The 115,343-nt window shown below is 28.7% G+C and carries 117 protein-coding genes and 1 pseudogene (1 of these 118 running past the window's edge); 10 read left to right on the top strand and 108 right to left on the bottom strand.

The window, feature by feature from the left end; genetic code table 11:
- From serC to FPD38_RS05460, 36 genes are all read right to left on the bottom strand, one after another.
- On the bottom strand, positions 1–693 hold the 5' portion of the coding sequence (gene serC, locus FPD38_RS05635; protein WP_147555763.1) for a phosphoserine transaminase. 384 nt of this gene lie to the left of the window's left edge; 693 of the gene's 1,077 nt are visible here — the first part of the coding sequence; its start codon is at positions 691–693; its stop codon lies off the left edge, out of view.
- A gap of 9 nt (positions 694–702) precedes the next feature.
- Entirely contained in the window at positions 703–1,866 is a 1,164-nt protein-coding gene (gene xseA / locus FPD38_RS05630; RefSeq protein ID WP_147555762.1) for an exodeoxyribonuclease VII large subunit, read from the bottom strand.
- Positions 1,863–2,564, bottom strand: coding sequence for a bifunctional demethylmenaquinone methyltransferase/2-methoxy-6-polyprenyl-1,4-benzoquinol methylase UbiE (gene ubiE / locus FPD38_RS05625; protein WP_147555761.1), 702 nt, complete (start codon positions 2,562–2,564; stop codon positions 1,863–1,865). The genes xseA and ubiE overlap by 4 nt, the downstream gene beginning before the upstream one ends.
- 18 nt (positions 2,565–2,582) lie before the next feature.
- A complete protein-coding gene (locus FPD38_RS05620) occupies positions 2,583–3,269 on the bottom strand; it encodes a hypothetical protein (protein WP_147555760.1) in 687 nt (228 codons plus the stop codon).
- 45 nt (positions 3,270–3,314) lie between these two features.
- A complete protein-coding gene (gene perR / locus FPD38_RS05615; protein ID WP_147555759.1) occupies positions 3,315–3,731 on the bottom strand; it encodes a peroxide-responsive transcriptional repressor PerR in 417 nt (138 codons plus the stop codon).
- Between the two features lie 85 nt (positions 3,732–3,816).
- The gene (gene dxs, locus FPD38_RS05610) at positions 3,817–5,646 is read right to left on the bottom strand and encodes a 1-deoxy-D-xylulose-5-phosphate synthase (RefSeq protein ID WP_147555758.1); all 1,830 of its coding nucleotides are present in this window, start codon (positions 5,644–5,646) and stop codon (positions 3,817–3,819) included.
- On the bottom strand, positions 5,643–6,455 hold the full coding sequence (gene fliH, locus FPD38_RS05605) for a flagellar assembly protein FliH (RefSeq protein ID WP_147555757.1): 813 nt from the start codon (positions 6,453–6,455) through the stop codon (positions 5,643–5,645). Before fliH ends, dxs begins: the two co-directional genes overlap by 4 nt.
- 4 nt (positions 6,456–6,459) lie before the next feature.
- Positions 6,460–7,488 (bottom strand): flagellar motor switch protein FliG, encoded by a 1,029-nt coding sequence (gene fliG / locus FPD38_RS05600; protein ID WP_039666038.1) that lies wholly within the window; start codon positions 7,486–7,488, stop codon positions 6,460–6,462.
- A complete protein-coding gene (fliF, locus tag FPD38_RS05595; RefSeq protein ID WP_147555756.1) occupies positions 7,488–9,173 on the bottom strand; it encodes a flagellar basal-body MS-ring/collar protein FliF in 1,686 nt (561 codons plus the stop codon). Before fliF ends, fliG begins: the two co-directional genes overlap by 1 nt.
- A 14-nt stretch (positions 9,174–9,187) precedes the next feature.
- A complete protein-coding gene (gene hisC, locus FPD38_RS05590; protein WP_147555755.1) occupies positions 9,188–10,279 on the bottom strand; it encodes a histidinol-phosphate transaminase in 1,092 nt (363 codons plus the stop codon).
- A complete protein-coding gene (gene pheA, locus FPD38_RS05585; protein WP_147555754.1) occupies positions 10,269–11,342 on the bottom strand; it encodes a prephenate dehydratase in 1,074 nt (357 codons plus the stop codon). The genes hisC and pheA overlap by 11 nt, the downstream gene beginning before the upstream one ends.
- The gene (locus FPD38_RS05580) at positions 11,339–12,100 is read right to left on the bottom strand and encodes an HAD-IIA family hydrolase (protein WP_147555753.1); all 762 of its coding nucleotides are present in this window, start codon (positions 12,098–12,100) and stop codon (positions 11,339–11,341) included. Before FPD38_RS05580 ends, pheA begins: the two co-directional genes overlap by 4 nt.
- Before the next feature lies 1 nt (position 12,101).
- Positions 12,102–13,310 (bottom strand): diaminopimelate decarboxylase, encoded by a 1,209-nt coding sequence (lysA, locus tag FPD38_RS05575; protein ID WP_147555752.1) that lies wholly within the window; start codon positions 13,308–13,310, stop codon positions 12,102–12,104.
- A 17-nt stretch (positions 13,311–13,327) separates the two neighbouring features.
- Positions 13,328–14,389 (bottom strand): LptF/LptG family permease, encoded by a 1,062-nt coding sequence (locus FPD38_RS05570; RefSeq protein WP_147555751.1) that lies wholly within the window; start codon positions 14,387–14,389, stop codon positions 13,328–13,330.
- Positions 14,389–14,931 carry an aminoacyl-tRNA hydrolase gene (gene pth / locus FPD38_RS05565; RefSeq protein WP_147555750.1) on the bottom strand — a complete coding sequence of 181 codons (543 nt, stop codon included), beginning with the start codon at positions 14,929–14,931 and terminating at the stop codon, positions 14,389–14,391. Before pth ends, FPD38_RS05570 begins: the two co-directional genes overlap by 1 nt.
- Position 14,932: 1 nt before the next feature.
- Positions 14,933–15,469 (bottom strand): 50S ribosomal protein L25/general stress protein Ctc, encoded by a 537-nt coding sequence (locus FPD38_RS05560; protein ID WP_147555749.1) that lies wholly within the window; start codon positions 15,467–15,469, stop codon positions 14,933–14,935.
- A 46-nt stretch (positions 15,470–15,515) separates the two neighbouring features.
- Positions 15,516–16,487, bottom strand: coding sequence for a transaldolase (locus FPD38_RS05555; RefSeq protein ID WP_147555748.1), 972 nt, complete (start codon positions 16,485–16,487; stop codon positions 15,516–15,518).
- Positions 16,484–17,110, bottom strand: coding sequence for a phosphoserine phosphatase SerB (serB, locus tag FPD38_RS05550; protein ID WP_147555747.1), 627 nt, complete (start codon positions 17,108–17,110; stop codon positions 16,484–16,486). The genes FPD38_RS05555 and serB overlap by 4 nt, the downstream gene beginning before the upstream one ends.
- Entirely contained in the window at positions 17,110–17,628 is a 519-nt protein-coding gene (locus FPD38_RS05545; protein WP_039666049.1) for a chemotaxis protein CheW, read from the bottom strand. Before FPD38_RS05545 ends, serB begins: the two co-directional genes overlap by 1 nt.
- A gap of 4 nt (positions 17,629–17,632) precedes the next feature.
- Positions 17,633–19,942, bottom strand: a complete 2,310-nt coding sequence (locus FPD38_RS05540; RefSeq protein WP_147555746.1) for a hybrid sensor histidine kinase/response regulator — start codon at positions 19,940–19,942, stop codon at positions 17,633–17,635.
- A 2-nt stretch (positions 19,943–19,944) separates the two neighbouring features.
- Positions 19,945–20,898, bottom strand: coding sequence for a chemotaxis protein (locus tag FPD38_RS05535; protein ID WP_147555745.1), 954 nt, complete (start codon positions 20,896–20,898; stop codon positions 19,945–19,947).
- Positions 20,898–21,626, bottom strand: coding sequence for a metallophosphoesterase (locus FPD38_RS05530; protein ID WP_147555744.1), 729 nt, complete (start codon positions 21,624–21,626; stop codon positions 20,898–20,900). The genes FPD38_RS05535 and FPD38_RS05530 overlap by 1 nt, the downstream gene beginning before the upstream one ends.
- On the bottom strand, positions 21,623–22,090 hold the full coding sequence (locus tag FPD38_RS05525) for a sulfatase-like hydrolase/transferase (protein ID WP_147555743.1): 468 nt from the start codon (positions 22,088–22,090) through the stop codon (positions 21,623–21,625). Before FPD38_RS05525 ends, FPD38_RS05530 begins: the two co-directional genes overlap by 4 nt.
- Complete coding sequence (locus FPD38_RS05520) at positions 22,039–22,605, bottom strand: sulfatase-like hydrolase/transferase (RefSeq protein WP_261798306.1); 567 nt, start codon at positions 22,603–22,605, stop codon at positions 22,039–22,041. The genes FPD38_RS05525 and FPD38_RS05520 overlap by 52 nt, the downstream gene beginning before the upstream one ends.
- Before the next feature lie 23 nt (positions 22,606–22,628).
- On the bottom strand, positions 22,629–23,093 hold the full coding sequence (locus tag FPD38_RS05515; protein ID WP_187153108.1) for a hypothetical protein: 465 nt from the start codon (positions 23,091–23,093) through the stop codon (positions 22,629–22,631).
- Between the two features lie 267 nt (positions 23,094–23,360).
- Positions 23,361–23,846, bottom strand: coding sequence for a transcription elongation factor GreA (gene greA, locus FPD38_RS05510; RefSeq protein ID WP_147555740.1), 486 nt, complete (start codon positions 23,844–23,846; stop codon positions 23,361–23,363).
- Positions 23,847–23,856: 10 nt separating this feature from the next.
- Complete coding sequence (gene lpxB / locus FPD38_RS05505; RefSeq protein WP_147555739.1) at positions 23,857–24,951, bottom strand: lipid-A-disaccharide synthase; 1,095 nt, start codon at positions 24,949–24,951, stop codon at positions 23,857–23,859.
- Complete coding sequence (locus tag FPD38_RS05500) at positions 24,948–27,791, bottom strand: DEAD/DEAH box helicase family protein (RefSeq protein WP_147555738.1); 2,844 nt, start codon at positions 27,789–27,791, stop codon at positions 24,948–24,950. The genes lpxB and FPD38_RS05500 overlap by 4 nt, the downstream gene beginning before the upstream one ends.
- A gap of 118 nt (positions 27,792–27,909) precedes the next feature.
- On the bottom strand, positions 27,910–28,602 hold the full coding sequence (locus FPD38_RS05495) for a DUF4145 domain-containing protein (RefSeq protein WP_147555737.1): 693 nt from the start codon (positions 28,600–28,602) through the stop codon (positions 27,910–27,912).
- A complete protein-coding gene (locus FPD38_RS05490; protein WP_147555736.1) occupies positions 28,602–31,064 on the bottom strand; it encodes a DNA methyltransferase in 2,463 nt (820 codons plus the stop codon). Before FPD38_RS05490 ends, FPD38_RS05495 begins: the two co-directional genes overlap by 1 nt.
- Before the next feature lie 146 nt (positions 31,065–31,210).
- Positions 31,211–32,122, bottom strand: coding sequence for an ArsA family ATPase (locus FPD38_RS05485; protein ID WP_147555735.1), 912 nt, complete (start codon positions 32,120–32,122; stop codon positions 31,211–31,213).
- A gap of 16 nt (positions 32,123–32,138) precedes the next feature.
- Positions 32,139–32,399 carry a cory-CC-star protein gene (locus FPD38_RS05480; protein ID WP_147555734.1) on the bottom strand — a complete coding sequence of 87 codons (261 nt, stop codon included), beginning with the start codon at positions 32,397–32,399 and terminating at the stop codon, positions 32,139–32,141.
- Positions 32,396–34,081: a carbon starvation CstA family protein gene (locus FPD38_RS05475; RefSeq protein ID WP_147555733.1), complete on the bottom strand. Its 1,686-nt coding sequence runs from the start codon at positions 34,079–34,081 to the stop codon at positions 32,396–32,398. The genes FPD38_RS05480 and FPD38_RS05475 overlap by 4 nt, the downstream gene beginning before the upstream one ends.
- Positions 34,082–34,251: 170 nt before the next feature.
- The gene (locus FPD38_RS05470) at positions 34,252–34,824 is read right to left on the bottom strand and encodes an RICIN domain-containing protein (protein ID WP_147555732.1); all 573 of its coding nucleotides are present in this window, start codon (positions 34,822–34,824) and stop codon (positions 34,252–34,254) included.
- A 9-nt stretch (positions 34,825–34,833) separates the two neighbouring features.
- Positions 34,834–35,637 (bottom strand): cytolethal distending toxin subunit B family protein, encoded by an 804-nt coding sequence (locus FPD38_RS05465; RefSeq protein WP_147555731.1) that lies wholly within the window; start codon positions 35,635–35,637, stop codon positions 34,834–34,836.
- A 13-nt stretch (positions 35,638–35,650) separates the two neighbouring features.
- Positions 35,651–36,451 carry a cytolethal distending toxin subunit A/C gene (locus FPD38_RS05460; RefSeq protein ID WP_147555730.1) on the bottom strand — a complete coding sequence of 267 codons (801 nt, stop codon included), beginning with the start codon at positions 36,449–36,451 and terminating at the stop codon, positions 35,651–35,653.
- 100 nt (positions 36,452–36,551) lie between these two features.
- Between FPD38_RS05460 and pepT the strand changes: the two genes are divergently transcribed.
- Complete coding sequence (pepT, locus tag FPD38_RS05455; RefSeq protein WP_147555729.1) at positions 36,552–37,784, top strand: peptidase T; 1,233 nt, start codon at positions 36,552–36,554, stop codon at positions 37,782–37,784.
- A 17-nt stretch (positions 37,785–37,801) separates the two neighbouring features.
- Here pepT and dcuC read toward each other — a convergent pair whose 3' ends face one another.
- The 3 genes from dcuC to FPD38_RS05440 all read right to left on the bottom strand — a co-directional run bounded on the left by dcuC (position 37,802) and on the right by FPD38_RS05440 (position 40,630).
- Positions 37,802–39,094, bottom strand: a complete 1,293-nt coding sequence (gene dcuC, locus FPD38_RS05450; protein ID WP_147555728.1) for a C4-dicarboxylate transporter DcuC — start codon at positions 39,092–39,094, stop codon at positions 37,802–37,804.
- 9 nt (positions 39,095–39,103) lie between these two features.
- A complete protein-coding gene (pepE, locus tag FPD38_RS05445; RefSeq protein WP_147555727.1) occupies positions 39,104–39,808 on the bottom strand; it encodes a dipeptidase PepE in 705 nt (234 codons plus the stop codon).
- Between the two features lie 72 nt (positions 39,809–39,880).
- Complete coding sequence (locus FPD38_RS05440) at positions 39,881–40,630, bottom strand: substrate-binding domain-containing protein (RefSeq protein ID WP_147555726.1); 750 nt, start codon at positions 40,628–40,630, stop codon at positions 39,881–39,883.
- 99 nt (positions 40,631–40,729) lie between these two features.
- Here FPD38_RS05440 and surE point away from each other — a divergent pair, with 99 nt between their 5' ends.
- The 3 genes from surE to FPD38_RS05425 are packed head-to-tail and all read left to right on the top strand — an operon-like array spanning position 40,730 to position 42,539.
- Positions 40,730–41,503: a 5'/3'-nucleotidase SurE gene (gene surE / locus FPD38_RS05435; protein ID WP_147555725.1), complete on the top strand. Its 774-nt coding sequence runs from the start codon at positions 40,730–40,732 to the stop codon at positions 41,501–41,503.
- Positions 41,496–42,152, top strand: a complete 657-nt coding sequence (locus tag FPD38_RS05430) for a ThiF family adenylyltransferase (RefSeq protein ID WP_147555724.1) — start codon at positions 41,496–41,498, stop codon at positions 42,150–42,152. Before surE ends, FPD38_RS05430 begins: the two co-directional genes overlap by 8 nt.
- Before the next feature lie 60 nt (positions 42,153–42,212).
- On the top strand, positions 42,213–42,539 hold the full coding sequence (locus FPD38_RS05425) for a hypothetical protein (protein WP_147555723.1): 327 nt from the start codon (positions 42,213–42,215) through the stop codon (positions 42,537–42,539).
- Positions 42,540–42,760: 221 nt separating this feature from the next.
- Here the strand turns inward: FPD38_RS05425 and FPD38_RS05420 are convergent, their stop codons facing one another.
- Genes FPD38_RS05420 through FPD38_RS05405 form a run of 4 tightly spaced genes read right to left on the bottom strand, consistent with a single transcriptional unit; the run spans position 42,761 to position 45,487 of the window.
- Positions 42,761–43,459 carry a methyltransferase domain-containing protein gene (locus FPD38_RS05420; RefSeq protein ID WP_261798302.1) on the bottom strand — a complete coding sequence of 233 codons (699 nt, stop codon included), beginning with the start codon at positions 43,457–43,459 and terminating at the stop codon, positions 42,761–42,763.
- The gene (locus FPD38_RS05415) at positions 43,444–44,070 is read right to left on the bottom strand and encodes a pimeloyl-ACP methyl esterase BioG family protein (protein ID WP_147555722.1); all 627 of its coding nucleotides are present in this window, start codon (positions 44,068–44,070) and stop codon (positions 43,444–43,446) included. The genes FPD38_RS05420 and FPD38_RS05415 overlap by 16 nt, the downstream gene beginning before the upstream one ends.
- Positions 44,067–45,191 carry an aminotransferase class I/II-fold pyridoxal phosphate-dependent enzyme gene (locus tag FPD38_RS05410; protein WP_147555721.1) on the bottom strand — a complete coding sequence of 375 codons (1,125 nt, stop codon included), beginning with the start codon at positions 45,189–45,191 and terminating at the stop codon, positions 44,067–44,069. The genes FPD38_RS05415 and FPD38_RS05410 overlap by 4 nt, the downstream gene beginning before the upstream one ends.
- A complete protein-coding gene (locus tag FPD38_RS05405) occupies positions 45,191–45,487 on the bottom strand; it encodes a tetratricopeptide repeat protein (protein WP_147555720.1) in 297 nt (98 codons plus the stop codon). Before FPD38_RS05405 ends, FPD38_RS05410 begins: the two co-directional genes overlap by 1 nt.
- Before the next feature lie 129 nt (positions 45,488–45,616).
- Between FPD38_RS05405 and FPD38_RS05400 the strand changes: the two genes are divergently transcribed.
- A complete protein-coding gene (locus FPD38_RS05400; protein WP_147555719.1) occupies positions 45,617–46,885 on the top strand; it encodes an adenosylmethionine--8-amino-7-oxononanoate transaminase in 1,269 nt (422 codons plus the stop codon).
- Here the strand turns inward: FPD38_RS05400 and bioD are convergent.
- The 14 genes from bioD to FPD38_RS05330 all read right to left on the bottom strand — a co-directional run bounded on the left by bioD (position 46,859) and on the right by FPD38_RS05330 (position 59,103).
- Positions 46,859–47,431 carry a dethiobiotin synthase gene (gene bioD, locus FPD38_RS05395; RefSeq protein WP_147555718.1) on the bottom strand — a complete coding sequence of 191 codons (573 nt, stop codon included), beginning with the start codon at positions 47,429–47,431 and terminating at the stop codon, positions 46,859–46,861. The genes FPD38_RS05400 and bioD overlap by 27 nt on opposite strands.
- Before the next feature lies 1 nt (position 47,432).
- Positions 47,433–47,747, bottom strand: a complete 315-nt coding sequence (locus FPD38_RS05390; RefSeq protein ID WP_147555717.1) for a DMT family transporter — start codon at positions 47,745–47,747, stop codon at positions 47,433–47,435.
- The gene (locus FPD38_RS05385; RefSeq protein ID WP_147555716.1) at positions 47,747–48,076 is read right to left on the bottom strand and encodes a DMT family transporter; all 330 of its coding nucleotides are present in this window, start codon (positions 48,074–48,076) and stop codon (positions 47,747–47,749) included. Before FPD38_RS05385 ends, FPD38_RS05390 begins: the two co-directional genes overlap by 1 nt.
- A 152-nt stretch (positions 48,077–48,228) precedes the next feature.
- Positions 48,229–48,651: a Sua5/YciO/YrdC/YwlC family protein gene (locus FPD38_RS05380; protein WP_147555715.1), complete on the bottom strand. Its 423-nt coding sequence runs from the start codon at positions 48,649–48,651 to the stop codon at positions 48,229–48,231.
- A complete protein-coding gene (gene carB / locus FPD38_RS05375; protein ID WP_147555714.1) occupies positions 48,648–51,911 on the bottom strand; it encodes a carbamoyl-phosphate synthase large subunit in 3,264 nt (1,087 codons plus the stop codon). The genes FPD38_RS05380 and carB overlap by 4 nt, the downstream gene beginning before the upstream one ends.
- A gap of 101 nt (positions 51,912–52,012) precedes the next feature.
- Positions 52,013–52,981: a catalase gene (locus FPD38_RS05370; RefSeq protein ID WP_147555713.1), complete on the bottom strand. Its 969-nt coding sequence runs from the start codon at positions 52,979–52,981 to the stop codon at positions 52,013–52,015.
- An 88-nt stretch (positions 52,982–53,069) separates the two neighbouring features.
- Positions 53,070–53,816: a rod shape-determining protein MreC gene (mreC, locus tag FPD38_RS05365; RefSeq protein ID WP_147555712.1), complete on the bottom strand. Its 747-nt coding sequence runs from the start codon at positions 53,814–53,816 to the stop codon at positions 53,070–53,072.
- Complete coding sequence (locus FPD38_RS05360) at positions 53,806–54,843, bottom strand: rod shape-determining protein (RefSeq protein WP_147555711.1); 1,038 nt, start codon at positions 54,841–54,843, stop codon at positions 53,806–53,808. The genes mreC and FPD38_RS05360 overlap by 11 nt, the downstream gene beginning before the upstream one ends.
- Positions 54,844–54,845: 2 nt before the next feature.
- The gene (gene clpX, locus FPD38_RS05355) at positions 54,846–56,075 is read right to left on the bottom strand and encodes an ATP-dependent Clp protease ATP-binding subunit ClpX (protein ID WP_147555710.1); all 1,230 of its coding nucleotides are present in this window, start codon (positions 56,073–56,075) and stop codon (positions 54,846–54,848) included.
- On the bottom strand, positions 56,068–56,859 hold the full coding sequence (lpxA, locus tag FPD38_RS05350) for an acyl-ACP--UDP-N-acetylglucosamine O-acyltransferase (RefSeq protein WP_147555709.1): 792 nt from the start codon (positions 56,857–56,859) through the stop codon (positions 56,068–56,070). The genes clpX and lpxA overlap by 8 nt, the downstream gene beginning before the upstream one ends.
- Complete coding sequence (fabZ, locus tag FPD38_RS05345) at positions 56,859–57,299, bottom strand: 3-hydroxyacyl-ACP dehydratase FabZ (protein ID WP_147555708.1); 441 nt, start codon at positions 57,297–57,299, stop codon at positions 56,859–56,861. The genes lpxA and fabZ overlap by 1 nt, the downstream gene beginning before the upstream one ends.
- Before the next feature lie 69 nt (positions 57,300–57,368).
- Positions 57,369–58,442, bottom strand: coding sequence for an epoxyqueuosine reductase QueH (locus FPD38_RS05340; RefSeq protein ID WP_147555707.1), 1,074 nt, complete (start codon positions 58,440–58,442; stop codon positions 57,369–57,371).
- Positions 58,442–58,900: a thioredoxin-dependent thiol peroxidase gene (gene bcp, locus FPD38_RS05335; protein ID WP_147555706.1), complete on the bottom strand. Its 459-nt coding sequence runs from the start codon at positions 58,898–58,900 to the stop codon at positions 58,442–58,444. Before bcp ends, FPD38_RS05340 begins: the two co-directional genes overlap by 1 nt.
- The gene (locus tag FPD38_RS05330; RefSeq protein WP_147555705.1) at positions 58,897–59,103 is read right to left on the bottom strand and encodes a tautomerase family protein; all 207 of its coding nucleotides are present in this window, start codon (positions 59,101–59,103) and stop codon (positions 58,897–58,899) included. The genes bcp and FPD38_RS05330 overlap by 4 nt, the downstream gene beginning before the upstream one ends.
- A 180-nt stretch (positions 59,104–59,283) precedes the next feature.
- Between FPD38_RS05330 and ilvE the strand changes: the two genes are divergently transcribed.
- From ilvE to FPD38_RS05310, 4 genes are read left to right on the top strand one after another with little or no spacing between them, the layout of a single operon-like run.
- Positions 59,284–60,198, top strand: coding sequence for a branched-chain-amino-acid transaminase (gene ilvE, locus FPD38_RS05325; protein WP_147555704.1), 915 nt, complete (start codon positions 59,284–59,286; stop codon positions 60,196–60,198).
- Between the two features lie 9 nt (positions 60,199–60,207).
- Positions 60,208–61,281, top strand: coding sequence for a prohibitin family protein (locus tag FPD38_RS05320; protein WP_147555703.1), 1,074 nt, complete (start codon positions 60,208–60,210; stop codon positions 61,279–61,281).
- 15 nt (positions 61,282–61,296) lie between these two features.
- A complete protein-coding gene (locus FPD38_RS05315) occupies positions 61,297–61,833 on the top strand; it encodes a DUF2393 family protein (protein WP_147555702.1) in 537 nt (178 codons plus the stop codon).
- Positions 61,833–62,360, top strand: coding sequence for a DUF2393 family protein (locus tag FPD38_RS05310; RefSeq protein WP_147555701.1), 528 nt, complete (start codon positions 61,833–61,835; stop codon positions 62,358–62,360). The genes FPD38_RS05315 and FPD38_RS05310 overlap by 1 nt, the downstream gene beginning before the upstream one ends.
- Positions 62,361–62,362: 2 nt before the next feature.
- Here the strand turns inward: FPD38_RS05310 and purF are convergent, their stop codons facing one another.
- From purF to mqnP, 21 genes are all read right to left on the bottom strand, one after another.
- A complete protein-coding gene (gene purF, locus FPD38_RS05305) occupies positions 62,363–63,703 on the bottom strand; it encodes an amidophosphoribosyltransferase (RefSeq protein ID WP_147555700.1) in 1,341 nt (446 codons plus the stop codon).
- Positions 63,704–64,432: a 4-hydroxy-tetrahydrodipicolinate reductase gene (dapB, locus tag FPD38_RS05300; protein ID WP_147555699.1), complete on the bottom strand. Its 729-nt coding sequence runs from the start codon at positions 64,430–64,432 to the stop codon at positions 63,704–63,706.
- 760 nt (positions 64,433–65,192) lie between these two features.
- Positions 65,193–66,131 carry a thioredoxin-disulfide reductase gene (trxB, locus tag FPD38_RS05295; RefSeq protein ID WP_147555698.1) on the bottom strand — a complete coding sequence of 313 codons (939 nt, stop codon included), beginning with the start codon at positions 66,129–66,131 and terminating at the stop codon, positions 65,193–65,195.
- A gap of 119 nt (positions 66,132–66,250) precedes the next feature.
- Positions 66,251–66,565 (bottom strand): thioredoxin, encoded by a 315-nt coding sequence (gene trxA / locus FPD38_RS05290; RefSeq protein ID WP_147555697.1) that lies wholly within the window; start codon positions 66,563–66,565, stop codon positions 66,251–66,253.
- A gap of 50 nt (positions 66,566–66,615) precedes the next feature.
- The gene (locus FPD38_RS05285; protein ID WP_147555696.1) at positions 66,616–66,954 is read right to left on the bottom strand and encodes a YraN family protein; all 339 of its coding nucleotides are present in this window, start codon (positions 66,952–66,954) and stop codon (positions 66,616–66,618) included.
- Positions 66,954–68,204 (bottom strand): homoserine dehydrogenase, encoded by a 1,251-nt coding sequence (locus FPD38_RS05280; protein WP_147555695.1) that lies wholly within the window; start codon positions 68,202–68,204, stop codon positions 66,954–66,956. Before FPD38_RS05280 ends, FPD38_RS05285 begins: the two co-directional genes overlap by 1 nt.
- A 1-nt stretch (position 68,205) precedes the next feature.
- Positions 68,206–69,408, bottom strand: coding sequence for an LL-diaminopimelate aminotransferase (locus FPD38_RS05275; RefSeq protein WP_147555694.1), 1,203 nt, complete (start codon positions 69,406–69,408; stop codon positions 68,206–68,208).
- Between the two features lie 10 nt (positions 69,409–69,418).
- Positions 69,419–70,225 (bottom strand): hypothetical protein, encoded by an 807-nt coding sequence (locus FPD38_RS05270; protein ID WP_147555693.1) that lies wholly within the window; start codon positions 70,223–70,225, stop codon positions 69,419–69,421.
- Positions 70,219–71,100, bottom strand: a complete 882-nt coding sequence (locus tag FPD38_RS05265; protein WP_147555692.1) for a hypothetical protein — start codon at positions 71,098–71,100, stop codon at positions 70,219–70,221. Before FPD38_RS05265 ends, FPD38_RS05270 begins: the two co-directional genes overlap by 7 nt.
- On the bottom strand, positions 71,093–71,773 hold the full coding sequence (gene rlmB, locus FPD38_RS05260; RefSeq protein WP_147555691.1) for a 23S rRNA (guanosine(2251)-2'-O)-methyltransferase RlmB: 681 nt from the start codon (positions 71,771–71,773) through the stop codon (positions 71,093–71,095). Before rlmB ends, FPD38_RS05265 begins: the two co-directional genes overlap by 8 nt.
- A 19-nt stretch (positions 71,774–71,792) precedes the next feature.
- Positions 71,793–72,611, bottom strand: a complete 819-nt coding sequence (gene rsmI / locus FPD38_RS05255) for a 16S rRNA (cytidine(1402)-2'-O)-methyltransferase (protein WP_147555690.1) — start codon at positions 72,609–72,611, stop codon at positions 71,793–71,795.
- Positions 72,611–72,811 carry a 50S ribosomal protein L31 gene (gene rpmE, locus FPD38_RS05250; protein WP_039666086.1) on the bottom strand — a complete coding sequence of 67 codons (201 nt, stop codon included), beginning with the start codon at positions 72,809–72,811 and terminating at the stop codon, positions 72,611–72,613. Before rpmE ends, rsmI begins: the two co-directional genes overlap by 1 nt.
- Before the next feature lie 77 nt (positions 72,812–72,888).
- Complete coding sequence (locus FPD38_RS05245) at positions 72,889–73,551, bottom strand: 16S rRNA (uracil(1498)-N(3))-methyltransferase (RefSeq protein WP_147555689.1); 663 nt, start codon at positions 73,549–73,551, stop codon at positions 72,889–72,891.
- Positions 73,552–73,962, bottom strand: coding sequence for a hypothetical protein (locus FPD38_RS05240; RefSeq protein ID WP_147555688.1), 411 nt, complete (start codon positions 73,960–73,962; stop codon positions 73,552–73,554). It abuts the gene before it with no gap.
- Positions 73,962–74,162 carry a cytochrome C gene (locus FPD38_RS05235; protein ID WP_147555687.1) on the bottom strand — a complete coding sequence of 67 codons (201 nt, stop codon included), beginning with the start codon at positions 74,160–74,162 and terminating at the stop codon, positions 73,962–73,964. The genes FPD38_RS05240 and FPD38_RS05235 overlap by 1 nt, the downstream gene beginning before the upstream one ends.
- Complete coding sequence (locus tag FPD38_RS05230) at positions 74,162–74,746, bottom strand: 6-pyruvoyl trahydropterin synthase family protein (RefSeq protein ID WP_147555686.1); 585 nt, start codon at positions 74,744–74,746, stop codon at positions 74,162–74,164. Before FPD38_RS05230 ends, FPD38_RS05235 begins: the two co-directional genes overlap by 1 nt.
- A complete protein-coding gene (locus FPD38_RS05225; RefSeq protein ID WP_147555685.1) occupies positions 74,743–75,492 on the bottom strand; it encodes a 7-carboxy-7-deazaguanine synthase QueE in 750 nt (249 codons plus the stop codon). The genes FPD38_RS05230 and FPD38_RS05225 overlap by 4 nt, the downstream gene beginning before the upstream one ends.
- Positions 75,492–76,457 carry a GTP 3',8-cyclase MoaA gene (gene moaA / locus FPD38_RS05220; RefSeq protein ID WP_147555684.1) on the bottom strand — a complete coding sequence of 322 codons (966 nt, stop codon included), beginning with the start codon at positions 76,455–76,457 and terminating at the stop codon, positions 75,492–75,494. Before moaA ends, FPD38_RS05225 begins: the two co-directional genes overlap by 1 nt.
- A gap of 9 nt (positions 76,458–76,466) precedes the next feature.
- Positions 76,467–76,991 carry a DUF6115 domain-containing protein gene (locus tag FPD38_RS05215; protein WP_147555683.1) on the bottom strand — a complete coding sequence of 175 codons (525 nt, stop codon included), beginning with the start codon at positions 76,989–76,991 and terminating at the stop codon, positions 76,467–76,469.
- Positions 76,988–77,488: a hypothetical protein gene (locus FPD38_RS05210; protein WP_147555682.1), complete on the bottom strand. Its 501-nt coding sequence runs from the start codon at positions 77,486–77,488 to the stop codon at positions 76,988–76,990. Before FPD38_RS05210 ends, FPD38_RS05215 begins: the two co-directional genes overlap by 4 nt.
- Positions 77,479–78,354, bottom strand: coding sequence for a menaquinone biosynthesis prenyltransferase MqnP (gene mqnP, locus FPD38_RS05205; protein ID WP_133374306.1), 876 nt, complete (start codon positions 78,352–78,354; stop codon positions 77,479–77,481). Before mqnP ends, FPD38_RS05210 begins: the two co-directional genes overlap by 10 nt.
- A gap of 69 nt (positions 78,355–78,423) precedes the next feature.
- On the opposite strand from mqnP, the gene miaA reads away from it, so the two are divergent.
- Positions 78,424–79,287, top strand: a complete 864-nt coding sequence (miaA, locus tag FPD38_RS05200; RefSeq protein WP_147555681.1) for a tRNA (adenosine(37)-N6)-dimethylallyltransferase MiaA — start codon at positions 78,424–78,426, stop codon at positions 79,285–79,287.
- On the opposite strand, the gene FPD38_RS05195 is transcribed toward miaA, so the two are convergent.
- From FPD38_RS05195 to FPD38_RS05050, 30 genes and pseudogenes are all read right to left on the bottom strand, one after another.
- Positions 79,284–81,647: a tetratricopeptide repeat protein gene (locus tag FPD38_RS05195; protein WP_147555680.1), complete on the bottom strand. Its 2,364-nt coding sequence runs from the start codon at positions 81,645–81,647 to the stop codon at positions 79,284–79,286. The two genes, miaA and FPD38_RS05195, sit on opposite strands and share 4 nt — an antisense overlap.
- 24 nt (positions 81,648–81,671) lie before the next feature.
- A complete protein-coding gene (locus FPD38_RS05190; RefSeq protein ID WP_147555679.1) occupies positions 81,672–83,069 on the bottom strand; it encodes an NADH-quinone oxidoreductase subunit N in 1,398 nt (465 codons plus the stop codon).
- Positions 83,069–84,541: a complex I subunit 4 family protein gene (locus tag FPD38_RS05185; protein ID WP_147555678.1), complete on the bottom strand. Its 1,473-nt coding sequence runs from the start codon at positions 84,539–84,541 to the stop codon at positions 83,069–83,071. Before FPD38_RS05185 ends, FPD38_RS05190 begins: the two co-directional genes overlap by 1 nt.
- A 1-nt stretch (position 84,542) precedes the next feature.
- Entirely contained in the window at positions 84,543–86,345 is a 1,803-nt protein-coding gene (gene nuoL / locus FPD38_RS05180) for an NADH-quinone oxidoreductase subunit L (protein WP_147555677.1), read from the bottom strand.
- Complete coding sequence (gene nuoK / locus FPD38_RS05175) at positions 86,333–86,644, bottom strand: NADH-quinone oxidoreductase subunit NuoK (protein ID WP_147555780.1); 312 nt, start codon at positions 86,642–86,644, stop codon at positions 86,333–86,335. Before nuoK ends, nuoL begins: the two co-directional genes overlap by 13 nt.
- Positions 86,645–86,646: 2 nt before the next feature.
- Complete coding sequence (locus FPD38_RS05170; RefSeq protein WP_147555676.1) at positions 86,647–87,147, bottom strand: NADH-quinone oxidoreductase subunit J; 501 nt, start codon at positions 87,145–87,147, stop codon at positions 86,647–86,649.
- Entirely contained in the window at positions 87,140–87,766 is a 627-nt protein-coding gene (gene nuoI, locus FPD38_RS05165) for an NADH-quinone oxidoreductase subunit NuoI (protein WP_147555675.1), read from the bottom strand. Before nuoI ends, FPD38_RS05170 begins: the two co-directional genes overlap by 8 nt.
- A gap of 8 nt (positions 87,767–87,774) precedes the next feature.
- A complete protein-coding gene (gene nuoH, locus FPD38_RS05160) occupies positions 87,775–88,773 on the bottom strand; it encodes an NADH-quinone oxidoreductase subunit NuoH (RefSeq protein ID WP_147555674.1) in 999 nt (332 codons plus the stop codon).
- Positions 88,770–91,223, bottom strand: coding sequence for an NADH-quinone oxidoreductase subunit G (locus FPD38_RS05155; RefSeq protein WP_147555673.1), 2,454 nt, complete (start codon positions 91,221–91,223; stop codon positions 88,770–88,772). The genes nuoH and FPD38_RS05155 overlap by 4 nt, the downstream gene beginning before the upstream one ends.
- A complete protein-coding gene (locus FPD38_RS05150; protein WP_147555672.1) occupies positions 91,220–91,933 on the bottom strand; it encodes a hypothetical protein in 714 nt (237 codons plus the stop codon). The genes FPD38_RS05155 and FPD38_RS05150 overlap by 4 nt, the downstream gene beginning before the upstream one ends.
- Complete coding sequence (locus FPD38_RS05145) at positions 91,930–92,157, bottom strand: NADH-ubiquinone oxidoreductase subunit E family protein (protein ID WP_147555671.1); 228 nt, start codon at positions 92,155–92,157, stop codon at positions 91,930–91,932. Before FPD38_RS05145 ends, FPD38_RS05150 begins: the two co-directional genes overlap by 4 nt.
- The gene (gene nuoD / locus FPD38_RS05140; protein ID WP_147555670.1) at positions 92,154–93,380 is read right to left on the bottom strand and encodes an NADH dehydrogenase (quinone) subunit D; all 1,227 of its coding nucleotides are present in this window, start codon (positions 93,378–93,380) and stop codon (positions 92,154–92,156) included. Before nuoD ends, FPD38_RS05145 begins: the two co-directional genes overlap by 4 nt.
- A 1-nt stretch (position 93,381) precedes the next feature.
- Entirely contained in the window at positions 93,382–94,173 is a 792-nt protein-coding gene (locus tag FPD38_RS05135; protein ID WP_261798301.1) for an NADH-quinone oxidoreductase subunit C, read from the bottom strand.
- Positions 94,173–94,652, bottom strand: coding sequence for a NuoB/complex I 20 kDa subunit family protein (locus FPD38_RS05130; RefSeq protein WP_229238036.1), 480 nt, complete (start codon positions 94,650–94,652; stop codon positions 94,173–94,175). The genes FPD38_RS05135 and FPD38_RS05130 overlap by 1 nt, the downstream gene beginning before the upstream one ends.
- Positions 94,649–95,068: an NAD(P)H-quinone oxidoreductase subunit 3 gene (locus FPD38_RS05125; protein WP_147555668.1), complete on the bottom strand. Its 420-nt coding sequence runs from the start codon at positions 95,066–95,068 to the stop codon at positions 94,649–94,651. Before FPD38_RS05125 ends, FPD38_RS05130 begins: the two co-directional genes overlap by 4 nt.
- Before the next feature lie 113 nt (positions 95,069–95,181).
- Positions 95,182–95,853 carry an ATP-binding cassette domain-containing protein gene (locus FPD38_RS05120; RefSeq protein WP_147555667.1) on the bottom strand — a complete coding sequence of 224 codons (672 nt, stop codon included), beginning with the start codon at positions 95,851–95,853 and terminating at the stop codon, positions 95,182–95,184.
- On the bottom strand, positions 95,837–96,610 hold the full coding sequence (locus tag FPD38_RS05115; protein WP_147555666.1) for an ATP-binding cassette domain-containing protein: 774 nt from the start codon (positions 96,608–96,610) through the stop codon (positions 95,837–95,839). The genes FPD38_RS05120 and FPD38_RS05115 overlap by 17 nt, the downstream gene beginning before the upstream one ends.
- Positions 96,607–97,383, bottom strand: a complete 777-nt coding sequence (locus tag FPD38_RS05110) for an ABC transporter permease (RefSeq protein ID WP_147555665.1) — start codon at positions 97,381–97,383, stop codon at positions 96,607–96,609. Before FPD38_RS05110 ends, FPD38_RS05115 begins: the two co-directional genes overlap by 4 nt.
- Positions 97,376–98,314 carry an ABC transporter permease gene (locus FPD38_RS05105; protein WP_315969952.1) on the bottom strand — a complete coding sequence of 313 codons (939 nt, stop codon included), beginning with the start codon at positions 98,312–98,314 and terminating at the stop codon, positions 97,376–97,378. The genes FPD38_RS05110 and FPD38_RS05105 overlap by 8 nt, the downstream gene beginning before the upstream one ends.
- A 12-nt stretch (positions 98,315–98,326) precedes the next feature.
- Complete coding sequence (locus FPD38_RS05100; protein ID WP_147555663.1) at positions 98,327–99,862, bottom strand: ABC transporter substrate-binding protein; 1,536 nt, start codon at positions 99,860–99,862, stop codon at positions 98,327–98,329.
- 43 nt (positions 99,863–99,905) lie between these two features.
- Entirely contained in the window at positions 99,906–101,849 is a 1,944-nt protein-coding gene (locus FPD38_RS05095; protein ID WP_147555662.1) for a BCCT family transporter, read from the bottom strand.
- A 195-nt stretch (positions 101,850–102,044) separates the two neighbouring features.
- Positions 102,045–102,695, bottom strand: a complete 651-nt coding sequence (locus tag FPD38_RS05090) for a LutC/YkgG family protein (RefSeq protein WP_147555661.1) — start codon at positions 102,693–102,695, stop codon at positions 102,045–102,047.
- A complete protein-coding gene (locus tag FPD38_RS05085; RefSeq protein ID WP_147555660.1) occupies positions 102,688–104,103 on the bottom strand; it encodes a LutB/LldF family L-lactate oxidation iron-sulfur protein in 1,416 nt (471 codons plus the stop codon). The genes FPD38_RS05090 and FPD38_RS05085 overlap by 8 nt, the downstream gene beginning before the upstream one ends.
- On the bottom strand, positions 104,100–104,837 hold the full coding sequence (locus FPD38_RS05080; RefSeq protein ID WP_147555659.1) for a (Fe-S)-binding protein: 738 nt from the start codon (positions 104,835–104,837) through the stop codon (positions 104,100–104,102). The genes FPD38_RS05085 and FPD38_RS05080 overlap by 4 nt, the downstream gene beginning before the upstream one ends.
- Positions 104,838–104,845: 8 nt before the next feature.
- Entirely contained in the window at positions 104,846–106,501 is a 1,656-nt protein-coding gene (locus FPD38_RS05075) for an L-lactate permease (RefSeq protein ID WP_147555658.1), read from the bottom strand.
- A gap of 186 nt (positions 106,502–106,687) precedes the next feature.
- On the bottom strand, positions 106,688–107,401 hold the full coding sequence (locus FPD38_RS05070; protein ID WP_147555657.1) for an ABC transporter permease family protein: 714 nt from the start codon (positions 107,399–107,401) through the stop codon (positions 106,688–106,690).
- Positions 107,391–107,819, bottom strand: coding sequence for a Panacea domain-containing protein (locus FPD38_RS05065; protein WP_147555656.1), 429 nt, complete (start codon positions 107,817–107,819; stop codon positions 107,391–107,393). The genes FPD38_RS05070 and FPD38_RS05065 overlap by 11 nt, the downstream gene beginning before the upstream one ends.
- Positions 107,820–107,959: 140 nt before the next feature.
- Entirely contained in the window at positions 107,960–109,753 is a 1,794-nt protein-coding gene (locus FPD38_RS05060) for a pentapeptide repeat-containing protein (RefSeq protein WP_187153107.1), read from the bottom strand.
- Positions 109,753–113,472, bottom strand: a complete 3,720-nt coding sequence (locus FPD38_RS05055) for a type IIG restriction enzyme/methyltransferase (protein ID WP_147555655.1) — start codon at positions 113,470–113,472, stop codon at positions 109,753–109,755. The genes FPD38_RS05060 and FPD38_RS05055 overlap by 1 nt, the downstream gene beginning before the upstream one ends.
- Before the next feature lie 59 nt (positions 113,473–113,531).
- Positions 113,532–114,943: pseudogene (locus FPD38_RS05050) on the bottom strand (PDDEXK-like family protein).
- Between the last annotated feature and the right edge of the window lie 400 nt (positions 114,944–115,343).

The raw sequence follows: 115,343 nt of genomic DNA, 5'->3' as shown, positions 1-115,343 counted from the left end.
TAAAGAATGATTTTCAGAATATACACTATATTTTAACATACTAGGTATATTTTTATTTTTACTACGCTCTATCATATCTTTGCGGATAAATGCACATGCAAGTCCTGAAATTCCAGCATTTTTTTGCACACCACCAAAAAGCATAGCTATATTTGAAAAATCAATTTTTTTAGAGAAAAAATCACTTGAAGCATCGATGATTAAAGGACTTTTAGTTTTAGGATATTTTTTATATTGGGTACCATATATGGTATTATTAGAGCATATATAAGCATAATCAGCATCATCACTAAATGTAAAATCAGGTATATGATCAAACAAACTCTCTTCGCTACTTGCTACTATTTTTGTATTTACTCCTAAAATTTGAGCTTCTTTAATGGCTTTTTTTGTCCAAATACCAGTGTTTGCAAATTCACACACTCCACCTAAATTTAAATTCATAGGAATCATAGCAAATTGCAAACTTGCTCCACCTTGAAAAAATAAAACTTCATAATCATCATTTAGCTCATATAGCTTTTTTGCCATTTGCATAGCTTCAAAATGAACTTCTTCAAAAATTTTTCCCCTATGAGATATTTCCATGATGGAAAAACCTTTGCCATGATAATCAAACAAATGCTCCTTGGCTTCTTGTAAAACCTCATCGGGTAAATTAGAAGGTCCTGCGCTAAAATTCATCACTCTCATTTTTTCTCCTTATAGCATTTTTGCTTCTTTAGTTTCATCTATAGAGCAAAGTTTTACGATATCTCCTTGTTTTAAATCTTTCAAAGAAATGTTTTTTTCATCTTTTTGAAGATTAATTAAATTTTTGCTTTTTTGAAAGAAATTTTCATGTTGCTTTAAAAGCTCTTCAAAATTTTTAAGCTGATTTTGACAAGATAAAATTTTCATTTTCATAAAACTATACAGCTGATCTTTAAACATTTTAAGCTGTTGTTTTTTTAATTCAAAAATACTTTCTAAAGATTTGGCTTTGACTAAATCTTGCAAATGAACTAAATTATTTTCTTGTAGTTTTATGAAATTTGAAATTTGAAATTTGAATTTCATTTCAATTTCATCGAGTTTTTGCTCTAAAGCTATCTTAGAAGGAAAAATCATATCAATAGCTGCACTTGGAGTGGGTGCTCTTAAATCTGCAACAAAATCACTAATAACATAATCAATCTCATGACCAATAGCAGATACAACCGGAGTTTTTAAAGTATAAATTTTTCTTGCTAATTCTTCATCATTAAAACAAAATAAATCTTCTCTACTTCCACCACCCCTTGCTAAAACAATCACATCAAAACCACAACTATCTGCTTTTTGCAATGTATCAATCAAAGAAGCAGGAGCATTTAAACCTTGAGTTAAACTATTAAAAATACTTATTTTACAAAGATTATATTCTTTTTGTTTGATAAGCTTTAACATATCTTGCAATGCTGCTGAAGTTAAAGAAGTAACAATTGCAACCTTTTTAGGATATAAATTGACAGTTTTTTTAGTGCTTTTATCAAACAAACCTTCTTTTTCAAGTTTTTCTTTTAAAGCTAAAAATTTAGCTTCTAAATCACCAAGGCTTGTTTTTTGCATACTTTTGGCTATAAATTGATACTTCCCGCTAGCTTCATATAAACTCACATAGCCCCTTAAATCAAGCATATCTCCAACTTGAGGCTTTGGTGATACAAATTGATTAAAACCTTTAAATATCACACAAGCTATGCTTGATTTTTCATCTTTTAAATCAAAATACCAATGCCCTGAACCATGTATAGTTATTTTAGAAATTTCACCACTTAATTCTATGTCTTCAAAATGGCATTCTAATAAGCTTTTAGCTTTTAAATTTAATTCTGAAACTTTCATTTTTTTCTTGCAATAAACATAGAGCAAACACCAAAACTAAAGCTTTTATACTCTAACATTTGAAAATCTTCACTTAATTCATTAATAAAATCTTCTTTGCTTAAAAAATCATCAATAGAATTAGGTAAATACTCATAAGCACTATAATTTTTACTAATAAAACCACCAATTTTTGGCAAAATATTTTTTAGATAAAAATCTCTACAAGTTGTGATAAAACCACCTTGTTCTCTTTTAGTAAATTCAAGCACAAGCAAAATTCCATCTTTTTTCAATACCCTTGAAAATTCTTTAATCGCTTCTTTTCTATCTACAACATTGCGAATTCCATAACTAATACTTATAATATCTGCACTTTGACTTTCTAAAGGTAATTCTTGGGCTTTAGCTTGAATAAAACTTGCATTTAAAATCTTTTTTTTAGCCACTTCAAGCATACCCGCACTTGGATCAACCCCTTTAATACTAGAAATTTCTTTTTGAGCTTTTTTTGCTTGATTTTGCCATTCTATTATCATATCGCCTGTTCCACAAGCTATATCAACAATATCTAATTTATATTTAGAATATTTAAAAACACTCAAGCAAGCTTTTTTTCGCCAACTCACATCAGTGCCAAAACTCAAAATTCTATTAGCCTTATCATAAGTTGGAGCTATATCATCAAACATTTGGACAATTTTTTCTTGCTTTTGCATTTTTTTCCTATCTTGATTTTAATATTTTTGTTTTCTAATGTTTATTTTTAAAAATATTTTGCATTTTTTAAGGTCTGTTTTTTTAAAAACATATGAAAAATGCTTAAATAAAAATTTTATTTTATCAAATTCTATAAAATTCTCTAAAGATTTTTTAGGTATTTTTTCCAACCCTAACATTTGTTTTTCTAAAAGCAAAGCAATAGCTTGTTTTAAATTTAATTCATTGTTTTGCTTGAAAAAATCACTATTATCTTTTAAAATAATTTCTATATTTAAAAATAAATTTTTGCTATTTTTACAATGAAGCAAATCAACACATTGTTTAAAATTTACTTCATCTTTATGAAGATCAATTTTAGCTTTTAAATCACATAAATCTTCTTGCAATTTTTTTTGTATATCTTGTTCAAATATATTGTCAAAAACTAAAAAAAATATATTAATTTGATACAAAGCCTTATAAAGCTTTTTAAATTTTTTAAAAGTAGTTTTTTCTAAAAAAATATTTTTTCGATTTTGAAACTTTTTAAATAATTTAAAAAGCAAAATTTTAAAAGCAATGAAACTTGGGATACAAGAAGGAAAAAATAATTTTATCTTATAATTTTTATCTAGTTTTTTTATATAATCATCATAAGTAAGAATTTTAAAAGTTTTTTTATTAAAAATTATTTTTTGTGGATTATCTAAAATTTCTATCATTTTTAAACTATAAAAATAAAGACGCTTAATGCGTCTTAAAATATATTATTTGCTTTTACAAAATTTACATCCATTGACATGAGCAAAAACTCCAAGATAATCAATGATATTTCCAATTTTTTTCTCAAGTTTTTCTTGATAGGTTTGTAATCCACTCTCTTCATATCGTATATCTTCTATGTGATTACATTTGCTGCATATTACATGGATATGAGGGTATTCATAAATATCATAGCAAGTTTTTTGATTTGGGGTATTAATCTCTACAACCAAACCTTGTTCTTTTAAAGTATTAAGATTTTTATAAACTGTAGCTAAAGAAATAGATGGATATTCTTCTTTAATACTTTCATACAAAGAATCAATATTTGGATGCTCATGGCGTTTTAAAATTTTAAGAATACAAAGTCTTTGCGGAGTAGCTTTTAAATCACAGTCTTTAAGCATTTGCATAAGTTCCATTTATAACTCCTAATAATTTTATTTATCTTTAGTATAACGACTTTTTTATAAAAAAATTATTATATTAAAAGATATTTTTTATCCTTTAATAAGTTTTAATTTTTTCACATAAAGATTTAACATCAAGCCTTAAGTGTTTTTGCACTACATCTGTCTTACCATGGGTGATAAAATAATCTTCATATTCAAAACTAACAACTTTGATATGATTTAATCCTTCTTTTTGTAAAAAATTCATAATCAAACTTCCAACTCCGCCAATCTTAGCACTATCTGAAAAAATAAACCAAATTTTGGTATTTTTAGCAAATTCTTTTAAAAGCTCTTCATCTAATGGTTTAGCAAATATAAGATCAACCAAATTTGCATAATCTTGACCAAGTTCATCTAAAACTAATTTTGCCCTTGCTACACCTTGTCCAAATCCTAAAAAAACTTTATCGCTTTGATTTTCTATTAAAATTTGAGCCTTAGCAAGTTGAATTTTTTTTGCTTGAAATTCATTATTTAAAATAAAATTGCCTCTAGGATAACGAAAAGCAAAAATACCTTGATGAAAATAAGCATATTCCATCATTTTTTCCATCATTACCTCATCCCTTGGAGCAGCTATGGATACATTTGGTATGGCACTTAAAAAGCTTATATCAAAAACACCTTGATGAGTTTCTCCATCTTCGCCTACAATTCCAGCTCTATCCATAGCAATAACTACATTTAAATTCATAATCGCACAATCATGAATCACTTGATCATAAGCTCTTTGCATAAAAGTGCTATAAATTGCTATGAAAGGCTTAAAACCTTCTTTTGCCATAGCAGCCATAGAAGTAACTGCATGTTGTTCTGCAATTGCAACATCCCAAAAACGCTCAGGATATTTTTCTATAAGTTTATCAAGCCCTGTTCCACTAGGCATAGCAGCAGTTACCCCTACTATATTTTCATATTTTTGAGCTAAATTTAATAAAGTATTGGCAAAAATTTCGGTAGCACTTTTTTTATTTACACCTTGCTTTAAACTTTCACCACTATTAACATCAAAAGCGCTCACGCCGTGCCATTTTGCATTTTTTCCTTCAGCAAGTACATAACCTTTACCTTTGATGGTTTGCGCATGAACAATACAGGGCTTTTGCATAGCTTTTGCTTGATTTAAAGCATTAATTATTTCACCAATATCATGTCCATCAATTGGTCCGATATATTCAAGCCCTAATTCCTCAAAAAAAAGTCCAGGAGTAATTAGTCTTAAACTTTCTTCAAAACGCTTAGCCATATAAGAAGCACCTTGAGGAAAATATTCTAAAATATTTTCAATGCGTTTTTTAAATTTTTGATAAAACTGCGTAGCCATAGCTTGAGAAAGATATTTTGATATAGCACCAATTGGTTTTGAAATGCTCATTTCATTATCATTTAAAATGATAACACAAGGATATTCTCTATCTCCTAGCTCATTTAAAGCTTCATAAGCCATACCAGCACTTAAAGCTCCATCTCCAATTAAAACAACAGGCAAACGATCTTCATTTTTTAATCTTATAGCCTTACATGCTCCAACTGCTAAAGAAACAGAAGTGCTAGAATGTCCTGCAACAAAATAATCACCCTCATCAGGCTTTGTATAGCCACTTAGGCCATTAAATTGTCTTAAAGTATGAAAAATATCATATTTTTTATTTAAAAGCTTATGAGGATAAGATTGGTGTGAAACATCAAAAATAAATGGATCTTTATCAACATCAAAAACATAATGCATCCCAATGCTAAGCTCTACTACTCCCAAATTTGAGCTTAAATGTCCGCCATTTTTACTTACTGTATCAATAATGATTTTACGCAAAGAAGAAGCTAAATTTTCTAGCTCTTTTATGCTCATTTGTTTGATATTTAAATGTTCAAAATCTATCATTCATTTGCCATATTTTTGATTTTTTGCAAACGAGAATTAAGGTTTGATTCTATATTACCTGCGTCACTAAGTACTAAAATACTACCTTTATTTATGGCATCATCTACACTAAATTTAATATTATCACTTTGTAAATGTTCTTTTACATAGTCAAAATCATAAGGATTTAATTTTAATTCTATTTTAGTAGCATTTTTAAGTTCATTCATTAACTCCTTTGCTAAATTCAAAGCAATAGCAGAAGAATTTTTTTCTAATTCTTTAGCAATAACTTCTTTAGCAATAACTACAGCTGTATCTGCAAGTTCATTTTCATTTTTAAGTAAAAAATTATTTAAAGTTTCAATGGTATTTTCTAATTTTTCTACACTTTTTAGATATTTTTCTTTTAAATTTGCAAGCTCATCTTCAAAAGCTTTTTGGGCTTCATCATAACCTTCTTTAGTGTATTTTTCTTTAGCATGCTCAAGCTCACTAGTTAAGCGATTGTTAAATTCTGCTTCTTGACTTTCTATTTGCATTTGCAGTTTAATGATGTTTCCAGACATTTCATCGGTTTTTTTAAGCAAATCTTCTACAAAATCAGGTTGGATTTGTGGAGTTGGAGCTTGATTAGTGTTTTCATCTTCTTGGATTGGATTAACTTGCGAAGTGTTGGGCTCGATGGTAGTTTTTTGAGGAGTTTGAATTTCTTCACTTGGTTTAGCTTCTTCATTAGAAGACATTTCGCTCATTACTTTAAAGTGATAATTTTCAACTACATGATTAGTTATATTAGCACTTGAAATCACATTGGTTAATTTTGCCATACTCTTACTCTATCATCTCATCTGCCTCACCCACTTGGATAAGACCTTGTTCAGCTAATTTTTGCACCACTTCAACAACTTTTCTTTGTGCTTCTTCCACATCTTTTACACGCACAGCACCCAAAAAACCCATCTCTTCAACAAAAGCTTCGGCAGCACGCGTAGACATATTTGCCATAAATTTTTGTTTTAAATCCTCGCTTGCTCCTTTTAAACCTATCATCAAATCACGCTTATCAGCAGCTTTTAGAACTTCTCTTATTGCATTAGTGCTAAGTTGAGAAATATCATCAAATGTAAACATTAAATCTTTAATAGTAGTTGCAAGTTTTTCATCACTTTGTTCAATATAAGTAAGAGTTGTCTTTGAAGCTTTTTGTCCTAGGCGGTTGAGCACTTCAGCAACTGCTCTTGGACCACCAACTTCAACTTTATAAGAGGTAAGACTTTCAAGTTTGCTTTCAAGCACAGCAGATACTCTTTTGATAATTGATGGTGAAATATCTCCAAGATTTGCCATTCTAATTACCACTTCAGCTCTTAATTCATCACTAAAATACTCTAAAGTTTCAGCAGCTTGAGTAGTATCCATATGTGCTAAAATCAAAGCAATGGTTTGAGGATGCTCTTTGATAATGAAATCTGCAAGTTGTTGAGGCTTGATTTGAGAAAGATAAGCAAAATTTTGATTATTTTCCATACTTTTGGTAAGTTTTTCCAAAATTTTACCTGCAATCTCAGGACCAAAAGTTCTAAATAAAATTTCTTTTGCATATTCCAAACCACCACTTTTAAGGTATTGGTTAGATTGAAGCAAGGTATAAAATTCTTCAAGAACTGCAGTAGCAACAGGCTTATCTACATTTTTTGCTAAAGCGATATAACGAGAAATTTCAGTAATAACATTTATATCCATATGAGAAAATAAAACAGTAGTTACATCTTCTCCAAGTTGAATCAAAAATATAGCAACCTTTTCTGGCATAGAAAGGTCATCATAGACCATTTTTTGTTCTTCACTGAGCTTTATCATTAGATATCCTTCTCACCAAATTCTGCATCATTTTCAACGAGTTTTTGCAAAAGCAAAGCAACCTCTTCGCTTTTTTCATTTGCAACCCCTCTTAGTTTTTCAAGCAATACATCATATTGCAATGCATCCTCATCAAAACTATCACCAAAACCAAGCTGTTCTTCGACTTTTTTACGCGCAGCATTGAATTTTTCAATAGCATCTTCAGCATCATCGATAACTTGGCCATCTTTGCCTTCCATTTCTTCTTCAAGTTTGATATCTGCAAGCATTTTTTGTGAAAATGGCACGATAACTTTTTTGTAAAAAATGAAAAGTAAAATCGCTGCAAAAACATACTTAACAGGTGGAATAAATGGCTCAACAAATCTATTATAAAATGTTTGAACTTTATCTTCAACCTTAGCAGTTTTGTGAAATTCTAAATTATCTACCTCAACCGCATCACCCCTTGCAAGATTAAACCCTATAGCGCCTTTAGTTAAATTTTCAATCGCTTGAATTTCTCTTTCACTTAAAGGAACATACTCATTAGTAATATTACCTTGATCATCAGTAATAACCTTGTATTTACCATCTACCACAACTGCAGCTGAAATTCTTTTAATGGTTGCAAATTGTTTGGTGGTATTAGTAACTTTTTTTGAAATCTCATTATTTGTTGTAGTTTGTTTTTTACTATAAACCTCGCGTGCACCATTATTATCTAAACCTTCTACTGGACCTATATTTGAAACAGCTCCTGGCACACCTTGAATTTCTTTTTCTTTAAAACCTTCTCTGTGTTCTTCTAAAGTTTGCTCACCGCGTATAACTGTATTTGGATCAAAAACTTCACTTTGTGATTGTTCCTTAGAAAAATCATAATCAATACTTACCTTAGCAACAACCCTATCATAACCACCTGCAAAAGGAGCAATAGCTGCTATAATTTTTTGCTCTAACTCATATTCTTGATCTCTTTTATATTTAATCTGAGCCGCAATCAAATCATCTGCAAACCCCTCTTCATCATCAAGTGGAATGCCTTTTTGGTCTGTAATTTTTACATTTTCAGGAGTAAGCTTTGTAACTGAAGAAGAAATTAAATTTTTAATTCCCATAATTTGCTTTTTATTAAGCTTTAAACCATCTTTTACAGTCAAGGTAACTGAAGCCGTTGGTGGAACTTGTTGTTGAGTGAAAAGTGTATCTTTTGCAAAAGCAATATGCACGGTTGCACTATGAATAGGCTCTAAACTTTCTATAGTCCTAGCAAGCTCACCTTCTAAAGCTCTTTGATATTTTACTTTTTGCTCTGCTTCTGTTGCACCAAATTCTTGCTTGTCAAAAAGTTCAAAACCCACTTTATTATCTTTTGGCAATAGCCCAGCTGAAGCTACTGCTAAACGCTGTTTATAAACTTGGTCATTTGGAACCAAAATAGTTCCTTCATTACGCAAAATATATGGAACGCCATTTTTCTCAAGCTGGGCTACAATCATCGCTGAATCACTAGTATTTGCATTTTCAAACAATACTGAATATCCAGCATCATTAGCTACACTTGAACCACTTCTAAATAGAGTTAAAAAAACTAAAAATCCAACTACAACTACAATAGATGCAGCAATAATAATGCGTTGTCTTAGACTTAAATTTTGATAAAGCTGACCGACTTGGTGCAGCATAGTTTTATAATCCATTTAATCCCTATAAATTAAAAAAATTTAGAAAACTCTTCAAAAAATCTTGAATTTTCGTATTCTGTACCTATACTTATACGCACAGCATTTAAACCATAACTTTGTAAATTTCTTATTATTATACCTTTTTTAAGCAATTTTTCAGATAAATCTGTACTATTTTTTTCATCAAAAAAATATGTAATAAAATTTGTATAACTTTCTATATATGAAATTTTATTTTTTTTAGCAAAATCTTCGAATAATTTCATTTGTAAAAAATTATTTTTTAAAGTTTTAAAAATAAATTCTTTATCATCTAAAGCAGCGTATGCGGCTTTAAGACTTAAATTAGTGACATTAAAAGGTGCTCTTAATTTATAAAAAGTATCAATGATTTCTTTACAAGCTATACCATAGCCAATTCTCATACCACCTAAACCATAAAGCTTTGAAAAGGTTCCTAAATAAACAACATTAGTAAATTTATTAATAAGCTCTTGCGGATTAATATGTTTATTTTTATCCTTAAAACTTGCAAATTCATTATATGCTCCATCGATTACAACTAAACAATCCTCATCAATTTTTTCTATAAATTCAAACACTTGTGTTTTATCTAAACATTCTCCTAAAGGATTATTAGGTAAGCATAAAAAAATCACTTTGATATCATTTTTGTATTTTTGATAAAGCTCATATAGTTCATCTATATTATGAGTAAGACTTTGAGTTTTATAAACTTTTACACCTAGTTGCTTTGCATATATTTCATACATTGCAAAACTAACACCACATTGCAAATAAGCTTTATTATGATCAAGTTTAGCATGGATGGCATATTCTATGATTTGATCACTACCACTACCTATAATGATATTTTCTTTTTGAACCTTGAATTTATCTGCTAAAGCTTGTTTTAACTCACTCATAGTATCATCAGGATAAAGATATGCTAAATGAGCATTGTTTATGATTGCTTCTTTAGCTTTTAGACTTACTCCATAAGGATTTTCATTGCTTGCTAATTTAATAACTTCTTTTAGGCCAAATTCTTTTGCAATTAACTCTATATCTTTTCCACTCTCATAAGTTTTAATATTTTTTAAAAAAGGATTAAATTCCACTATCTTCCCCTGATAAATATGAACCCAACCATTGGATATAATCAGCCTTTTTGATTACTCTTTGAACATTTTCATCATCAATATGTCCTTCAAAGTCTATATAAAAACTATGGATAAATTCTCTTGTTTTGATAGGACGAGATTCTAATTTTGTAAGATTAATCCCTTCTTTTTTAAATTCATAAAGTAAATCACTAAGTCCTCCTGGCTTATGCGCAGTATGAGCTAAAATAGAAGTTTTGCAATTAGTCATTTTAGGAAGTGTTATATCGCTAAGTATTAAAAATCTTGTGCGATTTGCTAAATTATCTTCAATCCTTTCAAATAAAACTGGAACATTATAAAGCTTAGCTGCTATTTTTGAACAAATTGCAGCTGATTGTGTATCTTGCGAAGCTAAATAGGCAGCATTAGCTGTTGATTTACTTGCGATAAATTCCACCTCATTTAAATCATGACTTTCCAAAAAATTTTTACATTGGTTGTAGCCTTGCGGATGAGAGTAAATCCTTTTAATTTCTTTTAAATTTTCACTCATACTTATAAAAGAATGATGTATATCCATATAAAGTTCAGCAAAAATTTTCACCTCTTCATATTTACCTAAACAATCAAGCGTGACCCCAACTGCACCTGCTGTATTATTTTCTATAGGGACAACTCCATACTTTGCTTCTTTATGAGAAAGTTCTTTAAAAACATCTTCAATGGTTGCTAAAGCATTATAACGACTCATCGCTCCAAAACGACTTCTAGCAGCTTGATGAGTATAACTCCCTTCTGGCCCTAAATATGCAATGCTTTGAGGCATTTCTAAATTTCTTGAAACAGCAAAAATTTCTTGATAAATTGCTTCAATTGCATTTTGATCTAATAAACCATGATTATTATTTTTCAATCGATTTATAATCGCTCTTTCTCGCTCAGGTCTATAAATATGTCCACCTATATTTTGCTTAATTTCCCCTATATTTTTTACATAAAGCATTCTTTCATTAAGCAAATTTAAAATTTTATCATCTATATTATCAACTTTTAAGCGTAATGTTTCTATCTCTTTCATTTAAACCTCGATATATAATAATCTTTAATGCTATCATATACAAAATTTAATTTAGAAGTATCTATACCTTTTGTATTTGAAATTTTACCGCTTAAAACTAATGCTGTTTGCATACCTAGTTCATAAGCTCCAAGCAAATCTCCTTTGTAATCATCGCTAATTATCAATACATCTTTAAATTCCACATCAAGCTTTTGCATTTTTAATAATTTTAAAGCACTATAGTAAAAAGCCTTACTGGGTTTTCCTATGACAGCATAATCAAATTCATAACTATTTTTTAACATAGCCATGATACTACCAACACCTGGGTAAAGATGATTATTTTTTTTATAAATACTACCTTCATGCATAGCAATAGCTTTGATACCATTTTTTATATATTCAATCATTTTAGCAAAATCTTGAAATTTAAAATCATCATAACTTGCCACCAAAAAAGCTTGTGGATCATTAAAATCAAGCTCATAGCCTAATTCTTCCAAACTTTGTAAAAATTCCTTTGCTCCAAAAGCTGCGATTTTACATGGTTTTAAATAATCTTTTAAAACACAAAAAGGATCAATATAGCAATCTTTTTTAATCTCAAAGCCTAAATTTTGTAAATCATTTAAAAAATGAATTTTTTTAGTATTATTGGTAATGATAACATAGGCAATATTATTATCATTTAAGAATTTGATTAAATCTAAAGATCCTTGGATAGGACTTTTATCAGTATCTGATACTAAAGTTCCTTGAACATCTAAAAAAAGCATTTTAATCCTTTAAAAATTCAAGCTCCAAGGCAATTTGATCTTCATAACTTTCTCTTTTTCTGATTATCCTAACTTTACCATTTTCATAAGCTAATTCGCAAACTTTATTTCTAGTATTATAATTACTACTCATGCTAAAACCATAAGCACCTGCACTTTTTACTATTATCAAATCTCCAGACTTTGTACTTGGTAATTTTCTATTTTTTGCTAAAAAATCTCCACTTTCACAAATTCCACCCACTATATCACAAAAACTTTCATTTTCATGACTTTGAGTTAAAAGTTTTATCTCATGATAAGCTTCATATAAGCTTGGACGCAATAAATCATTCATCGCACCATCTACCACTACAAAACGCTTTGAGCTATTAAATTTTTCATATAAAACCTTTGTTACGAATTCTCCTGCATTTGCAACCAAAAATCTTCCAGGCTCCATACAAATACACATATCAAGACCTTGCAAACTAGCTAAAATTCCTTGTGCATAATCATATAAATTTGGCTCTTGTTCGTCTTTATAACAAACCCCAAGACCACCACCTATATCAAAAAATTTAAGATTTATTTTCAGCGCTAAAAGCTCTTTAACTAATTTTGCTACAATATTGGAAGCCTCGTGGATACTACTAATATCAAGGATTTGTGAGCCTATATGAAAATGCACTCCAACAGGTTCTAAAAATTTGGAATTTTTAGCATAAATATACATTTTTTTAGCATTTTCTATATCAACACCAAATTTATTTTCATGCAAACCTGTAGAAATATAAGGATGAGTTTTTGCATCTACATTTGGATTTACTCTTATACTAACCCTTGCAATTTTTTGAATTTTACTTGCAATTTGTTCTAGTAAAAGCATTTCAGCTTCACTTTCAAGATTAATATAAAGTATATTTTCCTTTAGTGCGTACTCAAGTTCATCAGCATTTTTACCTACTCCGCTAAAAATAATCTTATATTTTTTAGCTCCCGCTTTTAAAGCTCTATAAATTTCTCCAGCACTTACACAATCAAACCCACTATCTAAAGAAGCTAAAAATTTCAAAACACTTAAATTAGAATTTGCTTTTACTGCGTAAAAAATTTGAGATTTTCTAGCTTTAAAAGCATCTTTGAGCACATAAAAACGACTTTTAATTTTGTCAAAATCGTAAAGATAAAATGGAGTTTTATACTGCTTTGCTAATTCATAATAATCCATAAACAACCTTTTTATATTTATCTATTTTTAAAATAATAAAAACCACCTATCATTATTAAAATAAATATTGGCAACATTATACCGAGCTCTGGAGGTAAAATCTCATTTTCGCTTAATCTAGCAAGCAAAAATAACATCCCCCAAATTCCAAGCACAAATATAAAAAATACAAAAGCTAAAAAAGCAAGATTAAAAAACCTTGCAGTAATTGGAAAATAATAATAAATAATTAACATCAAAAAAGGAGCAAAAAATGGAATCAAAATCAAAGAATACAAGCTAGTTCTAAGAGCATTAGTAGAAATATTTTGTTTAGAAAATATCAAAATACTATCTAAAGCATCACTAATGGAATAAGAAGGATCGCTTTCTACTAAAGAAATACGCTCTAAAATTTTAGGGGAAAAATCTTGTAGCCCTTGAATGCTTTGAAAATCTTCTATCTTTAAACCTTCTTTAGAAACTATTAATTGCTCTGGAATAGTTATGGACTTAACTTCATTTAAATTCCAAAATTTTCCTTCAAAATGTGCATTTTTTGCTTGTAAGAGTTGCTTAATATTTAAATTATTAATATCAAAAATTTTTACATTGTATAAAGAATTAGCACTTGTTTTTTCTATATAAATAAATTTTTCATTATATTTGATTAAAACATCACCGCCTTCTTTAGACACAACACCTCTTTTAACTATATTGCTTTTATATTCATTTGCATAAGCAAAATGAGTGAAATTTAATCCAATATAAACAAAACAAAAAAACAAAGCCCATATAAATGGATAAAAAATCACTTGATTTTTACTTAAACCTAAAGCATACAAACTAACAAATTCATTAGATCTTATCATATTAAAAATACATAAAATCAATGCAAAAATTATAGCAAGAGGCAAAATATAAGAAATAGCTGAACAAGTTAAAAAAAAGATATAAAGTAATTCTAAATTAGCACTTTTTGGAATTTTATTAAAATTTACCAAAAAATCAATCGCTACAAAAAAAAATGTTAAAGAAAAAAATAATATAAAAAAAGATTTTAAATACAAAGATGAAATGTAGCGAAAAAAAATATTCATCATTTAACTTTTAAAGAATATTTTGAAGCAATTTGCTCTATATTAGACTCTAAAAGCTCAAATAAAGCTTTTTTAGAATGCTTTAAAACTTTATCTAAACTTTCTTTTTCATCAGCTTTAAATTTGCCTAAAACATGAGAAGCAACATCTGTATTTTTTCCAACACCAATACGAATTCTTTCATAATCATTAGAACATAATCGATCAATACTCTTAAGCCCATTATGACCTCCACTTGATCCACCTTTTTTAAATTTCAATGCTCCTAAATTTAAATCAATATCATCATGGATAATAATAATTCTTTGGCATTTATAAAAATCTTTAACAGCTCTTACACTTTCTCCAGAAAGATTCATATAAGTGGAAGGTTTTAAAAAAAGAGTAGAAGAGCTTTTAAAAAGCTCTCCTTTAAATTTAACATTAGAAATTTTAGTAGTTTCTAAATCTTTTATGAGCAAATCAATAAGCATAAAACCAACATTATGCCTAGTTTCTTCGTATTGTTCTCCTATATTACCAAGTCCTACGACTAAGGTCATTTTATCTTGCTTTTTCTACGCCAACTACAGCAACTCTATCAGCATCTACCATAGTTACACCTTCAGGCACAACTACATCACGGATTAACAGCGCATCACCAACATCGAGCTTTGTTACATCAAGCTCAAAATAATTTGGTAAATTTTCAACTGCACATTTTACTTTTAATCTTCTTTTAGATTGTATTAAAACACCTTTATTTTTAAGACCCATAGCAGTTCCAACTATCTTAACAGGAACCATATATTTAGAAATCACACCTTTTTGGGCTACTTTTAAATCAACATGTTTTAATTCAGCAGTTACAGGATCTTTTTGATAATCAACCACAACAACATTTAATATTTTATCTGCAACTTTCACATCAAAGGTTAAAGTAGTTTTTTTACGAACTTCTTTAATAAAATCATTTACTTTAAAAGCTGCGTGTATGTTTTCTAATCCTTTTCCATAGATGTTTGCGATTAGATAACCATCTCTTTTTAAAGCTTTGGCAGCTTTTCTACCGATACTCTCTCTAACGATACCTTCTAACATCTTTTTCCTTTCTAAAAAAATAAGCTGGTATTTTAACTAAATAACTTTATAAAGATTTTAAAATCTCTTCATAAGCTATGCAAAATTGCTCCAAACCATCATTTAATAAAATTTTACAACTCTTTTTCAACTCATCTTGTGAAATATTTGCTGATATTTTTTTCTCGATACATTCATCCTTTAAAGGTTCTTTAAAAATTAAATTTTTACCTTTAAAAGCATCTATAGCATCTAGTGGTGCTGTATTAATAGCTTTATCAAATAATAACTCTTTTATATAATAATCTTTTTCTAAATCATCACCTTTTACACCTGTACTTGCAAATAGGGCTCTAATATTGTCTTCATTTTGTTTTATGATGTATTTATAAGCTTTTGTCGCAGTTAAAATACCCATATAATTTTTATCTATAATTTGATTATTTAAAAGCCTATCAAAACGACTTACAAAAATACTAATAACCGCTTGTGGTTCTTTTCTGCCTGCAATATTATTTTTTCTAAATTCTTTTAGTCCCAAATTTAAAGCTTCAAAACATTTTTGAGTTTGTTCAAAGTCAAAAATCAAAGTAGCATTAACGCTAATACCATTTTTCATTAATTCTTGCATAACTTCATAAGAAGCTTCAGTGGCAGGAATTTTTATCATTACATTATCTTTTGAAATTTGAGTATATAATCTTTTTGCTTCAGCCAAAGACAAACTAGTGTTATCTTTTAATCTTGGATCAATTTCAATGCTAATAAAACCATCATTATTTTCATAAAAATTTAAAGAAAGTTTATCAGCAGCTTTTTTAATATCCTCAATAGCTAAACACTCATATAAAGATTTTTTATCTTTTATATTATAGATTTTAATTTTTTCTTTATAAATATTAGAATTTAAAATAGCGTTTTTAAAAATAGCTGGATTTGAAGTAGCACCATTGATTATATTTTGAGTGATTAAATTCATAAATTGATGATCCAAAAACTCATTTTCTATAAAATCACACCATAGAGAAAATTTTTTCATTTTACAACCTTTTTTATTTCCGTTAAATCTTTTTTATCAATACAAAAATCCGCATGTGATTTTAAAATTTCTTTAGCACAAAATGCTATTTTTAAACCACATTCATTAAACATAGCTATATCATTGGCTCCATCACCTACACACATTAGTTCTTGGATATTTAAATTTAAAATTGTTTTTAAATTTTGTAATATTTTGCCTTTGGAATCGCCAAACATAACTTCACCGCCAACCTTCCCACTTAAAACACCATCTTTATGATGTAGAAAATTGGCAAATGCCAAATCAAAATGAAGTTTTTTTTGCATCAATTTAATCCCCTCATGAAAACCGCCACTTAAAACAATAATTTTTATATTTTGTGATTTTAAATATTCAAAAAGTTCTATAGCGCCATTCATCAATGGTAAATTTTCAAAACATTTTTGTACTTGATTTAACGGCATCCCTTTGAGTAAAGCTACTCTTTCTAATAAGCTTTCAAAGAAATCAATCTCACCATTCATAGCTTTATCGGTAATACTCTTTATAGCATCACCGACATTATAAGCTTTTGCTAGTATATCAATACTTTCTGCATCTATTAAAGTGGAATCAAAATCAAAAGCACAAAGCTTTATCATTAAAACTCACGCTTTAATAAAGCTTCTGCTTTTAATATAGTAAGAATATTTTCTTCTCTTTTACCTATACCAAAAATCATTCCTTTTTCTTTTAATAAAGTTTCAGGTGGCGGATCAATTCTACTTCTGTGAATTTTGATAGCTTCTGTTAATCTATCAATCACAAATCCCGCATTACCCGCAGGGATTTGATTATCATTTGCGATGCCTTTTAAAACTATATATCTAGTTTGAGGGGTCATTTTTAAACTTCCTTGATTAAATCTTTTAGCAAGATCAATCAAAGGAATAACATTTCCCCTCATATTAAACACACCTAAAACATAATCAGGAACACTTGGAACCCTAGTATATTCTATAGGTTTAATAATTTCCTGGATATTAAGAATTGGAATAGCATATTCTTCATCTCCAACAACAAATCCAACAAGTTGAATAATATCCTCTTCTTTATCAATATCAGGTTCTGCAATTTGTGCTTGTTGTTTTTGCAAAACCTGGTTTAATTTATCATTCATCTTCTTATCCTAGTTTTAAATTTTTTCTAACAACATTTTCTAAGTACTCTGGAGAATAAGGCTTGGTGATATACTCAGTCATCCCTACTTCCACACCTCTTAAACGGTCTGATTTACTAGTTCTTGAAGTAACTGCTACAAGTGGGAGATTTTTGTATTTAGAATATTTTCTAATCTCACCTGCTAAGGTATAGCCATCCATTCTTGGCATTTCAATATCAATCAACACCGCATCAATATCATGCTCACCTGATTTAATAGTGCTTAATGCTTCAACACCATTTGTAGCTTCAATCACGCTTACGCCTAGTGGTTCTAAAGATTTTTGCATGATATTTCTATCCATCTTAGAATCATCAACAATTAACACTGTGTAATCACTTGGTTTTTCTTTAGTTACTTTTTTAGCTTGAGATTCAATTTGAGCTTTGATATCTACTTTGATTTCTTTAGCTATATCCATCATTGCAGCTACATCAATAATCAATGTAACTCTACCATCTCCACGGATTGTAGCACCTGCTATACCTTGAATATTTTGCAAATACTCACCCATTGATTTAATAACGATTTCTTCTTGTCCTACTAAAGTATCTACTATGATACCAAGTTTGCTTTCTGCAACACCAATTACAACTACATAAGTTTGTTCAGTATTTTCAAGCACTTGTTTTACACCAAAAACATCTGAAAGTCTTACTAAGGATAATACCTCATCTCTTAAACGAAGCACATTTTTACCTTCAATGGTGTAAATATCATCAATAGGAACTCTAACTGTTTCAAGAACTGATGCAAGTGGAATCGCATAAAATTCTTCTTGAGTACCAACAAGTAAAGACTGAATAATAGCTAGTGTTAATGGGATTTTGAGCTTCATTACAGTACCCTTACCAAGCTCGCTATCTATTTCTATAACACCATTTAATTTTTCAATATTAGTTTTAACAACATCCATCCCAACGCCACGACCTGAAACATTTGTAATCTTAGCGGCAGTTGAAAAACCTGGTTTAAAAATCAAAGTAAAAGCTTCTTTGTCTGTCATCTGATCAGCTTCACGCTCTGTGATAAGATTTTTTTCGATCGCTTTTGATTTTAACGCATCTGCATCAAGCCCTTTACCATCATCTGCAATTTCAACAACAATATGATTTCCCTCATTATATGCTTTAAGATTTACCGTTCCTTTTTCTGGCTTACCATTTGCTAAACGAGTAGCGGGATCTTCTATACCATGGTCACAAGAATTTCTAATCATATGCATGATAGGATCACCTATTTCTTCAACAATAGACTTATCAAGTTCTGTTTCTTCACCTGAAATTTCAAGCTCCATTTGCTTACCAAGCTCACGACCTAAATCACGCACAACTCTTGGAAATTTGTTAAACACTTTTGCAATAGGCTGCATTCTTGTTTTCATAACTGCAAGCTGGATATCAGTAGTAACTATACTTAATTGAGATACAACTTGATTTAATTCTTCTAAGAATTTTTCACCATCATAGCGTTCTTCAACATCATCATAAATTTTTAACAAGCGGTTTTTTCCAAGAACAAGCTCTCCAATTAAATTCATCAAATGATCAAGTCTTTTCACTTCAACCCTAATCGTTTGATCCATAGTAGCACCGCTACTTCCGCCACCTGCTGCTGGAACTTTTTTCTCAGCTGGCGTATTTTGCACTGGAGTGGCTTTTGGAGTGGCTGCTGGGGCCTCTTGAGCTTTTTTCTTTTCAGCGCGTCTTGCTTGATCTTCAGCTTTTCTTGCTTTTAAAAGTCTTTCAATTTCTGCTTCAACTTCATCATCACTAAGTTTATTAACATCAACCTCTGGTTGCTCTTCAGCTTTAGGTTCTTCTTTAACTTCTTCTTTTTTCTCTTCAGTTTTAGTTTCTACCTTGACATCATCTAAACTTTCACCCTCTGAAATTGCAGTTAATCTTGCACAAATTGGAGCTATATCAAGTCCTATTGCAGTATCATTTCCATTATCTCTAATAGAATTTAATAAAGTTTTCATCATATCAATAGACTCTAAAACCACATCCATGACTTCAGGAGTAATTTTTAACTCATTATGCCTTGCTTTATTTAAAACATCTTCCATATGATGAGTAAGCTTAGTTAAAACATCAAAATTTAAAAAACTTGAAGATCCTTTGACAGTATGTGCAACACGGAAAATTCTATTTAATAGTTCTAGATCTTCAGGATTTGCTTCTAGTTCAACCAAGTCATGATCAATTTGCTCAACCAATTCAAAGGCTTCAACTAAAAAATCCTCAAGTATTTCTTGAATATCTTCCATTTTTACTCCTCACCTTTTTCATGTTTTGCTATAATACGAGAAATTTCACCAAAGAAATCACTTGCATTAAATTTAACCAAATATCCCTCACCACCTGCTTCTTTAACACCTTTATCACTCATAAATTCATTAGATAAAGAAGAGTTAAATACTATAGGAATATTTCTATATCTTTCATCGCTTCTAACTTTTGCTGCAAAGTGAAATCCATCCATTTGTGGCATTTCAACATCACTCACAATGATCTTTAAGTGTTTGCTTAAATCTTCACCATAAGTGCCATATAACTCTTGTAATTTTTGCAAACCTTCAACACCATCTTTTGCTTCTACTACTTTTAATCCTATTTTACTTAATAGATCTTTTACAAGTTTTCTTGCAGTAGAACTATCATCAAGCGCTAAAGCAATACCATCAATTTTTTTAATTTTACTATCATCAATATCAGTTTGTGGAGCATAAATTCCTAATTCTTGAACAATGCTTTCTAAATCTAATATAAGTAAAACCTCATCGCCTTCTATTTTCGTAACACCTGTGATTTTGCCTTTATCTAAGCTACCTGCACTTGTAGCAAAAGTAGCTGGTTCGATATTTTTCCAATTAATTCTACGAATTCTTTTAGCTTCATGAACTATAAAACCAATTAAAACATTGCTAAATTCGGTAATAATAACTCTTGGTTTTATATTAGTCATTTCTGGTTCTTGAATTTGCATCCATTTAGCAAGATTAATAACAGGAATAACCACACCGCGAAGATCAAATATACCTTCAACATAATCAGGCACTCCTGGAATTTCAGTCAAAAAAGGAATTTTAATAATCTCTCTAACTTTAGAAACATTTACACCATAAATTCCCTCATAGACTTTATCTTGGCCTTGCTTAAAGATGCGAAAATCAACAAGTTCCATCTCATTTGAACCTGTTTTTACGACATTCTCATCAAACATTATGCCTCCTTAAGTTCTATTTTGTGAAATCTGATTTCTGACTCATATTTTACTATAAAAAAACTTTCCTTATATGCAAAAGTCGGTAAATTTAAATATTTTATCTTATTAAATTTATAAAACACATCTTGATGATAATGTCCTTCTATGATAAATTTAGTTTTATAATTGTTAATGCGATTTTTAACAATTAAATCAAAATTATTAATTTTTCTAACAAGTTGTTTTTTGTTTTGATTTTTTAAAATTTTTTGTGTTATCTTAAAACCACAAAGATTATTGATAAAATTTAAAAAGCAAAGTAAATGATGATTTCTCAAACTTTTTAAGCAAAACTGCAAAAATGGTTTTAGAAAAATATCTCCATGAGCTAACTCTACAAAAGTGTGTGCGTTATCTTCAAATTTACAAAGCAAAGGTTGTTTATCTATACTAAAAACTTTTACACGAGTAAAAAAATTAACTAAATTAAAATCATGATTTCCTTCTAAATATACTATCTCAATTTTTATAGCTAATTCTTCTAAAATCTCTATATAAGGCAACGCAAATTCATGAGTAGCTTTGACTTCATAAACTAGCAAGTCAAAAATATCACCCATTAAAAAAAGTTGCGGAGTTTGAATTTTGCCATTTTTTAGAGCTTGTAGAAATTTCCAAAAACCGCGTCTATTTTCATTTTCATGAGCATCAGCTATAAAAATGGCATTTTCTTTGATATTAATCAATATTTGGCTTTCTCATATTTTAAAATTTGATTATAATCAATTTCGCCATTAAAAATTCTCACTCTTTTTTCATTAAATTTATCACTTAAAATATCTCTAGTTTCATTATAATCTTTCACCTTAACTCCTGCTATAGTTGCCATAGTATGAATCAAATCATCACTCATGAAAGGTTTATCTTTTGCTTTGATTATTTTATCAATTAATTTTGGGTTATTTTTCTTAAATTGATCACTAACTATAATAAAAAATGGAATTTCAGCAGTAAATCTTGAAGTAACAAAATGTTCAGCTCTATCCCTAAATTCATAAACACTCTCTCCATGATCGCTTATATACACTATAATCGCCTCCTTGTCCCTAAACAAATTAAAAATTTCATTAACAAAATAATCATTATACAAAACTGCATTTACATAATCAGCAACATTTTGTTTTTCTTCATTATTAAGAGCTCTATTAATATCTTTATTTTCAAATTTTGCAAACCCTTTCTCAAATCTTCTATTATATTAAAATGAGTTCCCATTAAATGTACAACAAAAAAATCATTATTTTTTAGGTTATCTTTCACAATGGGTAAGATCACACCATCTACTTGTTTTGTAAAAATTTTGTCATCAGTAATAAATTTATCAATAAAAATAGTTTTATTTGCCCTATTTGCTATAGCTGTTATATTACTTGTATGCCCAGATAAAGGTTCATGATTTGATATGAATATGCTCTTATAACCCACCAAATTAAATAAGTCAACCATATTTAACTGATTAAACCATTCTTCTTCATTTTCAATATTTGAAAAATTTAAAACCCTTCTTAAAGAAGCTTGGGTGTTTGCAAAAGGAGCTATAACATCGCTAAATTTAATCAAATATCCCTTTTTCTCTAATTCTTCTAGTTTTGGAGTTGTTTGAAGATTATATCCATATAAACTCATATAATTTCTTTGAGTACTTTCTCCAATAATAAATACTATATAAGGAATTTTCTTTTGAATACTTACCCCCCCCCTTTTTTTTTATATAAATTAAAAATACGCTCATAATTTTTCAAATAAAAATTATAACTTGCCCATATACCATTGTTAGCGTAATATCTTAAAAACTGTTCTGGAATATCAATAAAAAAACTAAAATTTATTTTATCAATAGAATTTATTCCATGTTTTTTGATAAAATATCTATTGGAACAATCTACAAACAATCCAAAAATACATAAAATATAAATGATTCCTATAGACTTTTTTATTATTTTATTTTCAATATTAAGTTTTTTTTGAATAGATTTAAAAATATAAAAAAACAAAAATACTATACAAAAAAATAAAAATAAATAAATAATATAGCTTTTATTGATATAAGTTTCTATAAATTCAAAAATTTCAATCCAAGTTGTTTGCAGCAACACATCTATAAACAAAGGATTGAATTTGACAGAATAATTTAATAATAAATAAGTTTGCAACAAAAAAACTAAAATAGCAAATAAAGTTAAAAAATAAACTATAAATTTTGTTTTGTCTTTAAAAAAGAAAAAATACTTGAATAATAAAAATATTTAAAACAAGCACTATGAAAACATTTTTTACAGCTTTAAATATAATCCATTCAAATATTTCTCTTTCAAAAGTTAAATAACTCCACCACAATGATATAATCGTATCTAAAATAAAAATTAATGCTATATAAGGAAAAAATTTGATAATAAAATCAAAAAAATTTTCTTTTTGCATTAAAATTCCAAAGCTTTATACTCTATAGAAATGATTTCAAATTCACTCTCGCCTTTTGGCAAACGCACTTTAAAGTCATCTCCTTCTTTTTTACCAAGCATCGCTTTGGCAATAGGCGAACTAATAGAAATATAACCTTTTTCTAAATTTCCCTCATTTACTCCAACTATAGTGTAAGTGCTTTGCTTTTCACTTTCTAAGTCTTCTACAACAACTGTAGAGCCAAATTTTACACTATCGTGCTCATAGGAAGATGGATCAATGATTTGCGCTCTTGAGATCAAATCCCCAAGTTCAGCAATCTTACCTTCTATAAAAGCTTGTTTTTCTCTAGCTGCGTGATATTCTGCGTTTTCTTTTAAATCACCATGGCTTCTTGCTATATCAATTTCTTCTACAACCTTTGGACGCTCAACTTTTTTTAAATGCTCTAATTCTTTTTCTAATTTTTCATAGCCATATTTGCTCATAGGTTCTTTTTGCATTTTTATTCCTTTAAATTTCATATAGTATTTTTGCAATATTTTTAGCACTTGCAAATTTTAAATAAGATTTCAAAAAAGAAATTTTATCAAAAAATCCTTGATAATCATAATCTAAATAAGCATCATATAAATTTTTTACATTGACTTGTTCTTGTAAAAATTCAGGATTAAGCTCATCTTTTTCTGCAAAATCTAAAAATATATTTGCAAGTCCTATATGTTTGAGTTTGACAAAAAGTTTTGCTATAAATATATCTATAGCCTTAGCCTTATAAGCAAGCACAAAAGGGGTGCCGACTAAAGCTGCTTCAAGTGTAGCTGTGCCACTACAAATAAAAGCAAAATCAGCTTTTTTAAGCACTTTTGGAGTATTGCTTTCTATCTTAAATCCATCTATATCACCATAAAGATCTAATTTTTCTAAGTTAAATTTAGGAACACAAAGTATTTTTTCACCATTAAATTTGGTGCTCAATTCTTTAAAAATAGGCATTAAACGCTTTATTTCACTTTTTCTTGAACCTGGTAAAAAAGCTATAATTTTTTCATTATCTTTTTTTGAAAGTGTATTTTTTATATCATCTTCATTTTTAAATTCTTTTATCTCATCTAAAAGTGGATGTCCTACATAAGTGCTTTTACTAAAAAATTTATCATCAAAAGGTAAAATAGAAGCTAACACATCAAAATGACTTTCTATAATAGGAATGCGTCCTTTTTTCCAAGCCCAAACTTGAGGTAATATATAATAAATTCTTTTTATTTTAGAATTTGCTTTTTTTAAAGCCTTTGCAAAAGGTATATTAAAAGCTGGAGAATCTATACACAAAATAGCATTTACATTCTTTTCAAAACTTAAATTTACAAGCTCTTTTATAGCTTTTTTCGCTTTAAAAATAAGCGGTAAAATCTCTATAAAACCCATAGCACTAAATTCATGTGAGCTATATAAAGGTTTAGATTTTAAATCAAATTCTTTACATAAATTCTCATCATAAATTCCAACTAAATCAAATTCTTTATACTCATCTTTATAAGCTTTTAAAACTTCTTTTAAATGTAAATTCGCTGATGGCTCTAGGGCACAAACTAAAAAGGTTTTCATTTAAAAATATCTTTTATATTTGACTTGACAAAATCTTTTATTTCTTCTGAGGCATTATTATTGTTTTTATTATAAAAAAATAAATTGACTTTTATATTTTTATCTTCATAAGTTAAATTTTTATCTTCAAATATCGCTTTAAAACCTTTTAATTTAAATCTAGGATTATCCTCTATTTTCAAACCTTTTGGATCTATAAAATATATACTAAATTCTCCGTTTTGTTTATTTTTTAACCAAAATATAAAATCTGGATAAAATTTTCTTTCTTTTTGATGCTCTTCATCAAAATAAGGAATATAAATTTCATCCTGATTTTCTACCAATTTTGAAAAATACCATTCATATTGTTCAAAAAAAGATAAATTCAAATTATTTTCCAATTCTTTTAAAAATTCTTTTTCACTTTCATTAGAAATAGCAAAATTAATCTTACTTTCTTTATCGTTTTTATTGTAAATAATTAAAGGATTATAATAATGCTTGCTAAGCTTTGCACTAATTATATAATTTTGCACTTCCTTACTTTTTTGACTTTCTTTTATACCTTGCATTAGCTCATCTAAATTTATTCTTTTATTTTCAAAATCCACTTTTAATTCATCTTCGCTTTTTGCATTTAAAACATCTTTTATAGTTTTATTAATTTTTTGAACTGTTTCAAAATCTAATTTTGCTTGTATATTTTTATGATGTGTTATTTCTTCCTCTAACTTTACAAATTTATCCAAAACTTTAGCATTAGAATTTAATACACTATTGATTGTTTTTAATGTTGTTTTTTCATTGAATTCTATTCTATCTCCTGATATCCGTATTCTACTTTTTTCTCCATTGATAAATTTTTCAAATTCCTGCAATGTAGAATATTTAAAACTTTTATACAAACACTGCTCTAAAATTAAAACATCCTCATCATAAGAATTTATAAATTTTTTTAAAGAATCTGCTTCTCTTTTTGAAATTTTATAAATATTATTTAATTTACTTTCATTTTTATATTTTGGTATAGGTAAATCAAACGACATTTTCGTCTCTTTAAATCCTTTCAAGTACTTACTTTCCATAAATTCACATTCTATACCTTCTATGATAGCTTTAATAGCTTCATTATCACTTGCCATTACAAAAAGAGTTTCTAAACCACATGCTAAATTTACACATTGTTCATCGATTTTAAACATCTCTTTTAAAGCATTTAATCTCTTTCTTATACTTAAGAAAGGTTCTATTCTAACACCTCTTCCTATAGTTTGTAAAACATATTTTTTAGCATTAATACTACCTATATTGATAAAAGAAATTAAATTTACGCGATTACTATCCCAACCTTCTGAAAAAACCTTACTTCCTAACATGATATTAATAGAAGATTGCGTGCTATTGATATTTTCAAAATGACTTTGTGATATATCGCTTATGCTTTCTACCCCAAGCTCAAGTAAAAAATCTTTTTCCCATTCTTTTGCATTTGAAATATTTAAAAGCATGAAAGGTTTGTTTGAATTTTTACTCTTAAAAGCCAATTCTTTATCGTTTCCTTTAATACTATAGCATTCTAAATTTGCATTTGCATTTGCATAAAAAATATTTTCTCTAAGTTCATCATTATTTGCATTTTTTATATATTTTAAAAAATCATCGCTTAGCGTATTTATACCAAAATGCAAATTTTGATTTTGAAGTTTTTCATAAAGCTCTAAGGCTATATTGCTTACATCTACTTTATTTTTTAATACATTATGCACTGCTTTAAAATACGCTTTTATACCCGCATCTTGAGTATTTACTTTATCAGAAACTGCTATGATTAAAGGATTATGATATACAAAATCTTGTCTTTTTAAAATCAATTCTTCTTTTGTTTTTATAATGGCATTAAAAATTATAAAACTTTCCAAAATTGTTTTTATTTTTGCTTCTTCGTTATTTTCACTTTTAAAATCTAAATTCTCATTTAAAACTGCTATATTTTTACCATATCCTTCTTGATTGAATTTTTGAAGATTATAATTATAAGCACAAGTTATAAAATCTATTTCATCTTCAAAGGTAGCAGAAAAATTAAAAACAAAGCCTTTTGGAAATTCATCTTCTTTGATAAAACCTCTAGCAAGCTCATGATAATAGTTTTTTCTTAGTGATGTTTTACTATCGCCTCTATGAGCTTCATCTAACAATATATACCAACCATCTTTATTAAGATAATTTTTATAGTTTAATCTTTTTGCTTTTTTATCTTTGCCTACATTTTCTTCACTCTCAAGTAAATCACTTCTTGCAAAATACACCACCGCTTCATTTAACAAACTAGCTTCTTTTTCTATGCTTTCAAAATCTTTTAAATCTTTTATTTTGATAAAATTGCTGTGATGATTGTTGTATTTAGCTATATTTGCTTTGAATTGATTTAAAATCTTATCATTTGGCGCTAAAAGCATGATAGGCTTTTTAGGTAATTGATTATTTTTAATAAATTCATGTATCAAAGCTATAAGTTTAATCATAACTATAGTTTTACCACTTCCTGTAGCCATCCAAAATGAAGCCCTTGCAATATCTTCTTTTTGTAATTTTAAATTCTCACTTTCATCTTGATAAAATTCTAAAAGTCTTCTGCGTTCTTGATTATATTCATGCGAATTTAACTCATCCATCATGTAAAAAGAGAGTATGGCTAAAGCATTTTTAACACTTTCTTGTTGATAAAATTGCAAATTTATAGCTTGAGAAAAATTACTAAAATCATAACTTTCATCAAGCTTTTGCACTAGTGATTTATCATGGATAAATTTATTTAGCAATAAATGTTTTCTTGTATTTTGTTTTGCTTTAGCCATTGTTTTTCCTTTAAAGCTTTAATTGTTTTTATCATTTGCAGTATGTAAGAATTTTACATACTGAAATTTCTTGCAACCGCTTATCTTGCAAATGGTGTAGAGAATGATGTTTTTTGCATTAATATCTTTTTGCATTTTCAGGTAATATACTATAAATTTCATCTATTTCTTTTTTAGAGCTTATCATTCTATCTGCTATATAATTTATAATACGAAACATAGACAATGCTGTATCTACATCATCTCTTAAATCTAACTCATTTGGATGAATAGCATTATTTCCGATAACTCTCACAGAATCTAATGCTTTTTGTAGTTTTTCATCTATTTCTTTTTTATCTATCAAATTTTTAATCGCATTATTTATATTTTTATCTTCACCTAAACCAATAAGTAATTTTTGTAAAACTAAACGCAATAAAGCACAAGCACTTCTTGGGGAATCTTGAACTATATTAGATGCTTCTTCATAATCTAATTTTAAATCTTCATCTAAATCTTCATTAGGCATAGGTGCTAATCTAGGTTTTGGATAAATCATTTTTTCATCTACCCAAATAGCAGTTTTACTACATTTATGACAAATACTTAAAATAGGAACTACTCTACTATAAAAGTCAATTATGCTTTCAATTTTTTCAAATTCTAAATCTGAGCTTATAGAATATATATATTTTATTTTACCGATTCCATCGTCAATTTTTGAAGCTGATGCTGAAAAATTTACAAAATCCATTTTCGCATAAACTCCACAAAATGGACAAGTAAAAGCGTCTTTATTTATCTCAGGTTTTTCATATGAATTATTCATCACTTTTCCCACCAAATTAAATTTTTTAGTTTTGGATATTTAATTAAGTCTATATTTTCTAAATTTACAATCTCATCGTTTTCAAATTTACAAGATTTTATACCATTTTCATCTATAAAAATATTTTTGATTTTAAGTCCTAAAAGATTTGACATCGTTAAAAATATATCAAATTCTTTATCATAAGCTTTCATATCAAAGCATATATTTTCACCTTTTTTGAGTGCTTTTATGAGTTTGCGTGATTTTCTATAATCTATGAATGAATTTTCATCAAGTTTATACTCACAATTTTCTAAACTTTCTTCATAACTTTCAAGTTCATAATATCTAAAAGCGCCGCCGCCTTTAAAATTTATCATTTTTGAAAAAGATGATCTTCTTTTTTTATCTATGGCACAAAATTCAATATCACCGGCTATAACATTCTTCATTCTTCCAAGTAAACCCAATCTATACTCATATTTATTAGCATCCTTATTAAATGTCAAATACCTTTCATAAAAATGCTCACCCATTTCTATACCGATATATTTTCTATTTAATTTATGAGATACTGCTGAGGTAGTTCCACTACCTACAAAAAAGTCCATTACAACACTATTTTCATCGGAACTGGACTGTATTATTCTTCTTAGCATATTTTCCGGTTTTTGTGAGCTATAAAAAGATATATTTTCACTAACTCTCATTTCAGATTGAGTAAAAGAATACAAATCATTCCAAATATCACCTAATGGATATATTTTTTCATCTTTGATATCAATCTTTTCGTAATATAGTTTATCATTTTTCCATTTTTGAATATAATACTCATAGTCTGTTATTTTTTTAGGTGTTGCAATTGTAGAAACTCCTATTAGATCAAGCTGTCCCAAATTTAATAATGAAGTGTTTCTATTTGGCTTCCATAATTTATTAAAAATACTATTTGTTTTTTTCAAAAAAAGAATAGTTGAGCTTTTTAAAACAAAATTATTTCCAAAGCTTTTATATCCAAACAAATCAGCTTCTCCGTCTTTAGTAGCATTTGTATCAAATGTGATTTTTTTACACTCCATTTCCCCAAAAAATTCATTTAATAAAATTTTCCCAAAATAATCAGCATTTTCATCCAAATGCAAATAAAAACTTCCTTTATCACTTAAAAATTCTTTTGCTAGTTCTAAGCGATTATGCATCAAAGAAAGCCAAGTACTATCTTGAAATTGATCTTTGTAGTCAAAGTCACTTCCTGTGTTAAATGGCGGATCTATGTAAATTAAATCTATTTTGCCTTGATATTTTGGCATTAAAGAATTTAGCGCTTGAAAATTATCTGCTTTTACAAGCTCTCCGTTTAAAATTTCATCTAAATTTTCAAAACTTTGCAAAAGTTTATAATAATTTTCCTCACTTAAATACTTTGTATCAAGTGGTAAGAATTTGTATTTTTCATCATTTATAGCATTTATATCAAACTCATCATTTATGAAATTTAATTCTTTCCATTCTGTGATTTGCTCATTAAAATTTACATCTTTATATATGGAGTTTAAAATTTCATCAGCGTTATTTGAATGCGATTTTATAGTGTCTAAACTAAATACATAGTGAGCATTTTTAGCAAATTTTGGCTTTAGCCATATAGCTTTTAACTCGTTTTCAAAGTCAGCTATCAAGTCGATGATAGCAAAAGCGATTTGTTTTAGAGTGTTGATCTCATCTATTTTTTCTTTAGTCCAATCAGTAATGCTATCATTCACATAAGAAAACAACCACAAATCAAATTGTTCTTTTAAAAATTCTTTCGCATTTTTATGTATGAAAAAATCTACTTCATTTTGTTTTTTATAAGTTTTAAAAAGCTTTTGCAATTCTTCTTCTTTTATGTTTATTTGTGCATTTTTTAAAGTTTTTAAAAAAACATCACTAAATTCACTTGAGTTTTGTTTAAATACATTTGTGCCATCATAATTTTTAGAATTTATTACTTTTATGTTTATATTATCATCTTGTATATTTTGTAAATAAAAATTGATTTTACTTTTATTATTATCAGCATTTTGCTCATACTCATCAGTAAGAAAATTTAAAGTATATTTTTTATCTTCACTTTGTAAGTTTAAAGGATTATAAATAGTATCTGATTTTACATAGTATAAATTTTGTGTTTTATAAAAAAGACTTGTGTCTTTTGAATTTGAATATACCCTTGCATAGATATTTTTATACATAGGCGTATCGTAAAAAAACGGTGTTCCTGTTTCGTTTAAATAAGTGCTAAAAAAATTATAAAGTTTATTATAAGTATCTGTATAAAGCTTTTGTGTGTCTAAATAGTCTTTAATTTTTTGAAAATATTTTTCTTTTATAACGAGTAAATTTGTAAAACCATTTTTAGCTTGATTTTGCGAATGTTTAATTTTAGAACCCAAATAACAATCTTCTAATTTTGAATAAAATGCTTTTTTATAATCCATATTTTGCTCTTCCTTAAAGTAGATATTAATTATGTTTCATTTTCAAAAATCATTTAAATCCCTAAATAAAACATATATTTTAACAAAACATAATAAAATTATAAATATATTTATCGTTGTAAGAAAATTTAGTTAATTTGTAAAGCTTAAACGATAAAAGATTTTAAATGCTTAATTATAAATTCTAAATCAACTTCACTAGAAATGTCTTTATTGTGCAAAGGAATTTCTAATATACTAAAATCTTTAAAAAGTTTCTTTGCAAGCTTTAAATTTTGCAAACTTATCTCAAATCTATTTTTAAAAAATTCATCATTACTATTGGGTGGAATTTTATTTATGATTATCGCAAAAGGAGTGATATTTTCTATTTGCAATTCTTTGATAGCTCTTAAAGTCTCATTAATAGGCAGTTTTTCTAAATTTAAAACTAGTAAAATAGCACATTGATTGTTATTTTTTAATATATTTAAAAATTTAGAATACCTTAAATATCTATTTTCAAGATTATCCTTTAAGATATCTTTACCTTCTATATTACCGATGATGTTTTGCAAATTTGAATTTTTTTCTCTTTGTTTTAATAAAAGCTCACTCCAAATTTTTAAATTTTTTGGCATTTTAAATAATCTTAAAGTATGGCCTGTTGGAGCTGTATCTATGATGATATGATCAAAATTTGTATCCTCACTTATAATTTTTATAAGTTTATCAAACATAGCACTTTCTTGAGCAATGGCACTTTCTTTGACTATTTTGTAGTAATTATCAAGCATTTCATAAGAATTAGGGTTTATAAGCTCTTTAGTTGCTTTACTTACATTTTCCACATATTCTTTTGCTTCTTTTTGTGGATTTAACTCTAGTATTTGTAAATTTGTATTGAATTGATTATTTTTTTCTATATCAAAAATATCTTTTAGATTATGTGCAGGATCGGTTGAGATTAATAACACTTTTTTACCATCTAAAGATAACATCTTTGCTATAGAACTAGACATAGTGCTTTTGCCCACACCGCCTTTACCGCCTACAAAAATCACTCTTGGAAAAATCATCCAAAAATACCTTAATTTAACAACAAGAACAAGGAAAATTATCAAAAATGCTATGTTTTAAGCCCATCTTTGTGTGCCATTTATGGAATTTTGGTGCCAAAGTAGGCATAAGCTCTAAAGTTTGTAGCATAAAAGGATTTTCTATACCCATAAGCTCTGAAAAAGTGATGATCATAAAAAAATCATCAATTTCTTCTTGCTCTTTTTTTATAGCTTTTCCATATTTAGAAAAATAAAATTCTTCTAATTTTTTAGAAAAGCTATAAAATACTTTCATTTATTTTCACTTAAAGTTTTACTTATCGTTGATAATGCTGATAAAACCACCATTATAGTAACAACTAAAACTAAAATATCAATTACCAACAATAACCAATTGCCTTGATTATAAAATTCAAGAACCTTTATCGAAGCACCCCAAAATGCCATGATCAATATAAACACTAAAGGCACTAAAACGACTAAAGATCCACCTATTTTTTTATTTTTAATCAAAATAACTGCTATAGTTAGTAAAGTTAGCGAAGCTAGTATTTGATTTGTCGCACCAAATAAAGGCCAAATTGCAACTTCATTTTTACCGCCTTCTCCTATACCATTCATCGCCATTATAAAAGATATACCCACAGCCAAAATAGTCGCAATGACATTTTTTCTTAAAAAAGGAATTTTATAAATTTCTCCCCATTCTTGAATGATATATCTTTGAAGTCTTATACCAGCATCCATAGTTGTAGCTGCAAACAAAATAAGCATTAGCGAAAATAAAGTAGAAGCTGCTTCAAAAGAAAGCCCAGTAGCATTTGATACTATAGCTCCACCGCCAGAAGCAAAATTACCCGCACCGGGCTTGAAAAGGCTTGTCCATGTATCAGGATTTAATCCAGCATTAGCATTTAAAAGCCCAACTCCAGCCACACAAGCTATAATTGTTCCTAAAGCTAAACTTCCCTCTCCAACAGATCCTAAATACCCAACAAATCTTACATCGCTTTCTTTATTGATTTGTTTAGAAGTGGTTCCACTTGCTACTATACCATGAAAACCACTTATAGCACCACAAGCTATGGTTATAAATAAAACAGGTATAATTAAACTATAATCCCCAGCTTTTATAGCAGGAATGATATCGGGCGCTAAAACGACAGGATTTACTATGATAATAGAGCCATATAAAAGTATCAATCCTATGACAAGCTGAACACCATTTACATAATCTCTAGGCTGCAATAGCATCCAAACAGGTAAAATAGAAGCAATTCCAGCATATACAAACAAAATCACAACCCATTGTCTTAAAGAATCAAGTCCTGCTATGTTTTCAGGTAAATTTACAGGATAAGCAACACCAATTGGCACTAAAATATATAATAAAACCACAGATACTATGGTAACTAAAGCTAAATTCATTTTAAATCTATATATAGCTTGACCCATTAATAAGGCTATTAAAATAGCTCCCCAAGCAGGTATAATAGTAGTTGGATACTCTACCGATTCTTTTGCTATGATAACACCAAATGCAGCATTTACCATCAAAAGAACTAAAAATATTACCACCATAAACAATTGCCCAATTTTCATTCCTATAACTTTTTGGCAAACATTACCTATGGATTTTCCTTGATTTTTAACACTAGCCCATAAAGCTGACATATCATGAATTCCAGCAAAAAACACCGTTCCTAAAACGACCCATAAAAATGCTGGCAACCAGCCCCATTGAACTGCTATAGCAGGACCAACTATAGGTGCAGCTCCAGCAACTGCAGTAAAATGATGACCCCATAATACAAATTTATTTGCAGGGACATAATCAATTTCATCTTTAAATTCATGAGCAGGAGTGATATTTTTATCATCTAGTTGCAAAATATATTTAGCTACAAATTTAGAATAAACAAAATAACCAAACACAAACACAACTATACCAATAATCAATAAAATACTAGCACTCATATGGTTTCCTTATATAAAATTACTTAGATTATAGCATTAGTTGTTATACAAGTAATTTTTAATAAAAAAATACAGAAAATATTGCTAATTTTTGAAACAAGTTTATTGTTTTATGTATTTTTAAGGATTTATCTAAATAAGGGTTTTGATAAATATCTAACCCTTACGTTTTAATATAAAGGCACAGCCTCTACTATAGCAGGTGTAAAGAACATCAACTCATTAAGATCTAAAAATAATGCTGAATCTAATGTGCAAGTTTGTATCCCAAAACGATTTTCTATGGGAACATTGGGATTAAAGAAAGTAACTATACACTCTCCTCCGCCTAACACCAAAGAACGAATTTGAACAGCAGGACCAGTTGTAGGCATAATAGAAAAAACTGTTTCTAGTTTGCCATCTTTTAAATCTCCTTGACAAGATTTACCGCCAAAAAAACCACTCTCTAAAATAGCCAAACACAAGTCATTATCACTGGGATTTACAAATTGAACATATCCAAAAGGTAATTTTTGTGCATATTTGTCTTTTCTTTTTAACTCATCACTAAGTTGAATTTCCTTTAAAATCCAATTTTGATCTTCTAATTTTTTAGAAGTTTCTCTAAAAGGACTTAGAGAAATTCCTGTTTCTAGAGATCTTATGGAAAACATAGGTGTAAAATCAGACAAATCTCCAGGTTGTTCAATAGCTTTAACTAAATTCAAAAAAATAAAAAATAAAATAAAAATTTTTTTCATAACTAACCCTTAAAATCTTCTAAAATTAACAGGAAAATGATCTGATGCTAAAAATGTTCTAAGCCCAGCTAAAGCCAAAACTGCAAGAATAGCTGGTGGATTATAAAGCCTAGAAGTATCTGAATTTCCTGTTACTGCATAATCAAGAGTATTTCCACTAGCTTGAGTAAAAGAAGGTGGTATAACAAAATTAACCCTTGATCTTAATCCTGAATCTAATAAAGGAGATAAAAGTCCAGGGGTTCTATTAAAATCTCCCATAATAATCCAATTAACATTGGGCATATTTCTAAAATGCATATCTACAGCGGTTACTATAGCACCAGCATCATTTCCACCTCTTGCTAAAGCATGGATACTAAAAAATGCATCATTACCAATGCGTATGCCTATAATAGGACGAGAAGCCACAGTAGGTGATGGTATAACTATAACCTCATCAGCCATAACACGACTAACTATAGCCATATTGACTCTATTTGCCCCAACATCAACTCTTGAATAATATATATAAACCAAATTAGGACGACTTGACGAGCCTAAATTCCAAGTATATTCATGTATAGGAATCCCCACTCCTACAGGCTGAACTTGTCTTGAAGTCATAGTAGCTGTACTTGGCAAAGTTCCTGCCTCTTGAACAGCCAAAACATCCATAGGATTATCACCTGTAACTAATTGTCTTATACTAATATTCCATTTGCTTTCAGTAGAAGCCGAAGAACCTTGTAAATTCCAAGTTCCCATATTATAATTTTCCAAAGCTCCAAAAAGAAAATTTATAAAAATTACTAAAAAAAATATTTTTTTCATTATTTTCCTCTCTTTATCTTATATAAGGCGTCTCTGCTGTAAAAGTTGGTGCTGTTATATACCATTGTCTATCTAAATTCTTTTCTCCCCTTTTTAAACAATCTGTTAAATAAATATTAAAATAACTAAAATTAAAATCTTTCATTACATTGCTAATTGGAGTTTGAATGCATTTTTGTGTTGCAAAATTTTGAATTTGATAGGCACCATTACTCATTGGAAAAAGCCTCCAAAATTGAGCATGATTGCTTTGATCGCAAGGATAATGAACTATACCTTTACCATAAGCATTTAGGCAAGTGTTAGTTTTTGCATTTTTAATCATAACCATATCATTAGGAAATTCAATGAGTTGCCACACTCTTGCATCTCCAAAAGGTTTGCTTGCAAATAAACTATAACCCCATATCCAATTACCAGAAGCCAAAGCCCATACCGTTAAAGCAGCACCATTTGGATTCATTATGGTTACAAAATCACTAGCAAAACCTCTATTTTCAAACACAGAATTGCTACTAAATTTATTTTGTGATTCAAATCTTGGTAAAGGCCCTTTTTGGGCATTATCTCCCTTAAAAGAATTAGAATTAATAATAGGAGGTTGCAGTGGAGTTTTTGGAACTAATTTATTCCCATCAACCAAAGATGGAATTTTTTGTTCAGCAGGTGGAGTAGGAGTATCACCTATTTTTAAAGGATCGCTATCATTAAATTTACCAAAAGACCTACCTAAAGGATTAAGATCTTTTGAAGAACAACCCATAACTCCTATACCTAATATTACAAAAATCATAAAAAGATATATTCTTTTCATTCATTTTCTCCTTATTGTTACTTAAGAATAATATTATATTTTATAAAAATATAAAACAAAGTTAAATATCATTATGTTAAACAAAAATTAAAGGAAAAATATGGATATAGTTGAAAGATTTATAAACTACACAAAAATAAACACTACCACAAGTAGAGAAAATGGAGCCAAAGGCATAATGCCATCAAGCCCAAACCAAACAGATCTTGCAAAATTACTTGAAAAAGAACTACAAGAATTAGGCTTAAAGGACATAAAAAGAAGAGAAAATACCATCACAACAGCTCTTTTACCAGCAAATACTCCAAATGCTCCCAAAATAGCTTTTTTTGCACATTTAGATACAAGTATGGAGCAAACAAATGATACCAAAGCTCAAATTACACATTATAAAGGCGGAGATATTTGTCTAAACAAAGATTTAAATTTATATCTAAAAGAAGATGAATTTAAAGAACTTAAAAATTATATAAATGGTGATATTATCCACACAGATGGCACAAGCTTACTAGGAGCTGATGATAAAGCCGCAATTGCAGCTATAATGGATATGTTAGAATTTTTTGTAAAAAATCCTGATATTAAACATGGCGATATTTATGCTTGCTTTTTACCAGATGAAGAACAAGGTTTAAGAGGTGCTAAAGCTTTTGATGTAAAAGAGATAGATGCTGATTTTGGATATTGTTTAGATTGTTGTGAAATAGGTGAGTTTATATATGAAAATTGGAATGCAGGTGATTGCGAAGTCGAATTTATAGGTAAATCAGCCCATCCTATGAGTGCTAAAGGAAAACTAATAAATTCTTTAATACTAGCTCATAAATTTATATCATTGCTTCCAAATGGTGAAGCTCCAGAATATACAGAAAATAAAGAAGGGTATTTTTGGGTAAAAGATTTAAAAGGAAATAGTGCTAAAACTATATTAAAAATAGATGTTAGAGAATTTGATGATGAAAAATACACTCAAAGAATGCAATTTTTACAAAATTTATGCGATGGTTTTAAAACTCTTTATGGAGAAGAAAGAATAAATATAAAATTAAGCAATAGATATAAAAATGTATTTAATTCCTTAAAAAGCACGGATTCTTTACCTATAAAACTTGCATTACAAGCTTATGAAAATTTAAACATAAAAACTAAAATCATTCCTATGCGTGGTGGATATGATGGAGCAGTATTATCTGAAAAAGGCTTACCTTGTCCAAATATTTTTACAGGAGCGCATAATTTTCACTCTATTTATGAATATTTGCCAGTAAATTCTTTAAAAGCTGCTAGTAAAGTTATACAAGAAATTATCATACTAGCAGCTAAAGAAGTTTAAGCTTGAAAAGCTTAAACTTATAATAATACAAACGCAATTACCACAACTGAAATCACACATCCTAAAGCTGTTCTTTTGACAATCTCTAAAGGACTAACTCCAGCAATAGCTGAAACGATAATGCAAGCTCCTAAAATAGGAGAAACATATCTTCCAAGCACAGCAGACATCGCTACAGCTGTACCAAGTTTAACTTGATCAAACCCAAGATCTTGAGCATAGATTGTCACCGCTTTATTAAAAGCCATAGCAGCAGCATCTCCGCTTCCTGTGATCATAGCCATTAAAAATGGTATAAAAGTTCCACCAAAACGCACATAATGTTGCTCATTTTTTAGCCATTCTATAATCATATCTACCACACCACACGCTTTAAGACCAGCCACAAAAACACTCGCTGCTATAATAATACCAATAATTTCAGCATAAGATTTTCCCATGCCATTAAAAAATTCTTTTGAAATTGTATCAGGCTTACTCCAAGTTATAACCACAGCTACAATCGATCCTAAAAGCATAGCTTCGGCTACGCCTATTTTAGAAGTCCAAAATAAAAATTCATGCGTATGCAAAGGACTTGCACCTATTATCAAAATCGCTAAAGGCACCAAAGGCATTAAAGCGTATAAAATATTGACTTTTTCTATACTTTCTTCTTTTACATTTTGATTTGTTACTTCAAATACTTTACCTTTTTGATAATCTTTAAAAATCAAAGCCATAATCATCAAAGAAATCATCACTATAACTCCTGCGGTTAGAGCATTTGGAGTTTGTACTAAGATTATTTCTTGTATATTTTTACCAGAAATTTCAGAAATCAAAGCTGTATGTGAAACCCCAGGACTCAAAATACCACCTATAGTTCCACAAAGAACAGTAGCAGCTGCCATAGCAGGTCTTACACCTGAAGCCATTAAAAGCGGTATCAAAGTAGCTCCCACAGCAGCCGAACACCCAGCAGCCGAAGGTATAGCAATGGCAATAAAAAAAGTTACCATAAAAGCAAGTGGGATTAAGAAAAATCCTACATTTTTTAAAGGTGCTGTTAAAAGCTTTACCAAATGTTTATCGCATTTTGTCACCTTCATCACAAAAGCAAAACCCATACTTGCACAAATTGCTTTAATCAAAGCAGGTTGAACCATAGCATGAGTAAAAGCACTCAAAGCTTCTATAGGTTTTAAAGAGAGCAAACACAAGATAAATCCCACTCCAATTAATGCTGTTTTAGTTTCTACTTTTTTTATCAGCAAATACACCACAGCAATAACACCTAAAATAGCAATTAAAAGATATAAAGTTTGCATTTATTTCCTTTAAATTTTATATTCACAATTGATTTTTAAGTATTCAATCTCAAAAGGATATTGTATTTTTAAAATATCATGATGACCTACGATTTTTAAAATATCCCCTTGTATTTTTAAAGCAGAACCTTCAGGAATGGCATATACTATATCTTTAGGATTAGTGATTAAAAATTCTTCCAAGCGTTCTTCTCTACTTTCTCCATTATGTCCAGAAATTTTACCGCTTATAAAATGTGGGTTGATTTGATGTTTGAAAACGCCTAAACTATCAAAACTTTTTGGCATAATTATAGGCATATCATTGGTAGTCATTATACTTTTTCCTGCTATGTTAGACCCTGCACTCCAACCTATATAACAAGCTCCGTTTATAATACGCTCTTTTAACACTTCTAGTAAATCATACTCATAAAGTTTAGATAATAACATAAAGCTATTTCCACCACCCACTAAAAAAACCTTAGCATTTAAAATAGCTTCTTTTTTATCACTAAAATGGTGCAAAGACTTTATATTGTCTTTCTTTAAACCATCTTTTACCTTAGCTTCATAAGCATCATAGCTTCTTCTAACACCTGCATAAGGTATAAAAAGTATATCTTCATCAATCGCTGTATTTTCTTTTAAAAATGTATCTATAAATTCGATAGTATGGCTTAAATACGGGCTATCTTTATAGCCAGAAGCACTAAAAAGTAGAAGTTTTAACATATAATACCTTTTATAATTTTTATAACAAGGTATTATACAAAAATTGCTTTTTATATAAAAAATTATTTTATATTATTTGCTATAGCCATATTTTTTAAAAATTTTATACGCATCATCTGTTTGTAAAAATTTTATAAAATCTTGTGTTTGTTTATCGGAATTATTTTTTGCAACCACATTGATAGTTCTATACACCACTAAATCTTTTTCTATACTAACTGCATCACCAAAATCAGGATTTGCCTTAACCCAATCACTCCAAGTAATCCAAGCATCAGCTTTTTGCTCTAAAAATAATTTTTTAGCACCACCGCTATTTGGAGCAAAAGCTACTATATTGTTTCTAAATTTTTTTATTGTGTCGATATTTTTAGTTCTACCTATCATATCTTCCCAAACACCTGTACCAGAAGTATTGCTTTTACCAGCACCTTCAGGAACAACCACCTTTACATTTTTATTAGCAAGATCTTTTAAACCTTTAATTTTTAAAGGATTGCCTTTTTGAGTTAGTATCACAGCTTCTCTAAAATACAATGGCTGAATTTTTTTAGGATCAAAACTATCAAAATCAGTAGTTATTGCTAAGGCTGATTGATCAGAAGCACCAAATAAAATATCAGCATCTTTTTTAGCCTTTTCAAACCAAGTAGCTTGTGGACCGAAATTTACATTTATCTTAATACCAGTTTTATCTTCATATACTTTAGCAACTTCTTTTAATGCAAAATGTGGGCCACCAGGACCATACATATTTATATCAGCAAAAGACATACTCGCAAAAATAGCACAAATACCAAATAAACTTAATATTTTTTTCATTTATCTTCCTTAAAAATAAAATATAAAATAATAATAAAAAATATTTGCAAATAAATAATTAAAAATATAGATATAATTTCACAAAAAATTAGGAAAAATATGAAAAGAATTTTACTAACTAATGATGATGGATATGAAAGTAAAGGCTTGATAAAACTAGCCAAAATGCTCAAAAAACATTTTAAGGCTGAAATTACCATAGTTGCTCCAGCAAATGAAAAATCAGCTTGTTCGCATTCTATAACTCTAACAAAACCTTTACGATTTCAAAAAGTAAAAAAAAGATTTTACAAGCTTGAAGATGGCACACCAGCAGATTGTGTGTATTTAGCTTTACATGCTTTATATAAAAACCACCTTCCAGATCTTATCATCAGTGGTATAAACAAAGGTGCAAATGTAGGAGAAGATATCACTTATTCAGGAACTTGTGCAGGTGCTATGGAAGCGGTATTGCATGGCATTCCTGCTATTGCTTTATCACAATTTTATCAAGATGATCAAAAAGAATTAAATTTCAAACTCGCTCTTAATATAACCAAAAAAATCGTAAAAAAAATTTTAAAAAAAGGGTTTCCTTTAGACAAAAAAGAATTTTTAAATATCAATTTTCCATCTTCAAAAACTAACTTCAAAGGTGTAAAAATTTGCAAAGCAGGTAAAAGAATTTATAGCTATGAAGCTCACTCTAATATCAACCCAAGAGGTGTTGAGTATTATTGGTTAGCTGCTGCTAATCTTGATCATGAAGATGAAAAAAAATCAGACATTGCACTTTTAAAACAAGGTTATGCTACCATAACACCTATAATGCTTGATTTAACAGCTTATAAACAAATGAAAAATCTCAAAAGATGGATAAAAAATGGATAGATACACTCGTATAAAATGGCTTATAAATGAAGAAAATTTTAAAAAAATCCAAAATACCAAAGTTTTAGTTTGCGGACTTGGTGGAGTTGGTGGAATTTGTGTTGATACGCTTTTTAGAAGTGGCTTTAAAGATTTGACACTAATAGATGCTGACAAATTTGAAACAACAAATCAAAACCGCCAACTTCATAGCGAAAATATAGACGAAGAAAAAGCTAAAGTCTTTGAAAAAATTTATAATGCAAAAGGCATAGTAAGCAAAATAGATGATGAGTTTTTAAAAACTTTTGATTTAAAAAATTTTGATCTTATCATAGATGCAATCGATGATATACCTGCTAAAGTTGCTTTGGTGAATAAAATAGACTTTAAAAAACAAATTTTTATCTCATCAACAGGCGGAGCAAGAAAACTTGATCCAACTCGCATAAAAACCACAAGTATATTTAAAACTTACGGAGATGCATTAGCAAAAAAATTCCGTTATGAGCTTAGAAAATCAGGCTTTAAAGGAAATTTTGATGTAGTATTTTCAGATGAAGAAGCTCATTGTAAAGATCTTGGCTCATTTATGGGTGTGACAGCCTCTTTTGGACTTGCTTTAGCTTCTTTAGCTTTAAGGAAAGTGATTGAGAAAAAAAATGCCTAAAGAATTTTATAAATTCAGAGCTTTGCAAGAATACAAAGGTCAATATATCTTACCAAAAAAGTGGAGGAAATTTTTACAAAAAATTGTCTTTACGCACCTAGTTTTGAAAAGCTTAACGACATAGAAGAAGGTTTATTTTATCACAAAGGAATTTCTAAAAGCGAACTTGAAGATATAAAAAATCTCAAAGAAACAAAACATATTTGCTCTTTTAGTTCTACTCAACTCAAAGATTATGAAAAGCTTATGTGGGCTCATTATGCAAACGGATCTAAAGGAATAAAAATCAAATTTTTACTTACAAATGATACGGCAAAGAAAGTGACATACAAAAAAGAAAATAATAAAGAACAAATATACAATAACCCTTATAGAGGTAAAAAATGATTTAAATACGATATTATCTACCAAACATAAATGCTGGGAATATGAAAAAGAATACAGAGTTATTTCAAATAAAAAATATATTCCCATTACGATAATAGAGGTTACTTTCGGAAAAAATATCCGATACAATGATGTAAAAAATATTGCTGAAAAAATTATAAAAATAAACCAAGATTTAAAAGATAAAAATTTATTATTATCCAAGCAAATATGAAAAAAAATTAATTTTTTTGACACATAAAAAATAAAGGATGATAAGTCAAGGTGTTTTGAAATTCTTTTTCATAGTTTTTTAAAAATACCTTGCTTATAAAAAATTTATCACTCAAAGCATTCACCCCGCTTAATTTCAAATGCCTAAAAAGCTCTAAAGTATGATCAAATTTTAGATTTATTAAATCTTCATTTGCTTTTATAATTTTAAATTTTTTTGAAAGTTTTTGGCAAATTTGCTCTAAATTAAAATAATCTAGTGATAAATTTGTGCTTTGCTTAATTTGAGTGAAATTTTTTTCTCCAAAGGTAGAAAAAAGTAAAATTCCATTTTTATTTAGCATATTTGCAAGATTATCCAAAGCATTATCGATATTTAGCCACTGCATACAAGCATTTGAAGCAATAAGATCAAATTTTTTATTATAAAAATGATGACTTTTAAGTTCATTCATATCAAAAACACCAAATTCATTGTATTTACAAGGATTTTCAAAATAAAAATAATCATTTAAAAAATATTTTTTAAATTGTATATTTTCTTGCAAAATTTGGCTAAAAACTCCCACCCCACAACCAAATTCAAAGACTTCATTAAAATAGCTACATTCATACTCTATAAGCATTTTACAAAGCTCTTTAGCCATAAATTTTTGTACAGGAGTATTTGCACTATAAGTATTTTTGGCTTTTAAGAAAGTTCGCAAAGCTCTTCCCAAGTATTAAAATCAAAAAATACAAAATGCGGAGCATTTAAAATACAAGTTTTTCCTTTAAAAAATTTCAAACTATTTGCAAAAGGAAAAATTCTATCATTTTTACTCAAAAAAGCCTTATCCCAAATAAAATTTTCATTTAAATCCTTGGTGCAAAAATCATACAAAAAATTTAACTCATTTTTCAAATAAAGCTTATCATTAAAGAAAAAATTTTCACTTAAATTTAATTTTTCTTCAAATATATTTCGTTTGAAATTTTCTAAATCAAATCTTTTCATCGTAAGTTTAAAAATGGCTTTTTTAATTCCAAATTCATCATCTATAGGTAAATTTGTGCCATTTATGGCTATTTTTTTATAAAAATTTATATCTTTTAAAATTTTACTTGCCACACAAACCCCCATAGAAAAGCCAACAAGAGTAATTTTTTCAAATTTATGAAGATCAAATTCCCAATCAAAACTCGTATAATCATACACCATTAAAACATTTACATCACTTTTTAAATGTGTAAAATGGCTAAAATGTGAGCAAAAACCTGAAAAAAATAAAATCAATTCAGATGAATTTGCATTTTCATGTAAAAAATGAGTTTTCAAAGTATCTCCAAAATCTTTTCTAAGTCTTTTTTCACTAAACCAGCATGTAAAGAAAAGCGAATTCTAGCTGTATTTTTAGCCACGGTTGGCTCTTTAATAGCAGGTACAAAAATACCATTTTCTAAAAGCTTTTTTGAAATTTCACTAGCTAGTGCATTTTGCCCTAAAATAAAAGATATCACATAAGCCTCGCCTAAAACTGCACCTTTACTTGCTAAAGCATTTTTAAACCAAGTGCTTAACTCTAAAAGCTTTTTTCTTTGAGCATTAAATTCATGCAAATGCTTAAAAACATGCAAAGTCCAAGCTACATTGATAGGCGCAATAGCAGTTGAGTATATAAAAGCTCTTGCTTTGTTGATAAAAAAATCTTTTTCATTACTTATCATGCAAGCTCCCATAGAAGCTATAGCTTTACCAAAGGTAAAAACTAAAAAATCCACTTCCTTTTCTAAGCCCAAAAATTTCACATAACCCAAACCATCATCACTAAAACACCCTATGCTATGGGCTTCATCAATGTAAATTTTGATATTTTTAAATTCTTTTTTTAAATTTATGAATTCTTTTATAGGTGCAAAATCTCCATCCATACTAAATAGCGCTTCACTTACGATGATAATATTTTCAAATTCTTTATAATGCTTTTGCACTAAACTTTGCAAATGCTTTATATCATTGTGCTTAAATCTTATAAATTTAGCCCCACCAAGTCTTAAACCATCGATGATACTTGCATGCACTTGCTTATCTGCTAAAAATAAAGTATTTTTAATGCTTGCTAAAGCTTGCAAACAGCTAACATTTAGGGCATAGCCATTGTTAAAGTGTAAGATTTTTCTGCCTAACTTAGCTTCTAAAAAGCTTTCAAATTCATCAAAAATCTCATAATTTCCACTCAAGCTTCTTGAACTTGAACTAGAAAATTCAAATTCTTTTAAATGCGTTAAAAAATCTTGCTTTAATGCTTTTTCATTGCTTAAATTTAAATAATCATTACTCGCTAAATTTAGCAATTTTTGCCCATTATAAATGACATATTTATCCAAATGCTTTAACGAGCGTAAAATTCTAAAATTATCTTGTTGTTTTAATGCATTTAAAATTTGTGCAATATGCATTATTGTTTAAGCCTTGCGTAGTTTTGACAGCCTTCATCATTTTTTAAATCGCAAGCCTTGCCAAAATATTCTAAAGCCTTAGAAAGATTCTTTCTAACACCATCTCCGTTTTCATACATAATCCCGAGATTATTACAACCGCTACCATTATTTAAATCACAAGCTTGCTGAAAGTATTTTAAAGCTGTTGGGTAATCACCACTCTCATAAGCTTTAAATCCTTTTACAAATAAATCCTCTTGCGAATATGCAAAATTTAAAAATAAAATCACTAAGATAATCAAAACTTTTTTCATACTTTACCTTTAAATTTAAGATAAAAAACTAATTATATAAATATTTTACAAATAATCCTTTTTCATTTTATAGCGTCAATTTGGGTAAAAATTGTAGTATCATTAGTGATAAAAATTAAAGAAGTAAAGATGGACTTAAAAAAACTAGACTTAAAACACATTTGGCATCCTTGCACGCAAATGAGCGATCATGAGTTTTTACCGCTTATACCTATAAAAAGGGCTAAGGGAGTGTATTTGTATGATTTTGATGAAAAATCCTACATAGACTGCATTAGCTCTTGGTGGGTGAATATCTTTGGTCATTGTAATGAGTATATCAATGAAAAAATCAAAGATCAGCTTCAAAATTTAGAGCATGTCTTGCTTGCGGGTTTTTCACATGAGCCTATCATAAAGCTTTCGCAAAGACTTTGTGAGCTTTTGCCTTTTGATAAATGCTTTTTTGCAGACAATGGTAGTTCAGCCATAGAAGTGGCTTTAAAAATGAGCTTTCAATACCACTTAAACAATGGCTCTAAAAAAGATAAATTCTTATCACTTAGCAATTCTTACCATGGAGAAACCTTAGGCGCATTAAGCGTTGGCGATGTAGCACTTTATAAAAAAACCTATGAGCCTTTACTTTTAAAAAGTATCACAACGCCTGTGCCAACAAGCAAGGACTATACAAAAGAGCTTGAAATTTTAGAAAGTATTTTAAAAAATCATCATCATGAAATTTGTGCTTTTATACTTGAGCCTTTACTTCAATGTGCGGGAAATATGCATATGTATGAGCTTGGGTATTTAAATGAAGCTATAAAATTAGCTAAAAATTATGGCGTGCAAGTGATATTTGATGAGATAGCCACAGGTTTTGGGCGAACAGGAGAAATGTTTGCACTTGATTATTGCTCACAAAGCATTGATTATATATGTCTTTCTAAGGGTATTACTGGTGGGTATTTGCCACTTTCAGTGGTGCTTACTAAAGATGAAATTTATGAGAAATTTTATGATAGCTATGAAAGCCAAAAGGCCTTTTTACACTCTCACTCTTACACGGGTAATGCCCTAGCTTGTGCAGCGGCTAATGCGACTTTGGATATTTTTGAAAATGAAAATATCATCGCAAAAAATAAAATCAAAAGTGCTTTTATAAAAACACAATGGGAGAGCTTAAAAGAATTTGATTTTTTAGGAAATTTTAGAAATTTAGGCATGGTAAGTGCATTTGACATACAAAAAAGCAAATACCAAAGAGCAGGACTTAAAGTCTTTCAAAGAGCCTTAGAAAAAGGCTTACTTCTAAGACCGCTTGGAAATACAATTTACTTCATGCCACCATATGTTATAAATGAAGAGGAAATTGCTTATGTAGTGCAATCTTTAAGAGAGATTTTTAAGGAGTTTTGAAAGTTTTTCGCACACTTTATCATCAAATTCTATGATGGGAATTTTAGCGTAATTGCTTATAAAATCCTTGCTAAAAGTATCTTGGGTTTTTAAGATTAAAGCAAGGATTTTAATATCTCTTTGTTTTAGAGCTTGTATGCTTAAAAGAGTGTGATTTATACTTCCTAGATAATCTTTTGCGACTAAAATAGTAGGGTGCTTAAACGCACTCATATAATCAATCATCGTTTTTTCATCATCAATTGGCGAAAAAAGCCCACCGGCTAGCTCTATGATGAGTTTATCACTTTGTGGAATTTTTATATCAAAAGCTTTGTAAGTTAAATTTTCCAAAACTCTTCCCTTATGTGGTGAAGCAGGAGTTTTTAAAAATACACCTTCTTTAAAAATCTTAGTTTTTGGACTAAACTTAGCCACCACATCATTATCTTTTGGCACACCTGCTTGGATAAGCTTAAAATAATCAAAGCCAAATTCCTTACAAATTCTAGCACTTAGATAAGTTTTACCAACATCTGTGTCTATACCACTTATATATATTTTCATATTAAGAAAGAAGCTTTAAACCAATAGTGCAAGCAATGATAAGTGCGATCAAAAATAATTTTAAAAAACTTTTATTTTCTTTATAAAAAACCACTCCTATTATGACCCCACCAGCTGTGCCAGCACCCGTCCATATAGAGTAAGCCACACTCATGGCAATACTTTGCATACTAAGACTTAAAAATCCAAATGAAAAAGCAAAACACACTATCAAGGCTAAAAGATAAAGCTTGTTTTTTGTAATCACGAGCTGTTTCATTATAATCACGCCAAAAATTTCAAAAGCGGTAGCCAAAAATAAAAAAAACCATTCCATTATTTAACTTCCTTGCTAACGAGTTTTAATCCTATGATACTCAAAAGCAAAATCGCAATCAAAGTTAATTTTAAATTTGAAGTAGGTTCGTTAAATACAAACATTTCATTTAGCACCACTCCAACCGTACCAATACCTACAAAAACACTATAAGCTATACTCACTTCAAGCCTTTCACAAGCTTTTAAAAAACAAGTAAAAGATATACAAACTCCAATAGCAGTTAAAACATAATGCCAAAATTCCACAGAATACTTTAATCCACTCACCCAAAAACACTCTACAACACCACCTAAAATCACTAAAAACCAAGCAAAATTTACATTCATTATAATCCTTAAAATCAAAAGTGCAAATTATATCAAAAAATTTAATTTTTAAATCTTGCATAATTTTCATAACTTAATTTATTTTAAAATTACAAACTTTGTAAAAAAATAAATAATTTTATGTTTAAGCAAATACTACGCTTATACAATAACTAACGCAATCTAATCTTTTTCGTGCCTCTTAATTTAAAAATTTTAGAGGCACTCATCTCAAAAAACACCTCATCTACTACTATATCGCAATTTTGCATAGCCCAAATACGATTGAATTTTTTTCCATGCTTATTTGCAGAAGTAGAATAAAGCCAGTCAAATTTTTTTAAAAATTGCTCATGTGGATGATCTTTGACTACTCTAATGGCTTTTTTATTTGGATATATAAAGGTAGTTTTTTTGCTTTTTCTAATGGTATTTTTAAAGTGCTTTGGAATTCTTGTGAGTTTTTGAAGCTCACTAAATTTAGCTGTTGTGATTAAGCAAGGTTTATTTAAACTCCTTTTTTTGAGTGAATTTAAACTTTTTAAATCCTTACTTAAAAATCCTGCTGTTGTATCAGTTTGCGCTAGATAGATCATCCTTTTAAGTATTCTTGCAAACTTTTAATCTCAAGACAAGTTTTATTTTGTATAGCTTTAATCGCTTTAGCACCTGCATAAGCTGCTCTTAAATTTGTAAAATAAGGCGTTTTAAAGCGTAAGATATTTGCTCTTATTTTTTTCGTATCATCTTTAAAGCTATTTTCATCACTTGTATTTATAGCTAGATGAATTTGTGAATTTTTGATTTTATCCTCCACATTAGGACGACCTTCTGAAATTTTATGCACAAATTCACACTCTAAACCTGCTTCTTGTAAAATTTTATAAGTCCCGCTTGTAGCTATGATCTTAAATCCTAGTTTAATATACTCATTTGCAAGTTTTACGGCGTGTTTTTTGTCTTTTTCTCTTAAAGATAAAAATACATTCCCACTTTCTGGCAAGAAATTCGAAGAAGAAATTTGACTTTTAGCATAAGAATTGGCAAAATCCTTACTCACACCCATCACCTCTCCAGTTGAACGCATTTCAGGCCCTAGCTCAAGATCGCTTCCACTAAGTTTTGCAAAAGGAAAAACCACAGCTTTTATACTGATGTGTTTTGATTTTTTAGCTCTTAAAATGCCATTGTTTTCTTCTACCACTTTAAAAGTGTCATAAAAATTTAAACTTTCTCTTAAATTTCCTTGCCACATCACACGCGTAGCAACTTTAGCCAAAGGAATACCTGTAGCCTTACTCACAAAAGGCACAGTTCTACTTGCTCTTGGATTTACCTCTATCATATAAAGTTTATTTGCATGGATAGCAAATTGTATATTTAAAAGCCCTATAACACCTAAATTTAAAGCTATTTCTTTAGTTTTTTGTTCTATTAAATCAAGCATTGATTCGCTGATATTTAAAGTAGGTAAAGAGCAAGCACTATCTCCTGAGTGAATTCCTGCTTCTTCAATATGCTCCATAATACCTGCTATATAAACATCTTTACCATCACTAATTGCATCTACATCAAGCTCAGTTGCATCATCCAAAAACTGATCAATCAAAACAGGACTTTTATCACTAACATTCACAGCTTCTTGCATGTAAATTCTAAGCTCATCTTCATTATACACTACACGCATAGCACGACCACCTAAAACATAGCTTGGCCTAACAAGCACAGGATAACCTATCTCATTTGCTTTTTTAAGAGCTTCTTCCACACTTATGGCTGTACCATTTTGAGGTTGATTGATCCCTAAATCATCTATAAATTTAGCAAATTTCTTTCTATCTTCAGCTAGATCTATCACTCTTGCACTTGTACCTATAATCTTAGCACCAAAAATACTTAATCGCTTTGCAAATTTAAGTGGAGTTTGACCTCCAAAATGCACTATCACTCCATCTGGTTTTTCTTTATCAATCACAGCTCTTAAATGCTCAAAATCAATCGGTTCAAAATACAAAACATCGCTTGTATCATAATCAGTTGAAACAGTTTCTGGGTTACAATTATACATAATAGTCTTTACACCCATATCTTTAAGTGCAAAAGAAGCATGCACACAAGCATAATCAAACTCTATACCTTGCCCTATGCGATTAGGACCACCACCGATGATCATCACTTTTTTTTCTTTTTTATCTTTATTTTCTTTAATTTGTGTAGCTTCATTTACATTAATACTTGAGTATAAATAAGGCGTTAAAGCTTCAAATTCACCCGCACAAGTATCTACTTCGCTATATGTAGCTATGATTTTATGCTTGATTCTTGCATAATAAATATCATTTTGACTTAACTCTAAATTATCTTTTTGATTGACCAAATAAGCGATTTTTTTATCTGAAAATCCTAAATTCTTAGCTTTTCTTAGCAAATGCTTATCGTTTAAAATATCCATATCAATTTTTTCTTCAAAATTGACAATTTCTTGAATTTGATGTAAAAACCAAGGATCTATTTTGCAAAGCTCATGAATTTCTTCGATGCTACAGCCTTCTCTAAAAGCTTGAGCTATATAAAGCAAGCGTTTTTCGTTAGCGTTTCTAATATTTGCTAAAAGATCATTCTTATCGCATTTTATGATATCAAAACCACTTAAATTTCTCTCAAGTGAGCATAAAGCTTTTTGGATGCTTTCTTTAAAAGTCCTACCTATAGCCATCACTTCACCCACACTTTTCATAGCTGTACCAAGTTCTGTATTTGCAGATGGAAATTTTTCAAAAGTAAAGCGAGGAATCTTAGTAACTATATAATCTACCACTGGTTCAAAAGATGCTGGAGTACCTGTAATATCATTTTTAATCTCATCTAAACTAAAACCAACGGCTAAAAGAGTAGCTATTTTTGCGATAGGATAACCTGTGGCTTTACTTGCTAGAGCTGAAGATCTTGAAACCCTAGGATTCATTTCTATAACTATCATTCTACCATTACTAGGATTTACTGCAAATTGGACATTTGAGCCACCTGTATCCACACCAATTTCCCTTAAAATGGCAAAAGATGCATTTCTCATAGCCTGATATTCTTTATCAGTTAAAGTTAAAGCTGGAGCTATGGTTATGCTATCTCCTGTATGAACCCCCATAGGATCGATATTTTCTATAGAACAAACAATGATGCAATTGTCATTTTTATCTCTAATAACCTCCATTTCGTATTCTTTCCAACCAAGCAAACTTTCTTCAATTAAAATTTCATGGATTGGACTTAGAGCTAAAGCTGCATTTGCAAGTTCTTTAAATTCATCCATATTATAGACTACGCCACTTCCTGCACCACCTAAGGTAAAAGAAGCTCTTATCATCAAAGGAAAACCTATAGTTTCAACAGCTTTTAAAGCTTCATCATAATTATATGCATACATAGATTTTGGTAAATCCATACCAATTTTTTTCATACATTCTCTAAAAATTTGTCTATCTTCGCCTTTTTTTATAGCTTGTGGATTAGCACCTAAAAATTTAACATCACCCAAAAGCCCACTTTCATAGACTTCCATAGCAACATTTAAAGCAACTTGTCCTCCCATGGTAGGCAAAATTGCATCAATTTTTTCTTTTTCTATAATGCTTAAAATGCTTTCTTTTGTGATTGGTTCTATATAAGTTGCATCAGCAAATTCTGGATCTGTCATGATAGTAGCTGGATTTGAATTGATTAAAACCACTCTATAACCAAGATCTTTTAAGGTTTTAGCTGCTTGAGTCCCTGAATAATCAAATTCACATGCTTGACCTATGATTATAGGACCACTGCCTATTAATAATATATTATTTATATCTGTTCTTTTTGGCATTAAATTTTCCTAAGCTGATTTTTTAGTTTGATTATAACAAAGATTAGCTTTTATAAAAGTTGAATTAAAAAAGAATTTAGCCCTTAAAGAGCTAAAAATATTTATTGGCGTTTTCCAAAAGTGATAGCATAAGCTTCATTTCTCACATCAAATAAAGGATCTTTTGGAGGATTAACTCCTTGTGGAATATCTGAAGGAAAATATACATCAAAATTACAATCTTCTTGACTTAAAGCATTAACTTTAAAACTTCCAACAAAACTTTCTTTATGCTTACCTTTCCATAAAGCTGTGGTATCATTAGTGATGTCATCTTTATTTGCATAAATAAGATACATTTTGTATTCTATTGGTTGGGTTTTTATGCGATTTTCAAAGTCTTCTTTTAAAAAATCTTTACTAGCAGTTTTCATTTCATTTTCATCTAAATATTTAACCCCATCAACTGGAACAAGTTTCCATCTTGCTGGTATGAAATTATCACCATTTGCTTGTTTAAAATAAAAAGTGTGGATACTGAAAAATGGTGTATTTGCTACACTTTTACTAATACCAATTTTATCTGTATATGCAGCAAAATTTTTATAAGAATCAACTTCTTGTGTCATTTTTTTGATTTTTTCTTGATCAACTTTTCCATTTATAGGCAATCTCATTTCAAAAAATTGTCCAAATTCAGTAGGATTTTTTGCAAAATTGATTTCAGTGTTAAGCATTACCATAGTCCAAGTTGATGATGATTTTGGATCTTCAATTCTTATGGCCATTCCTCTAGTTTTACTTTTATCATCTTTAAAAGCTCCACCCAAAGAATATCTTACTTGTATTGGTAAATTTTTTTGTGTTAGCAAAGGAATATCGATTTCTTTATTAATTGATTGAGCTGGCTCAAAACTTCCCATAGCACAAAAACCCTTAGCATGATTAACTTTTGCTTTGGGGTTATTGGGGTCAGCATTTAATTGATAAAAAATATCTGCTATTTTTTGTGCATCATATTTTATCTCATCTGCATACATAGCCCCGCTTAAACAGCAAAAAGCTAAACAACTAGTGATATATTTTTTCATATATTCTCCTAAAAACTAAATTTAGGAGAATATCTTAATATTTAATAGTAAATGATAATTTATATTAATAAATATAAATAATTTTTTATTAAAAATTTTCTACCATATAAAAATAACTAGGAACTTTAATTTGTGCATAAGGCTTCACATAAGCGTTTTGATAAGCACCTTCTTCTTCTACCTTAAACACTTCTCCAACTGGAACACCTGAAAAGAAAATTTCATCCAATCCACTAGTATAGACTTTATCATTGATTTTAATCTCAAGCCATTTTGGTATAAATTTTACCAATACATAATCATTTCTTCCATGTGCTATGCCTGGAGCTTGATCTTTTCCTATATATACCGAAAAAGTGCATTCTTCATCTCCTTGTAAAAGAGCTAGTGCTTTTCCATTTTTTTCTATAACAATACCTGCAGTATAGCCATTATAAATCAACCCCTTGATTTTTCCTTTATAATCTAAAATATCAAGCCACACTTTATTATAATCACTAATTTGCACATAAGATACAGCTTTTACCAAACTAACATTAGGATAATAAAAACTAGAATTTTTATCGCTTAAAATATTATTTAGCTCATTGGCAAAATTTTTCATATAAATGTTGTTTTTTTCAAGCTCTAAATTTCTTTCCCTTAAATTTTTAATTTCTTGAGCTTGATTAAAATGTTCATCAAATTTATGTTTAACAAAAGCAATACTTTGAGAAAATTTATCAACTGCTACTGTGTTTAAATTTAAGACATTTCGTTTTATTACATCTCCATAATAAAACGAAATAAAAACTAAAAAAGATAAAATAAGAACGCTAAGAATTTTACTCTTCATTGGTTAGCTGATGCAATAAAGAAATTTCTTCTAAAGCTTTACCTGTGCCTTTTGCAACAGCCAATAAAGGCTCATCTGCCACATAAACTGGAAGTTTAACTACTTCTGAAAGATATTTATCAAGACCGCGTATTAATGCCCCTCCTCCTGTTAAAACAACGCCATTTTCAACAATATCTGCTGCAAGATCTGGTGGCATCATTTCAAGAACTATTTTTAAAGCATCTGCAATTTCTTTTAAATGCTCGCGCATAGCTTCTCTTACATCTTCACTAGTAAGTTCAATTCTATTTAATAAACCTGTCACTTGATCGCGTCCTTTTACCACCATAGAAAGCTCTTTTGGAAGCTGCACTGCAGAACCTATAGCTATTTTTATCTCCTCACCTGTTCTCTCACCTATAACAAGATTATATTTTTCTTTTACATAATTTACTATACTAGTATCAAATTTATCTCCTGCGGTGCGGATTGATTTAGAAATTACAAGACCGCCTAAAGAAGTTACACCAATTTCAGTTGTACCACCACCAATATCAACAACTAAGCTTCCCTGTGGTTCTCTAACTGGCAAATTTGCACCTATTGCAGCAGCCATTGGTTCTTCTATCAAAAACACTTCTCTAGCACCAGCACTTAAAGCACTTTCTCTTACTGCTTTTCTTTCCACTTGAGTTAAGCCATAAGGGACAGAAATAATAATCCTAGGTCTTAAAAAAGACTTTCTTCTGTGGGTCTTTTCTATAAAATAACGAATCATTTTTTCAGTCATATCAAAATCAGCTATAACCCCATCTTTCATAGGACGAATCGCTTCTATATTACCCGGAGTTTTACCAACCATTTCTTTAGCTTCTTTACCTACTGCTAAAATTTTTACTCTTCCATATCTTTCACGCTCAACCGCAACCACAGAAGGCTCATCAATTACTATACCCTTATCTTTAACTAAAACTAAAGTATTCGCTGTACCCAAATCTATACCCATATCACTTGAAAAAAATCCAATTATTTGATCTAAAATCATTTTCAGCCTTTAATTTTTTTATTTTTTATAAATAAAGGTTTTGCACCTTCTTTGATCACTTCTTTGGTTATCACTATACTGTAACCACTATATTCTGGTAATTCAAACATTAAATCAACCATCAATTCTTCAATAATACTTCGCAATCCTCTTGCACCTGTTTTTCTTTCAAGTGATAACTTTGCAATTTCCCTTAAAGCATCATCTTCAAATTTTAACTCAACATCATCAATTGCAAAAAGTTTTTGATACTGTTTAACAATAGCATTTTTTGGCTCTGTTAAAATACGAACCATACTTTCTTCATCAAGTTCTTCTAAAGAAGCTAAAACATGTAATCTTCCTATAAGCTCTGGGATTAATCCAAAATGTACTAAATCATCAGGCTCTAATCTTTGAAGCAAGGTTTCTTTTTCATCTTTTTTTTCATCACTAAAAAAACCCATGACATTATCACCTAGTTTTCTTTTAATAATATCACTTATCCCATCAAAAGCACCACCACAAACAAATAAAATATTAGTAGTGTCTATTTGTATAAAGTCTTGATTAGGATGTTTTCTACCGCCCTTTGGAGGTATATTGACCAAAGATCCTTCTATTATTTTAAGCAAAGCTTGTTGAACACCTTCTCCGCTTACATCTCGAGTGATAGATCTATTTTCACCCATTCTAGCAATTTTATCTATCTCATCGATAAAAATGATACCCTTTTGTGCTCTTTGGACATCTCCATCAGCAGCTTGCAAAAGACGAGTTAAGATATTTTCCACATCTTCACCTACATAACCAGCTTCAGTTAAAGAAGTAGCATCGCATATTGCTATAGGCACATCTAAAAATCTTGCCAAAGTTTGAGCTAGCAAAGTCTTGCCGCTTCCTGTGGGACCAACCAATAAAATATTTGATTTTGCCAATTCTGTGTCATCTTCTTCTAAATTAGATTTAAATAATCTTTTATAATGATTATAAACCCCTACGCTAAAAATTTTTTTAGCCCTATCTTGACCGATGACATATTTATCTAAATAAGCTTTTAATTCTTTTGGAGTAATGTCTTTAAAATTTTCATTATTAACTTCTTGATTTTTTAAATCTTTTTCTTCTCCAAAGAAAATATTACAAGCACTCTCTGCACAATATTCGCATATAAAAGCGTTGTTGTAATCATTAACCAAAATTCTTCTATCACTTGTTTCAATTTCATTGCAAAAACTACATCTTTTAACCATGATTTTTTTCCTTATAGATAGGAATTCCTCTTTTTGTTTCTAAGATAAAATTACACATTTTTTTAACATTATCACTTTGGGTTTGTTCTAATAATTTCAAAGCATTCTCTTTTAAAGAACCTTGTCTAAATAAAAACTTAAAAGCCCTATTTAAAGTATCTACTTCATCTTTATCAAAGCGTCTTCTAATACCTACTAAATTTAAACTTCTAATACTAGCGCGATTGCCTTCAGCTAAGCAAAAAGGGACTACATCTTGAGAAAGTGCACTTGCCCCTGCTATCATACATCCTTCACCAACTTTTACAAACTGATGTATAGGAGTAAGCCCTCCAACAACTGTATAATCTCCAAGCTCAACATGACCTGCCAAAGTAGCATTGTTTGCTAAAATGATATTGTTTCCAAGCAGACAATCATGTGCTATATGAGAATAAGCCATTATAAAAGCATTATCGCCTATTCTAGTGTATCCATCACCTTTAGCTGTACCTGAATTTATAGTAACAAATTCTCTAATTACAGCATTCTTACCTATAATGACACCCGAATTTATCTCATCTTTATATGAAATATCTTGAGGAATATCCCCGACTATAGCATAAGAAAATACCTTCGAATTTTCACCGATTATTACATTTGGTAAAATTCTAGCACCTTGTTTAATAATACTATTAGAGCCTATAACTGCATTTGCTCCTATATAAGCATAAGCTTCTACAACAACACCATCTTGGATAATAGCTCCATCTTCAACTACAGCACTTGGATGAATATGACTCATTATTTATCTACTATCATAGCTTTAAGTTCAGCCTCTGCAACAAGTTGATTTTCCACAAAAGCTTTTCCTTCAAAAATCCACATATTGCCACGATTTTTAACCACTCTCATTTCATAATCAAGTCTATCACCAGGCTTAACAGGATTTCTAAATTTAGCCTTATCGATTCCTGTAAAATAAACTACCTTTGAACTAGGATCAACCTTATCTTCCATACTTTCAAAAGCTAAAACTCCACCAGTTTGTGCCATACCTTCTAAAATCAAAACACCAGGATATATAGGATGATCAGGAAAATGTCCTAAAAAAACATGATCACTAATACTGATATTTTTATATCCTTTTACCACTTCTTTTATTTTTAACTCAACAATCTTATCTACCAACAAAAAAGGATATCTATGTGGTAAAATTTTTTGAATTTGCATGACATCAATCATAAATTTAACCTTAAAACTTAATTCAAAATTTAGATTTTACAAAAAAAATATTAATATTTCACTAAATAATTACAACTTTACAATCTTTTCTTTACTATCAAAATAAATTTCACTTTTTGCTATAAATTCATAAGAAGTATTGATTAAATTTTCGACAATGACAATAGGAGAAAGATCATAAGCTCCAAAAAAATTTTGTCGAATTTTAATTTCTTGTTCGACTTTTAAAGGATTAGAAAGTAAATCTTGAAAATTTTTAAATTTATTTTTACAAATTTTATTAAAATACTCAAAACTCCATAAATTTATCTCATCTTTAAGACTTTTGTATTTTTGTAAATTTTCTTCATTAATGTTAAATTTAGTATAAGCATTCTTAAAATGAGAATAAAACAAAATATAAGCTTTTATAGGCTTTTTACCTTGCTTTATCAAGGTACTTAACAAACGATAATTTAAAAATTTTTCTCTTTGAATTTCAAATTTTATGCCTTTTTTTTCAAGCAATTTTACTTTTTTATAAAATTGTATTTTTGCTTCTATGCTAGCAGGTAAAATTTGCTTATTAACAGGAGACATCAACTCATCAATAAAACTTTTATCTTGTTTTTGCTTTTTAAGTCCATAAATACACCCACAATAATTTTGATGATAAAGCATTTCTTTTTTTGCTAGTGCAAATTGTCTTTGTGTGCCACCATTTTTGCGAAAATCAGGAGCTAAAAATTCTATCCCGTAAGGTTTGCATTCTTTTTCTAAGGCATTTTTTAATTGTTCTAAATCCTTTTTAGGAGAAGTTAAAAGCGTAGTCGTAAGCTTTTTTTCTCCAATTTTTGCAGCAAACTCAACACTTGATCCCATTCTTACATCAAAACAAATCTCACATCTTGCACCTTTTTCAGGCTCATCTTCATAACCACGCACAGCATTTAGCCATTTTTCATACTCGTATTTGCCTTTATAAAGTTTGATATTTAATTTATCACAAGATCTTTTTACATCTAAAAATCTAAGCTCATACTCGCTTAAAGGGTGAATATTTGGATCATAAAAATAGCCTATGATTTTTTCACCAGGATATATTTTTTTTAATTCTTCTATAAAATAATGACTATCTACACTGCAACAAATATGAACTAGCATTAAATACTTTCAAGCACTTGTAAAACATGATCTTTTACACGAACATTGCTATAAATTTGCATTATTTTTCCAGCTTCATTAATAACAAAAGTCGATCGTATAATACCTTCGTATTCTTTACCATAATTTTTTTTAAGCCCCCAAGCACCATACATTTTCGCTACTTCTTTTTCACTATCACTTAATAAAATATGCTTTAAATCAAACTTGGTAATAAATTTTTCATGACTAACAGCACTATCAGGACTTACACCAATGATCACAGCATTTTTATCACTAAAATGTTCATAATTTGCACTAAAATCACAAGCCTCTGTCGTACAACCTGGAGTGTTATCTTTAGGATAAAAATATAAAATTACTTTTTTACCAATAAAATCTTTAAGAGCAATTTTTACTCCATCTTGATTTAAAAGCTCAAAATCTGGAGCTTTATCACCTATTTTTAAACCACTCATTTATTTGCCTTTGCTTTGATAGCTTCAACACTTTGTCCGCCAAATCCTATATCATAATTTTCTATATCCTCTATCATAACTACAACTCGTTCTTTGTTTTTATTATACTTAGTACTTAAAAGTTCTGTTATATCAGCTATAAGCTGAGCTTTTTGCTCTTTATCTAAGGCTGGTTTTGCTAATTTTATATTTACTATAGGCATTTTTTCTCCTTTAAATTTTTATAATTATTTCAAATCAAATTTAATAATAATTATTTTCTAAATTTATTTTTTAAAAACACAAACATTTGTCAATAGTTAAAAAGCTAAAGTGCATTATTAATTTACTTTTGATAGAATTAAATTTTTTTTAAATAAAAATAATAAATTGCAAGGAAAAAAATGATCTTAGCAGATAAAATTTGGATGGATGGAAAAATCATTGATTTTAATGATGCAAAAATTCATGTCTTAACACATTCTTTGCACTATGGAAATGCTGTTTTTGAAGGCACTAGAGCTTATAAAACTCAAAATGGTTTAGCCATTTTTAGACTTAAAGAGCACACTAAAAGACTTTTAGAATCGGCCAAAATCACTCTCATCAATCCCCCTTTTTCTCAAGAAGAGCTTGAAAATGCACAAATTGAACTTCTAAGAGCAAATAATTTTCAAAATAACACCTATATTCGTCCATTAATTTTTTTAGGTGATAAAACTATGGGAGTATATCACGCCAAAGCACCTGTTAGAGTAGCTATTGCAGCATGGGAATGGGGGGCGTATTTGGGCGAAGAAGCTTTAGAAAAAGGTATAAAAGTTAAAATTTCATCTTTTATGAGAAATAGTGTAAAATCAAGTCTTGCAAAAGCAAAAGCTAGCGCAAATTATCTTAATTCGCAAATGGCCAAATTTGAAGCAATTGAAGCAGGGTATGAAGAGGCTTTGATGCTTGATGAGGAAGGTTTTATAGCAGAAGGAACAGGTGAATGTTTTTTTATGATTAAAGATAATAAGCTTATTACACCACCAAATGATTTTTCTTTAAAAAGTATCACCCAAGATATGGTTTTAAAACTTGCTCATGATTTGGGTTTGAGTATAGTGCGTCAAAGAATTTCAAGAGATGAAGTCTATGTGGCCGATGAAGCCTTTTTCACAGGCACTGCAGCAGAAATCACTCCGATTAATAATATAGATGCAAGGATTATAGGCAATGGAAAAAGAGGTGAGCTTACACAAAAGCTTCAAAATGCGTATTTTGATGTAGTGTATGGTCGCAATGAAAAATACGCTTCAATGTTAACTTATATTTAAAGGAAATCAATGCCAGCTGATTTAAATGATTATTTTAATAAGAAAAACAATCAAAACAATAACAATAGACAAAATCTAAATTTTAAAGCACCTGATTTTAATTTTAAAGGATTTGGGAAATTTTCACCTTTAATTTATAGCGCGATTGCAATTATTTTAGTTTTTGCACTTTTTAAACCATTTGCTATTGTAAATTCAGGTGAAATGGGCATAAAATCAACAACAGGTAAGTATAGCCCTACTCCATTAGAACCTGGTCTTCATTTTTTCATACCAGTGCTTCAAAAAATAACCGTTATAGATACTAGAGTTAGACAAATTAACTATGCTTCGATTGAAGGTATAAATGAAAATTTACAAATAGGCTCTGGAGTGATCAATAAAAATAGTATTTCAGTACTTGATTCAAGAGGTTTACCTGTATCTATTGATGTGACAGTTCAGTATAAACTAAATCCTTTAAAAGTTCCTCAAACTATAGCTACTTGGGGTTTAAACTGGGAAAATAAAATCATAGATCCTGTAGTAAGAGATATAGTTAGAAATGTAGTAGGACAATACACTGCAGAAGAACTTCCAACTAATCGCAATACTATAGCAGTGCAAATCGATCAAGGTATTAGAAAAACTATAGAAAACCAACCAAATGAACCTGCAGAGCTTCAAGCAGTTCAGCTTAGAGAAATTATATTACCATCAAAAGTGAAAGAACAAATTGAAAGAGTTCAAATTGCCAAACAAGAAGCAGAAAGAACCAAATACGAAGTTGAGCGTGCAAATCAAGAAGCCTTGAAAAAAGCTGCTTTAGCTGAAGGGGAAGCAAATGCAACTATAATTAGTGCAAAAGGTCGTGCTAATGCTGTTAAAATAGAAGCTGATGCACAAGCTTATTCTAATAGAGAAATTGCAAAAAGCTTAAACAATCCTTTATTAACCTTAAAACAAATTGAAACTCAAAAACAATTTAATGAAGCCTTAAAAGTAAATAATGATGCTAAAATTTTCTTAACACCTGGTGGAGCAGTTCCAAACATATGGGTTGATAGTAAAGATGTAAAAAAAACAACGTCTATGAATAATTAAATTTAAAGAACAACAATGAATACACAACAAATTAAAGAACAAATGATCTTTTTAACATCTCATCTGCAATTAGTAGATTTTTTACTAATTGTAGTAGTTGTGTTTTTCTTTGTTGCTACTTTACTAATGGCTTTAATTATACGCAATAAAAATGGCTTTGCTTTTACAATTATCATTTTAGGAATTTTATGTTCAGCAAGCATGGCTTACTTGGGTTATTATGTTATTGATAACCAAATTCGTTCAAGAACTATAAGCATTGACAATTTTAAACACTTTACATATGATAACTCTTTAAGTATCCAATATAGCATAACAAACACTTCGAACAATAATTTTAAAAATTGCAAGATCGATATAAATATAGTTAAAAAGCAAGAAATGGCAAATTTTTTACAAAAAATAGCAAATGAACTTAAACCTTTACGCAAAAAAACAATCATGCTTGATAAAACAATAAAACCTAAACAAACTATACATCTTAGAACGAAATTTTCCGATTTCAAAGAAAATCAAAAAATTGACATAAAAATTAGTTCAAAGTGCTTTTAATGGGATACTTTAATATTTTTCATATTTTAATTATTTTTGTGATGATTATCTCAACTGCGTTGATTTGGGTGTTGCTTTATATAAAAATTCAAAATAAAAAAAATATGATAATTTTATGTATGATTAGTTTTATTTTGGCCGTGGTTTTTACTATTTCATTATTATTAACTATAGATCAATACACAAAAAAAGCTAGTTTAAGCAATTTTTCAACTTATAGAAGATTAGCCAATGAAAGTCTTATCATAAAAGGAAGAGTAACTAACGATACAAATTTTAAAATTTCAGAATGTTTTTTAGAACTTAGAATCATCGATGATAAAAAACAAAAAGTTAGCGGAGAAATTTTTAATCAAAATAATTTTGATAGCATCAAAAAATCCAACCAAAAGCTAAAAGATGCTTCATATCATATAAAAGTTGCTACAAATCTTGCAGGCCATACCTATAAAGAATTTTCTTTTGAAGTAGCACTACCTCCACAATTTCAAGACTACAAAGTCTTTAAACAACTAAAGTGTCGTTAAAACTATTTTATAAAATAATCTCCATTAAAACTAACCAAAGAGTATTCCCTTTCTTTGCCCATACTTGCAATCAATTCACAAGTATCAAGAAAAATCAAACTATCTGCATCTATAAATTCTCTTACTTCTTCTATGCTTTTATCTGCCAAAATCAACTCTTTGAATGTAGGCGTATCTATGCCGTAAACATCAGGAAATTTAATCTGTGCACATGCTATGGCTAAATGGATTTTTCGTACACCTGCCTGTCTTAAAAGAGAAATAATTTTTTTAGAAGTTGTTCCTCTTACTATACTATCATCTATAACTACTATATCTTTACCTTTTAAAATTTCTTTCATAGGATTAAGTTTTAATTTGACTTTAAAATTTCTTAATTCTTGACTTGGCTCTATAAAAGTTCTTCCTACATAATGATTTCTTACTATAGCCATTTCAAGAGGAAGATTAAGATAACTTGCAAATCCTATTGCAGCACTCACACCGCTATCTGGTACAGGCACTACAAAATCAACCTTTTCTTTAAATTTTTTAGCTAAATTTTCACCCATTTTTTTTCGCACTTCATAAACACTTTTGCCCTCTATAACACTATCAGGCCTTGAAAGATAAATATACTCGAAAGCACAAATTCTAGGATTAGTCTCTTCAAACACTTGTATGCTTTCAAATTCATCTTTTCCTTCTGTAAAAATAAGCATTTCCCCTGCTTTAACATCGCGGATAAATTCAGCCTCTATCAAATCAAACGCACAAGTTTCACTTGCTATAACAAAACCACCATCTTTTAATCTTGCTAAAGATAAAGGTCTTACCCCATAAGGATCTCTTGCTGCAAAAAGCTGATTTTTACTTGCAAGTATAAAAGAATAAGCCCCTTTGGATAGTTTTAAAGCCTCGATAAATTTATCTTTTAATTTTTTTTGCTTACTGCGTGCTATTAAATGTATTACATTTTCTGTGTCCATATTAGAATGGAAAATAGCTCCATTTTCAATGAGTTCTTTTCTTATTTCTTCTTTGTTGATTAAGTTTCCATTATGAACTAAAGCAATATCACCAAATGAGCAAGTAGCACTTACTGGTTGTGCATCATGCAAAGACAAACTACCTGCTGTAGAATAACGATTATGTCCTATGGCTAAATTTCCTTGTAATTGTGATAAAATTTGAGTGTTAAAAACCTCATCCACCTTGCCTTTTGCTTTATGAGTTTTGATATTTTCACCATTACTTACACTAATACCACTTGCTTCTTGCCCACGATGTTGCATAGCAAATAAAGCATAATAAGCTATCGTGCTAGCATTTTTTGAATTTATCACTCCTACAACAGCACACATTTAAAGCCCTAAACAATCATCAATATCATATAAGCCATTTTCTTGTTTTGCAAGCCATTTGGCGCATCTAATAGCCCCCATTGCAAAAGTAACTCTTGAGGTTGCATTATGGCTTAATTCTACAAATTCACCCTCATTGTAAAATCCAACTCTATGAGAACCTACTATATCTCCTCCTCTTAAGCTCATCACTGCTATTTCATCTTTACTTCTAGCACCTATTAATCCGTCTCTTCCACTAATTCTAACACTCTCTAAGTCTAAATTTCTAGCTTTTGCTACATATTCAGCCAAAGTCATAGCGGTTCCACTTGGCGCATCTTTTTTCTTATTATGATGCATTTCTAAAATTTCTATATCAAAATCACGCAAAATTTCACTAGCCAAAAAAGATAATTTTTTTAAAACAGCAACCCCTAAGGACATATTTGTAGCATATAAAATAGGCATGGTAATACTTGCACTTTTTAAAAGCTCATTTTGCTTTGCGTCAAGTCCTGTAGTGCCTATAACTAAAGGCTTAGGATTGCTTCTTGCATATAAAAGTAAATTTTCACAACCTTTAGGAGTTGAAAAATCTACAACCACATCACATTGATTAAAAAATTCTTCATAAGCTGAACCTTGATCGAAAAATGCACTTGCCTTAGCATCTTCTTGCTCTTGCAAACAAAGCTCAATTTGCTTACCCATACGACCATTACTTCCATGAATTCCTATACAAATCATAAATTTATCCTTTATATTAATGGTAAGAAATTGTAACACTAAGTAATTAATACAATATTACATCTTAATCATGAAAGTTTCCAAAAATTTTAAACTTAAAATACAGTTTCACAAAGGATTTTTTATGAAAAAAACATATAAATCTTGAAATTATGTTCAACCATCAAAGAAAATATCTTACTGCATATGATATTTATACAAATAAGCAAGTTTGAAAATAAGTATTTTAGAAATTCAAAAAAGATCAATGGTTTATAATGTAACACAATTTAATAGCAAAATAAGAAATTATAGAAAATGAATTGAGTAGAATATGGCGAGAATAATAAAGAAAATAAATCAACAGAAGTTTTTACGACTTACAAATAATAAAATAATACCAACCAAATCTATCAAATCCAAGAACAAAATATACATATATGGATAAATTAAAAAAATAAATTTACTTGGAAATTTTTTACACTTGCAAAAAAATCCTAATAAGCAAAAAATCTCAATAAAGGCTAAAATAACATCACAAATAAAAATAAATTTAATTCTCTTAGGAGAAATTAAAAGGTTTTTAACAGATTCTATAGCTTATAAAATAACAGAAAGTGTATTTAGTTAAAATTAGAAAAATGTGTTTTGAGATCCAACTTCCTAGAGAAAAACTAAAAGATAATACTTTTCCTTATAATAAAACACCCAGATTAGACATAGTGACAATAAACAAAATAAATAGTTAGGATTGAAAGTTAATTAAATTTACACTAGTTTTCTAGTGTAAATTTTCAATATAAGCCAAAGCGCTAAGAGCTGCTATAGCGCCATCTCCAGCAGCACATATAACTTGCTTTGGTGCATCTTTTCTTAAATCACCTGCAGCAAATAATCCTGCAATGTTTGTTTGCATTTTAAGATCAACACTTACTTGTCCGCCTTCTTCCATGCTGCATAAAAATTTGCCATCGTCTTGTTTTAAAATTTCATTTCTTACATTTAATCCTACAAAAGTAAAAATTCCAGGCACATCAAGTTCTCTTTTTTGGCCATCATTAAAAGCAACTTTTACTTTATTAACCCCCATTTTATCACCACAAACCTCATCTACTACTGCATTAGTAATGAGTTCTATTTTTTCATGTTTTTTTACTTTTTCTACGGTTAATGGAGCTGCTCTAAATTCGTCTCTTCTATGGATTAAATAAACTTTTGAACAAATATTTGCAAGATATAAAGCCTCTTCTAAAGCAGTATCCCCACCACCTAAAACCGCAACTTCTTTATTTTTATAAAAAAAGCCATCGCAAGTTGCACAAGTGCTAACACCTTTACCAAAAAATTCATCTTCTCCTTTAAATCCTGCGCGACGCGGAGTTGAACCTGTGCAAACTATCACAGCCTTAGTTGTTTCATTTTTACCGCCCTCGAGCTTAATGGTAAAACTACCATCTTCATTTTTACAAATTTGTTCTACCCCTACCATTTCGTGCTTTAAGCCAAAACGCATACATTGTTCACTCCAAGGAGCCATAAAAGAAATTCCGTCCATTACTTGAGCAACACCAGGATAATTTTCTATTTCAGAACTTGAAGTAATTTGACCACCTGGCATACCTTTTTCAAACATCACAACATTTTTTAAACCACCTCTTGTAGCATACAATCCCGCACTCAAACCTGCTGGACCACCGCCAATAATTGCTAAATCTAACATATTTTAATCCTTAAAAAATATTTTAAGTCCATTATACAAATTTTTCTTTAATTATAAATAATAAAAATTATTAAATAGTAAAAAATAGAAGAAAAAGTCGCAAAAAGCGACTTGTAAGATTATAAAAGTGAATTTAATTTATCAGCTAAAGCTTGTTTTGATTGAGCACCGACTAATTGATCTACTACTTCACCATTTTTAAAGAAAATGATAGTTGGGATAGATCTTACTCCAAATTCAGCTGCCAAATCACCTTGTTCATCTGTATTTACTTTACAAATTTTAGCCTTGCCATCAAAATCTTGTGCTAATTCATCAATAACTGGAGCAAGCATTCTACAAGGCCCACACCATGGTGCCCAAAAATCCACTAAAGCTACCCCTTCTTTTGCTTGAGCAAAATTTTCTGATGTTAATTCAATATATTTTCCCATTTTTTCTCCTTGATTTTTTTAAATTTTATTAAAATAGAATAAATACTATCTTAATAGCTTATATTCTCAATAAGCTTTATATCATCTTTATAGACACAAAGTAAATCTAATTGATAATTTTTATCGCAACTATGTTTCATAAAGTAATACTCTATGGTTTTAAGTATTTTAGTATATTTTTTATTATCCAATCTATAGCTTACTTCATAGTCACTCCAAGTTGCTTTTACCTCTATAAAATGCAAAATATTATTTTTTAAAGCTATAATGTCAATTTCTCCAAATTTAGAATGAAAATTTCGCTCTAAGATTTCAAAGCCCATTTGTTTTAAATATTCACAAGCTTTATCTTCACCTCTTATACCAAAAAGATAAGCTTTTAAGCCCATTAATCTTCTATTCTCATCATAAAAATTTCATTTTGTATAAAATTTTGTTTTTTTAATTCTTCAATTAAAATTTGGATATTTTTTTCATAAGTTTCATGAGTGATAAAAAATAAAACACTATAATCGTTTTCTTTTTTAGGTTTTTGTAAAAAAGTATCAATAGAAATTTGAAATTGACTCATTAAATTGGTAATGATGGATAAAACTCCGATTTTATCTAATACTTTTAATCTTAAATAATATTTTGTATAAATTTCATCTTTAGCTAATAAACCATAAGAAGTATCATTTAAATACCCAAACATAGCCGTGTTTTTTTCTTTCCTTGCTATGTCAATTAAATCAGCTACAACAGCACTCGCGGTTGCTTTACCACCAGCTCCAGCTCCATAATACAAGCTCTCACCTAAAATATCTCCATCAACACTAATAGCGTTCATCACGCCATCAACCTTAGCAAGCATTTTATCTTTACTAATCATCACAGGATGAACCCTTAGCTCAACTTTTTCATTTTTACTTCTAGCAATACCTAAATGCTTAATAACATAATCAAAATCTTTAGCAAAACAAATATCTTCTTGTTTTATTTTGCTAATACCTTCAATCAAAATTTCTTCAGGTTTTGCTCTTATACCATATGCAATATTTGCCAATATAAGTAATTTATGCGCTGCATCAAAACCTTCTATATCAAAAGTAGGATCAGCTTCAGCATAACCTAAATCTTGAGCTTTTTGCAGAACATCTTTAAAATTTACTCCATCTTCTGCCATTTTACTTAAAATATAATTGTTAGTTCCGTTTAAAATTCCTTTAATGCAAAGTATATTATTTGCACTCAAACCTTCTTTTAAAATCTTTATAATAGGAATTCCACCCGCCACACTTGCTTCATAGCCAAAAGCTGAATTTTTAGCCAATTTTTCAAGCTCATATCTATGGTAAGCAAGCAAAGCTTTATTAGCTGTAACAACTGCTTTTTTTCTTTGCAAAATTTTAGAAATAATTTCAAAAGGAAATTCTATCCCTCCCATTAATTCTACAAACACATCTATATCATCATGATTTAAAACAAACTCTATATCATTTACTACAGGGATTAAAGCATTTTCTTTTGGGGTTCTTGCTAAAGCTATTACAGGGATAATTTCTTCATCACATCTTGCTTTGATCAATTCTTGATTATCAATTAAAGTCTTTACAACTGCACTTGCAACCGTTCCATAACCTAAAATTGCAACTTTCATTTTATTCTTTTAAATATTTTTTAATATTTCTTGCAGCTTGGCGTATGCGATTTTCATTTTCGATTAAAGCTATTCTTACATACTCATCTCCAGCTTCACCAAAACCCACTCCAGGACTTAGTGCTACATTAGCTTTTTGCAAAATTTGTTTTGAAAATTCCATACTACCAAGATGAGCCTTTTTTTGAGGGAGCTTAGCCCAAACAAACATACTAGCATTTGGTCTTTTTAAATTCCATCCCGCTTGTCCAAAAGCTTCAATTAAAACATCCAATCTTTTAGCATAAACATTCTTAATTTCTTCAACACAAGCTTGATCTCCATCTAAAGCTATAGTAGCAGCCACTTGTATAGGCGTATACATACCATAATCAAACCATGATTTAATTTTTTTAAGAGCACTAATTAAGCGTTTATTGCCCACTACAAAACCTACACGCCATCCTGCCATATTGTAAGATTTAGATAAAGTATAAGTTTCTACTGCTACATCTTTTGCTCCTTCAACTTCAAAAATGGAAGGAGTTTTATAAGATCCAAAAGTCAAATCTGCATAGGCAATATCAGAAATAATATAAAATCTTTCTTTTTTTGCCAAAGCAACCAATCTTTCATAAAAACTTTTTTCCACAGTTACTGTTGTAGGATTGTGAGGAAAATTTACTACTACATATTTTGGCCTTGGTAAGCTCTCATGCAAAGTCTTTTGTAAATTTTGAAAAAAAACATTTTCATTTAATTCATAATTTTCATTAAATTCAAAATCCATGGTGGCTACATTTCCACCTGCTATAATAAAAGCTTGTGTATGTATAGGATATGCAGGAGTTGGCACTATAGCCACATCACCAGGATTAATCACTGCACGAGCTAAATTTACAAAGCCTTCTTTTGAACCCATAGTAGCGACTACTTCGCTTTCTGGATCTAAATCAATATTGTATTTTCTTTTATACCAATTACAAATTGCAAGTCTTAATTTATATATACCAATAGAAGCAGAATAGCCTGAAGTTTTATCTTTATTAGCACTTTCACAAAGTTTATCTATAATGTGTTGTGGGGTTTTACCATCAGGATTTCCCATAGAAAAATCAATAATATCTTCCCCTGCTCTTCTAGCAGCCATTTTTATCGCATTTACTTCTGCAAAAACATAATTTGGCAGTCTTTCTATGGTATTAAAATGAATTTCTTCAAACATTACTCACCCCTTATCTTCGTAGGTAAATTTTTAACCCTCTTTTTATATTATCCAAACTAAACATATCTCCTATGATGGCATATTTTGCACCAAGCGGAACATTGATAGTGATATCGTTTTGTTTTTGAGTATTTTCTACACCTTGGATAAAATTTAAATTTTTATCCAAAAAGCGTATTTTGCAAAACCAAGAATCAAGATTATGCGCACTTAACTCCATTGCTTTAGCATCTTGTAAATCTACGATATATTCTACCAAAGGTTTTTTTAATTGCACGAAGGTATTAAGTGGTACTTGAGTATTAATCTTTGCTTTTGCCTTGGAAAAATCAAGCTCATATTCATAATTTAACTCTGAAATTTTAGAAATATCTTTAATAAATACAGAATTTGCCAATAAAGCCTTATAAAAAATTCCAGGATCCAACATATATTGAGAATCAACTGCTAGTTTATAAGTAATGTAATTTTCTCTTAATGTAAATTCTATGGGTATAAAATATACATAGCCTAATTCATTTAAGGTATCATTAATAATTTTAAAAAAAATTACCGCATCAGCTTGAGCTTTAAAGGAAAATATTAAATTTTTTGGCTCATTGAAAATAAAATTTGCCAAAGAATTGGTTTTTAAAATTTGAGAAATAGTGTAAATATCTATATTTCCATACTTATCTCTATAATCATTTTTTCCAAATAATAACTGCAATTTTGAATTTTTTGTATTATCATTAACTATATGTCTAGCAACATCTAAGGCGCTTAAAGCAAACACATTAATACTAAAAAAAACTATACAAAAAAAAATTTTTACCATAGTTTTCCTCTATTTTCTTTGATAAATTCAGTTTTGTTTATTTGTTTGATTTTGCCATCTTTTATCATTAAAAATTTACTTACACCGCTTTTAAATTCTAAAATGTTATTATACTCATCATTGAGACTAAAAGCTGCATGACCTGTGGTAATTAGCATATCTTTTTCTAAAGAAATTACATATTCATTTTTAATAGTTTTAGAGCTTTTCTGAAATGTTTTTAAATCTACCATTCCAAGCCATAATTCAGCATTTGGTTTAATGGTGCTTTCATTAACCACCATCTTAGCTTTTTTTGGCACATTTTCTTCGATAATTAAATTCTCATTTACGCTTGCATTTTCATCTTGAACACTTACATTAACATCTAAAATTTCTTTTATACTTTCATTATCATCTGTAGAATTTTCTTCTATAAAGCCTTTTTCATTAAACAAAATAGTAGCATTAGTATCATTTCCTTCAATGATAATTTGTTCTTGATTTAAAACATTGGTTGTATTCTCATCTGCTACATCTTGGAGTAATTTTGAAATAGCCAAAGCACTAAGAATAATCAAAGCAACCACAATAATAGCAATAAAAAACCAAAAATATGATTTTTCTTTAGTGTAAGAACTCATTCTTGGGCACACATGAGCACTATTTTTTTTCTCCACACCATTTTCAGCAAGATAAGCATCATACTCTTCTAAAAAACTTGTAAAATCAAGCTCATATTCTCTTTGTAAAATTTTTATAAAACCATTAATATTAAAACGCGATAAAGATTTAAAATCTTTTTTTATAATCAACTCAAGACAAGCAATTTCTATCTGTGTTCGTTTTTGAACTTCAAATAAATTTAAATCTTCTAATTTTTTCCAATTATCCATTTATCATCCTATCGCAAAGTATCGCAAATGCTGCGCTGACATTCAAACTATCAAAATTATTGTGCATCTTTATCCCTACACATTCATCGCATTTTTTTAAAATTTTATTAGGTATGCCAAAACCTTCACTACCCATGATTAAAATTTTCTTTTTTTGTGGAGTTATTTGGTGTATATTTTTACCCCCACTTGCACTAGCATAAATGCAAAATTGCTTTTGTTTAAATTCATTAAGCATGGTTAAAATATCATCATTTAAAGCTATTTTCATATCTAAAGCTGCGCCACTACTAGTTCTAATAACTCCATCCATGGCTACACTTTTAGCTGCTAAAATTACCCCATCAACTCCTAAAGCATAGGCGCTTCTTATGATAGCTCCAATATTTCCAACATCACTTATATTATATAAAATAATAACGAAATTTTTATCTTTTAGCTCGTTAAAGTCACAAAATTCAAAATCACAAATATCCATTAAAAAACCTTGATGATTACCACCTCTTGCCAAACTTTGAGCTGCTTTAAAATCAAGTTTCTTAATTTTCTTAGAACTTTTAACAATCCTTGAAAATTCAGACTTTTCACACTCTTTTGCTAAATAAATTTCATTAATTTTTTCTCTATGTTTTTCTAAAACATAAAAAAACACTTGTTTACCATAAACTATCATAATTTAATAATAACTAAATTCAACTTAAAAGCAGTTTTTGATAATTTTCTTTTGTAGATTTTGCATTAATTTTTGAAAGCAACTTAGCTTTGGTTTTTAAAGGCAAGTCAAGCTCTAAAATATCATCTTCACAAAGTGTGTTTTGATAGAATTTATCTTTAACGCAATCAACCACCACACACCACTCTCCTCTTAAATCTAATTCTTGGAGCTTTTTAAAAACTTCTAATGCATTAGCTCTAAATTTAGTTTCAAATTTTTTACTTGCTTCTTTTATGACAAAAATTTCCCTTAAAGGATCAATCTTGCTAATTTTTTCTATAAGCTCTAAAATTCTACTAGGTGCCTCATAAACTACGCTTGGATAAGGATTTAACATTAAATTTTCTATGTCTTTTTTTCTTTGAGAACCATTGTTTGATAAAAATCCCATGAAAATAAACTCTTTATAACAAAGAGCACTTGAAACCACAGCAAGCAAAGCTGCATTAGAGCCCGATAAAACTTCATAAATTATATCATTTTTAATAGCATAGTCGATTAAAATTTGTCCTGGGTCACTAATACCTGGCATACCCGCATCGCTCATATAAGCTATGTCTTGATTAAAAAAATTTTCATCAATAGAGCTTAAAAACTGCTTTTGATTATGAGTATGAAAAGATAAATAATTTTGGGGCTGGATATTAAGATTATATTTTTTATTTAACAAAGTGATTAAAGATTTGCAAACTCTCGTATCTTCGCATAAAAAGAGTTTGCATTTTTGTAAAATTTCTAAAGAATGAAATGAAATATCGTTTAAATTTCCTATAGGAGTAGGAACAAAATAAAGCATTACTGCATTGCGTATTTTTTCTTAAATTTCTCTACACGACCCGCAGCATCGACAATTTTTTCACTACCTGTGAAAAATGGATGGCAATTTGAACAAATATCAACTTTAATTTCTGACTTATTAGATTTAGTAGTAAAAGAATTTCCACAAGCACAGCTAACTTTACATTCTACATATTCTGGATGAATTTCTTTTTTCATTTTCTATCCTTTTTTTAAACATTAAGGCGTAATTATATAAATTTTTATATAAAAAAAAACTAAATTTAAGCAATATTTTAAATTGCAAATTTTGAAGCTAAAGCTATAATGGCAGTCTGTGCTTTTAAAATAAAAGGATGATCCATTTTAGCTTTTACCTTGCATGTTAATCTTTCTTCTAAGGAAAACCCACCTTCAGGGCCAACCAAAAAAACATAATCTAAAGGATTAAAGTCACTCAATTTTTTCCCTTCAAAATCAATCAAAACTATGTTTTGATATTTTGTCTTAAATTCTTCAAAATTTTTAAAAATTTCAATCTTTAACAAAGAATTTCTACCGCACTGCTGAGATGATTCTATAAGGATTTTTTCCATTCTTTGTGTATCTAGTTTAAAATTTTTTTGAGAATATTGCATATAAACTAAAGAAAGTTTTTCAACTCCTAATTCATTTAAAAAAGGTAAATTTTTTTCTATAATCTTTGGGTCAATCACTGCTAAAGCAAGATGGATGTTTGAGATTTTTTGCGGTTTTTCTTCATTTTTAGCTTTTAATTTAAAAAGAAAAAATTTCTTTTCTATTTGTATGCATTCATAAATATAAGCAAAATTATCTTTTAAATTTTTAAAAATCAACTCATCATTTATTTTCAAGCGTCTTGCTCTTAAATGCAACAAAGCTTGGTTTTCTAATTTTAAATTTTCATCACCGCTTTGAGTATGATATAAAAATTGCATTTATAGATAAAACCTTTGAAGCAAATAAGGAGTAAAAAGTAAAAAAATATCCAAACACAATATAAAAAAACTCAAAAATCTAAATTTTGCATAACGCTTATATAACCTTGCTTTTTTAAATAAAACAAATTGATAAATTGCTAAGGCAAAAATTAAATCCCACGCAAGCCACATCGATACAATATATAAATTAATTTCAAAATGTTTTAAAGCCCACAATAAGCCACCTGTAAATAAGGTTATAGCTAAAAATAAATAATAAATTGGCAAGAACAAACGAATTCTTCTAATAAAAATAAATTCTTGTGAAAAAGAACTTTGTGTTAAATACAAATAAAATAGCATCAAAAATCCATTGGTATATAAACTATAAATATGGATGGCTAAAAAAAATTCATAATTTTGATCCATTATTGTCCTTGAGTTGTATTTTCATCTTTAACCTCATCATCAACAGGCAAAGGAAGAGTCTCATCGTTAATTTGTACATTAGAATCACTTTGTTCAATTTGCACATTTTCTGTTTGAATTTCTTTAGCATTGTTTTTTTTATCTTCACTAGAACATGCATAAAAGAATAAAAGTACAAAACATAACAAAATTTTTTTCATCAAACCTCCTTTTGATTGATAAAGATAAAATTTTCATCTTTAAGTTGATTATAAAAATCTTTGTTTTTCCATTCTTCTTGGATGGCTTTTGAAAATTCAATATCTTGCAAATTTATCTTAGGCAAAAATTCGCTATAAGCATCTTCTTTAAATCCTTGTGCATAGCCTGTTCTAGTTTCATGGACTATAATACTTTGCAAATTTACACCTTGTTCACCATTTATCATTTTAGTTTTTTTAAGTAAAGTATCAATAAGCACAAAAAAAACTCTTACAAAATTTTCAGCACTCACATTTACAGGTAACATTACCCAGCGTCTTGAGTGTTTTTTCATATCATTTAAATATTGCTCATCATCATCTTTATACAAAGTAATAGCATGATCAAAACTATCGATAATTTGCTTAATTTCATCTTTTAATAAACCAAAATCATAAACCATTCCTGCATTATCTAAATACTTGCTTTCTAATAAAATTTCAACCTTATAAGAATGGCCATGTATGCTTGTTTTACATCGTTTGGAACTACAAAATCTAACTATATGAGCATTTTCAAATTCAAATAATTTTCTAATTATCATACGCCTTCTTTGTCTCCCCAAAGTCTAATATGCAATCTATCGGAGTAATTATATCCATTTTTTAAACAAAATTCAGCAACACTTAAGGCATTTTTAGAAATTTCTTCTTGCGTATTTCCCATTGGCATACAAAAAACTTCATTTTCACATAATTGTAAAATTTCTTTTATCTCCATCAAAGCTTTGTTTTCTAATATAATATTTTCATCTAAAACAAATTTGTAAAAACTATCTTTAGCATATTGTTTGAAATTTTGTAATGCTTTTTGATTGATCCTTTTTTCTTTTATCATACCACTATTGCTTAATTTTACACCTAGAGCAAAATGACAATCTTTATACATGCTATATTTTGTAAAATCAAGCTCTATGCTAGCATTGGTTTCAAAATGTACGCAAAAATTATTTTCTAAAAGCAAACAAATAAATTTAACAAATTCTTCATTTTTATAATGGATTAAAGGTTCTCCACCAGTAATTACCACAATAGGATTAAAATCTTTTTTTAAAAAATTAATTTTTTCAAATAAATTTTTAGCATTATATTTTTCATAAGTAGATGCAAATTCTTTAACAAACACTGCTTTAATAGTATCACAACCTACAAAAATTTTATCACCTTTGCATTTACTAACACCAAAACCAACACAATTAAAATTACACCCTGCAAATCTAACAAAAATGGCTAAATTTCCGCTATATTTTCCTTCACCTTGGATGCTTAAAAAAGTCTCAACAATTTCCATTATCCACCTGTTTGGTAAAATGCCCTAGTTGAACTTTTATTGTCTTCATTACTCCATCTGTTTTTTTCTGATTTGTTTTTTATAACCGTTCTTAATACCTCACAAGCTGCTTTTATATCATTATTTCTAATAGCTTTTTTTATACTCAAAGCCTCATCATAATACAAACAAGGTATCAAAAGACCTTCAGCTGAAAGTCTAATACGATTACAAGTATCGCAAAAATCATGACTATGTGGATCAATTACTCCAAATCGATAACCATCACTAAGCTCATATAATGAAGCAGGTGCATTAGGAATTTTCTCACATGATTTAAATGTATATTTTTGTGCTATGATGTTTAAAATTTCTTCTGATTTTAGCCCTTTTAAATCCCCATAAGCATGATGATTTTCCATAAATTCTATAAAACGAATTTGGCACTTGCGATCTTTTGCAAATTCTAAAAGATCAATAAATTCTTTATCATTGATATCTTTTAAAGCTACGGTGTTAAATTTAACCTTAAAATCCAAATTTAAAGCTTCGTCTATACCATTTAAAACATCTTTTAGTATATTTTTTTGTGCTAGTTTAAAAGCAACTTCTTCTTTTAAAGTATCTAATGATATATTAATTCTTTTTAGGCCAGCTTGTTTTAAGTCTTTTGCTTGTTGTTTTAGCAAAGAAGCATTGGTAGTAAGTGCTAGATCGATATCTTGTTTATATTGGCTAATCATAGCTATAAATTTATACAAATCTTTTCTAACCAATGGCTCACCACCAGTAATTCTAATTTTATTAACACCTTCATCAATGCAAACTTTAACAAACATAAAAAGCTCTTCAAAAGAAAGTAAATTTTCTTTTGCATTCCATTCAAATGGAGTCTTAGGCATACAATATAAGCAACGAAAATTGCATCTTTGAGTTACAGAAATTCTTAAATAATCAATCACTCTACCATAGCTATCAATCAACATAAAAAAATCCTATATAAGCTTGTTAAATTTCAATATGAGCTCCACTCTACCTGTGCCTATACGCAAATCTTTTGCAATTTGTTCTATAGATTTTTTTTGCTCAAACATTTTTATGACCTTTTGTTCTTCATTATCATAACTTGGACTTAATTTAGTAATGCTTTGGGTTTTTTGTTCTAAATTTAAAAGTCTATTTTTTTGCTCACTTTGAAATTCTTCTATAACCTCTTCTACCTCTTTTAAAGCACTAAGTATTGGAAATATATTTTGTTGAATTTTATTTTCTAAAATTTGTACAAGTTCTTCTTTAAGTTCTTCTTTGATTGATTCTATGTCTAGTTCTTCTTTTTCTACATCTAAAATATCTTCTTGACTATCTTTTTTTAAATAATGATATTGCCTATTTAAATCTTCTATAATTCTTCCCAATTCATTAAATTTAGCTGCATTTTCTTTTTCGCGTATTATCATATAAACAAATAAAGCAAATATCAAAATTGCAATAACCAACCATAATAAGATATCTGTATTCACTCGCTTTTCTCCTTTAAAATTTTTATCATTGCTCTTTGCATATCTGCAACAAAATTATTATAAATATTTTCATCTTCATTTTTCATTTGGGTTATTTTTGCTTCATTTTGGTTTAAAGTTTTAAAGAAAAAACATATTTTTTGACCATTAAGCTCTATTCTTCCATAATACTCCTGATTATTTTTTAAACACTCATTTTTAAATTTCAAATGGGAAAAATTTACCCCTTCTAGCTCTTCTTGATTATTTAAATTTACATATAATTTTGTTTGATTTATGGCATTTTTCAATAAAAAAAATTCTTGTTTTAAATCTAGCAATAAGTCAAAAATCAACTGCTCGCCTTCGCTTAACTCAATCCTTGATGCAAGCTTTTTCCATTTGTTTAAATTTACAAAATTATTGCTTGTTAAATATTCTTGTAAAAATTCATCATATCGCATTGAAACTTCTTCAAATTCAATATTTAAAGAACTTTTAAAAAAAATTATTTCCATACAAGGTCAACCCAAATAAAAATAAAAAATACTATACTCAAATAGCCATTAAGAGTAAAAAATGCTTTATCAATTTTTGCAAAATTTTTCCTAACAATTTTGTGCTCAAAAAATAAAATCAAAGCACTAATTATCACTCCTAAAAATGCTATATTGCCAGTTGGAGCTACCCAAACAAACAAAAGCCAAAAAAGCACAGCTAAAACATGACAAAAAGCCGAAATAAACAAAGTCGCTTCAAGACCAAATTTAGCAGGTATAGAATATAGTCCAACTTTTTTATCATACTCCATATCTTGCAAAGCATAAAGCAAATCAAAACCAGCAGTCCAAAATGTAACACCTAAACACAAAATCACACTATATATTTCAATTTTTCCAAGTACAACTATACTTCCTGCAATAGGAGCAAGGCCTAAACAAAAACCAAGCACTAAATGCGCTAAAGAAGAAAACCTTTTAAACGCTGAATAAATTGCAAGTATGAACAATACCGGCAAAGATAAAGCAAAAGCTAGTTTATTTATAAAATAAGCAGATAAGACAAAAATAATTGCATTGCAAATAATAAAAATCAAAATATTACTTTTCCCTATACGACCATCAACACTTGGGCGATCTGCACAACGAGGATTGTCTCTATCGATATCTTCATCCATCAAACGATTTACAGCCATTGCAAAATTTCTAGCACTAATAGCGCAAATAACACCTAAAAATAAAGCCTTAAATCCAAACCAAGTGCTGTTATTTAAAATTACTGAAGCAACTATCATAGAAACAAATAAAAATGGTAAAGCAAAAATAGAATGTTTAAAAACAATTAATTCTAAAATATCTTTTAATTTGTCTTTAAATAAATTCATTTTTCACTCTTTAAATATATTTTTGTTATGATTTTACTAAAATAATTTTAAATTTAGGATATTTTTACGATGTTTTTTGAATTTGCACTTATTGGGACTACAGCAAGTGGCAAAACCGATCTTGCAAACAAGTTAGCTTATGAATTTAATGCAAGTATTTTAAGTCTTGATAGTCTTTGTGTATATAAACAAATCAACATAGCATCTGCTAAAACCGATCAAAAAACCCTTAAAGAGCTTGATTATTTTGGTGTAAATTTAATCAATATCGATGAACATTTTAATATAGCATTGTTTTTTCAAGAATATAAAAAGGCTAAAAAATTTGCGCAAGAAAACAACAAAGCTTTAATCATAACAGGCGGAACTAGCTTTTATTTAAAAGCTTTAATGGATGGCCTTAGTGATCATTTTGAAGAAAGCAAAAGCTTGCTTAGCAATGATGAAATTTACACTTTAATGAAAAAAATCGACACCAATGCTAGAATAGAAAAAAACGACACCTATCGTTTAAAAAAATGGCTTGGTATTTATGAGCAAAGTAAAAAAATTCCGAGCGAAGTTTTAAAAGAAAACAAGCAAGAAGCTTTGATAAAAAATTTAGATATCTTTGAAATCACTTGGGATAAACAAATTTTAGAACAACGCATCATTAAACGCACCAAAAATATGCTCAAAGAAGGCTTACTAGATGAAGCAAAAAATCTTTTTGAAAATTTTGATAATAATCTTAAAGCTTTAAATTGCATAGGATTAAAAGAATGCAAAAGTTTTTTTGAACATAAAATATCTTTAGATAAATTAGAAGAACTCATCATCATACACACAAGACAACTTGCCAAACGACAAAGAACTTTTAATAAAAAATTTAACAAAACTCAACTAAGCTACGATGCAGCATACAATGAGTTAAGAAAAAAATTTATAAATTAAGGTTGAGAATTTAAAATATCTATTTTTTCCTTGCATAAATTTTGCCAATCACTTGTTACATTAATATCTAAACATTTTCGTAAGCTTTGTTTTTGATTTTGGGTTTGGTTTAAATCTTCATAAATACTACTTTGCAAATAAAATGCTCTAGCTCTTTCATCTGCTTTTAAAGGATTAGCCAACAAATCTTTAAACAAACTCAAAGCTTTTTGATCTTGATTGCTTTGTTGCAAAGCTTTAATATACATAAATTCTAAATCTGGAGAAAAAAGATTCACACCTTTTAAGTTTTGATAATCAATAGCTTTTGGTGCATAGGTTAGAATATTGGTAATAAAATTATTTTTCTCACAAAATAATAAAAATTCATAATAAAGCTCTACCATACGATAATTCATATCAAAACGCTCTAATTTTTGCAAAGTTTCAACCATAGCATTGTATTTTTCCAATTTCAATTGAGCAAAAAATTTAAGATAATTAGCTTCAAATTTTTCCTCATCACTAATAATAGTGCGAGTGGATAAAACATCATCAATAGTTTTAATAACCTGTTGATATTGTTTATCTTTTAAAGCTAGATCAGCCCATTGAAGCTTATAATAAATTTCATCATCTTTTTCATTTTCAAGTATATATTTTTTAGCTTCTTCTATACGCAAAGTCCGTTTAAAGCAGGCTAACATTTGTTTTTTATTGTAAATTTTGTTACCTATATTATATTCCTTGAAAGCATCATAAATTTTAATTGCCTCTAAGCATTCATCTTTTTTAAGCTCTTGAGTTAAAATTTCAATAGCTGATTTTTCTAAAATATCCTTAATTTCTTTATTAGAATACTTTTCTATTTCATTTTTATAGGAAATTATCTTTTCATAATTTTTCTCTTTATAATATAATTTTACATCATCAAAAAGAGCCTTGCTTGAAATTTCTCCTGCATATTTAGCCATAATTTCTTCATATTTTTGATGCAAATAAGTAGAATTGTTATCTTTTAAATATAAAAAATTTCTATCTTGAGCTTGTTTTACAAGAGCTAGATATTCTCCTAGTGGAAATTCCTCTATATATAAATCTAAGTATTGTTGAGCTTGATTGTATTTTTTAGTATTAAGCAATGAAAAAGCTAATTCTTTTAAAACTCTTTCATAATCTTTATCAACTTTAGTCAAATTTTTAAAAATATATTCGTATATTTTTGAGCTTACATCATAGGCTTTATTATTATCCAAAGCTTTTGCTAAAATTAAAGAATTTGCTAAATCGCTCACGAAAAATTTTGGATTTGAATCTAAAATTTTATCACTTAACTCTTTAGCTTGTTGGATATTTTTTTGCTCTAAATAATTTCTAGCTAAAAATAATGCTGCCCTACTTGCCAAATTTTGGTTTTGAGTGGAATAATAAACATTTTCATAAATTTCAACTGCCTTATCTTTTTTTCCAAGATTATACAAATAATCTGCATAATCTAGCATAGCCATAACAGTATAAGGATCATTTTTATGTTCTGTACTTAAAAGATTTACAATATATTCTACATTAGATCTTTGTGATAAACCTATGTAAATTCTCATCATAATATACATAACTTCTGTGAAATCTTTATCATTTACATAAGTTCTAGTCCATCTCTTAGCCTCTTCAAGCATTTCTCCTAAAATTTGTTGGTCTTTATCTAAAGTATAAGTATAAAGTTGATTTTGCGCTCTTAATTTATAAAGCTCAAATTCGCTCATAAAAATACTACCTTGGTATCTTTTAATGGCATTATTAGCATCTCTTAAAACTTGATCATATTTTTTAGCTTCATATTCTTTTTTGATGCTAAAATAAGCATTAAAATCCGCACTTTTAGAACTCTCCAAGGGTCTAGAATTTAAATCCAAAGCACCAATATATGGCATTAAACCATCATTAAAATAAGGATTAAAATCCAAACCATCTTCTACTTGCTCTCGCTTGATGTCTTTGGTAAATATAAATACAAAATGATTTGATGCATTTGGATTTGGCTTAAGAATTTCTTCTGAGTCAAACAGCTCTTGAGAATAACTATACATTTTTACCGGAACTTTTGGTTCTATAAAAATATTTACATAAGTTTGTTCTTTTTTAAATTTAATCACAAAATCATCAAATTCTTTATCTTGAAAATGCATACTACTTATACCTAAAATTTTACACTCAAAGTAATTATTCTGTGATTGAGAAGTATCTTTGCAAATAAAATCTTTACTATCTTTTAAATGTAATATACTAAAAGGGACGCTCGCGTCTTCTCCTTTATTGACAAATATTTCAAATGAAAATACATAGCTTATATTTAGCAAAAATAAAAATAATATTCTTATCATAAATGTGATTATAGCAATATTACTTTACAAAAGCAAAAACACGCTACCGAAGCTTCCAGCAAGACAAATACCTAAGATTATTTTTTGTTCTATAGCTAATTGTTCATATGTGATATTGTCTGATTTTTTAAAAAATACATAAATTAAAATTTTCAAATATGGATAAATCATAATCATTGAACTAAGCGCGATGATGAATACCATTACATAATAACCTGAATTTAAAATCGAAGCTAAAATCAATAATTTACCCCAAAAAATTCCAAATGGAGGAATGCCAGCTATTGATAAAACAAACAAAGCCAATACAACTGCCAAAACAGGATTTTTATCAAATAATCCAGCAAAACTTTCATACGAGCTTTTCTTAAATAAGCTTAATATTACAAATAAACCGTAATTAGCAAAAGCAAAAGCAATCCAATATAAAAATAAAGCCAAAACAGCTATCAAATAAACAATACCACCTTCTTGAGAATTTAAATTTATACCAGATACTATAATAGCTAATACAAAAGAAGAATGAGTTATAGAACTATATGCTAGCATTTTTTTAACATCATTTTGCACTAAAGCCACTATACTAGCACTAAACATAGAAAACATAGCCAAAAATGCAACAATATATTCAAATTTTACACCCCCGCCTAAGGCTGAAAAAATTCTCAAAACCACTACAACCATTGCTATTTTTGGCACAACAGAAATAAAAGCTACAAAATTAGTATGAGCTCCGTAATAAACATCTTTCAACCAAAAATGAAAAGGAGCTATGGAAAGTTTAATCCCAACTATAACTAAAAACATCACACCAGCACTTAATAACACAGGATCTGAAATATATTCTGAATTCAATAAATCAATCAAATCCAAAGAGCAAATTTTTAAATATACAAAAGCACAAGCAAATGCAAAAAATCCAGCTCCAACAGCAGCAATAGTAAAGTATTTAATACTTGCACTAATTGCATTATGTGTTCCTCTTAGGGCAATTAGTGTATAAAGAGCTAAAGAAGAGCCTTCCAAAGCTAGGAAAATGACTATCAAGTTAGTGCTTGATATCATTAAAATAAAACTTCCTATCATAAACAAAAACAAAGAAAAAAATTCAGCTCTTTTGTCTTCTTTATCCATAATCAAATAAAAAATAGAAAAAATTATAATAATAAGTTGTGCAAAAATAGAATAATTATCACTAATAAACAAACCAAAAAAAGCACTTGCATTATCTAATCTAAACCCGTTAAAAACACACAAAAGGCAAAAACTACCCAAAAGCGCCATAACACTAACGCTCGTATAAAAACTTTTAGAAAAATTTTTAAAAGCACTTAATAATAACAAAACAATAGCCCAAAAAAATAAAGATAACATAGGCCATAACAATACAAAATTTAAGTTTTCTAAATTAAACCCACCCATTATAAACCTCTTATACTATCTATAATTTTTTGATTTTCTAAAACAACATTTTTAATTTGTATTATCTCAAGAATATCGTTTGCACTAGTTGAAATTTGATCAAGTATATAACTTGGTGCTATACCAAAATAAACTACCAAAGCACTCAAAATACTTAAAACAAAAATTTCACCACTTTTCAGTTTAAATTCTATCTTATCTTCTTGGATTGATGTGGCAAAAAACATATTTCTGTAAAGATTTAACATATAAATAGCCCCAAGTATTATCACTATACCAGCTAATAATGCATACCATAAATTCACACTTGCTATACCTTGTAAAATTAAAAATTCCCCAACAAAAGATATAGTCAAAGGTAAAGATATCGATGAAAGCATTAAAATACCAAAAAATACACTATATAAAGGTGCTTTTTTAGCTAAATTTTTATAAAAGCTTATCTCATAAGTATTGTATCTTTGATAAAGCATATAAGCAAGTAAAAATAACCCTCCAGTAACTATACCATGAGCAAACATATAAAACACAGAACCACTTAAGCCATCATTAGTAATACTCACAATCCCCAGCATAACAACACCTAAATGTGATATAGAACTATAAGCAATAAGCTCTTTTAAATCTTTACTTTTAAAAGCTATAAATCCTGCATATAAAATACTAACTATACACAAGATTGCTAAAATAGAATAATAATGATTTAAAGCATCTACTGTTAAAGGTAAAATAAATTGAATCATTCCAAAAGGAGCCATTTTAAAACTCACTAACATCACAGAAACCAAAGTAGGACTTTTAGCATATACAGATGGTGCCCAAGTATGAAATGGAAACAAAGGACTTTTGATCGCAAAAGCTATAAAAAATCCTATAAAAATTAAATTTTGTGCATTTTCAGGTATGAAAAAATCACTTTTATACCATTGTAATAAATCAAAACTCCAATAACCAAAGCTTTTAAAATACAAATATCCCGTATAAATAATAGCTAGCAGCATCAACATGGATCCACAAAATGCATAAACAAAAAATTTAATTCCTGCTTTATAGTTATTAGAATATCTTCCTATGAGATAAATAAGCGGTATTAAAGAAAATTCCCAAAATATATAAAACAAAATTGCATCCAATGAAGCAAAAAGCCCCATCATACAAAATTCTAATAAAAAAATACTTACCACAACACTTTTATCTGGTATATCCAAACACACAAAAGACAAAAATATCATCAAAGAACAAAGCAACATCAAATAAAGCGCAATTGCACCAACACCAATATGATAGCTTGCCATTAAAAAGCTAAATTCAAATTCATAAGCAATACCTTCTTGGTATTTATATAATAAAAATACATTCAAAGCAAGAATACAAAAACTAACCAACACGGCAAAAAATTTGCCTTCTTCTTTTTTTAAAAATAGCGCAACCAAAGCAGCAAAAAATGGAAAAAATATCAATAAATTCAACATATTACACCACCAAAACTAAGCAAAGCAAACAAACAAATGCTAAAATAGATATTCTTAAAACCAAAGATAAATCTCCTTTGACTATAATAGCCTTTCCACAAGCTTGCAAAAACTGCGCTATGGCATCTATACTAGCATTTAATATTTCTTTATCATTTCTTTTTAAAAATTCACAAAATAAAGTATATTTTTGCACTATAAATTGATGATAAAATTTTGGAATAAAATATTCATTTGATATAAGCTTATATAAACTTGTATTAGAAATAGATGGTTTAAACCAATTTCTTTTATAAGCAATGATTGCCAAAAGCATCCCAAGTATTGCTGCACTAAGCGCAAGTTTCATCACTAAAGAATTTTGAGCTTCAATTAAAGTCAAATCTAAACTTACAAATTCCATAAATTTATACTCAAATAATCCTGCTACAATAGCAAGCAAAGCTAGTGGAGTCATCGCAAGTAAGGCTATTTTACTTGCCTCATGAGGATGTTCATCATGTCTTTTTGGGGTAAAAAATACTAACATTAAAAGTCTAAAACTATAAAATGCAGTCATAAAAGCTGCAATCAATAAGACTAAAAAAATTTCATGATGATGACTTATAAAAGAAAACCCTAAAATTAAATCCTTAGAAAAAAACCCTGCAAAAGGATAAATTCCAGCTAAAGCTAAAGATCCTATACTCATTAAAATAGCGCTAAAACGCATATTTTTATAAAGTCCACCCATTTTACTAATATCTAATTTATCATTCATAACATGCATAATATTTCCAGCACCTAAAAACAACAAAGATTTGAAAAATGCATGAGTTGCAAGATGAAAAAGAGCTATAGCATAAGCACCAAGTCCAGCTGCTACAAACATATAGCCAAGCTGAGATAAAGTAGAATACGCAATAATTCTTTTTAAATCTTTGGCTACCATAGCTAAAGATGCAGCAAATAAAGCCACAAAAGCACCTAATATCGCTATAAAATAACCTACATCAGGTACTTGAAGATAAAGATCTCCAGCACGAATTATCAAATAAACTCCAGCCGTCACCATAGTCGCAGCATGGATTAACGCTGAAACTGGGGTTGGTCCTGCCATGGCATCAGCAAGCCAAGTATGGAAAGGAAATTGTGCTGATTTTCCCATAGCTCCTATAAAAAGTAAAATTGCAATCAAAATTAAAATTTTATTATCCTCATAGCTTAACACTAAAAGAGCAAATACATTATCATAAGTTAAAGATCCAAATTTTAAATAGATTAAAAAAATTCCTAAAAGTAAAGCTAAATCTGCTATACGATTCATTATAAATGCTTCATTGGCAGCAAAAGTGTATTTTTGATTTTGATACCAAAAACCTATTAAAAGCCAAGAGCATACACCAACGCCTTCCCAGCCTACAAAAAGTCCTAAAAAATTATCACTCATAACTAAAAACATCATGGAAAACACAAAAAGTCCAAGATAACTAAAATAACGATTAAAACCCTCATCTTTTTCCATGTAAAATATACTATATAAATGCACACAAGTTGAAACAATACCAACTACACACATCATCACTAAGGTAATAGTGTCTATCTTAAATCCAAAATCTACATTAAGCAACGATATCCAAGTGCCTAAAGTAAAATCAAAATGCACATTATTGATAAATAAAATTACAGAAGATATAGCTGAAATCAAAATAAAAACAAAAGCGAGATATCCTAGTAAAATTTTTTTAGGCTTAAAAGCAAAAATTCCCAAAATAATCGCAGAAAGTAAAGGCGAAAAAAGCGCTATTAGAGCTAAATTTTGCATTTTTCATCTCCTTTTTCAGCTAAAGAACTAATTTCTAAAGTTCCAGTTTTTCTATACCACAATACACAAAGAGCTATTCCAACAGCCACTTCACAAGCTGCTACTCCCATTATAAATAAAGCAAAAATTTGCCCATCAATGCTATTGTGTGCAACCCCTGCTGTAACTAAAGCCAAATTGGCCCCATTGAGTAAAATTTCACTAGATACAAAAAGCATGATCAAATTTTGACGCTTTATAATACCAATCAATCCTATAGCAAACATCAAAATAGCAACCACATAGTATTTTTCTAGCATCATTACTTATCCTTTTGTGTATTTTTTTGAGTTAATGCAATAGCACAAATTAAAGCAATAAGCAGCAAAACAGCCATAAATTCAAAAGCAAGCATATATTTAGTAAATAATACAAAACCGATTTCTTGCGTGGAAGTTAAAATTTCAAAAGATGTTTCGTAATCATTAATATCATAACCAAAAATTATACCTATAAGTAAAAAAGCAGTAAAAACCACAGCTAAAATAAAAAATCTTTTATTTTTTAAACTTTCTTTAACCTTAGTAGAAGCATCAAAAAACATCATAGCAAAACTATAAAGCCCCAAAATAGCCCCGCTATAAACAATAATTTGTATTGCTCCAATAAATTCAGCTTCTAATAAAAAATAAAATCCACTTAAAAAAACCATACCTGCAGCTAAAGAACTAATCGCATAAAGCACACTAGTACTTAATACACTCACTAAAAAAAATCCTAACACCAAAACACTCAATATATAAAAGGCTAATGTCTCAAACATTTTCTTCCCTTGTATTTTCTCTTTGTAAATCTACATCATAATAATTTGGAGTTTTTTTAACAAAATCATCAGCATCTTTTCTAAGACTGCCACTACCTTCAAATACTACTTGGTTTTTTAATTCATCAATTGGAGTTAAAAAATCTTGCTTTTGACCAAAATACGATCTTTGCTCTGCTGCGTTTTCATATTCTTTGCCATGAACAATTGCAAGCTCAGGGCATACATCAGCACAAAACCCACAATATATACAACGCCCTAAATTAATACTATAATTTTCTACTTTTTTACGCCCATCTTCACCTAAAGATGTCTCCATTCTTATGCAATTACTAATACAAATTTTTTCACACAATCCACAACCTATACAACATTCACTTTCACTTTCAATAAAACGCATCAAACGATGAACCGCACGATATCTATCATCTAAAGCAACTTTTTCCATAGGATATTTAATCGTTGCACTATTGTTTTTTTTCAACATTTCTCTTAAAACAACATACAAACCCACAAAAAGTTCAGTATTTAAAGAACGCTTGATCACTTGTATGATTTTTTCATAAGCATTCGTAGGATTTTTACGCTCAAAATCTACTTTAAAATAACCTTTTTTCATAATCTTTCCTATATCACAAGCACTAAAGCACTAATTAATAAATTTAAAACTGCCAAAGGTATTAAAATCAAATAACACATTTTCATAACTTGATCAGGACGAAGCTGCGGAAATGCTCCCCTAGCCCAAAAATACCAAAAAAACACAAAAGATACTTTAAGTAGCATCATAATAGCTCCAGGTATAATCCAAAAATCATTAAAACCACCCAAAAATAAAAGCGATATCATAATCGCTCCAGTTATCATGGCTGTATATTCACCTATAAAAAACATACCCCATCTAAGTCCTGAATACTCTGTGCCATAACCTGACACAAGCTCAGTTTCATTTTCACTTAAACAAAGCGGGGTTCTATTAGTCTCTATAAAAATAGCTATAACAAACAACACAAAAGCTAAAGGTTGTTTAAATACAAGCCAAGAAAAAACTCCATCGCTTTGATAATTATTAATATCTATCAAAGACAATGATCCTACAAGCATTACAACACAAACTAAAGAAAGTCCAGCTACACTCTCATAAGAAATGATAGAAACCAACCCTCTAGCACCACCTAACAATGACCATTTATTATGACTTGCTAAACCGCCTAAAAAAATAGCATAAAAACTCATTCCACCCATGCCAATAACAAACAACAATGCTACATTAATATCAGCTATAATAGGGCGAATTACTCTGCCAAATAAAGTAAATTCAGGAAAAATAGGAATAGCTGCTATGGCAACAAAAGCACAAATAGCTGCTATTAAAGGAGCGATTAAAAAAACAATTTTTTGTGCATAAGTTGGCACTATATCTTCTTTTGTAAAAAGTTTTATCATATCAGCAACAACTTGTAATAAACCAAAAGGCCCTACCATATCAGGTCCTAAACGACGATGAAATAAAGCTAAAACCTTTCTTTCAAGATAAGTAGCAACTCCTGCTAAAGTAGCAAAAACTGCTATAACAAGAACACATTTGATGATAGTTTCTATAATAAAAAATGTAATATCATTCATATTTTTGCTCCTGTTTTTTCAAGATCCACTTTAATATAACGCAAACCTTGAAATAAATCTTGAGTATTAAGCTTGCTATCATAATCACCCAAATATGCACCATTTTCTAAATTTTCATCTGTTTTAACACTAAGTGCAAGCTGGGTATGTTTTGATTTTAAAATAATGCTATCATTATCTTTTAAATCAAATTTTTTCATCAAATCAGCTGATAAAAATAAAGCTCCAACCTCATTAAAAGCTCTATTACTAAGTTTTCCAAACTGATGTATGCTATTTGCAAAATAAAGGGTTAAATTTCCATCATTTTCATCTAATTTTTGAGTGTTAAATTCTTTTTTTTCTAATTTTAAATTGGAAAAATCAAGCTCATAGCCACGATGGTTTTTTCCACCATTGTCATAATAATTGTTCAAATCATCAAATTCAATTGCTCTAAAGCCCTTATCTTGTGGTAAAAGCTTGGTATAATTTATGGTAAATTCTTCATTAAATCCTAAAGCATTTGCTAAATCATTTAAAAAATATCCTTTAAATTCCAAAGCTGCATTAGTAGGAACCAATCTTTTATCATAATTCACAAAGCTTCCTTCTTGCTGATTTAAACTAGAGCTTGCTAAATTACAATGTCCATCATAAGAAAAAGTAAAATCACCTTGCTCGTTATAGCCTAAAATTTTTCCTTCTTTATAAGTATCTTGCAAATTACAAATCAAACTCACACCTAAAGTATTAGTACAAGTTGGAATCAAAAATACTTGAAATTCAGTGTGCTTTTGCACCAAAGCACAAAGTCTTGCAAGTTCTGTGCTTTTTGCATCATAATAAAAATCACTACCTATAATAAGAGTAAAATTTTGCTTTTTAGCTAATAAATTTTCTACAATATCTTCATCTAATCCAAGATTTTTAGCATAAATAGATCTTTTAACTTGTATAGTTTTTTGAATTTTTTTAGGAAGTTGTTTTTTTACTTCTTCTATAATTACTTCGCCATTTTCATTTTCGCGTTCTATTTTTTCAATCACTTCTTCATTTATAATTTCTTCTATTTCTTTACTATCTTCATAGTATGCTTTTTCAACAATAGTTTGCAAATCTAGCGGGAGCTCTTTTGCAAATTTTTGCAAGATAAAAAGTAAAATATCTTCATTATTTTTAATATCATGGTTAATTTGCAAAAGGTTTTTAGAGTATTTATCCACACCTTTATCTTTAATAGGATGAAAATATAAAGCCGAGCCTTTATTCATCACTAAAGCATTATTAACCTTATATCCAAGAGTTGGCGCATCATATCTTAAAAAAGATCCTGCGATGATTAAAAAATCACTTTGATTAACATCTTGAGTATTAGCATTATAAATAACATTAGCATTTTGATAAAAAATATTTAGAAAATCTTGAAATTTTTTAGCTTCATCATTGATAAGATTAATTTCAAATTTATCACTAATATTTTGCAAGATCAAAGCTTCTTCATTGGTAATAAAACTATTAAATTTTATATTTTTAATTTCTTGATTTTGTATCATTTTTACTAATTTTTCAAAAGCTTTTACATCTTTAGCTTCTACTTCATTTTGCGTATTAAAACCATATCTTGCAGCTTTATTTAGCGTTGCAAAGGCAAAATCATTACTAACTCTGTAAATTTTTTCTTTTTGATTATTGATACTAGTTTGTTTGATATCATAATACATCAATTCACAATCACTAGAATGTGGATTACTCGCTGGAATTCTTTTTAGCTCCCAAGCATTAGAAGTATATTGAAAAGCTGCACCTATCAAAGCTCCTGTTGGACATACGCTAGTGCATTCTCCGCAAAATGAACAATCAAGCATATTTCCATTACTTGGAGCAATTAAACTTTTTTGAAATTTAGTCCAAATTGCCAAAGCATCTTTGCTCATAGTCTCTTTAAAGCTAGCATCGGGTGTATTTGATCCTCTTGGAGTAGTTTTTAAAGCACTTTCACCGATTTTATCTTTACAAACAGTAATACACCTTTCACACACTATACATAAAGCAGGATCATAATTAATCTCACCCCATTTTTTATGCTCTTTATGAGTATCTTTAATCCAATAATCTTGAGTATTAACCCTTGCTTTGTGTGTAAAGTTTTGGAGCTCACACTCGCCGGATTTATCACATACTCCACATTGCAAAGGATGGTTAATGCAATATGCTTGCATGATAGCATTTCGCTCATCCCATAAATTTGGCAAATCACTCTCTATAACCATACCATCTTTAACTTTAGTGTTGCAAGAATAAACCTTTTTGCCATCAGCTTCTACCATACACATACGACAGGCCAAAGTTGGAGAACAGCCATTTAAATAACAAATTGCAGGAATAAAAATATCATTTTTTCTAGCTACATTTAAAATATACTCACCCTCATTTGCTTCACACTCTATACCATTAATGATGACTTTCATTTTATAACCTTAATCTGAGCTTTTACAAAAGCAAAATCATTGCTTTTGTAATCATATAAAGCCACGGTGCCTTTTAAATTTGGATCAATAAAAACTTTAGTATTAAAAATTTGATCATTGAGTTTTAATTCTATATGATCTTTATCTTTCACTTTAGCAATCAAAGCAAAAGAAGCAGAGCAATGTAAATTTAAATCTTTAAGTGGATTTTTTAAGACAACAATGCCATCAAAATTATCAAGATCTAATAAACCATCAAATTCTTTTTGCACACTTAAAATACTTTCTTCTTCATCTGTACAAACCAAAATAAGATTAAATTTTTCACAAAGCTTGATTAAAAAGTATTTGATATTTTCAAAATCTTTGTGTTGTTTTAAATTTTCATCAAAGATTACACATTTAGCATTTTGCAAAAATTCTAAAACTTCTAAAGCCTCTTCTTCACCAAAACAAGATTCAGCACTTAAATATCCTTCATCCAAATCATCAAAACCACCCATACTCATTTTGCATAACAACGCCAAAACAAAGGATACACTTGCAATTTCGCATTTATAAAAAGTCGCATTTAAATTGTTATCTTGAATGCAAGAAATATTGATATTTTTACTATTATTTAATTTTGTATTTAAATTTGGATTTTTTAAAGAAAGTAAATCTGTAAAACATAATGCATTAAAACCTTCTTGATATTTAGCTAGTTTCATTGTTTTGCCTTTTTTATGACTATAGTCCAATCTACCTGATTAAATTTTAAAGAATTTAAAAGCTCGCAATTTTGCTCTTTAACAAAAGCAAAACTTTTTTCTACACTTGAAAAATCTCCTATTTCAAATAAAACAACCAAAACTTCACCCATATAAGCATCATCTATGATATTTTTTAAATCTTGAAATAAATTTTGACTTTTTCTTAAATCCACTCGTCTCATCGATCTATCTCGCCTAAAACTATGTTTATACTTCCTAAAATCGCCACCGCATCGGCTAAATATGAACCCACAAGCATTTCTTCTAAAAATGCACAATGAAAAAAGCTAGGGGTTCTAGCTCTTAATCTATAAGGCCTGCCACTTCCATCTGAATGGATAAAAAACCCAAGCTCACCTTTTGGACTTTCAGTAGGCACATAAACCTCTCCTTTTGGAGGTTTTAAACCTTGAGTAACCAAAACAAAATGCTGCATTAAGGAATAATTTTGAGTCATAATTTGCTCTTTTGAAGCACTCACATATTCAGGATGTTCGCATAAAATTTGAGGTGGAGTGTCTTTATATAAAAAAGCACATTGAGTTAAAATTTTCAAACTTTCTCTAAATTCTTGCATATAAACTTTATACCTAGCATAAGAATCACCCATCTTAGCAACAGGCACTCCAAAATCCACCTCATCATAAAGCAAATACGGCTCTTCTTTTCTTATATCATAAGCAATCCCACTACCTCTTAGCATCACTCCGCTACAACCCCAACTTAAAGCTTGTTCCTTGCTTACTACACCAATATTTTCAGTACGCATACGCCAAATTCTATTATCATCAAGCAAGGCTTCATAATCTTTTATATCATTTGGAAATTTTTTACAAAATGCTAGTAGCTCATCTAAAAATCCATCTGGCAAATCAAGCATCACTCCGCCTATTCTCATAGAAGAATGTGTAAGTCTTGCACCACAATATTTTTCTATCAAATCAAGCACATATTCACGCTCTCTAAAGCAATATAAAAATACAGTCATAGCACCAATATCAAGTGCATGAGTAGCAAGCCATAATAAATGTGAAGCAATGCGATTTAACTCAAGCAAAATCATCCTTATCACACTTGCTCTGCGTGGAATTTCTAAACCACAAAGTTTTTCAACCGCTGCTACATAAGCATAGTTATTTGCACTTGCTGCTATATAATCCATCCTATCAGTAGTTGGAATAAATTCTTGATAAATCATATTTTCAGCCATTTTTTCCATACCACGATGCATATAGCCTATGCAAGGAGAAGCTTTGATAATTTCTTCTCCATCAAGCTCTAAAATAAGGCGTAGATTTCCATGAGCACTAGGATGTTGAGGGCCAAGATTTACTATCATTACCCCATCTTCTCGCTCAAAGCTTATATTTTCATAATAAGGTTTTAATTTAGTAGAAATTTGCATTTTATCTTCTCTTATCTAAAATTTTAGCTTGATTTCTTTTAACTTTTTTTACAAAAGCAACACCATCTTCTTCTTGATAATCTTGCAAGTATTTATCTTCTATTGGAGCCTCACCTTTAGATACTTCATGATAAATTCGGCTAAAATTTAAAGTATCTTTTTCATCAACAAAACCTGGATCTCTGTTTTCTTCTCCTACTACTTGGCGGTATTCTTTACCAAAAATTTTATCAATCTCATACCATTTAGCAAATTCATCACCCTCTAAAGGATAAGTCTTTAAAAAAGGATGACCAAACCAATCATCTGGCATTAATAATCTTTTTAAATTAGCGTGATTAATGATGAAAATTCCAAACATATCATAAATTTCTCTCTCGCACCAATTAGCTCCTTTAAAAACACTCATAATACTTTGAAGCTTTTCTTTTATACCTACAAAGGTTTTTATCCTAACTCTTAGATTTTTATCCATATTTAAAAGCTGATAATATACTTCAAATCCATTTTTTTGTGCTACAAAATCAATAGCACTTGCATCGGTAAAACAGCTATAGCCTAAATTTTTAAGCTCATTTAATAAAGCAACATTATCATCTTTTTCTATTTCAATCACCCAAAAATCAAGCTCAATAAAAGATTTTTTAATCTTAAATTTTTGAGAAATTTGAAGAAAATCTTGCTCAAAAACACTATTTTCTAAATTTAATTTTTGAGTTTTTGGAGCATGATAAAATCTATCTTCATAATAATTTTTCAATTGAACATTTTTTTTATCACTATATTTTCTCATCATATAAGCCTTTTTGGAGCGATGTGTCTACTTGCTTTTTCTTTGCGAATTCTTTTTTGAAGTATCATTAGTGCAAATTGAAAAGTCTCAGGGCGTGGCGCACAGCCTGGCACATAAATATCAACAGGTATTATTCTATCTACACCTTGAACAGTAGAATAAGTATTAAACATACCGCCAGTATTTGCACAAGAACCCATAGAAATTACCCATTTAGGATCTGGCATTTGATCGTAAAGTCTTCTTGTAAATTCAGCATGTTTTTTGCTTAAAGTTCCAGCTATAATCATCACTTCAGATTGCCTAGGACTTGCTCTAAAAATAGTCCCAAATCTATCAAAATCATATCTTGAACCACCTGCTGCCATCATTTCAATAGCACAACAAGCAAGTCCATAAGATAAAGCCCATAAAGAATTACTCCTACCCCATTGGACTATTTTATCAACAGTGGTTAAAACAACAGGTGCTGTGCTCATTTTTTGATACTCTGCCACTCAAATGCTCCTTTTTTATAAGCATATAAAAACCCAAGTGCAAGCAATAAAACAAATACAAAAACTTCAACCAAAGCAAACATAGACAAACCATATTTTGAAAGCTCAGCAATTAAATCTTTAAACACAACAGCCCAAGGAAATAAAAATACTACTTCTATATCAAGCAATATAAAAATCAAAGCAAAAACAAAAAATTGAGAATTGATTTTATTAGCTTGTTTAGAAGCCATAGGACCACATTCATAAATTCCAAGTCCTAGTTTTTTTCTATTGTGCGAAGCTAGTTTGGAGCCTAATTTTGAAGAAATATATACTAAAGTAAAAAAGATAACGCTTGCAATCACAAGCATTGCAAATATACCAAAGTATTGATGCTCTATTGTTGCATGAGTCATAATAAACCTTTTAAAAGACAATTGGAATTATTTTACTTCAAATTAGCTATATAAAAACTTATTATCAATCAAATAAATTTTTAATATTTCAAAATGAAACAATTTTTTTATCTCTATTGTAAAATAATCTTTTTATGGCAAAGATTTTTTAACAAATTTTCTTGATGGGAAATAAAAATATAAGTAATATCATTTAAATTTTGAAATTTAATAAGATAATTTAAGATTTTATAAGCAGTTGGTATATCAAGAGCTGAAATAATTTCATCTAATATTAACAATTTTGGTTTTAAAATCAAAGCCCTAATTAGTCCAAGTCTTTGACTTTGCCCACCACTTAACTTTGAAGGCTTTAAATCTAAAATATCTTTTTCAAGCTCAAAAATATCAAATAACTCAAAAAGTTCTTTATAATTTGGCTTAAGATTAAAATTTTCATACACATCCAATATGAGATTTTTAACTTTTTTATAAGGATTTAAAGCTAGTTTTTGATCTTGAAAAAGATATTGAATTTTTTTGCGTAATTTTCTTTGGCTAGAAAAATCTAAATTTAAAATATTTTCATTTTCAAACAAAATTTCGCCACTATTTGCAGTTTCTAACATACACAAAATTTTAGCTAAAGTGCTTTTACCGCTTCCACTTTCTCCACAAAGCAATAAATTTTCATTTTTATTTAATGTAAAATTGATGTTTTTTAAAATAAAAATTTCTTCTTGTTTTAAATACCAGTGTTTTTTAAAAGCATAGCTTTTACTTAAATTTTTAATCTCTAAAAACATTTTCATTCTTTGAAAGTTCTATCAATTCTTTAGCATAAGAACTTTTTGGATTTTTCAAAAATTCCAAAATGCTTGCTTGTTCGATGATAGTTTTATCTTCCATAATCAAAACCTCATCGCTTAATTCTTTTGCTAAATTTAAATCATGTGTAATATAAAGTATATTAATAAATTCTGATTTTAATTCTTTTAAAATAGTAATGATTTTTTCTTCATTTTTTTTATCTAAAGAACTTGTAATCTCATCACACAATAAATACCTAGCCCCGCTTAATAAAGCTAGGGCTATTTGAACACGCCTTGCTATACCTCCACTTAATTGATAAATAAAAGAATGCCACAAAAGATCATGATTTTTAAGCCCTAAACGCTCAAAAAAATAAAATGCTTTTTCTTTAATTTCTTTTGTGCTTAAAGTAGTATGGGTTTTTAAAACTATATTAAAATAACTCCCAATATCTATAAGCGGATAAAAACTACCATAAACATCTTGAAAAAGTAAATTTACTTTTGATCTTAAAGTGTTTAACTCTTTAGCACTAAGATTTAAAATTTCTTTAGAGTCTATATTTAGCGATGAAGCTTGCAATAAATAATGTTTATCAAAAAGTCTAATGAAGCTTTTAAGTAATAAACTTTTACCAACACCACTTTTACCCATAATGGCTAAAGTTTTATTATCTTCAAGGGTAAAAGTGATATTTTTTAACAAAACTTTTTGTTTATAATGTAAATTTAAATTTTCGACTTTTATCATATTTTGATATCCTCTTGCATATCATTACCCAAAGCAAGCAAAGGTAAAATAAGTAAAAGTATAAACATCACAGGAAAGACTATCATCCACCAAAATCCTAAAAACACGCTTTTGCTAACTTCATTGAGTATATTGCCTAAGCTTGGTGTAGAAAGATCTACTCCTAAACCAAAAAAGCTCAAAGTTGCTTCGCTAGTTATAGCATGAGCAATGTTTAACACAAACAGCACAAAAAGCAAATTCCAACATGCAGGCAAAAGCTCTTTAAATAAAGCCTTTGTTTTGGTACTTCCTAAGATTATAGCATTTTGATAAAATTCTAATTTTTGGAATTTGTTAATATGTGTATCAAGCACCTTAGCCACAAAAGCAAAATGCCCCAAAGCAATGATAAAAATCATACTCCAAATAGAACCTGCTAAAAAACTTTGAAAAAACATTATCGTAAGCAAAGAAGGTAAAGCTAACAACATATCAAGCACTCTTGCAAAAAATGCATAAGCAAAAAATCTAGTTAAAAAAACATAAAAAAGAGCAAATACTACACTTAAAAATGCAGCCAAAATTCCTACAAGTAAAGAAACTCTTAAAGCATATAAAATTCTTGCAAAAAGATCTCTACCAAGTAAATCTGTACCAAAAATATGAGTTAAATTTGGAGCTTGCTTGGCTTTGCTTAGATCGATTAAATTTGGATCATAAGAGCTTATATAAGGAGCAAATATAGCTAAAATAATACCGATAAAAAATAAAACTAAGTATATTTTACGCATTTGCAAACCTTGGATTAATCATCTTGCAAAGAATTTCTACAATCAAATTTACAAAAACCACTGCCAATATACTAAAAGTAACTACAGCTAATACTACAGGATAATCTTTAAACAATATACTTTTAATCACCAAATTCCCTATACCCTCATAAGAAAACACACTCTCTACTATATAAGTGCCCATTAAAAAACTCACAAAAGAAGCACCAAAATATGCAAGTATAGAACCAAAAGCATCTTTTAACACAAAATGCAAATACACTCTTTTTTTACTAAGTCCTCTAGCAAAAGCACTTTCTATAAAATTTTGATTTAAACTATCGATTAAAGTAGTTCTTATAAAACGCACAAAAACCGCTAAATGCGAAAAAACCAAAGCACACACTGGCAAAAACAAATGCCACAAACGATTTTTTACATCATCTTCAAAACCAATATCTGCTATAGCTGAACTTGGAAAAAATTTAAAAATAACCGAAAAAAATAAAATAAGCATCAAAGATAAAGAAAAAGTAGGCAAAGCTAAAAAACTCATTGTAAAAAAAGTGATAAATTTATCTAAAAAACTATCTTTATAAAATACACACAAAAGCCCTAAAATCAAAGATAAAACAAACAACACAAAAAAAGCCAAGCTTCCAAGTATAATGGTATAGGGAAGTTTTTCTTTTAAAATTTCATTTACTTTTTCACCACTTATTAAAGAGTAGGAAAAGTCGCCTTTTAATGCTTTAAAAGCCCAATTTTCATACTGCTCTAACAAAGGTTTATCTAAATTTAAATTTTTTTCTATCTCTTCTTTTACTTTTAAACTAACACCTTGAGGCACAGCAGCAAATACCACACTACCTTTGGCATAATACATCATCACAAAACATAAAAAACTTGCAAAAAAAATCAAAAAAAACGCCCATAATAGGCGTTTTAAAATGAGTTGTAGCACTTAGTTTTTGCTCCACTCGTAAGCATTCCATGTAAAACCAACCCCATGATGGCCTAAAACATGTGATTTTATACCGCTGATATTTGCTCTAAAAACTAAAGGATAATCAATATAAGCTATAAATAAAAACGCAGGATCTTCATGCAAAGCTTGGATAAATTCCTTGTAATGTTTTTTTCTTTGATTTATATCTAATGAATTTCTAGCATCAAGTAAAGCTTTATCTACTTTAGCATTTTGATAATGTCCAAAATTCCACCCGCTTGAATTTAAAGCAGCATCTTCAGAACTTGCAAAAACTCTAAAGGTGTGAAAATCAGGATCATAAGGGCTTCCCCAACCTATCAAAAAACTATCTATCTTGGTATAGTCAAAACTTCCACTTGGTTTAGCTATGGCTTGAGCTTTAATACCTAGTTTTAAAAATTCACTTCGTAAGATATTTACCAAAGCAGCTCTTAGTGGATCATTGCTCATTGCATACATTTGAAAACTAAATTCTTTGCCATTTTTTTCTAAAATGCCATTTTTGTTTTTTACAAAACCAGCTTGTTTTAAAAGCTCATTTGCTTTTTTTAGATCGTAATGATAAGTAGCAAATTTATCGGGATTTGCCCATGATTTTTCTAAAGGATGATTTGCCACGCTTCCAAAAGAGTGTAAAAGAGTATCTACTATAGCTTTTTTATCAATAGCATAATTTAGTGCTAAACGAACCTTTGGGTCTTTAAAAAATTCATTATTAAGATTAAACATCAAAGCACGATAATCAGCTGATGGCATTTGAATCATTTTAAAATTTTTATCATTTTGAAAACTTGAAGCCAAAGAAAAATCAACCAAAGCCACATCTATAGTTTCATTTTTAAGCTCAATAGCACTCACACTAGGATCTTTAATGTGTTTTAGTATAAGTTTTGGAGTTTTTACCTTGCTTAGATAATAATTTTCATTTGCTTCTAAGATCATATATTGACCTTGTTTCCATTGTTTTAATTTATACGAGCCTGTTCCTATAGGATTTTGATTAAATTTTGCAGTGTTTAAATTTTCGTTTTCAAGCAAATGTTTTGGCAAAATTCCTATACTTAAAGCATCTAAAAAAGGAGGGAAGGGTTTAGATAAAATGATTTTTATATGATAATCATCTATAATCTTTACTTCTTTAACTGCGTCAAAATTTACCTTTGAAGGAGAATTTAATTTTTCATCTTTTAAAGCATTGATACTAAATTCCACATCTTTAGCGTTAAATTTAACTCCATCGTGCCATAATACATCATCTCTTAAAGTAAATTCATACTCAAGTCCATCTTTGCTCACTTTCCAAGAACTAGCAAGATCGGGTGCTAAATTCATTTTCTCATCAAAGCGCGTAAGCCCTGAGAATACAAGTCCTATAGCCACATCGTGATCTTCGCTAAAAAGTGGATTGATACGCTCTGGCTCATTTTCAACCGCGATAACGATTGCATCTTTTGGTGTAGTGGCAAAAAGACTCATCGCACAAAAAAGCATCATAAAAAATCTCAACATACAAAACCTTTCTTGTTAAAATAAAATACTATTATAACGCTTTTTAATCATAAGATTTGGTAAAAATTTCATTTTTGTCATCAAACAAAAGTTGTAAATATCTCTCATATTGCTTAAGTATATCTACGATGATTTCTTGCTCATTTAAATACTCTATATTATAGCCATTACGCGAATCAACAAAAAAAGTTTGTGGTTCAAAAATAAATTCTTTAGAATAAGTTGGTATAAATTTATCATCTATAATGCTTTGACTTGCTTGTTTTTTTACTATTTGCACCCCATAAATAAAATCTTTAGCAAATTCTTTTTTGATAATCAAACTAATACTTGATTTTTTGTGAATAATTTGTGTTTTTAAACCATAATCTTTAAGACTTTGACTAAGTAATTGCATAGCACCTTTAACCCGGGTATTTAAAAATTTTTGTATATCTTGTTCCTTACTTTGTTTTAAAATTCTAGCAAGTCTTTCTTGCCAAAATTCTCCTGAAAAATAAACACTACTTTGACTAAGCTTAGTTAAAGAATAATTTACATCCACAATCAAACCTTTAAGCAATGAAAAACACATCAAACAAAGCAAAAATGCAAAAGGTAAAGCCACAATCATAGTGATGCTTAAAATAGCTCCTAAACCACCTGAATACAGCAAAGAAGTAGCTAAAAGTGCAAGCACAAAACCCCAAAGGATATTTTGCCATTTATATGACTCATGGACTCCACCGCTACTTAAAGAATTTAACACAAATATCCCGCTATCTGCTGAAGTAATAAAAAACAAAGCCAAAACTAAAAGCGCAAGCAAAGAACTAAGATAAGAAAAAGAAAAATTTTGTAAAAAATAAAAAAGCAAACTTTCAGGCGCTGAAGTAAATGGACTTAAAATATCGCTAAAATTTAAAGCACTATTGCCAAAAACACTAAACCAAAGCATATTAAAACTAGTAGGCACTACAAGAACACCAAAGATAAATTCTCTTATCGTTCTACCGCGTGAAATTTTAGCAATGAAAAAACCTACAAAAGGTGCCCAGCTAAGCCACCAAGCCCAATAATAAATAGTCCAGTTATTAAACCATTCTATATGTTCTTTTTCATAATAATAAGTTTTAAAACTCAAAACAATTAAATTTTGTAAATAATTGCCAATATTGGAACTAAATTGCGAAAGAATTTGAATGGTGTTAGTTGAAAAAAGCACAAAAAACATTAAGCACATTGCAAAAACCAAATTCACTTCACTTAAAATCTTTAAACCTTTAGTTAAACCACTAATAGATGATAAAGTAGCCAAAGAGATGATTATGATTATAATCACGCTTTGTTCTAAAAAATTTTGCTCATTTAAAATACCTAAATTTAAAAAACCTGCATTGAGTTGAGAAGCACTATAACCAAGAGTAGTGCTAATCCCAAAAACAGTCACAATTAAAGCTAAAATATCAACCAAATTTCCCCAAAAACCATAAATTTTTTCTTTTAAAAGTGGATAAAAAGCACTACGCAAGCTAAGAGGCATTTTATACCTAAAGCCAAAATAAGCCATAGCCAATGCACACACTCCATAAATAGCCCATGGATGAATTCCCCAATGAAAAATAGTATGCAGCATGGCTTCTTCGTCATTTATTTTTAAGATTTTTTTATGTATAAGCGGTTCAGCCACTCCAAAATACATAAGCCCTACACCCATTCCCGTCGCAAAAAGCATAGCAAGCCAAGAAGTAAATTTAAAATGAGGTTTTTCATTATCATCACCTAATTTAATATCGCCCATTTTAGAAAATGCAAGCACCAACATAAAACTTACAAAAAAACTCGCACTTAATATATAAAACCATGAAAAATTTACAAAAATTACGCTTTTAATATGACTAATAAAATCATTTGTAAGTTTAGGTAAGAAAATACAGCTAATACTTAAAAGCACTATAGTGCAGATACTTGGTAAAAATACTGCTTTTTTAAAACTAGTTTTAAACATAATTTTCCTTTTTATAGTTTTAAATTTTAAGTTAATATTTTTTAATATGTCAAAAATTTTCTTAAACTCAACTAAATTAATAAAACTAATAAAAAGATAATAAAATACAAACTATAAGTTTTATAAATTGAAAAATACATTTTTAGAATTAAAAAAATAATTTTAGAATTCACAAAAATGCGAATTCTAAATAAATTAATAAAATATTACATGCACCTTTTGTGATCCATGGACTCCAAAAACTGTTACAAGTTCTATATCAGCTGTTCTTGATGGTCCTGCTATAAATAAAATATTACTCGGTAGAATTTCATTTTCTTTTTTAACCAAATTTAAAGCCTCGCTTAAACTCTTTACCACATTTTCTTTTTTAAGCAACACCATACAAAGCATAGGTGCTAAAGAAAGCATTCTAGGCTGATCTTTACTTGAAGTTACTAAAGCAACCCCATGAGAACTCACTCCAAGCCTTGCTTGGATGATAGAAAAATCACTATGAAAAAGCTCTTGTCTTAAATTTTCAACCTCTTGATCAAAACAAGTCTTTTTTTCAGCATCAATTTTTTCGATATCTATATCTAATTTACTTGGATAAATGCAAGTTTTATAACCATAACTTGAAACGATTTTATTTATCGTTTTTTCTAAATTTTCTTTGGTGCATTCTTCGACTATATATTTATTTGCTTGCATTTTTTCTTTTAATTCTTCAAGCATATTTTGACTTGTTTTGATATGCTCTATAGGATCTATAGTTGGAATTTTTTCAATATCTATTTGGGCGTTTTTGATTTTATCTAAAATAATTTTTTTACTTTTTGAAGAAATTTCATCAATCTTACTCACATTTTACTCCTTCAATGTTTTCAAGTTCTTGGTATAAATTCATTTTCACCTCCGGGAATTCCTTATAAGCACTCCATTTTTTTACTACAGGCAAAGAATTTTTACTTTTTTGCAAGAACCAATTAAATTTATGCAAATTAGATATAGTAAATTGCCAAATTTTTGGAGAAGTAGCGGCTTTTTCAAAAGCTTTAAAGCTCATAGCTTCTAGTTTGTTTGGATTTTCACTTCCAAAGCTTCCTTGACCTATTTTTGCTGCTCTTAGTTTTCTTATTAAATCAGCAAGTGGAATTTTTACTGGACAAACTTCAGAACATCTTCCGCATAAAGAACAAAAAGTAAGTATATCTCCATTTTCTTGCATACCGAAAAGATTAGGACTTATAACCTCTCCTATGGGGCCTGGATACACGCTTTGATAAGTGTGACCACCTATTTTATCATACACTGGACAAAAATTCATACAAGCGCCGCATCTTATACAACGCAAAGCTTCATAATAGTCTTTATCATTTAGCATTTTACTTCTATTGTGATCAAAAAGTATTATATGCACTTCTTTAGGACCATCTAAGTCTCCATTTTTCCTAGGACCTGTTATGATGTTATTATAAGTTGGTATAAATTGCCCTGTAGCTGAAGGAGTAAGCAAAGATACCATAGTAGCAGCATCTTCAAAGCTTTCCATCACTTTTTCTATGCCACAAAGTGCTACATGTATATCGCTTGCTGTAGTGCACATTCTGCCATTACCTTCATTTTCTATAAGCCAAAAAGCACCTTCTTTAGACATAGCAAAATTAACCCCGCTAAGTCCCATTTTAAGCCCTTCAAATTCATCTCTTAAATGTTTTCTAGCTATAGCATTTAGTTTTTCTGGCTCATTTTCTAAATTTGCTCCTAATTTTTCTTGAAAAATTTTACCAATCTCATAGCGATTTTTATGCACAGCTGGTACCACTATATGGACCGGAGTTTCATCATTTAACTGAAGTATAAGCTCGCCTAAATCTGTTTCTATAGCTTTAAGCCCTTTAGCTTCTAAATAATGATTTAAGCCTATTTCTTCACTAGCCATAGACTTACCTTTTAAAATTTTACTCACATTTTTTTCAAGCATTAATTCATATATAATCTCACAAGCATCAATGTCAGAACTAGCCCAATGCACTTTTATGCCATTTTTACTAGCATTTTTTTCAAATTCTAAAAGTCTATCGTGTAGAGTTGATAAAGCATTGTTTTTAGCTTGTTTTGCTTTAGATCTTAAACCTTGCCAATCGTTAAATTTTTCATCTATAACTTTTAAGCGATTTTTTTGCAAAGTATGCATAGCTGATCTTAAATTTTCTCTCATTTGAGTATCATGGATTTTTATATCTACGATTTGTTCGTGTGCTACTTTCATATCATAGCTCCTTCAAGACGCTTGTTTAAAAAACTATACAAATGCATACCTTTGATATCAAGTCCCATTTTTTGCATGGTTCCTACGATATTCATCAAACATCCACCATCTGAACTTAATACATACTTAGCACCTGTATTTTGGATATCTTTAATTTTTTCTCTTACCATAGCATCTGAAATTTGAGGCTCTTTTACTGAAAAAGTTCCACCAAATCCGCAGCATTCTTCTTCAAATTCTAAAGGCACTAATTCTACATTTTTTAATCTTTTAATCAAATTTTTACTCGCATCGATACATTTTTGAATTCTTAAAGCATGACAATTAGAATGCCAAGTAACTTTTAGTGGTTCGCCTTTATCCTCATACTCCACTTTTAAAACATTATCTAAATACTGACTTAGTTCGATTACCCTTGAACTAAAATCTTTTACCAAAGTATAATTTTCATCATCCTTAAAAAGCTCTAAATAATCATGGCTCATCATCCCCGCACAGGATCCACTTGGAACGATTATAGGATAATCTTTGTCAAATAATTTTATATTATGCAAAGCTATGCTTTTACTTTCTTTGAAATATCCTGAATTAAAAGAAGGTTGAGAGCAGCAAGTTTGCTGCTTTTTAAAAATCACCTCAACCCCTTCTCTTCTTAAAAGTCTAACAGCACTCAACACGCTTTCTTGCATGATAGCACTACCCAAACAAGTAGCAAATAAATACACCTTTTTCATTTTTAGCCTTATTTTAAAGTTATAACATCAGGTATTATACCGCTTAAGAAAAACGCTATAACAAAGGTCCAAATTCCTATTAAAACTACAAAAGCAATAGAGTATTTTAAAGTAAATCTAAACAACTCTGATTCTCTTCCTACAAGTCCAACAGCCGCACAAGCTACTGCTATACTTTGCGGAGATATCATTTTTCCTACTACCCCACCTACTGAATTTGCTGCTAAAAATAAAGCTTCAGAAACGCCAAGTTTTTGAGCGCTAACTTGCTGTAAAGTTCCAAAAAGCAAATTCGAGCTAGTATCTGAACCAGTTAAAAATACCCCTATCCAGCCTATAATAGGTGAGAAAAATGCATAAGCATCGCCTGTATTTGCAAAAGCAAGACCTAAAGTAGTGCTCATACCGCTGTTTTTGGCTATAAAAGCAAAAGCTACAACCAAACCTATGGTAAAGCAAGGAATAGCCATATCTTTTAAAGTTTCCCAAAAACACTCACTTGCGTCATTTAGTTTAATTTTTAATACCACTATACTCATCAAAGCAGCAAGCAAGATAGCCGTTCCTGCTTGAGCTACTAAGTCTATGGTGTGTGATGGGATCATGGTTTTTGTATTTTGTGGATTAACTATATCAGGACTTACGATAGAGCCTAATGTTTCGTTAAATTTTATACTAAATTGCATGAAATTTAAGATTCCATCTTTAGCAAATAAAGCTTTAAACCAAGGTTGAGTCCATATAATGATACAAATGATTAAAAGTATAAATGGCGTCCAAGCCAAAAGCACTTTTTTAAATTCTAACTTTTGTGTGTTGTCAAAATCTTTTACATCATCTAATCTAAAGATATTTTTTGGTTTCCAAAATTTTAAAAATATAGTCGTAATAGATAATGAAACTACAGCCGAAATGATATCTGGTAATTCTGCTCCTAAGTGATTTGAGCTTAGAAATTGTGTAGCAGTAAAAGATACAGTCGCTACTAAGATAGCTGGGAAAGTTTCTTTAACACCTTTTATACCATCCATTAAAAATACTATAAAAAATGGTATGCTTAAGCTAAGTGGCACAAGCATTCTACCTACCATAGCTGAAACCGAATGCTGTTCTATACCTACTAAATTACTCATAGCTATAATAGGAATTCCAACGGCTCCAAAGGCTACTGGAGCGGTATTTGCTATAAGACAAAGCCCTGCTGCGTATAAAGGCTTTAACCCAAGCCCCACTAATAAAGCTGCTGTGATAGCAACAGGCCCGCCAAAACCTATAGCACCTTCTAAAAAAGAACCAAAACAAAAACCTATCAAAATCACTTGAATTCTATGATCTGGAGTGATACTCATCACGCTTTGTTTTATGATCTCAAAAGAACCTGATTTGATAGAAAGCTTATATAAAAATATAGCTGCAATGATAATCCAAGCTATAGGCCAAATGCCATTAGCAAAGCCTTGTATAAAACTTGCCCCTAGCAAAGACAAAGGCATGCCATAAGCAAACAAAGCTATCAAAGCTGATAAAATAAGTGTCAAAAATGCTGCTTGATAGCCTTTAAGCTTTAAAAATACAAGAGAAATTAAAAAGCACAATATAGGTAAAAACGCTACTAAAGCGCTTAAGATGATATTGTTAAATGGATCATAGATTTGTTGCCACATACTTTTCCTTTCAAATTTAAGTAATTTGAATTCATCTTAACAAATATTTGGTTTTTAAGTGTTTTTCATGGGAAAAGATTTAATAATATATGAGTATAAGAGTAACATTTGCAAAAGCTAATTTAAATTTATAGCGATAAAAAGAAACAAGCTAATTATAAAAATTAGCTTGGCACTATGGAATTTTTAATAAAAACAATACAAATAAAAACAAAAATCAATAAGCATAATTAAAAATATAATTAAATTAAAAATATAAATGTAAATATTACTTTTATAACTATATATTGAAGAAATTTTTAAAAGAAAAGCAAACAAAGAGTAAAGAATATTTCCTACAAAAAAAGCTATAAAAGCCATAGTAAAAATTAATCTAAAAATACTTACTTTATCTATATTTGATAATACAGAAGTTGAAAAAACCAAACCGCTAACAAAAGTCAAAACAATAGAAGCAAAAATACCTAAAATAGTAATATATTGAGTTTGTTGCTTACTAAGGTTATCTTTTATATTATTGTAATTTTTATAAAGCTCATTATATTCATCTTTTATCTTTTTTATTTTACCATCAGAATCTTGTAACCTGACACACTCCAAATTAATATGATCATAAAAATCTTTAATTTTTTCTTTAATACACTCATCGCAAGTTTTGTTATCTAATTTTTCTTCAAGCATTCTAACATTTTGAGCTAATGTCATCAAATCTTGTTCTCTATCGCTTTTTGTAATATTTAATATTATCGTCGTAAGCTCTGAATACTTATGCTTATATTCTGTTTTATAAATTGTGATTAACTTTTCTACAATGTCATCACAACTACTTTCTAAGCTTTGCTCATTATATATTTTTTCTATAATTACTTTTAGCTCCTTGTGTTCTTTTTTAAAACTCATTTTTGGCTTCTTGTTTTATTAATTCCTTATTGATAACTTCCTTTTTATTTTCTTTAAAACTCTGCTCCCACGCTCCACCTTTTCTATGACTTTTTTCAACAAGAATCCAATAAGATTGTTTATTGCATTTTTTAATCGAAGTATTAATTATTTCCAATTCATCATTATCAAGATTTAATTGAATTTCATCGTTAGGTTTATCTATAGAATTAGCCCCATAATTTCTATATTCGCAATAAACATCTCTAGCAACAGGACCATACTTCCAAGCTTCAAAATCATCATTAATAAGATGTTTATCAAATTTTTTAATATAATCAAGTTCTGTAAAATATAAAGTTTTTTGTAGTTCTAAATTACTCAAATCTTTATCTGATTTATAAAGAATATATTTTGCTAAATCTAAAGCATTAACCATTGTTACTCCTTTAGTTTGTTTTATTAATCATATCGACATATAAATCCTAATCAATTGTTTAAAGTATAACATATATAAATTTAAACACCTATTATTGTTTTATTTCATCTTGAATTATTGTTTTTCCATTTTTATATTTTCTAACTTGGCACGATGGAATTTTTTCGTGCGGTTTTTTGGAGTGAGAAAAGGATTAAACCTATAAGTATAGTATAAAATATATTTAACACTATCAAACTTGGATAATAAAGTTTTTCAGCATCATCAATAATTTTTCCTATTAAAGGGTGGATTATACTAGGTTTATTAATAATTGTGATTAAAACTATTGCATAAGAAATAATAATAATTATATGTTTACAAATTAAAGATTTGGTGCAAATTAAAGACACATATAAACTAACAAACAAAATATTTATGGACAAAGAGTATTTAAAATCATTACCTAAATTTAAAAATTTTTCAGCAAATCCTCCAAGAAAAATATAAAATACACTAGTAAAAAATAATGCAAAAAACATACTTTCTAATAACAGCTGTATATCACATATTACTATTTTAAAACCTTTTAATAATTTATTTTTTGTATATCTTAAAAAATTACAAAAATTAATTTCAAAATAATTATTTTTATCGATTTTATGCAATGTAAAAACACATCCTAAAATCATAAACAAAGCTATTACACCGTCAATACACGATTTAAAATTATCTAAAAAGCCATATAAAGTTAAAATAGCTCTTGTATCTTCAAGTTTATCATAATGAAGCCAAGTAAAACCAAAAACAAATAAAGCATATAAAGCTATCAATAATACAAAATTATTAAAAACTCTTAAAAAATCAGTATGATGATCGCAAAGTTTTCTGTAAAATCCTAAAAGTAAAAAATCCGAAAGTTCCTTAACTCTCCAAGTATTTTTTTCTAAATCTTGCTGATTTTGTGGTTCTATACCTTTTTTATACCAATTTTGTTTTAACTCTATCTCTTTGCAATAAAGTTCATATTTATGAAAATTTGAAGCATCTAAAGCATTATTATCTTTTATCAAAGCACTTTTAAAAGTCCTAAAAGAATCTCTAAAATCATTTGCAAATTTGTCTAAAGATTTTTTATCTTGCTCGTTTTTGCCTTTATTAAAATCTTCACACTCTTGCGTAATTTTGTTTTCTAAATTTTTAAAAGTAAAATTTAGATTTGTATTTACAGCATTTAAATTTCCTTTGAAAATAACTTGAGAAAAATTCGGAGCTTTATCAAATGTAACCCCATAAAAACAAGCTGTCTTTTCAAATTCACACTCGTGAAAATCAACATAATCTTTAAAATGAGAGTTGTTAAAATAAACATTATCTTTAAATTTAGACATTTTAAAACTGACTCTATTTTTAAAATCAAAATTCATAAAATCAGCTACTTTTTTAATATTGCAAAAAGCAAATATAAAATTTCCATAAATAGTAGGTTTTGCATAATCACATAAATTAAATTCATCGAATTCACACTTTTGAAATTCAATATTTCCATCTATATGATTATTGATAGATATTTGTTTAATTTTTTTACATCCATTAATGCTAATTTTATTTATAACTTTAACTTTCCCATTAAATTTTAAAGTTAATTCATTACAATTATTAATATGCAACATATCAATTTCGACATTATCTTCAATTGTTAAATCTAGTCGTTCAACATTATCAAAAGCTAAATTCTCTTTAAAAATCATATCTTTTAAAGATATTTTTAAATTGTTATTGGCATTATAGTGTCGCTTAAAATTATCTTTATTTCCATCAAAATAACAAATACCTTCTATAATATATTGTTTTTCACTATTTAACTTTGCTTCACCTTTTATATAATTTTCAAATTTTATATCTTCTTCATTATTGATATTTTTTTTAGATAAAAAACTACTTACTAAATCCATCACTTTCCTTCAATGATTTTTATTTCTTCTTCGGTTAGGTTGTAAAGTTTATAAACTATAGAGTTTATTTTGTTTTCTTGTTCTTGGGTGTTTGCGTTTTTATTTTGCTCTTTGGCTTTTAAAATTTCATCGACTAAACTTGCTAGCTCATTTACTAATTTTTCATTTTTGGAATTTATATCTACTATAGGAATATTTAGCAAAGGCTCTTTATCAATTTTAAATAGATTTCCTTGTATTTTTCCTTTATGTTTAAGCCAAAATGCTATAAGTTTAGAATTTAAAAGTCCTGTTAAATATTTCAAATTAATTCTATAGGTCTGAATAAAAAATAATGCCCTAGAACCATAAAAATTTTCATTAGAATATGCAAAAATAGGCTCTATACACCTAACTTGTGAAATAATTTTTTCACCTTTTTTAAAAAATTTTTCTTCTCGTTCCCTATGTAAATAAAAATATGGTTTGTTTGGAGTTTTATATTTAATTTTAGATTCTTTCAATATTTCTTTATATTTTTTAAAATGTTGTTTTAAATTAGGCAAATCATCTAAATTTCCAGAGTAATTTTTTTTAGATAAATAAATTAAATATTTATCAGTAAAATCAGAATAAAATTTTCCACTCAATCCCGTATAATATTCTTTTATAAAACATTGCTCCTTTTCAGAAAAAATATCTTTGTCTTTTATAATAAAAGCCTCATCTATAGCTGGAACTATCCCTTGTGCCACTTCTTTTTCATCAAGATAAAATTTTCCATATTTTTGAATTTTTTCAAACAATCCATCATAATCACTTTTTACAAAATTTAAAGTCTTATCTATGAAATTTTTTGGGGTGAAATTTATATCGAGTATTTCATTGTTTTGAGAATTTTCATTATTTAAAAGAGCTATAGCATCTTCATAATCTGGAGTTTGGGTTATAATTTTTGCAAAATGAAAATTATAGTTTTTAGGTGGTTTAGTCTTTTTAAATTCCATTATCATAGTTTGTATGCTAGCAGAATCAAAAACCATAAAAGAGCTAAAATCAATAAGATTTAAAATTTGTGATTCTTCTAAAATTATATTGCGTAATTTTTTAGCACCTTGATTTGTTATCCAATTATTTGTAGCTATAAAAGATAAATTTGCATTTTCCTTTAAAACATCAAATCCACGCCCTACAAAATGATACCAAATATCCATTTTACCTTGATATGTTCTTAAATTTTTTGTATTTGTAAAAACTTCTTTATTGTCGTTTTCTTTTATATAAGGTGGATTGCCGATGATGAGATCAAAACCTTTGAAATTTCCACTTTCATCTAGCACTTCAGGAAATTCAAAACGCCACTCAAAAGGATGAGAACTTTCTAAGTCAAAAATGCTCTCATAAAGCTTTGTTAATTTTGTAAATTCTTTTTTGGCTTTGCTCTCATCAAAGTCAAATTCAAACATATTTTTCGAAAAAAAGCTTTTAAAATTCTCATCATCATAAGAATTTATTAAAAAATCGCCATATTTTTTAGAATACTCATTTGCATCGTTTGTAAAGGCTTTGATCTCTTTTGCAAATTTGTCTTTTAAGCAAAAATTTTTAAAAGAAGTTTTGAGATTTTGTATTTCTTTGCTTATCATAGTTTTGTCGGTATAAAAGCCGTCTTTGTAGTCTTTGACTATGCGTTTGTATTTGTCCATACGCTCTTTTATGTTTGGATAATGAGTAAGGCTTTTGTTTATATCAAAATAGCTTATGAGTGAATTTCCACATTTTATGTTTATATCGATGTTTGGTAAGGTTTTTAGATCGTGATAATACTCGTTTTCAAAACTTTGATAATAGCTATGCTTTAAAAGCTCTATCCAAAGACGAAGCTTAGTGATCTCGCATGAATTTGAATTTATATCCACTCCAAAGAGATTGTTTTCTATGATGAGTTTTTTGCACTCAAAAAGCTCTTTTTGAATTTGGTGGGCTTTGTCTTTTTCAAAGCTTGGGCGTTTATACTCTATAAATTCGCCTTTTTCATTTTGCACTAAAATTTCATCATTTTCTATACTAAGGTAAAAATCTTGCTCAAATAAATTCAACTCATAATACACCATAAGCAAACAATTTAAAGCCGAAACCAAAAAATGCCCGCTTCCTACGGCCGGATCGCAAATGCGTATGGAATTTAGCAAATCAAGTTTTTCTTCTTTGGAAATTCTAAAATCCCTTAGATCTTTTTTCAACTCATTTAAATTTGTAGAATTTAACTTAAATTTGGCATTAAATTTATCAAGCACTACTTTACTAATACTTTCTTTACACATATAAGAAGTGATAAAACTTGGAGTATAAAAAGAACCTTCTTTATAGCCATTTAGTTTTTCAAAGACATTTCCTAAAACACTTGAGTTTATAAGCTCTTTTTGCTTTATAAGTTCTTCGCTTTGCTCATCGCTTCCAAAATCAAAACTATCTAAAAATTCAAACAAATATTCTAATAATAAAACTTTACCTTTTTTGCTTTTGCCATTTTCATCTTTTAACTGCGTATGCGGAAAATACTCTAAGGTGCTATCATCATCTAGGGCATTTATAGAAAGGAGTGATTTTTCTATATCTTGTTTTTCAAATAAAGAAGAATTTAAATAAGGCAAATAGCTAAATTTACCTTCGCTTCTTTTTTGCTTTTCTTTGGCTAGGATATCAAAGAAAAGATGAGAAAGTGCGGTGAAATTTGGAATTTTTTCATAATTTAAAAATTTTAAATTTTTATCGTTGTTAAATCTTATAAGATTTGATTCTATGAGTTTTAAAAATAAAATTCTATTTAGCCAAAGTATGATGAACTTTAGTATAGTTTCAAAATTTTTATCTTCTAATTTGCTTTCTATAGCATAATAAAGCGTGCCTTGGCCTTGTTTGCTTTGTTCGCTTTGAGTGATGATAGCCTTTGAGTTTTGCTCACAAAGTCCTAAGATATATAAAAGCTCTTTGTAAAATGCATTGTTTAATGAATTTGCATCATTTGGGCTAAATTCATTTAATAAAAAATCTTTGTTAAAAATTTTAAAAATACTTGAAAGATTTTTAAAATTTGAATTTTGTTTATCTTTAAATGGTGTCAAATCTATAAAAAAGCCTTTTAAAGTGTCATTAGAAGCTTCTATAATCTTAGCTGCTTCTTTATAAAATTCATCTGTATTGCCTTTAAAAAGTGAATTTTCATTATTAAAATTTTCAAAAAGTTTTTTAAATTTAGCATTTTTGTAAAAAAGCTCTTCAAAATCCCTGGATCTAAATACATAAAATTTATAAAAATCCGTAATGATGATAAATTTTAAAGAAAAGCTATGCTCTCTATTTCTAAAATAATACAAAATACTTTCATGCAAAGCTTTTGCATTTGGCTTAGTTTGAGAGATAAATTCTTTTGAATTTATCTTTTTAGCTTCTATTAAAACTTCTAAATCTGTGCTTAGCTCATCTTTTGTTATAGATAAATCTATCTCACTTTTACCTTTTTGTTTAGTCTTTATGTGTGTTTTGAAATTTAAACTTGCTAAAAATGGACTCAACGCATTTGCCACTAAATAATCTTCATTTTGTTCGTGTGCTTGTTCGAGTTTTAAAAGATATTTTGATAAAGCTTTATTAAAATGATCAAATTCGTTTTGTGTGATTTGTTTTTTACGATAATATGGATTTAAAAAATCTTTTTCACTAAGCAAAGCAAGATACATAATTAACCTTTTATAAAAAAATAATTTGTATTTTACTAAAATTTGCTTTTATATAAAAACTATATATTTTTAGAATTTAATATTTTATTAATATCTGTATACACTTGTTGTATAGGGCTTTTATTAAAAAAATCATTTAAAATTTTAATAAAATCTTTTGTAGAATTTTGATTTTCAATCAACCAATAAATAAAAGCATATTCTCCTTCTAATTTTTCATTATTTATCAATTTATCACAATAATAATGGTTTTGATACTTTCTGATATTTTCTTCTTTGGTATCTTTGAATGATTTTAAACATTCTTTATATTTTTCATTTTCTACATCTTCATCATTATCGTTTGATATTTCAAATGTTAGTCCAAAAGTATCATAATAACTTTTTTTAAAATACAAATATATACAAGGATACAAACTTTCATCTTTGTAAAATTTAGGATAAAATGCAAATACGCCGTGATTGACGCGATTTTCTTCTAATTTATTACCAATAAAGATTATATTACCTATTTTAATTTCTATATGTTTTAAATTGTCAAAAAATTCTTCTATTATGTATTCACAAATACTATTCCATTTATGCTGGATGATGCTTTTGGCTTTTTTATAATCTTGTTCGTTTAAATTTTTAAGCTCTGATTTATTTTTATTGTATCTATATAAAATCAGAGCATTGTTTAAATTTTGTATTTTTGTTTTTGTATCTTTTTTAAAAATAAATTCTAATACATCGTCTCTTTGAATATACTCATTTGTTATATACCATTGTAAAATATTTTTATATTGATTAAGAGTAAAAATAATATTTTGTATATCTAGCGTGAAATTTTAACTTTTGATTAATTTTTCTTCATATATTTTTATACATTCACAAATCCATTCTTTAATCCACATATAGTCCATCTTAAAATAATGACTAATATTGTTTTTATTTTTGTCTTTAATCCAATTTTCTGTTATAATAAAATTTCCTAAACTATAATCACTAGGGCTAGCACACTCATCTTGATGTAAATATATAGTCAATATATTTTTATAACAATCTTCTATATTTTTAATACTCTTTCTTATAAAATTAATATAATCTTTCAATTGATTTTTTTGATCTTTTGCATAAATTTTATTTTCTATTATGATGTATCTTTTATCATTTAATATTATTAAAATATCTATTCTTCTATTATCTTTAATACAAGCTTCTGTTTCTATACCTTTTATATCTTCTATATTTAAATTTTCAAAATCAGTATTTTTTAAACTTTTACCAAGTTTTTCTAAAAATATTTTTGCAAAAATTTTTTGATAATGCCCTTTGTCTATATCAATCAAATAAGCTATAAATTTAGAATGATAATTTTCTCTCTCCTCAACACCCAAAGCTTTAAATATATTTATATTGCTCAAACCATTATCTACATCTTGTTCAAATTTAACACTTCTTTAAGTAGTCTTTCAATAAATTTTTCCATGCTTCACCTTACACAACTTTACACTTTTATAATCATCACTTCAAAGTTATCTTACAAATTTAAAAAACATAATTTATTATAATAAATATTTTCTAATTTTTTCATATCATAAAAATCATCAATAATCTCACATCATATATGAAATAAATTATCTAATTTACATTTTTTAATCTAATACTAGATAATTTTTTACTACAACCCTTTTTTTCAATAACACAAACCAAAAAAACAAAAATCTTTAAATAAATAAAACAACCAACAACCCATCCAAAAAATACCTTAATTATAATCTTTATCATTTCTATATAAAAACCATACATCCTAATAAAAAACTAAAACTATAATCTATAAGCTTTTTTATTTTTCACCCGCCAAACTAATTCAAACTAATTCAAACTAA

Origin of the sequence: Campylobacter volucris (genome assembly GCF_008011665.1) — a bacterium.
Classification (GTDB): domain Bacteria; phylum Campylobacterota; class Campylobacteria; order Campylobacterales; family Campylobacteraceae; genus Campylobacter_D; species Campylobacter_D volucris_A.
The sequence above is the reverse complement of the archived record's forward strand: the minus strand, read 5'-3'. Positions and strand labels throughout refer to the sequence as shown.

Excerpts from the sequence above, each read along its gene's own strand:
- xseA (WP_147555762.1), bottom strand. The coding sequence starts at position 1,866 with ATGAAAGTTTCAGAATTAAATTTAAAAGCTAAAAGCTTATTAGAATGC.
- ubiE (WP_147555761.1), bottom strand. The coding sequence starts at position 2,564 with ATGCAAAAGCAAGAAAAAATTGTCCAAATGTTTGATGATATAGCTCCA.
- FPD38_RS05620 (WP_147555760.1), bottom strand. The coding sequence starts at position 3,269 with ATGATAGAAATTTTAGATAATCCACAAAAAATAATTTTTAATAAAAAA.
- perR (WP_147555759.1), bottom strand. The coding sequence starts at position 3,731 with ATGGAACTTATGCAAATGCTTAAAGACTGTGATTTAAAAGCTACTCCG.
- dxs (WP_147555758.1), bottom strand. The coding sequence starts at position 5,646 with ATGATAGATTTTGAACATTTAAATATCAAACAAATGAGCATAAAAGAG.
- fliH (WP_147555757.1), bottom strand. The coding sequence starts at position 6,455 with ATGGCAAAATTAACCAATGTGATTTCAAGTGCTAATATAACTAATCAT.
- fliG (WP_039666038.1), bottom strand. The coding sequence starts at position 7,488 with ATGATAAAGCTCAGTGAAGAACAAAAAATGGTCTATGATGACCTTTCT.
- fliF (WP_147555756.1), bottom strand. The coding sequence starts at position 9,173 with ATGGATTATAAAACTATGCTGCACCAAGTCGGTCAGCTTTATCAAAAT.
- pheA (WP_147555754.1), bottom strand. The coding sequence starts at position 11,342 with ATGAAAGAGATAGAAACATTACGCTTAAAAGTTGATAATATAGATGAT.
- FPD38_RS05580 (WP_147555753.1), bottom strand. The coding sequence starts at position 12,100 with ATGCTTTTTTTAGATGTTCAAGGAACTTTAGTATCAGATACTGATAAA.
- lysA (WP_147555752.1), bottom strand. The coding sequence starts at position 13,310 with ATGGATTATTATGAATTAGCAAAGCAGTATAAAACTCCATTTTATCTT.
- FPD38_RS05570 (WP_147555751.1), bottom strand. The coding sequence starts at position 14,389 with ATGAATATTTTTTTTCGCTACATTTCATCTTTGTATTTAAAATCTTTT.
- pth (WP_147555750.1), bottom strand. The coding sequence starts at position 14,931 with ATGACCTTAGTCGTAGGACTTGGTAATATAGGAGAACAATACGAAGAA.
- FPD38_RS05560 (WP_147555749.1), bottom strand. The coding sequence starts at position 15,469 with ATGTTAGAAGGTATCGTTAGAGAGAGTATCGGTAGAAAAGCTGCCAAA.
- FPD38_RS05555 (WP_147555748.1), bottom strand. The coding sequence starts at position 16,487 with ATGAAAAAATTTTCTCTATGGTGTGATTTTATAGAAAATGAGTTTTTG.
- serB (WP_147555747.1), bottom strand. The coding sequence starts at position 17,110 with ATGATAAAGCTTTGTGCTTTTGATTTTGATTCCACTTTAATAGATGCA.
- FPD38_RS05545 (WP_039666049.1), bottom strand. The coding sequence starts at position 17,628 with ATGAATGATAAATTAAACCAGGTTTTGCAAAAACAACAAGCACAAATT.
- FPD38_RS05540 (WP_147555746.1), bottom strand. The coding sequence starts at position 19,942 with ATGGAAGATATTCAAGAAATACTTGAGGATTTTTTAGTTGAAGCCTTT.
- FPD38_RS05535 (WP_147555745.1), bottom strand. The coding sequence starts at position 20,898 with ATGTTTGATGAGAATGTCGTAAAAACAGGTTCAAATGAGATGGAACTT.
- greA (WP_147555740.1), bottom strand. The coding sequence starts at position 23,846 with ATGCAAAAAGAACCTATGAGCAAATATGGCTATGAAAAATTAGAAAAA.
- lpxB (WP_147555739.1), bottom strand. The coding sequence starts at position 24,951 with ATGAAAACCTTTTTAGTTTGTGCCCTAGAGCCATCAGCGAATTTACAT.
- FPD38_RS05500 (WP_147555738.1), bottom strand. The coding sequence starts at position 27,791 with ATGGCTAAAGCAAAACAAAATACAAGAAAACATTTATTGCTAAATAAA.
- FPD38_RS05495 (WP_147555737.1), bottom strand. The coding sequence starts at position 28,602 with ATGAATAATTCATATGAAAAACCTGAGATAAATAAAGACGCTTTTACT.
- FPD38_RS05490 (WP_147555736.1), bottom strand. The coding sequence starts at position 31,064 with ATGGATTATAAAAAAGCATTTTATTCAAAATTAGAAGATTGTTATTTG.
- FPD38_RS05485 (WP_147555735.1), bottom strand. The coding sequence starts at position 32,122 with ATGATTTTTCCAAGAGTGATTTTTGTAGGCGGTAAAGGCGGTGTGGGC.
- FPD38_RS05480 (WP_147555734.1), bottom strand. The coding sequence starts at position 32,399 with ATGAAAGTATTTTATAGCTTTTCTAAAAAATTAGAAGAATTTTATTTT.
- FPD38_RS05475 (WP_147555733.1), bottom strand. The coding sequence starts at position 34,081 with ATGAGTGCTAGTATTTTATTGATTATTGGTATAGTTGTGTTTGTGTTT.
- FPD38_RS05470 (WP_147555732.1), bottom strand. The coding sequence starts at position 34,824 with ATGAAAAAAATTTTTATTTTATTTTTTATTTTTTTGAATTTAGTTAAA.
- FPD38_RS05465 (WP_147555731.1), bottom strand. The coding sequence starts at position 35,637 with ATGAAAAAAATATTTTTTTTAGTAATTTTTATAAATTTTCTTTTTGGA.
- FPD38_RS05460 (WP_147555730.1), bottom strand. The coding sequence starts at position 36,451 with ATGAAAAGAATATATCTTTTTATGATTTTTGTAATATTAGGTATAGGA.
- pepT (WP_147555729.1), top strand. The coding sequence starts at position 36,552 with ATGGATATAGTTGAAAGATTTATAAACTACACAAAAATAAACACTACC.
- dcuC (WP_147555728.1), bottom strand. The coding sequence starts at position 39,094 with ATGCAAACTTTATATCTTTTAATTGCTATTTTAGGTGTTATTGCTGTG.
- pepE (WP_147555727.1), bottom strand. The coding sequence starts at position 39,808 with ATGTTAAAACTTCTACTTTTTAGTGCTTCTGGCTATAAAGATAGCCCG.
- FPD38_RS05440 (WP_147555726.1), bottom strand. The coding sequence starts at position 40,630 with ATGAAAAAAATATTAAGTTTATTTGGTATTTGTGCTATTTTTGCGAGT.
- surE (WP_147555725.1), top strand. The coding sequence starts at position 40,730 with ATGAAAAGAATTTTACTAACTAATGATGATGGATATGAAAGTAAAGGC.
- FPD38_RS05430 (WP_147555724.1), top strand. The coding sequence starts at position 41,496 with ATGGATAGATACACTCGTATAAAATGGCTTATAAATGAAGAAAATTTT.
- FPD38_RS05410 (WP_147555721.1), bottom strand. The coding sequence starts at position 45,191 with ATGCATATTGCACAAATTTTAAATGCATTAAAACAACAAGATAATTTT.
- FPD38_RS05405 (WP_147555720.1), bottom strand. The coding sequence starts at position 45,487 with ATGAAAAAAGTTTTGATTATCTTAGTGATTTTATTTTTAAATTTTGCA.
- FPD38_RS05400 (WP_147555719.1), top strand. The coding sequence starts at position 45,617 with ATGGACTTAAAAAAACTAGACTTAAAACACATTTGGCATCCTTGCACG.
- bioD (WP_147555718.1), bottom strand. The coding sequence starts at position 47,431 with ATGAAAATATATATAAGTGGTATAGACACAGATGTTGGTAAAACTTAT.
- FPD38_RS05390 (WP_147555717.1), bottom strand. The coding sequence starts at position 47,747 with ATGGAATGGTTTTTTTTATTTTTGGCTACCGCTTTTGAAATTTTTGGC.
- FPD38_RS05385 (WP_147555716.1), bottom strand. The coding sequence starts at position 48,076 with ATGAATGTAAATTTTGCTTGGTTTTTAGTGATTTTAGGTGGTGTTGTA.
- FPD38_RS05380 (WP_147555715.1), bottom strand. The coding sequence starts at position 48,651 with ATGATCTATCTAGCGCAAACTGATACAACAGCAGGATTTTTAAGTAAG.
- carB (WP_147555714.1), bottom strand. The coding sequence starts at position 51,911 with ATGCCAAAAAGAACAGATATAAATAATATATTATTAATAGGCAGTGGT.
- FPD38_RS05370 (WP_147555713.1), bottom strand. The coding sequence starts at position 52,981 with ATGAAAAAATATATCACTAGTTGTTTAGCTTTTTGCTGTTTAAGCGGG.
- mreC (WP_147555712.1), bottom strand. The coding sequence starts at position 53,816 with ATGAAGAGTAAAATTCTTAGCGTTCTTATTTTATCTTTTTTAGTTTTT.
- FPD38_RS05360 (WP_147555711.1), bottom strand. The coding sequence starts at position 54,843 with ATGATTTTAGATCAAATAATTGGATTTTTTTCAAGTGATATGGGTATA.
- clpX (WP_147555710.1), bottom strand. The coding sequence starts at position 56,075 with ATGGTTAAAAGATGTAGTTTTTGCAATGAAATTGAAACAAGTGATAGA.
- lpxA (WP_147555709.1), bottom strand. The coding sequence starts at position 56,859 with ATGAGTCATATTCATCCAAGTGCTGTAGTTGAAGATGGAGCTATTATC.
- fabZ (WP_147555708.1), bottom strand. The coding sequence starts at position 57,299 with ATGATTGATGTCATGCAAATTCAAAAAATTTTACCACATAGATATCCT.
- FPD38_RS05340 (WP_147555707.1), bottom strand. The coding sequence starts at position 58,442 with ATGCTAGTTCATATTTGTTGCAGTGTAGATAGTCATTATTTTATAGAA.
- bcp (WP_147555706.1), bottom strand. The coding sequence starts at position 58,900 with ATGAGTGGTTTAAAAATAGGTGATAAAGCTCCAGATTTTGAGCTTTTA.
- FPD38_RS05330 (WP_147555705.1), bottom strand. The coding sequence starts at position 59,103 with ATGCCTATAGTAAATATAAAATTAGCAAAACCAGCCTTAGATAAAGAG.
- ilvE (WP_147555704.1), top strand. The coding sequence starts at position 59,284 with ATGATCTTAGCAGATAAAATTTGGATGGATGGAAAAATCATTGATTTT.
- FPD38_RS05320 (WP_147555703.1), top strand. The coding sequence starts at position 60,208 with ATGCCAGCTGATTTAAATGATTATTTTAATAAGAAAAACAATCAAAAC.
- FPD38_RS05315 (WP_147555702.1), top strand. The coding sequence starts at position 61,297 with ATGAATACACAACAAATTAAAGAACAAATGATCTTTTTAACATCTCAT.
- FPD38_RS05310 (WP_147555701.1), top strand. The coding sequence starts at position 61,833 with ATGGGATACTTTAATATTTTTCATATTTTAATTATTTTTGTGATGATT.
- purF (WP_147555700.1), bottom strand. The coding sequence starts at position 63,703 with ATGTGTGCTGTTGTAGGAGTGATAAATTCAAAAAATGCTAGCACGATA.
- dapB (WP_147555699.1), bottom strand. The coding sequence starts at position 64,432 with ATGATTTGTATAGGAATTCATGGAAGTAATGGTCGTATGGGTAAGCAA.
- trxB (WP_147555698.1), bottom strand. The coding sequence starts at position 66,131 with ATGTTAGATTTAGCAATTATTGGCGGTGGTCCAGCAGGTTTGAGTGCG.
- trxA (WP_147555697.1), bottom strand. The coding sequence starts at position 66,565 with ATGGGAAAATATATTGAATTAACATCAGAAAATTTTGCTCAAGCAAAA.
- FPD38_RS05285 (WP_147555696.1), bottom strand. The coding sequence starts at position 66,954 with ATGGGCTTAAAAGCTTATCTTTTTGGTATAAGAGGTGAAGATAAAGCT.
- FPD38_RS05280 (WP_147555695.1), bottom strand. The coding sequence starts at position 68,204 with ATGAAAGTTGCAATTTTAGGTTATGGAACGGTTGCAAGTGCAGTTGTA.
- FPD38_RS05275 (WP_147555694.1), bottom strand. The coding sequence starts at position 69,408 with ATGTTTGAAGAAATTCATTTTAATACCATAGAAAGACTGCCAAATTAT.
- FPD38_RS05270 (WP_147555693.1), bottom strand. The coding sequence starts at position 70,225 with ATGGTAAAAATTTTTTTTTGTATAGTTTTTTTTAGTATTAATGTGTTT.
- FPD38_RS05265 (WP_147555692.1), bottom strand. The coding sequence starts at position 71,100 with ATGGATAATTGGAAAAAATTAGAAGATTTAAATTTATTTGAAGTTCAA.
- rlmB (WP_147555691.1), bottom strand. The coding sequence starts at position 71,773 with ATGATAGTTTATGGTAAACAAGTGTTTTTTTATGTTTTAGAAAAACAT.
- rsmI (WP_147555690.1), bottom strand. The coding sequence starts at position 72,611 with ATGCTTTATTTTGTTCCTACTCCTATAGGAAATTTAAACGATATTTCA.
- rpmE (WP_039666086.1), bottom strand. The coding sequence starts at position 72,811 with ATGAAAAAAGAAATTCATCCAGAATATGTAGAATGTAAAGTTAGCTGT.
- FPD38_RS05245 (WP_147555689.1), bottom strand. The coding sequence starts at position 73,551 with ATGCAATTTTTATATCATACTCAAAGCGGTGATGAAAATTTAAAATTA.
- FPD38_RS05240 (WP_147555688.1), bottom strand. The coding sequence starts at position 73,962 with ATGGATCAAAATTATGAATTTTTTTTAGCCATCCATATTTATAGTTTA.
- FPD38_RS05235 (WP_147555687.1), bottom strand. The coding sequence starts at position 74,162 with ATGAAAAAAATTTTGTTATGTTTTGTACTTTTATTCTTTTATGCATGT.
- FPD38_RS05230 (WP_147555686.1), bottom strand. The coding sequence starts at position 74,746 with ATGATAATTAGAAAATTATTTGAATTTGAAAATGCTCATATAGTTAGA.
- FPD38_RS05225 (WP_147555685.1), bottom strand. The coding sequence starts at position 75,492 with ATGGAAATTGTTGAGACTTTTTTAAGCATCCAAGGTGAAGGAAAATAT.
- moaA (WP_147555684.1), bottom strand. The coding sequence starts at position 76,457 with ATGTTGATTGATAGCTATGGTAGAGTGATTGATTATTTAAGAATTTCT.
- FPD38_RS05210 (WP_147555682.1), bottom strand. The coding sequence starts at position 77,488 with ATGGAAATAATTTTTTTTAAAAGTTCTTTAAATATTGAATTTGAAGAA.
- mqnP (WP_133374306.1), bottom strand. The coding sequence starts at position 78,354 with ATGAATTTATTTAAAGACAAATTAAAAGATATTTTAGAATTAATTGTT.
- miaA (WP_147555681.1), top strand. The coding sequence starts at position 78,424 with ATGTTTTTTGAATTTGCACTTATTGGGACTACAGCAAGTGGCAAAACC.
- FPD38_RS05195 (WP_147555680.1), bottom strand. The coding sequence starts at position 81,647 with ATGATAAGAATATTATTTTTATTTTTGCTAAATATAAGCTATGTATTT.
- FPD38_RS05190 (WP_147555679.1), bottom strand. The coding sequence starts at position 83,069 with ATGGGTGGGTTTAATTTAGAAAACTTAAATTTTGTATTGTTATGGCCT.
- FPD38_RS05185 (WP_147555678.1), bottom strand. The coding sequence starts at position 84,541 with ATGTTGAATTTATTGATATTTTTTCCATTTTTTGCTGCTTTGGTTGCG.
- nuoL (WP_147555677.1), bottom strand. The coding sequence starts at position 86,345 with ATGCAAAATTTAGCTCTAATAGCGCTTTTTTCGCCTTTACTTTCTGCG.
- nuoK (WP_147555780.1), bottom strand. The coding sequence starts at position 86,644 with ATGCTAGAAAAATACTATGTGGTTGCTATTTTGATGTTTGCTATAGGA.
- FPD38_RS05170 (WP_147555676.1), bottom strand. The coding sequence starts at position 87,147 with ATGTTTGAGACATTAGCCTTTTATATATTGAGTGTTTTGGTGTTAGGA.
- nuoI (WP_147555675.1), bottom strand. The coding sequence starts at position 87,766 with ATGAAAAAAGGTTATTTTAAAGTAGATTTTGAGCGTAAAAATCCTACG.
- nuoH (WP_147555674.1), bottom strand. The coding sequence starts at position 88,773 with ATGAATGATATTACATTTTTTATTATAGAAACTATCATCAAATGTGTT.
- FPD38_RS05155 (WP_147555673.1), bottom strand. The coding sequence starts at position 91,223 with ATGAAAGTCATCATTAATGGTATAGAGTGTGAAGCAAATGAGGGTGAG.
- FPD38_RS05150 (WP_147555672.1), bottom strand. The coding sequence starts at position 91,933 with ATGAAACTAGCTAAATATCAAGAAGGTTTTAATGCATTATGTTTTACA.
- FPD38_RS05145 (WP_147555671.1), bottom strand. The coding sequence starts at position 92,157 with ATGAGACGAGTGGATTTAAGAAAAAGTCAAAATTTATTTCAAGATTTA.
- nuoD (WP_147555670.1), bottom strand. The coding sequence starts at position 93,380 with ATGCAAATTTCTACTAAATTAAAACCTTATTATGAAAATATAAGCTTT.
- FPD38_RS05135 (WP_261798301.1), bottom strand. The coding sequence starts at position 94,173 with ATGAGAAAATATAGTGATAAAAAAAATGTTCAATTGAAAAATTATTAT.
- FPD38_RS05130 (WP_229238036.1), bottom strand. The coding sequence starts at position 94,652 with ATGAGCACAGCACCTGTTGTTTTAACCACTGTTGATAAAATAGTCCAA.
- FPD38_RS05125 (WP_147555668.1), bottom strand. The coding sequence starts at position 95,068 with ATGACTCATGCAACAATAGAGCATCAATACTTTGGTATATTTGCAATG.
- FPD38_RS05120 (WP_147555667.1), bottom strand. The coding sequence starts at position 95,853 with ATGTTTTTAGAGATTAAAAATTTAAGTAAAAGCTATGCTTTTAAAAAA.
- FPD38_RS05115 (WP_147555666.1), bottom strand. The coding sequence starts at position 96,610 with ATGATAAAAGTCGAAAATTTAAATTTACATTATAAACAAAAAGTTTTG.
- FPD38_RS05110 (WP_147555665.1), bottom strand. The coding sequence starts at position 97,383 with ATGCGTAAAATATACTTAGTTTTATTTTTTATCGGTATTATTTTAGCT.
- FPD38_RS05100 (WP_147555663.1), bottom strand. The coding sequence starts at position 99,862 with ATGTTGAGATTTTTTATGATGCTTTTTTGTGCGATGAGTCTTTTTGCC.
- FPD38_RS05095 (WP_147555662.1), bottom strand. The coding sequence starts at position 101,849 with ATGTTTAAAACTAGTTTTAAAAAAGCAGTATTTTTACCAAGTATCTGC.
- FPD38_RS05085 (WP_147555660.1), bottom strand. The coding sequence starts at position 104,103 with ATGAAAGTAGCACACGAACAAATCGTAGATATAAAAATCCATGATACT.
- FPD38_RS05080 (WP_147555659.1), bottom strand. The coding sequence starts at position 104,837 with ATGAAAAAGGTGTATTTATTTGCTACTTGTTTGGGTAGTGCTATCATG.
- FPD38_RS05075 (WP_147555658.1), bottom strand. The coding sequence starts at position 106,501 with ATGTGGCAACAAATCTATGATCCATTTAACAATATCATCTTAAGCGCT.
- FPD38_RS05070 (WP_147555657.1), bottom strand. The coding sequence starts at position 107,401 with ATGAGTTTTAAAAAAGAACACAAGGAGCTAAAAGTAATTATAGAAAAA.
- FPD38_RS05065 (WP_147555656.1), bottom strand. The coding sequence starts at position 107,819 with ATGGTTAATGCTTTAGATTTAGCAAAATATATTCTTTATAAATCAGAT.
- FPD38_RS05060 (WP_187153107.1), bottom strand. The coding sequence starts at position 109,753 with ATGGATTTAGTAAGTAGTTTTTTATCTAAAAAAAATATCAATAATGAA.
- FPD38_RS05055 (WP_147555655.1), bottom strand. The coding sequence starts at position 113,472 with ATGTATCTTGCTTTGCTTAGTGAAAAAGATTTTTTAAATCCATATTAT.